Below are 115,343 nucleotides of genomic sequence, written 5' to 3'. Positions count from 1 at the left end.
GTTCCTGGATGAGCCGACCATCGGGCTTGATGTGATCGCCAAGGTCAAAATCCGCGAATTCATCCGCCAGATGAATAAAAAGCAGAATATGACGTGTATTCTGACCACCCATGATCTTGAGGACGTCGAGGAGCTTGCTCACCGGGTCATTGTCATTAACCATGGGGACAAGGTGTTTGATGATTCCCTTCAGCAGTTGAAGCTATTTCTGGGGAAAAGAAACGGGTTAGTTTTGCTTTTACGGAGTCCGTGCAGGGCACCGTCTTCGATAATGCCTATACCAAGGTAATCGATAGGCTATCCGATTTTCAGATTACGCTTGAAGTGGACACAGCTTACATTTCAATCAGCGATTTCATCGAAGATATCTCCAGGAAGCACCGCTTTTCCGACATTTCGGTCAAGGAACTGCCGATCCAGCAGGTGGTTATGAATATTTATGAAAATGCGGGTGGGGTATCCGGATAACGATATCAACAAGCAATAGACCGCGCTAGTCCACAGGTGCGGTCTTTTATTTTTGCCATTCACGTTCTTCGGAAAATCCTCTCTCCCAAGATTCCCCATATTCTGCTATGCTAATAGAATCACAAGAAGAAGCAGGAGGCGCAAATTTGAATGGATGCATTTCAATATGAGCTTACTTCAGAGACTACGATTAATCTGAAATATGAGTATGGAGGCGAGTACTTCACGTTCAGCCTGTACCGGGATGACAGTGGGTGGGTTCTTCATCCCTTTGATGGAATCCTGCTGAGGAATCAGGCGATGTGCGCTCTTGTCGCACAAGAGTTGTTCAAGCACAAGCCTTTTCAGGTCATGCTGGCGAAAGAGGGTATTCTCTTTTCCGATATACGTTCCACCGTCAACCTCGAAAATGTTAACACTCCGATTGCCGCACGCAATGAGCGGGAGTATCGCGATAACCCGGCTGATGACCTGATGGAATTTGTTCAGCAGCACTCGGTTGAAGAGGTCATTGATTACGAATGTAGTCTTGTCGGAAGCCGCATCTCCTTTTATAGGGAAATCCTCCAGCGTATGTTCATGGACAATCTGGGTCCCTCCGACCCGGAGTTCCAGAAGGTACAGGATATTGTCCGTATATACGAACATTCCTTGGATATGCTGTCCAGCCTGAACGGCCCGAATCTCGACGCCGGAAGACGCGGCAGATGATAACTTCTTCCAGGTATTAATCCAGGCTCTACTAATCTTTTGAAAGGCTGGTTCTGATGACATTGGATCTAATAAAGGGACAAAAATGCAACTTAACGAAAGACGATCCTCTCCTTACCCGTATTATAGTAGGAATGGGCTGGCACAATACGAGACCTGAGGTTGAGGTTGATTTTTCTGTGTTTTTGCTTACGCCGTCCCAGACGGTCTCTAAAGATGAGGACCTTATTTTTTATGGTAATCCTTCTACTCCGAACCAATCTGTAGCTATACTGCAGCCCGATAGAAGAGCCTACACAGAGTTAACCGACAACACTCAAATCGCTGTCGAGCTCAGTCAAATACCTGCAGACTACGAACGGATTGCATTTGCACTAACGATTTATGAAGGTGAGAAACGGCTGCAAAACTTCTCGCTATTGGATGATGTGTATTTAAGGATCGTCAACGCCGCTGATGGAAAGGAGCTTCTCCGTTACAGGCTGGGTAAAAATTTTTCAATAGAGACCGCCATTGTCGCCGGAGAAATCTATAGATACGATAATGAATGGAAATTCAGCGCTGTGGGTTCCGGGTATGCAGGAGGCTTAGCCGCCCTATGCGAAAGTTATGGGATACAGGTTAATAACATACTGCCGTCAATTCAACCCACCAGCCCAGTAATTCAACCGCAGCACTCCCCCTTTCTTCTCCCAGAGCTGCGGTCACGTCCTAAGGCAGACAATTCGCCCTCCTCTTCACCAGCATCAACTCCAGCCCCTCCTTTAAATCTCAATACCATCTTGCTTAAAAACCGCGGGGAGAGGATCAGTCTCCAGAAAGGGGCGGAATCCCTGGGCGAGATACTGATCAATCTCAACTGGTATCAGAAAAAATCATCGGGCTGGTTCGGAAGTAAAGGTGTCGATCTTGACCTTGGTTGTCTGTTTGAATTAAAAAATGGCATTAAGGGCTCTGTCCAGGCACTCGGTGAATCCTTCGGAAGCTTGAACAGGCCGCCTTACATCTCCCTAGATGGGGATGACCGCACCGGTTCCATAGCCACGGGCGAGAATTTGCGGATCAATGGCCATTATCTATCTGAAATCAGCAGAATTGTTATCTTTGCTTTCATTTATGAGGGAATCACGAACTGGTCGGAGGCTGACGCTCTTGTAACCATCAAGCAGCAGGGCGGACCGGAGATCGAGGTCAGGCTGGATGAGCATAACAATAATAAAGGGATGTGCGCCATCGCCATGATCCGTAATCAGAATGATGAGACCTTCAGCGTGGAGAGACTCGTAGAATATTTTGGCGGGCACCAGGAATTGGATCAGTATTATCACTGGAATCTGAGATGGGAAGCCGGCAGCAAATAGGGATCGCTCGTCTAGTTCTAGTGAATCCTTACAGACCGTGGAGCCTTTATTTCCTGCAAAAACGCTGTTTCGTCTATCTTACGGACTCAGATGCAGTTATTTGCTGATATTCGTGTGAAATATTGTCCGATGGAGAGGGATAAGCGCGGTACGGTCCGTTAGCTCTGCAAAAATGGGTTGATTATCGAAAATAAAGGCTGTGATGTCCGTAAGACAGGCTTAGAAATTCAGGGAAGTAACAGTTTGTTGCGGAAGCTAGGTCTGGCGGTGGCTTTAATGTACATCACAGAATTCTTTAGCTTCCGTTTGACTGAAAATTTGATGGCTGAAAAATACAAAAATTGTTTTCAATATATAATATTGCTTATTTTCAGTAAAATGTCATGATTCTCAAGCCGGAGTGCGGCTAGGGTTTCGGCATGGACAAGAGATATGGTATTGTTAGAGATATAATGAAAAATTAGGTTGTGAAGCACACGCCGCTATTAATGCACTATCCATCCGATTAGATTCCGGGGATATTGTGTTAAGGCGGCTTTTTTGCGGGAAAATCAACGCTCAGTTGAGTGTTCAAGGAGGAGCATGGGATGTCGAGATTTGAGCAGCAGTACAGTGAATGGTTAGCCAGCAATCTGGAAAATGAGGGCAACCACAGGCGAAAAGAGTTACTCGGTAAAGGATTAGGCCACGGAACGGTTGAATTTCTCCGCACGGTGTGGTTCCCGGTAATCGGTAATTTGGATCATCTGTTTCCGGAATGAGAAGTACGTGATTTCAATAATGGTTACCGCTATCTGGATTTGGCTTATATGCCTGGTGGAGTGAAAGGCGGGATTGAGATTCAAGGTTATGGACCACATGCCAGGGATCTGGACGTCAGGAGATTCAAGGATTTATGCCGCCGCCACTGCTTACTGGCTCTGGATGGTTGGACCTTTCTCCCCATCGCTTATCCTTCAATTGTGGAAGAGCCTAAGCAATGCCAGCAGATGGTACTGTCTTTTATAGGAAAATTTATAGCAACAGATGTTCCTTCCACATTAACTTGGCTCGAGGCTGAGTCACTGCGTTTCGCAAGACGTCTGCTCAGGGCGTTCACACCTTTGGAGCTCGCGTATCATCTCAAAATCACAGATAGACACGCCAGACGAATCCTACATGAATTGGTCCAACTGCAGTTATTGGATGTAGCAAGCGGTGGACAACAGCGCAATCGTACTTATCAGTTGAGAGTGTAACTAGGTAACGGCGGGTCGGTGGGTTCTTGGGTTATTGGGTCCGTGGGTTCGGGGGTTCGGGGGTTCGGGGGTTCGGGGGTTCGGGGGTTCGGGGGTTCGGGGTTCGGGGGTTCGGGGGTTCGGGGGTTTGTGGGTTCGCGATTCGTGGGTTCGCGATTCGTGGGTTCGCGATTCGTGGGTTCGTGGGCGGGTGGGTTCGGGGGTTCGCGGGTCGGTGGGTTCGCGGGTCCGTAGGTTCGCGGTTCGCCGGTTCATGGGTGGGTCGGCGGGTGACTGATCAGAAGTTGAGGTTGGGGTGGAGTTATTCTTGGAGCCATCATAAAGCTCATGGAGCCGAGTGAATCCTTACGGACCGAGGTGCCCTTATTCCCACCAAAAACGCTGTTCCGTCTATCTTACGGACTCAGATGCAGTTATTTGCTGATATCCGTGTGAAATATTGTTCGATGGAGAGGGATAAGCGCGGTACGGTCCGTTAGCCTCGCTAAATGTGATCATAAACGAAAATAAAGGCTATGGGGTCCGTAACAGTCGGGACTCTGGAAAATAGAAAGTTGGAATCGTCGGTTTGTCCAAAAGGTTGGGGTTGGGGTTGGGGTTGGGGTTGGGGTTGGGGTTGGGGTTGGGGTTGGGGTTGGGGTTGGGGTTGGGGTTGGGGTTGGGGTTGGGGTTGGGGTTGGGGTTGGGGTTGGGGTTGGGGTTGGGGTTGGGGTTGGGGTTGGGGTTGGGGTTACATTTGGCGGTTCAGTTGCCATTGACGAGCTTTTGTATTGTGCGATAGCAGTGCAGTCAACGATTGGAGTTGACGGTTGCAGAGCAGAAGTCTCCCGCTTCACCACTCCATTCTCTGCCTAAACCCCTCACTCTCACTAGAGTAAAGGGCTGGATTTAAACCAGCCCCTCCTCATCAAACCGTACGTGAGGTTTTCCCTCATACGGCTTTCCGATGTTTGTCATTCATGGGCATGCAGATCACAATAGCGTTTTCAGTCCATACATGTTGGCAATATACTTAACCTCAGATAATGAACTCATCCATCTTCTACGTTGTCTCTTCTTCGCATACCACCGGGTTAATCTCTGCAAAATATACCAATCCAGCTTAGTTAACCTCTTTTGGCTATAGTTCGTGTAGTAGTAATTTCTCCATCCTTGAATTTTTGGATTGAGCCATTCCACCTGTTCCGCGAACGATCTTGAGCGCATGCTCGGCGGTGCTAATCTGTTTTTGACCACGCCTCGGATCCGTTCCTCTGCCTTCTTCGTTAGCCACTGTTGCGTGGTATAATATACCTTCCCTTGAGAAGTTTCTGCTTTCGTTTTTCGGTGGTGCATTCCTAAAAAGTCGAACCCTTCGTCTCCTGTCCACAAGCCTACAATTCGGGTTTTCGTCGGGTGTAGGGTGAGTTCCAGACGTTCCATGATTCTGCGTATGAGTTCATACGCATGTTCGGCGTCCTTTTTGGTTTTGCAGACCACTACAAAGTCGTCTGCATACCTTGTCAGCTCTCCCAATCCACTTCCGTGTTTCTCCCACAATCGGTCAAAGTAGTGCAGGTAGATATTCGCCAGCAGCGGTGAAATGACGCCACCTTGCGGAGTGCCTAAATCAGATCGCTTTACGTTTCCTTCTTCCATGACTCCCGCCTGTAGCCACTTCCGTATTAATTTCAGGATCCGCCTGTCATTGATACGCATCTGTATCAATTTCATGAGCTTCTCTTGATTAATATTGTCGAAGTAACCTTGGATATCGACGTCGACTACCCAATTCCCTTTGCGGTTGCAGGCTTTCCGAATTCGTTCCAACGCTCCTTTCGCACTTCGTTTCGGACGAAATCCGTAAGAGACTTCTTCGAAGTCTGCTTCGAAGATGGGTTCAATTACCAGCTTAGTTGCCATCTGTATGACTCGGTCGCGAACAGTGGGTATGCCCAGCGGTCTTAGCTTCCCGTCTTTCTTTGGGATAAAGTGCCGCCGTACGGGCTGGGGATAGTAGTTGCCTTCTTTCAATTCTCTCTCGCAAGCCTTGAGGAAGCTTGTTTCTCCTTGTTCCTCAATATCTGCGAGCGTCACGGCATCTACTCCTGCAGCCCCCTTATTCGCCTTCACCCGTTTCCAGGCTTCGCACAGCACGTCCCAGCGGTGGATTTTGTCGTACAGGGCATGGAATTTACGCTTGCTGTTCTCCTTGGCCGCATGACCTAGCTTTTCTTGGAGTTCTTGAACTTTTTCCTTTGGTGTCGTTAGCCCTTTGGCATTCACTCACTCGTACCTCCTCCAAAAGCATAAACAAAGCAGGGCTCCTTCCCTCCCTAAGGTTATGTTGTCCTTAGGTTCTTCGGTACTATGAGCCCCTCGGACTCCCTTCCCACAGACGGTTCACTTCGTCTTCTGGACTTATAGAGCGTCTCTTTACGGGTTCCTACAAAAAAAAATTCTCCCGTGTGGGGGAGGGTCTCCCCAGTTCACTGCACTATCTTTCAATCCATGCCGTTCCCATTACGCCGGAGGGTTCTTCACTGCTGTTCCAAGTTCTGCACAGTTTCCTTGGCCTTCGTCCATAGTTGCGGGACTCGGCTCCCTCTGTTCCCCTTCGCAGGGCCTTTTTGACGACGCGGCAGGATTCACTTGATGTTGCGGCCTGGATTGTTGCTCGCCCAGTCTCTGACTGATACTTTTGTCGATGCGCTTTTACACACAGATTTCGCCATATGCAAGCATCCTAGCTACAAAGGTGGCTTGGTCCCTCCCTTGGTTGGACTTTCACCAACTAGATAATGCGTACTTCTGGGCACGCCAAATAGCAAAAAAACGGCATCTCTGCCGTTTCTTCTGTGATGGACTCTCAGGGACTCGAACCCTGGACCAATTGATTAAGAGTCAACTGCTCTACCAACTGAGCTAAGAGTCCATATGATGTTATTGGTGGAGCCAAGGGGGATCGAACCCCTGACCTCATCGCTGCCAGCGATGCGCTCTCCCAGCTGAGCTATGGCCCCATGACCCGTTTTAGAACTACAATATGTATTCTAAAAACTGACTTAAGGTGGAACATTCATACCGCTTAGTTGTTCATTTGTTTCGTAGGCGACTTCTATATAATATAAAATATCGGGAGCTGTGTCAACACTTTTTTAAAAAATGTTTTTGAGGTCCATGACTGAAGTGGAAAAAGTACAACTAATCGAGCTCATTTGCCTTATGGATTAGCCTATGTGGGAAAAAGTACCACTAATTAGGATAAAAGCGGCCGTTTCGGATGAATATGCATGAATTAAGTGTACAAAATCCAACTAAACTCCGCAAACGCAACAAATTGGACAAATTAGTTATACTATTTCCACCTAGCTTTGCACTACTCACCTCTTCTCACGACGCTTTGACACTGGGAATAAGCCGCACATTATAACGGCGGCTTATTCTTTTATAAGGAAGCATTAGCAGCCTGTTTTCCTCCGGAGAGGCATGTCCGCTGGATGATCCCCCATAGTAACCCGTAGACCGCTTGCAGGAATCCCCACTTGTAGTAGGTGTCACGCCCCTACTACAATCCCTCCAGCTCCCCTGTGCCTTTGGACAGCAGGCCCTTCAGTTCCTTCATGAACATGTTAATGTCCTTGAACTGGCGGTAGACGGAGGCGAAGCGGACGTAAGCGACCTCATCCACAGGGTACAGCTGTTCCATAACCAGCTCGCCGATCTGGCGGCTCTCCACTTCGGCTAAAGCGATGCCGCGCAAAGATTTCTCGACCTCGGAGACGATGACTTCCAGGCGTTCGACGGAGACGGGACGTTTCTCGCAGGCGCGGATGAGGCCGCGCAGAATTTTGTCGCGGCTGAATTCCTCGCGGCTGCCGCCTTTTTTGATCACGATCAGCGGCGTTTCTTCGATCATCTCAAAGGTTGTAAACCTCCGGCTGCAGGATTCGCATTCCCGCCTGCGGCGGATTGACTTATTCTCGTTGGCCGGACGCGAGTCAAGCACTTTGGTATTGGTGTGATCACAGTAAGGGCATTTCATAAGCTTAATCACTTCCTTTTGCAATATAGGTACCATCCCGGCCCGGCAGGTAACCGGCGCCTGAAGAGGTTCATTCTATTTTCCATAAATCACCGTTTTTTTGTTGTTATGAAGATGGCAAGTCCAGCACATAATACTGTTACCAACCGATAGGAGGTGAACAGCAATGAGCCAAAACAACAGCTCCAATAACCTTGTAGCTCCGAACGCACGCGGAGCCTTGGAACAACTGAAATTTGAAGTTGCCCAAGAACTCGGTATTACCCTCTCCCCAGACGGATACCAAGGCAATAAAACTTCTTACGAAAACGGTTCGATCGGTGGTTTCATCACCAAACGTCTTGTAACTCTGGCTGAACAATCACTGGCAGGTCAGTTCAGATAACCTGTCCCCATAAGCTTGCCTAGGAAGTATTGAACGGTCTTTTGGCCGTTTGATACTTCTTTTTACATTCAAGTTAAAACTCATTATAGATTTCCGTATACTGGTCGTAATAATAAATCACACGCTGCACATAGTGACGAGTCTCGCCAAACGGGATATTCTTCACCGCAGCCTCAGTGCCGTCCCAGTCACCTTCATCCAGCCAGTGCTGCACCTTGCCCGGGCCCGCGTTGTAAGCAGCTATAACTGCTATGCGGTTGCCCTCAAACTTCCGGGACAGGGAAGACAGATACCAGGTACCCAGCTCAATATTGGCCGAAGGCTCTTCTTTTAGCCGCTCCAGGGAGACATCCGGCAGCTTGGCCTTTTCAAGCGCCCATTTGGCTGTATCCGGCATCAGCTGCATCAGGCCGATTGCTCCCTTTTTGGACTCACGGCCGGTTTTGAAGTTCGTCTCTACCCGGATGATCGCCGCAACAAGGAACGGGTCAATCTCATAGGTGTTGCTGTGTGTGCGGATTTCATTTTTATAGTAAATGGGATAAAACCAGGACATCCAGTTCGTACTTAAAAATAAAATGGCTGTAAAGCCTATAAACAGCAGGAGCAGCACCCGTTTTTTACGCAGCCATTTCATAACAGACCCAGCCTGTCCCACAGCACATCAACCTGCTGCTTCGCATAAGCCAGATCACGGCTGTTGTCAATGACATAGTTGGCCCTGCTGCGCTTCAGTTCAATATCCATCTGGGCCTGCAGTCTGCCTTCAGCCTGCTGGAGCGTCAGGCCGCTACGTTCCATCAGGCGGGCCAGCTGCAGCTCACGGGGAACATAAACTACGGTGATCTCCTCAAACAGATTGTCCAGTTCGGACTCATACAGCAGTGGAATATCTACAAGGGTCAAACGCTGCGGGTCTTCCTGCTCCAAGGCATACATACGGTTCTTGATTTCCCGGCGAATCGCCGGATGCGTCAGATCATTCAGCTTCTGCCGGGCTTCAGAATTATTAAAAACGATCTCACCAAGCCTGGCCCGGTTCAGTGTGCCATCCGGCAGCAGGATGTCTTCCCCGAACTGCTGTACGGCAGCGGCCAGCACCGGGTGACCGGGGAGCATTACTTCTCTGGCAATGACATCCGCATCCACCAGCCGCGCTCCCTTATCCACAAACATTGCGGATACGGTGCTTTTTCCGGAGGCAATGCCTCCGGTTAAGCCCATAATCATGTACTCACCTCATAATAGCTTCATTATTCCCATTGCAATTAATAATAACGCAGGCAGTGCAGCGGCATGTTTCATCCAGTAGCTTCCTGACAGCTTCAATCCCGTCTTCATTCCCAGCAGCAAAAAGGTGCCGCTGAAAAGGGCAATCATCAGCGATGTAGACACCGGACCGAACCCGAGCAGGGCTGCTCCAAGTCCCGCCCCGAACGCATCCAGCGACAGTGCAATCCCAAGCACCATCGCCTCCGTCGGGGAGATGCTGCCGGAGGCGTCCATATCGGCGGAAGACGGGGTACGGAGAATCTGGATGACTACGCCCAGATGCCGCAGTTCCAGCGAGAATACCGCTGATTTTGGAGATTCCTCCTCTTCCGCCTGGGGAATTTCAGCCGCCGCAGCACTCCCTGCAAAAGCAGCAGCAGTCTCCAGCCGGGCATCGTGGTCAGCATGCCCGTGCTGATCTCCGGGGCTTTCACCGTCATGGTCTTTCTCCTTCTGCGTAAGCATCTGGAATAAGGACCAGCAGCCCATCAAGACGAGAATAACCGCTCCAATACTGGAAGCGGCATGCGGAGAAACCACCCTGGCCAGCAGCACACCGACCTGCATAGAGACATAAATAACGATCCCCGAGCACAGCGAGATAATCAGGATCGAGAGCAGCGGAATTTTCATTTTTCGCAGCCCATATGTAATACCAACACCAAAACCGTCCAAACTCAGGGCAAACGCCAGCAGCAGCAGTGAAAAAAATGGGCTGAGCACCCGCAATCCCTCCCGTGAAGAACCGGCAGCCCTCCTGGATGGCTCCAGGGCAGGGCTCCGTTCGCTCTAATCAGCATTCTTCACACAGTATATGGGCGGGACGGGCAGTGAGTGCCTGACTTTTATAGCTGCATGGACAACTTTAACGTAATTTCGACAGTCCGGCAGTGCCAAATCTTACGATGCAACGCTTACTTGCTGATCCCGGCTTGCGGCTGGCAGCTTGGACAATAATGCGTGCCTCTGCCTCCCACTACGGTCTTCTCGATCAGTGTTCCACAGCTCGCACAAGGCTGGTCCTTGCGTCCGTATATAAGCAGCTGATGCTGGTAGCTTCCGCTCTCTCCCTGACCGTTGACATACGATTTTACGGAGGAGCCTCCTGCATTTACAGCCTCTGTCAAGGTAGCGACAATTGCATGATGCAAGAGATCCAGCTGACTGCTTGTAAGCGCTTTGGCACCTGTCTCCGGATGAATGCGGGCGCGGTGCAGCGCTTCATCTACATAAATATTGCCGATGCCGACGACATATTCCTGATTGAGCAAAAGCGGTTTGATTTTGGTGCTTTTTCCCGAGACAATTTCCTTGAACCGTTCCGGTGTAAAAGAAGGTGCCAGCGGCTCCTCCCCAGCTTCTTCAGCGGCGGCAGCAGCAGGTCCTCCCCCGGCTGGAACAGATGCATGGTGCCGAACTGGCGCACATCCGTGTACCGCAGCTCCGTGCCGTCGGTAAAATGAAAGATGACATGGGTATGCTTGTCCAGGGGCTCCTCTCCCCGATAAAGTCCGTAACGGCCCTCCATCCGCAGATGGAACACCATCACCAGGCCATCCAGCACAAACCGTAAAAACTTTCCTCTTCGTTCCACTTGTACTACTGTATGGCCTGCCAGCATGCTGGCAAAAGCCTGAATATCATCCGGGCGCTGAATGATCCGCGGCAGCCGGACGGTGACGTTCTGTATCTGCTTGCCTGTAATTAAGGCATTAAGTGTTCTTTTGACAGTTTCTACTTCCGGTAATTCCGGCACTATGTCTCACCTCTTCTCCATTATACCGGATATCCTCCCCTTGCGGGGAGCCTATTTCGCTTCATACCAGTTACTGCCATAACTTACCTCCGCCTTAAGCGGCACAGAGAGCTTCAAAGCGCCTGCCATCACCTCAGGCAGCAGCGTTTTCATCAGCTCCAGCTCATCTTCCGGCACCTCAAATACCAGCTCATCGTGCACCTGCAGCAGCATCCGGCTTCTCAGTCCGCGTTCATGCAGCGCCTTGTCCATATGGACCATAGCCAGCTTAATAATATCCGCTGCCGTTCCCTGGATCGGGGTATTCATGGCTGTACGCTCGGCAAAAGAGCGCAAATTAAAGTTCTTCGCATTGATCTCCGGCAAATACCGGCGGCGTTCCAGCAGTGTAGTGACATAGCCCTGCTTGCGTGCCTCCACCACAATCTCATCCATGTAGCGGCGCACTCCCTTGAACACTTCGAAATACTGCTCAATGAACTGCGAAGCTTCCTTGCGCGAAATATTCAGATTCTGCGACAGCCCGTAATCACTGATGCCGTACACAATCCCGAAGTTGACCGCTTTGGCAGAACGGCGCATGTTGCTGTCCACCTGATCGGCGCTGACCCCGAATACATCCATCGCTGTCTTGGTGTGAATATCCATATCTTCCACAAAAGCTTCCTTCATCCGCTCGTCGCCGGAAATATGCGCAAGTACGCGCAGTTCGATCTGCGAATAATCCGCCGCCAGAATCGACCAGCCGGGCTCGGAGGGTACAAAAATTTTGCGGATTTTGCGGCCTTCCTCCAGCCGGATCGGAATATTCTGCAAATTCGGAAACTGGCTGCTGAGACGTCCGGTTGCCGCAATGGTCTGGCGGTAGAACGTATGCACCTTCCCGGTATCCGGGGAAATTTCTTTGAGCAGGCCTTCCACGTAGGTCGACTGAAGCTTGGCAATGGTACGGTATTGCAGAATCAATCTGACCGCATCATGGTAAGGAGCCAGCTTCTCCAGCACCTCGGCATCTGTGGAATAACCTGTTTTGGTCTTCTTGACCACTGGAAGGCCCAGCTTCACGAACAGGATTTCCCCCAGCTGCTTCGGAGAGTTCAGGTTGAACTCGGTGCCGCAAATCGTATAAATATCCGCTGCGAGCTTGGAAATCTGCGCTTCAAATTCTTTGCCGAGGTCGATCAAATCCTCTTTATTCACGGCAATTCCCTGCTTCTCCATATCGGCCAGTATGCGCGACAGCGGCATTTCCAGATCAACGAACAGGCCGGTCATATCCGTGTCTGTCAATTCCTGCTGCTGCTTCTGTACGATGCCAAGCACGGCGGCGCTTTTGCGGGCGATATGATTGCCCAGAATTTCAAGCTCAGGTATTTTATATTTGGCACCTTTGCCGAACACCTCTTCATCCGGAGACAAGCGGGGCAGGCCATATTTGGCTGTAAGGTCGTACAGATTCTGGTTGGCTTCCGTCGGGTCCAGCAGGTAAGCAGCCAACTGAACATCATTAGCCGCTCCGGCAAAAGCAATCCCCTGCCAGTGCAGCGCCAGATCTGCACGGTGCAGATCGTACCCGCTCTTCGGCGCCTTCTCATCTCCCAGCCAATCCCGCAGCTTCGCTGCTGCAGGACTCTTAAGCAGCTCAAACGGCACAAAGTAGTGCCGCTCCGGGGAGGACAGGCCTATGCCGATCACTTCGGCACGGTGCGGATTCTCGCCGTTAGACTCGACATGCAGCGCAGAAATGCCCGGCAAAGCGGCAATCAGGTCCGGCAGCTCTGCTTCGTGGACAATGGTGATGTCCAGCACAGCAGCCTCTACGGCTTCGGCGCCCTCTTCGCTGTTCCCGCCAGCAGGAGCATACGCGCTCAGCGACAGGCGTTCCAGCAGGGATTTGAATTCCAGCTTGGCCAGCGCCGGGCCGGCCGTATCGCTGCGGATTCCGGTGAAGACCATATCCTCCCAGGCGTGTTCCAGCGGGACCTCACGGTATATCGTTGCCAGCTTCTTGCTCATGATGGCACTGTCGGCATGCTCCTCCAGCTTCTCCTTCATCTTGCCCTTCAGTTCGTCCGTTCCGGCCAATACGCCCTCCACCGACCCGAACTGCTGCAGCAGCTTCAGCGCTGTTTTCTCACCAACGCCCGGCACTCCGGGGATATTGTCGCTGGCATCGCCCATCAGACCTTTCAGGTCAATGATCTGCTGCGGTGTCAGATCATACTTCTCGCGGATCTGCCGGGGCCCGTACATTTCGACTTCGGTAACCCCTTTGCGGACCAAAGCCACCGTTGTATGCTCTGAAGCCAGCTGCAGCATATCCTTGTCCCCGGACACGATCATGACCTGCCGTCCGGCTTCGTCCGCCTCGCGGGAGATGCTGCCGATGATATCGTCGGCTTCGTAGCCGTCAATCTCAAACTGCGGCACACCCAGATTCCGCAGCAGGTCCTTCAGCATCGGGAATTGCTCGGAGAGCTCAGGCGGTGTCTTTTGGCGGCCGCCTTTATAATCTTCATAACCTTCATGCCGGAACGTAATCTTCCCCGCATCAAACGCAACAATCATATGGGTCGGCTTATGCTCTTCAATTAAACGCAGCAGCATAGTCGTAAATCCATACACTGCGTTCGTCTGCTGCCCTGCGGTATTCGTCAGCGGCGGCATTGCAAAAAATGCGCGGTAAATAATGTTATTGCCATCTATAAGAATCAACTTGTCCACTTTAGCACCTCGCCTTTACATTGCATACTCCTTACATTTTAACATATGCCCCGCTCAAGCAAAAACGTCTAAGCCGTAATTGCCCGGCATTTTGTTTGATTGCAGGATATCCATCCGCTTCCCGCTTTAAAACCGGTAACAGTATTTTGCCACAAAAAAACAAGCTTCCATTAAAGAAAGCTTGCCTTCTGCATTGAACAAAGCAATATCCAACCCGTTCTGACTGCACAATTCCGAGGAAACCGGGCTAAAGCGCCTGCTATTGATTCAGATCAGGACGTTTGCCGGTTACCAGATAGACTACACTCTCACCAATGTTGGTGGCATGATCGGCTATCCGCTCGATATAACGGCCGACCAGCGTCAGCAGCATGGCCTGATTCAGGGACTCCGGTTTTTCAACCATAAACGCATACAGCTCATTGATCATGCCGCTATACAAATGATCGACCTGGTCGTCGTCCTGAGCCATTTTGTAGGCCAGATCGGTATTCTCGTCCAGATAGGACTGGATCGCTTCCGTTATCATTCCGGTTACCACTTCTGCCATCCGCGGAATATCCACAAGCGGTTTAATGAGCTGCTGACCCTGGACGCGCATAGTGACCTTCGCCACATCAAGCGCCAGATCACCCATACGCTCCAGATCGCTGGATATTTTGAAGGCAACAATGATGCGGCGCAGATCCTTCGCTACCGGCTGCTGGGTGATAATAAGCCGCGAGCCGATTTCCATGATTCTGTCTTCCATGGCATTCAGCCGCAAATCCGCTTTCACAATCTCCTGTGCACGGGCAGTATCCAGGGTCTGCAGAGCCAGTATTGCGCCTTCCAGCGCATCTGTAACATGCTCGCCCATCTGCTGCAGCAGGCTGCGCAGCTCTTCCAAATCTTTATCGAATTCTTTTCTGCGAATCATGATAAAAGCGTTCCTCCTCAAAAACATATGGTCAGCTTGTTATTCCCAGGAGCATACTGCTCCCCGATCAACCGAAGCGTCCTGATATATAGTCCTCGGTGCGGGAGTCCTTGGGATTCGAGAACAGCATCTCGGTATCCGCAGCCTCCACGATCACACCGTTCAGGAAAAATACTGTGCGGCCCGATACCCGTGCGGCCTGATGCATATTATGTGTGACCATAACAATCGTATACTTGTCCCGTAATTCCTGCACCAATTCCTCGATTTTGAGTGTGGAAACCGGGTCTAGCGCAGAAGTCGCTTCATCCATCAGCAGAATATCCGGCTGAACCGCAAGCGCACGGGCAATACAAAGTCGCTGCTGCTGGCCGCCTGACAGGCTGAGTGCGGATTTCTTCAGAAAATCCTTGACTTCCTCCCACAGGGCGGATTGGCGCAGGCTTTGTTCAACCAGCACATCCAGCTCAGCTTTGCCGCGGATTCCGTGCAGGCGGGGCCCGTAAGCCACATTGTCATAGATCGATTTGGGGAATGGATTCGGCTGCTGAAACACCATGCCCACTTGCTTGCGCAAGCTTTCCACTTCTACCTCATCGCTGTAAATATTTTTGCCGCCAATGTTGACCTTGCCTTCAATCCGTGTACCCGGGATCATGTCGTTCATCCGGTTAAGTGTGCGCAGCAAAGTGGACTTTCCGCAGCCGGAGGGCCCGATAAAAGCAGTCACCTGTTTCTCCGGCACTTGCAGGTCTACGCTTTTCAGCGCGTGAAATGATTCATAGTAGAGATCTAGCTTCTCTATGTCAATGATGGATTTCATTAGTTTTTGCGTCTCCTTCTCATCATCTTCGTACCCCATGATAAGCTTTCAGTGTAAATGCAGTTGAAGAGAATTGTTAACGCTGTGTAAAATCACATGTCAGGTTTACGAAAAAAACGCCGTCATCTTAAATGACTGGCGTTCTTTTTTGTTCACTACGAGTTTATAGCCTACGCCGCGAATGGAATCGATATGCACCGATTCCGGGTCGAGCTCCAGCTTTTTGCGCAGGGAGCTGACATGCACATCCACTGTACGCTGCCCGCCGATGTAGTCGAAGCCCCAGACTGCATTCATCAGGTCATCGCGCGTCAGCACCACCCCCGGCTTGCGGGCCAGATACAGCAGAACCTCAAATTCCTTGGGCCGCAGATTGATGCTCTGTCCGCCCAGCGAAACCTCATACCGCTCAGGATAGATCTCCAGCTGTCCCAGAATAATGGTTGAAGCGGATACTGCAGCTTCCGGCTGAACTTCTTCGGCGAGGCCGGAAATCCGCCGCAGCACCGCACTGACACGGGCAAGCAGCTCCGATACGCCAAAGGGCTTGGTTATGTAGTCATCGGCTCCTGATTTCAGCCCTCTGACCACATCCTCTTCGGCATTTTTGGCCGTCAGCACAATTACAGGTGTACGGATGCCCTGGCTGCGCAGCTTATCCAGAATATCAATCCCGTTCATCCCCGGCAGCATCAAATCCAGTACGATCAAGTCAAAAGGTTCTCTAGCCGCACGGTCATACCCTGCCGTTCCATGATCCTCCACTGTGACTTCATAGCCTTCCTGCGTCAAGTTATACGACAACAGCCGGGACAGTGTTGGTTCGTCTTCAATGACAAGCAATCGTTGTGCCATAGTTTCCCCCGTCTTCTATGTTTTCAATTTTACAAAACTGCAGGCAAGCCCATCATATCACCGGAATGTTAACCCGGTGTAAAATAACAAAGGTTTCATGATATTTCCGGTTTTCCACACTAATCCTGTAAAGATTGAGCATGAATCTAATAAAGATTGAACATGAAACTTATATAGATTGAACATGAAACTTATATAGATTGAACGTGCAATAGAATGCAGATTCCAGCCGATTTGAATGAGATTCACACCAGCTCCAGCATCGGGTTCAACATCTGTATTAAGCGTGCCTTGCCTACTATTTCTAATTTTCGTTCAAATTAATACTATCGCTTCAGGCCTTAGCCGGCAATCCGTCTAGAGGGAAATATTGCCCTGAACTATTCATATAAATCCTGTAACCTCAGTGTGATTCATCCTGCAGAAGAGGAAGCTCCAGAATAAAAGAACTGCCGATACCGAGGTCGCTTTCTACTGAAATCGAGCCATGATGCAGCTCCACCAAATGCTTGACGATCGACAATCCAAGCCCGGTTCCGCCGGAGCTTCTCGATCTGGCTTTGTCCACCCGGTAGAATCTCTCAAATATGCGCGGCAGGTCCTTGCGCGGAATCCCCATGCCGGTATCTCTGACGGTAAAAACGACTGTCTCCGTACCATCGGCCTTCTGGCCGTTCACCACAATGACATTTACACTTCCGCCATCCTGGGTGTAATTGATGGCATTGGAGATCAGATTGATGAAGATCTGGCGCAGCTTGTCCTCATCCCCCTCCATGAACAGTTCTTCGGGAACTGCTGCGTTCAGGCTGATATTTTTCTTCTCAGCCACCTTGCTGAGCGTTTCCAGCAGGGAATCGAAGAACTCTATCAGATGCACAGGTGAGCATTCAAGCTGCGCGCGTTTGGATTCTATTTTGGATAACTCCAGAATGTCACCAATCAGCCGGTTCAGCCGCTCATTCTCATCATAAATAATCTGCAGAAAAGAGCGCGCGGTCTTCTCATCCTTGACCCCGCCCCCAAGCAGCGTCTCCGCAAAGCCCTTGACGGCAGCGACCGGTGTCTTCAGCTCATGGGAGACGTTGGCTACAAACTCGCTGCGCATTTTTTCCAGACGGCGGATTTCCGTCACCTCCTGCAGCAGAAACAGCATGCCCCGGTTGGAGCCGTCCTGCATCATTGGTACACCGTCGAGCCGCACGATCCGTTCGGTAGGATTATAGATACTACGCTCTTCATGAACCGCCTCATTGCGGGAGACCCCTTCCTCAATCAAACGGCTCAGCTCATAGTGATGCTTCAGCTCCTTAAAGGAATGGCCGGCCATCTCGCTGTTCTTCACATCCAGCAGCTGCTCCGCCGCCCGGTTCAACAGCGCAATCTCACCTTCTGCATTAATCATCACAATGCCGCCTGTCATATTATCCAGCACGCTCTGCAGGAGGTCTTCGTTGTCACGTATCGTTTTGAGCTGGGCTTGCAGACTGTCGGCCATGGCATTAATCGCAGTTGCAAGCTGCCCGATTTCGTCCCTGCGGTTCATTGGAACTCTGGCATCATAATCCAGATCTGTAATCCTCCGGGCTACCCTTGTAATCTGTTCAAGCGGAGAGGTCATGCCGGAGGCAACCTTGTAGCTTACAAAGGTAGCTGCTATGAACAGCAGCACCAGTCCGCCCGCCATGATCATCCAGGCCCGGTTCAAGCCTTCGGTGATCGCATCGAGGGCCATGGAAAGACGGATATAACCATCAAAGCCCTGGTCGGAAACAACGGCACCGGCTACATACAGCATCTCGCGGTTAAGCGTGTCACTGTACCGGATCGCACGGCCGATCCCCTCTTTTGCCGCCAGCACTTCCTCCTCGCGTGTGGAATGGTTGTCCATCTCCAGCGGATTTTTCTCGGAGTCACCGATGACCTTGCCGTCCTTAGTAATAAAAGTAATCCGTGAACTGGTTAGCTTGGCAATGTGTTCTGCCTGCTCCGTATAGTAGCTGACAGCCCCCGGACTGTCCGTGTCTGTAAACTGAAAGGTACCGGAGAGCAGTTTTATTTCCCGGGACATGTTCTCTTCCAGCGCGGAAATATGCGAATCCTTAAACAGCTTGGCCATGGTGATCCCGGCGCCGATCATGGATATGCCGATCAGGGCCATTAGTATGAATGTAAGACGAATGCGAAACGGTCTCATGGGATGTATCCTCTTTCTCTGAATGTGTCCTTGAGAACATCCTACCTTCATTTCCGGCAAAATACCAGTTCCCGCAGCAATTATCAACGCAGTGTAAAATGAACCATGATGCTCTGGCGTCCAGCATATATCCGCTCAATCTGACGAGCCACAGCTTGACGTGCAACCCTTCAGTGACATGATACCCTTCAATGTGCAAAACAAAGAGCGGCTCGTTCAGAGCCGCTTCTTGTTTGATGTTTTATGCGATGACCGGCAGCATTTCTAATGCTGTTATTGATCCTTCCAGCGCTGTACGGTCAGGTTAACGGTTTGCGCTCCACCGGCTGGTGTCAGCGTCCGGTTCGCAATATCCGCACCGCTTGAACTGGTCTCCACGGTGTCCCAGCCTCCGCGTGTGATCTTGTATTGCACCGCCGTGCCTGCGGGCAGGCTCACTGTGACGGAATAGACTCCATCGCTGCCTTTGGTCAATTGGTACGCCGGGTCCGCTGCGTTCCAGCTGTTGAAGCTGCCGGTTAAGTACAGCGGTCCGTTTGCAGGAGTTGTACCCGGCACGCTCACCCGGAAAGTCACGCTGTCCGCCTGCGGTTCTCCTGCAGCAATGCTGCCGTTCACCAGGCTCCAGGTGCCTGCTCCAAAGTGGTAATTGCTGCTGCCATTGTTGTCCCAGACCCCGCTGCCATTGTTAAAGGCGGCGGTCAGCCCTGCGGCACTGCCCAATTGGATCGTAGCCGCCTTGTAGCCAGAGTAAGATGATGCCTGCATCTGCTCTCCCGGAGAAGTGGTCCACACTGTCGATCCGTCCAGCTTATAATGAATATAAGAGTTCGTAAATGCTGTGTTTTTGTAATAAATGGTCACTGAATTGCCAACTGGTGTCGCCGTAGGTGTAACAGTCGGTGTTACCGTTGGTGTTGCTGTTGGTGTTGCCGTTGGCGTGGCTGTTGGCGTTGGTGTTGCTGTTGGTGTGGCCGTTGGCGTCGGTGTTGGCGTGGCTGTCGGTGTCACCGGTCCCCCCGATTTGATGTTTCCTGTAGGCGTGTAGGTCCAGGTGCCGGTGCCGAACAGATAGTTGCTGCCGCCGTTGCTGTCCCAGGTGCCGCTGCCATTGTTAAAAGCGGCCTCCAACTGGGTGGCAGAGCCGATATTAATCGTGATCTTGTTATAGCCGGACACTTCGGCTGCCGGCATGGCTACTCCCGGTGCTGACGTCCAGGTGCCGCCAACAGGACGGTAGTGGATGTAAGGTGTAGTGTAGCCTTGCTTATAGTAGATCGTTACATTATTTCCGGCTGGAGTGGTCACAAGAGCCGCTGCGCTGAATGCCGACAGGTTCCCTGCGGCATCAAAAGCTTTTACCGTATAGCTGTAATTGGTCTGTGATGCTACAGTATTATCTGTATACGATGTGGTTGCTGATGTGCCGATTTTGACTCCGTTGCGGTAAATTTCATAACCGGTAACCCCGACATTATCCGTAGAAGCTGTCCAATTTACGAGCACACTGGATGCATTCTGCACGGTGGCTGTTACATTGCTTGGAACTGACGGAGCCTCGGTATCTACTACCGGTTGTGTTTTGGAATAGATTTTGGCCGAGTTCGCTCCCACTGTTACGGTAATTTGCTTGCCGGTTGTTCCACCTGCCTGCACGGTTACCTTGTCGGAAGTATTAAGTTGATTAATCAGAACTGTTCCTGCAGTCAGAGAGCTTTCTGCGCGCAGCGGAATTGTAACTGTCTGTGAGCCGCCGGATGCATTGCTGAAAACCGAAATGACTTCCTGTCCCACATTGGTTCCGCTGTCTATACGGCGCGAGAAGGCGTACAGATTCTGGGCTGACCACATTTCACGCTGGGTGCCTGTGCGCAGCGCCGGGTTATTTTTGCGGATTTCATTCAGTTTGGCAATATGCTTATAAGTGCTGGTATTCTCGTTAAAGTAATTCTCCAGAACATTGCCGCCCGCATCCCGCTTCACCATCGACCAGCGGTTCCAGGTATCGGCGATTCCGCCTGTCATAATCTGGCCGTTGCCGTTGCCTTTATTCTGTTCAGTCCCCTGAAAAACCACCGGTGTTCCGCGGACCGTAAAGATAAACGACAATGCATTCTGCATTTTGTCTACATTGCCTCCAGCTTCCGTCAAGAAACGGTTGCGGTCATGATTGTCGATAAAAGTAACCATATGGTTCGCATTCCCGTTGTAATAAGAATCCTGAGCAAGTGTGCTCTTAATGTTGGAATCAAAGGACTGTCCGTAAGCGAAACTGTTCAGCACCGAGAAGAACAGCGGGAAATCAAGCATGCCCCACTCCTTGTTGGGACCTACCCAGCGGGAGACAAATTCGGCATTGCCGTCAAAATTCTCACCAAAAGTATTAACTCCCAGAAGATTCTGCAGTTCACCGATATCCGTCGGCTTGATCAGCTTGGCGGCATCCACACGCGCACCGTCTGCTCCCGTGTAGTCAAACCACCCTTTAATGGAATTGAATATAGCCTGTTTGGCCGCAGGGACGTCAAGGTCGAGATCATCCAGTCCGCCAAGGTCGTGATTCTCCATATAATCCTGAGCCCACTGATCATATCTTCCGTCAGCCAGTGACCAGTTAATATCGCCATTATGGTGATACCATGCCGGATTATTGAACGGAGCTGCGGGCTGCAGTCCTGGAATATCATAATAAGCCTGACTGCCCAGCATATAGTCTCCGATGTGATTCGGCACAACGTCGATAATGACTTTTATGCCGAGCGCATGCGCGGAATCCACCAGTTCCTTAAGCTTTTCTTTGGTTCCAAAGTAAGGATTGGCAGCATTAGGGTTCTTAACATTGTAACCGTGGTACGCTGTGTTTTTTCCTGTACCGTTGTTGTCGCGGCTTGTCACCTGCGGTTCTGCCACCGGAGAGATCCAAATCGCGGTATACCCCATGTTATGAATATAGGGCAGCTTGTCGATAACCCCTTGCCAATCGCCGCCCTTCATATAGCGGAAATCCTCCTCCGAGTTTTCACCGTAGCGGATAGCCGCACCGGTAGCATTATTGGAGGTATCCCCGTCATTGAAGCGATCTACCATAATTTGATAAATCGTGTCATTTTCAGTAACAGTCCCAATGCTGGCTGCCTCAACCTGTGTAGGCGGAAGCACAAACAAGTTAGCTGTAATAGACAGAACAATGGACGTAATTAGAGCCGGAATAAGCCATAGTTTTCGTTTCATTCCTCATCTCCCTCTCATAAGAGCGCATGTCGAACTTTACTGCCTGTGAATACCCTTACATAACTTACAAAACTATGCCGCTGGATAAAGAAACCGGTTTCCCTCATAAAAATTACCATGTATATGTATGCGTTGTCAAGCATAATAAATATCCCTCACCGGAATGGAGAATTCCTATGGATTATTGGGTTCACGGTATTTACAACCACCAAACATAATATGAAATTTATGGTTTTTATGTATATTTATGCACAGCCACCTCTGATTTCTGTCTGGGGCCTGCCAGCTGCCTAATCAGAGGGCTGAAGCCTGTCCGTTTGCGTAGGTGCACAAGCTTCAGCTGCCAGCGCATTTTAGAATAATTGAAAAAAAAGCCCCCTCCATGAGAAATGGAAGAAGGCTTGAAAGTACTAATGGACAAGTTTTGGGCGCTTATTGGGATTGCTTACCGAGCACTCTAATTAGGCCGCTTATTCGGAGTGCTCATTTAAACACCGGTTCCCGGAACTGCGCCAGTTTGGCGGCAGAATCCTTTTCCACGTCAGCATGGAGGCTGTTGCCGTGCGCATCCATCGTTACAATGGCCGCAAAGCCGTCAACCTGCAAATGCCACATGGCCTCCGGGATTCCAAACTCCATGAAGTCGACGCTGTTCACCTTCTTGATGCACTCGGCATAATACTGCGCGGCACCGCCGATCGCGTTGAGATAGACACCGCCATGCTCCTGCAGCGCCTTAAGCGTCTTGGGGCCCATTCCCCCTTTGCCGATGACAGCGCGGATGCCGAGTTTCTTGATAATGTCGCCCTGATACGGCTCTTCACGGATGCTGGTAGTCGGGCCTGCCGCTTTTACATGCCAGCCTTCCTCGTCCTTCAGCATGACCGGGCCGCAATGATAGATTACCGCTCCGTTCAGATCCACCGGTGCTTCATGGTCCATCAGATACTTATGCAGCGCGTCGCGGCCGGTGTGCATTTCTCCAGACAGGATGACTACATCGCCCACCCGCAGGCTGCGGATGTCTTCCTCGCTGACCGGCGTGGTCAGCCGGACCTCCCGGGATTCCCCCGCCGCAGCTTCAGCAGCCGAGAGTACGGCAGGTGCAGCAGGGATCGCCGCATCCTCGGATACAACACCGCAGTCTGCTCCTTCGGCAGCGCCGCCCACGGCCTCAAGCACAGCAGCAGGTACAGCGCTGTCTTCAGCCCCCACGGAGATTCCCGTGCCGCTCTCATACAGCCATTCCTGAATATGGCCGGTGGACGGATCAACCAGGATGCCCTGGCGGCGGAATGCCCAGCAATTATAGGCCACAGAGACAAAAAAGCTGGCCGGAAGCCGGTTCATTACGCCGATTTTGCAGCCCAGGAGTGTCACTTCTCCGCCGAAGCCCATCGTGCCGATCCCCAGCTTGTTGGCATTCTCCATAATATACTCTTCCAGCTTGGCGAGATCGTCATTCGGATTGACATCCTCCACTTCACGAAACAGCTGTTTCTTAGCCAGCTCATACCCGGTCGTCCGGTCCCCGCCGATGCCCACACCGATGAAACCTGCGCTGCAGCCCTGTCCCTGAGCCTGATATACGGAGTGGAGGATGCATTTGCGGATACCGTCGAGATCGCGGCCCGCTTTGCCAAGGCCCTCCAGTTCCGCCGGGAGGCTGTACTGGATATTCTTGTTTTCACAGCCCCCGCCTTTCAAGATCAGACGGACATCAACCCCTGTTTCTTCCCACTGCTCAAAATGAATCACCGGTGTGCCGGCGCCCAGATTATTCCCGCTGTTCTCGCCGGTCAGGGAGTCGACGGAGTTAGGGCGCAGCTTGCCGTTTTTCGTTGCACGGATGATGGCGTTATGAATATCCTTTTTCATCTCAATCTGATTCACACCTACCGGCGTATGAATAATAAAAGTCGGCATCCCCGTATCCTGGCAGATTGGCGATACCTGAAGCTCAGCCATGCCGATATTCTGCGCAATGGTGGTGAGTGCGAGACCGGAGCGGGTGGCGTGGTCCTCCAGGGCGCGTCCTTTGGCTACTGCCCGGCGCACATCGCCCGGCAGATTGGTGGAGGTTTCAACAATCAGATCATAAACGCTGTCTTCAAAATGCTGCATCTTCAGTCCAGCTCCTCTCCATGCGTTTGTGGTTGTCCAAACTCTGTTACAATTAACTTTATCATAACATATTAAACCACGCATGAAAGGGGTTACTTTAAAATTGAATTACCATTTTTCAGCCTATTTGTACCGGCTTCAGTATATCCAGCGCTGGAGCCTGATGCGCAGCACCGCACCGGAGAACGTGGCGCAGCACTCGTTCCAGGTAGCCCTGCTGTCGCATATGCTCTGCTCCATCGGCAACGTCCATTTTGCCCGTTCGCTGAACGCCGACCGGGCGGCTGCAATGGCGCTGTTCCATGACGCCACCGAGGTTTTTACCGGCGATATCGCCACGCCGGTCAAGCACAACAACCCGCATCTCCTGTCCAGCTTCCGCGACATGGAACGGATCGCCGCCGAGCGGCTGAAAGGGATGATTCCGCCGGAGCTTACCTCCGTCTATGCGCCGCTCCTGCAGCCGCAGGACAGCCCTTACGGCTCCGAAGATGCCCGTTTGCTGCGTTATGTCAAAGCGGCTGACCATCTCGACGCTTATTTGAAATGCGTCTGGGAGGTCGCCGCAGGCAACCGCGAATTTGCCGCCGCCAAAGCGCAGACCGCCGCGAAGCTGCGCGGGCTTGAGATGCCGGAAATGGAATATTTTCTGGCCCATATGGCCCCCGGCTTCGAGCTGTCCCTGGACGAACTGTCAGCCGGAACAGACAGCGGACAGGCCCTGGAGGACGGGACACCGTGATGAGTAGTAGACAAGCTGCGCGCTAATGATCCTCTCTTTACGCTTGCAGCCTCAGCAGATCCCAATCCTTGAAGACCGGCTGCAGGCCGTTTGCCTTAAGCATGTCTGTAATTTCTTCTACACTCCGTTCATCCGAAATTTCGAACTGCGGAGTTCCGCCATCCTGGGAGTGTCCTCCCACTTCAGTGGAGACGCCTGCAGACATTTTGGTGATGCCCAGGTGGATCAGATGATTACGCAGCGGGGCTGGCTCCCGGGTAGACAAAGTAATGCCGGAACGGGGCAGAAACAGGCGGTACGCCAAAATAATCTGCACCAGCGCCCGGTCCGTAACATCGCTATTCGGATTGAACTCCCCCAAATACGGCCGGAAACGCGGGGCGGACAAGCCGATTTCGCATTCCGGATACTTGTCCTGCAGATACCTCGCATGCATCGCGGTCATGAACGCCTCCTGCCGCCAGTCATACATCCCAAGGAGTGCACCGATGTTAACAGAGCGGAAACCAGCCTGACAGCCCCGTTCGGGGGCATCCAGCCGGTTGCGGAAGACTCTTTTGGGACCTTTTACATGCAGCTTCCGGTACGTTTCCTGATGATAAACCTCCTGATACAGGGTCAAACCGTCCACTCCCGCTTCTCTAAGCTCCCGGTATTCCGCAGTGGACAGCGGATTCACCTCAATACTTACGGAAGGGAAGTACTCGTGCAGAATTTCTACGCATTCCTTCACATAAGAAGCCGGGCTCTCACTGCGCGATTCTCCGGTCAGCACCAGAAGATGGCGCAGGCCTGTGGAGGCGATCGCGACCGCCTCTTGTCTGACCTCCTCCGGCGTCAATCTTTTTCGCGGAAAATCATAAATGGAGCTGAAGCTGCAATAGGTGCAGTGATTCACACAAAAATCGGCCAGATACATCGGTGTGAACAGCTGCATCACATGCCCGAAATGCGTACGGGTCAGCCGCTGGGCACGCCGGGCTATCTCCTCCAGACATGGCTCCGCAGCCGGGGACAGCAGGGCCAGCAGGTCGCTTTCCTCCAGGCGGTCCTTGCATAGTGCCCGCTTCACATCCTCCACTTGGAACTGCTGCCACAGGCTCTCGTAAGGAAGCTGCTCCAGACGGGCCAATGATTCATAAAAACTCATGGTTCTCCCTCCTTTCGGTTAGGCTTAGAATCACTTCAGAAATCCGGTCAAAGGCGATGAGGCGACCGCCGTCTCTTCCACCGGACCAAGTCCGGCCAAATAGGCCTTGCGGCCTGAGGAAACTGCTTCGCGAAAGGCTTCGGCCATCAGCAGCGGATCACGGGCGGTGGCGATAGCCGTATTGAGCAGCACAGCGGAGGCCCCCAGCTCCATCGCTTCCGCCGCTTCGGACGGGCGGCCGATACCGGCGTCAACAATAACCGGAAGATCCACCTCCGAGATGAGGATGCGGAGCAGCTCTTTGGTCCGCAGGCCGCGGTTCGAGCCGATTGGCGAGCCGAGCGGCATAATTGCGGCTGCTCCAGCCTCTTTCATCCGAATTGCAGCGGAGAGGTCCGGGCTCATATACGGCAGCACTACAAAACCTTCGGCGGCCAGTATCTCCGTAGCCCGGATGGTCTCCAGATTATCCGGCAAAAGATATTTCTGATCGTTAATGACCTCAATCTTGACCCAGTTGCCAAGGCCTGCGGCTCTGGCCAGCCGGGCGATCCGCACCGCTTCCCCGGCGGTGCGTGCCCCTGACGTATTAGGCAGCAGGGTCATATGGGGAGGAATATGGCTGACAATATTGTCGCGGCTCTCGGGATCTACGCGGCGAAGGGCAACCGTGATCACCTGTGAGCCTGAAGACGCGACCACCTCGGGAATCAGCGTATTCCGGCTGTATTTGCCGGTGCCGATGAACAGCCGGCTTGATAATGTGATGCCGCCAATCACAAATGGATCTAACATAAACTCGCCTCCTGGTATAGAATAGGATAATAACTTCCGGGTTTGCTGAACGAGAGCTCCATGGGACTGAAACACCCGCATTGGCCCGCATCCGAAAACATCGTTTCAGCCCCCGCCTACAAAATGCACCAGCTCCAGCCGGTCTCCTTCGCTGAACGATGTCCCGGCGTAATGCTCCCTGTTCACAATTTCCCCATTGCGCTCCACGATCACAAGCCGTCCGCTCCATTCGGGCCGGCTGAGCAGATCTGCTACCGTCCGGCAGTCTTCCGCAATCTCCAGGGCTTTGCCATTGATGATCAGATTCATGCCTTCTCACCTCCTTTGCGTTATGACATCCAGAGCAGCACGAACCGGATGAGACTGACTCCCACTCAAGCCTCCCGGACCGCCAACCGGTAAGCACGCGCGGCGGCCACAGGGTCTTCCGCACCGCAAATGCCGGACATGACCGCAATCCCGGCTGCGCCCAACCGGATCACCTGAGCGGCATTGCCCGGCTCTATGCCGCCGATGGCAATCAGCGGAATACGGCTGCGGCGCACCGCTTCCGCCAGCAGCCCCAAACCGCGCTCCTGCTGACCGGGTTTGCAGGCGGTAGGAAAAACATGGCCGAACAGGCCATAGTCGGCCCCCTGCCGGCCCGCTTCCGCAGCTTCCGCCGCGGAATGCACCGACCTTCCCAGCCGCAGGCCGGGAGCGGCGGCACGGGCCGCGGCCGGCGGCAGGCTGTTCCAGGCCAGTTGAACAGCGCCTGCACCGGCGGCCAGCGCAACATCCAGCCGGTCATTGATGACCAGGCTGGAAGCGGGAACCCCCGCAAGCAGCAGCTGCTTCGCCATGCCCAGCAGTTCCAGGGCGGGCCGGTGCTTTTCCCGGAGGTGGATGTAGTCCACGAGCGGATATACAGCCGCTGCAAGATTAATGAACCTTCCCGGCTCCAGCTTCCCGTCCGAGATCATATGAATCTCCGCCACAGCTTCACCTTCTTTTCGCTATATTCTTGGAGCAGGCCGGACACACAAAAAAACCGCCCCCCGATAGGAGGCAGTCATAAATTTGTACAGGAATACGGGCGTATGGATACAACCCCGCTGCAGTTCATTCATTCTCCGCTTTCCTACGCTGGTTTTAACCAGATCAGGTTCAAAGGGTCCGAACGGAACGTTCGTCTCAGCCTTGCGGCACCCCTAGGGACAATTCCAATATTCAGTTGCTGACGTGGTTCATATTAACATATAATTCCTCGGAAAAGCTATCCCTTTTGCCGAAAAACTGCTTCCCTGGCACTTGGCATGTGCAGCAAAAAGAGCGGGCCGCGAGGGCACGCTCTTAAACTGCTGCTGTATTTTTAAGCAAGCCTGGTTTGCACACCAGCACTTAGCCGTTGACAATTTCTCCGCCATTGACATGCATGACCTGCCCGCTGACATAGGATGAATCCTCCGAGGCCAGGTAGACATAGGCCGGAGCCAGCTCTTCCGGCTGTCCCGGACGTTTCATCGGCTGTGTGCCGCCGAACTCGCTGACCTTTTTGGCATCAAACGTGGATGGAATCAGCGGTGTCCAGATCGGGCCCGGAGCTACGGCATTTACACGGATGCCTTTTTCCGCCAGATTCATCGACAGCGAGCGGGTGAAGCTGAGAATTGCACCTTTGGTCGACGAATAGTCCAGCAGCTGCGGGCTGCCCCGGTAGGCTGTGATCGATGTCGTATTGATGATTGTAGACCCTTTTTTCAGATGCGGCATGGCGGCCTTGGTCAAATAGAACATGGAGAAAATATTGGTGCGGAACGTCCGCTCCAGCTGCTCCGAGGTGATATCCTCAATCTTGTCCTGCGGATGCTGCTCGGCGGCGTTGTTGATCAGAATGTCGAGTTTGCCCAGGCCTTCCACCGTTTTGTTGATCAGATCCTGGCAGAACGCTTCTACCCCGATGTCACCGGCAACCAGAATACACTTCCGGCCCTCCTGCTCGACCTGGCGTTTCGTTTCCTCGGCATCGGCATGCTCATTCAGATAGGAAATGACCACATCCGCACCTTCTTTGGCAAAATGAACGGCAACCGCGCGCCCAATGCCGCTGTCGCCTCCCGTAATGAGCGCCGCCTTGCCCAGCAGCTTGCCTGCCGCTTTATAGCTTGAGGTTTCAAATTCCGGGCGCGGCTTCATCTCGCTCTCAATTCCGGGCTGCCGGTCCTGCACCTGAGGTGGCAAAGTTTTTGTGGATTGCTTGTTGTCTGGCATGATCCATTCTCCTTTCGCTGTGCAACTTTTTTGGGAAGTAACCACATCGTATTAGGATGGCTTATGCGTCATCAATTATACAATCGCTTTACGTTATGTTACTTACCACACTTCCAGGTGATCCAAACAAAAAATCCAACCGTTTTGGGTGGGGACGGCACCTCGTCATCATCACCTATCTCCGCATACCCGCAAAAAAAAGGCCCACGCAGCCGGAGCCGCCAGAGCCATTTTACAAGATTTCAACTTAGATGATATGTCTGTACACCATAAAAAACATCATTACGATCAGCACAACCATCAGCAGCAGGCTCAGGGTGCGCAGCTTCGCGGTATGGCCGGATACATCGCGGTTCTCACGCATTCCGGCAGCTGCCAGACGCAGCGGCTTGCCCATGATGCCGCCCAGGGCGAACATCGCCAGCAGGAGAACTACAACCACAACCATCCAGGCTACGGTATAATCCCCTTGTGAAATCATATAGCCCCCTGTCAGCAGTTGAATGACCAGACCATACTGGGCGAACCGGTTAAATCCGCCGATAGCGCTTAACGTTCCCTCTTTGGCTGAAGCAGAGAGCTTGGCCGTACCGCTCAGAATAAACGGCAGCACCAGATAGAAGCCGAGCGCCAAGGTCCCGATCATATGTAAGAAAAAGAAAATCCGATCCATAATTAGCCTCCTCATTTTTCGCTGTGATATAAGTTACATTCTTATTATACCCAACCACATAGCTTATGAAAAGAAAGCCCTCATTTCTAGTATGGAAATGAGGGCTTGCGTCCGTATGGACCTAGATAGTAACCACTGAAGTTACCGCACGTACTGAATCTGCAGACTTATCGAGAGCCGCCTTTTCTTCCGCTGTCAGCTCCAGTTCGAAGATCTTCTCAATCCCTTCAGCACCCAGCAGCGCCGGGATACCCATGAACAGACCATCGTACCCGTATTCTCCTTCGAGAAGGGCAATGACGGGAATGATCCGCTTCTTATCCTTCAGAACCGCTTCGGTCATCTGCACGAGAGATGCTGCAGGGGCATAGTAAGCACTGCCGTTGCCAAGCAGGCTGACAATCTCACCGCCGCCTACCCGCGTACGCTGCACAATCTCCGCAATCCGCTCTGCCGGAATCAGTGTTTCGATCGGAATGCCGCCGACACTGGAATACCGCACCAGCGGAACCATGTCGTCCCCGTGGCCGCCCAGAACAAAGCCGCGCACATCCTCTACCGAAACGTTAAGCTCCTCGGCGATAAAAGTACAGTAACGGGCGGTGTCCAGCACGCCGGATTGGCCGATGACCCGGTTTTTGGGAAAGCCCAGCGTTCTAAAGGCCACGTAAGTCATGGCATCTACCGGATTGCTCAGGATGATGACAATGGATTCAGGCGCCACACGCTTCACATTCTCGCACACCGATTTTACAATGCCCGCATTCGTGTTGACGAGATCATCGCGGCTCATTCCCGGCTTGCGCGCAATCCCCGCCGTGATGATGACAATATCCGAATCCGCCGCATCCCCGTAGCTGGAGGTACCCGTAATCCGGGCATCAAACTTCAGTACCGGACCGGCCTCCAGCATATCCAGCACCTTGCCTTTGGTCGGGTTCTCCAGCTGGGGAATATCCAGAAGCACCACATCGCCAAGCTCCTTTTGGGCAAGCATTAACGCCGTGGTGGAGCCGGTAAAACCGGCGCCTACGACTGTAATTTTATTACGTTTGATAGCCACGTTTATCCTCCTAAGAGTTTAGTGAGCATATCCAGCCTTGACACAGCTTCGGCAAACTGACTTCGCAGCATAAGCTGAGGATGGTTGGTCTTATAGATGATTGATGATTTCGTCAGCAAAGGCCGAGCATTTCAGCTCTGTTGCGCCTTCCATCTGGCGGGCGAAATCGTAGGTAACGGTCTTATTGTTGATGGCCGTGCTCATGCCTTTGTAGATCAGATCCGCCGCTTCCTGCCAGCCCAGATGCTCAAGCAGCATTACGCCGGACAGAATTACCGAACCCGGATTGACTACGTCTTTATCGGCATATTTCGGTGCAGTGCCGTGTGTAGCCTCAAAAATAGCGTGTCCTGTAACATAGTTAATATTCGCTCCAGGCGCAATGCCGATCCCGCCGATTTGCGCAGCAAGCGCGTCGGACAGATAGTCCCCGTTCAGATTGAGCGTGGCGATCACATCAAAATCGGTTGGGCGGGTCAACACCTGCTGGAGGGCGATATCCGCAATCGCATCCTTGATGATGATTTTGCCGGATGCTTCCGCTTCCTTCTGGGCAGCATTTGCAGCCGCCTCGCCGCTCTTCTCCTTGATGGCATCATATTGGTTCCAGGTGAAGACCTGGTCGCCGAATTCCTGCTCCGCCACTTCATAACCCCAGTTCTTAAATGCGCCTTCAGTGAACTTCATGATGTTGCCCTTGTGCACCAGCGTCACACTCTTGCGGCCATGCTTGATTGCATATTCCACCGCAGAGCGCACCAGGCGCTTCGAGCCTTCGGAGGATACCGGCTTGATGCCGATCCCGGAAGTTTCCGGGAAACGGATTTTGTTCACGCCCAGCTCGTTCTGCAGGAATTCGATAACCTTTTTCACTTCTGCGGAGCCTTCCTTGTACTCGATGCCGGCATAGATATCCTCTGTATTTTCACGGAAAATCACCATATCCACCAGCTCGGGATGCTTCACCGGAGAAGGCACACCATCGAAATAGCGTACCGGACGCAGGCAGACATAGAGATCCAGCTCCTGGCGCAGGGCCACGTTCAGGGAACGGATACCGCCACCGATTGGCGTAGTCAGCGGCCCCTTGATAGCTACAATATACTCGCGGATTGCTTCCAGCGTATCGTTCGGCAGCCATTCACCATATGTATTGAAGGCTTTCTCACCGGCAAATACTTCGTACCAGGCAATCTGCTTCTTGCCGCCGTAGGCTTTGGCTACTGCAGCATCCAGTACCCGTTTGGAGGCTTTCCAAATGTCGCGGCCTGTACCGTCACCCTCGATGAACGGGATGATCGGATGATCCGGAACGAGCAGCTTGCCGTCTTCGATTGTAATTTGTTCGCCTTCTGTCGGCAGATCGTATTTTTCCAGTTTCAACATTAGTGGGTAGTCCTCCTAAAAGTTTTGTGAGCCTATGCTCCCTTGTTTCGTCTTCGGACAACGCCCGCTTGGAAGCATAGACTTTAGTTTGGTTTATATTTCATTCTACTAAAGGGGTGCAGCGGCCCGCAAGGGGCCGCCTTATCTCTCGTCCACCGGAACGTACTTTTGTTCGGACATGCCTGTGTATTCCGCACGCGGGCGGATGATGCGGTTGTCCTCATACTGCTCCAGAATATGCGCAGTCCATCCGGAGGTACGGCTGATGGCAAAAATCGGCGTGAACAGCTCCCGCTCAATGCCAAGCTGCGTATAGACCGAGGCCGAATAAAAGTCCACGTTGGGCTTGAGGCCCTTCTTTGAAGTAATCAGCTCCTCGACTTTGACCGACATATCGTAGAGCGTAGTGTCATTCTTCATTAATCCCAGCTCGTGGGACATTTTCATCAGGTGCTTGGCGCGCGGATCGCCATTTTTGTAGACCCGGTGGCCAAAGCCCATAATCTTCTCACGGCGCTCCAGCTTGCCTTGGATATACGGCTCCACCGCATCCAGAGTGCCGATTTCCTCCAGCATCTTCATCACCGCCTCGTTCGCACCGCCGTGCAGCGGCCCCTTCAGGGCACCGATGGCCGAAGTGACACCCGAATAAATGTCCGACAGGGTCGCTACTGTTACCCGTCCGGCAAACGTAGAGGCGTTCAGCTCATGGTCGGCATGCAGCACCAGCGCAGCATCGAGTGCTTTCGACGGATACGATATCCGGCTGTTTGCCCCAGAGCATATAGAGAAAATTCTCGGCAAGCGACAAGCCTTCTTTGGGAGCCACAGGCTCCAGTCCCTTGCGGATGCGGGCCAGCGCAGCCACCACTGTCGGAATCTGCGCCTGCAGCTTCACGGCCTTGATCTCGTTGGCCTCACGGCTCATATCGTCCGCAGCTTCATCGTACAGGGCAAGGCTTGATACAGCCGAGCGCAGCGCAGCCATGGTGTTGGCCTCTTTGGGATACAGCTTCATTTGTGCAATCACCTGTTCAGGGATCGGAGCAAAAGCGCTGAGATCACGCTGCAGCGCCTGCAGCTCGGGAGTTGTCGGCAGATTGCCGAACCACAGCAAATAAGCGGTCTCTTCGAAGGTGGCGTTCTCCGCAAGGTCATCAATATCATAACCGCGGTAAGTGAGTACGCCGTCTACAATCGAACTGATCGAGGAGGTAGTGGCAACAATGCCTTCCAATCCTTTGGTAGCTGTCATAGTATCTCTCTCCTTTGCCAACAAGGGTATAAAAGCTGTTTTTACGTAATGAAAACATTTACATTTTGATATATCCCAATCTTTAATAACTAGGCGTTCTGGCCTCCTGCAGAGATTGCAACGAACTTTTCGCGTATAGCCTTTATTTATCATAACGGATTTTGACGGTTATGTGAACAACGTGGAAGCTTTGAAAAAGATCAAATGATTTTATCGGACAGATAGAAAAAAACTTCCGTTTTCCCTGTTTCATGTTTGCGCTTTCAGTTTAGTGCTTGACTCGTATGAGCGGGATAAATGTTTCCGGGTAGTCTCAAAAACCAATCTCTGAATATATATTAGACGAGCCGTTATTATGCCCGGAGAGCCGGATCAGGAGGAGGGATGAAGCATGGATTCGCTGGTATTAAAAAGAGTGCTGCGCGGCCTCTGGGTCGTACTGGCCGCCGCATTGCTGCTGCTGGGGGTCTATGTGCTGCTGCCGCTCGTGTATCCTCTGCTGCTTGCCTACCTGCTCGCCTATCTGATGCATCCGCTGGTGCTGATTCTGAGGGGCTTCAAGCTTCCGCGCTGGCTGGCCGTGTCGCTTTCACTGCTTTTTTATGTCGGGGGTACCGCACTGGTGCTGACTGCGCTGATCACCCGCCTTGTCAAAGAATTGATCGGGCTGCTTCAGACATTCGATCTGCACACCGACCAGTGGCGGGAGCTGCTGCTGTCCATCAGCCGGAATGCCAGCATTCAAAATATTATTAATCAAATCAACCAGTTTTATCACGATAACCCGGACTATCACGCCACAATCGACAGCAATATCAGCAGAACCACGGAGACGGTAGGCCAGGCTGTGACCGAGATCATCACCGGCTTCTTCAATATGGTCCTTAAGCTGATCTCCGCACTGCCCAGCATGGGCTCCATTCTGATCGTCATCATGTTATCCGCCTTCTTCCTCAGCACAGGCTGGGAGCGGCACAACGCCAAGCTGAGAGCACTGGTGCCTGTGCCGCTGCGCAGACCCGTGTCAGAGATTTGGCACGATTTGCGCAACGCGCTGTTTGGCTACCTGCGGGCGCAGCTGGTGCTGATTTCAATCACGGCCATTATTGTCATCGCCGGGCTGCTGCTGCTTGGCGTGAACTCCGCCTTTGCCATCGGACTGACGATCGGTCTGGTTGATCTGGTGCCCTATCTCGGCGTAGGAATTGTGCTGCTGCCTTGGGCAATCTACTCTTACATGACCGGCAATCTGGCGCTCGGCATCGGGCTGTCGGTGCTCTACGCCGTGATTCTCATCACGCGCCAGATCCTGGAGCCGAAAGTCCTTGCGAGCAGCATTGGCCTGGACCCGCTTGCCATGCTGATCGGCGTGTTCGCCGGCCTTCAGCTGTTCGGCATGCTCGGCCTGCTCCTCGGCCCCGTCCTACTGGTCGTGCTCGATGCCTTTCACCGGGCCGGTGTGTTCCGCGCCCTGCATAGTTATATTGTGAGCGGGAGGCTGCATTAGGCGCAGGGAACATTGCACACCGTTGTACGCCTTCACGATCTACCCGCAGCCCGTTGCGGACAGGAGAGCCGTTATTGATAGAAGATTCGTCTATTCCGCAGGACAACGGACCGAGATGCCTTTATTTCTCCCTTTCCCCTTTATTCCAGGCTCCATCGAACGTTATAACGGCTCCTGAGTCCGTAACTACTGAAAAAGTAAGATTTTTGGCAAAATAAGGGCTCCTCTGTCCGCATCAGTCCGCGGATGGAACCCAATCCTCCTGCATCGCTTATATCCTCTGCGGCTTCCAAGATATCCACATTTTATTGCATTGCATAATTTCCTAAACAAGAACAAAATCACCCTGGCGGGTGAAAAACAGCACGGAGCTTATGACTCCACCCATTTCCCCACCGTTCCCTAAAATCGACGGGGGCACGGATGGTTGTACCATAGGCAAAATTAGCGTCATTCGGCCTCTTCACGATCGATCCGCAGCTGTTGCGGACAGGAGAGCCTTTATTTTGCTGATTCAGGCGGTTCAGCAGGTTATGCGGACTGATTCCGCTATTCATCCGAAGCTTCATAGATACCCGCATTGTTTAACATTGTATAGTTCCTAAGCGATAAAAAAGCTTGCGGTTAAATACCGGTAACGGTATCTTCGCAAGCTTTGTATGCAGCTACCGGTGAAAGGGGCGGCTTTAATCAGGGGTAAGCTTCGCTTCCCCCAAAACATATAACTTATCTTTTAAAAAAAGCGTTTCTAGTGCAGATACAGAATCTGCAATAGAAATGCGCTCCGGCAAAACAAGAGAGACAAAATTACCCTGCGCACATCCGGCCAATTCAAACTCATTTCACCTTTTAGCACACACCCAGCCAAATCAAAGGTACTTTTACCTCTTATTTCACCTTTTAGCGCACGCAAGTCCGGCTGGCCCCGGCCTCTTACCAGCCTATCGGCGGTAAAAGGTGAAGGTGCCGTTTTTCATCTTTTTCTCAATCCATTTCAACAGAAAAACCCGGTACAGCGGCCGGGTCAGCGGAAATACCAGCGAAAAGCCGACGATATCCGTCACAAAACCTGGGAGAATCAGCAGCAGGCCGCCAAAAAAGATGCACAAGCCGTCCAGCATGGTCCTCCCCGGCACCCGGCCTTCCTGCATATGCGTTCTGCTGTCCAGCAGCACCTTCTTGCCCTCGAAGCGCATCATCAAAAAGCCGATCACGGAACTGGCCAGCATGAGCAGCAGCGTCTTGGGGGCTCCGAGAAAACCCGCCACGTAAATAAACCCGAATAATTCCACGGCCGGGATAACAAACAATGCAGCCCAAAGCCATTTGTTCCTGATCATACTGCTCCTCCTTCTTCCCTCAGCGCCATGGTTATGGCCAAAAACAACTCCGGCAGCACCCGGTCCAGCCTTACAGGCTTCCACTCCGTATTCAGCCACACATGGCTCGTTGAACCGGTAACCAGCAATTCTCCGGGCAATTGCTCAACATCAGCAGGTGCAGAAAACCCCGCAAGACCAAATGCCTCCGGATCACCCGTTACTTCCTCCATCCCGGCCAACCGGCGGATTTCATATTCGTATACAACCCGGAGTGCCGAGAAAGTGGTAAGCCGTGCATACACAGCGACAAGATCATCATATCGCGCCGGACTTTTAAATTGCAAATCTGCTGTGGTTACCGGGAGAAGCACCCCCATATTTTCCAGCGAACGGTAGGCAAAGCCAAGCTCCCGGAACATCTCCGTACGCCCGCTCTCGAACCAGCTCAAATAATTGGCGTGATAGACCACTCCCATCTGGTCTGTCTCCTGATAGCGTACGCGGAACGTTGTGCCATACCAGCGGCTGGTCAATCCCGGATTGCGTGATTTCATATGTACAATGCCCCTTTCCAGGCAGAAACTGTTCCGCCAATCTTAGATTTCCGCAGCTCCTAAAGGCTTGCTCTTTCGGATGCTACCGGTATTAGAATGCGCTTGCGTGTGCTCCGGGAGACGTAAAAGATCAGCAGCACTCCCACCGCAGAGCTGAGCATGCAGGATAAATTCATCAGCCACACTCCACCCTCCCTGAGCAAAATCCCGTTGAGCAGATTACCCAGAATCCCCGCAAAACCGGAGAATACGATGTTGAACACACTTTGGCCTGTAGCCTGCATTTCCGGCAGCGTAATATGCGATACATACTCCACGGCAGCGACATAAAAAAGCCCAAAAGACAGGCCATGCAGCACCTGGACGCCGATCATCACCTCTGGGGCCGGAAAAGCGAACTGAATTCCCCATCGCAGCACATAGATGAGGGCACCCAGCAGCAGCGTGCGCTCCCTGCCCAGCTTCTTAATGACCTTCGAGGCATACAGCATGGAGGGAAAGTTCGTAAACGAGGCGATGAACAGCGCAATCCCGGCATGGCTGGTCGAGCCCCCCACCGATTGAAAGGCCAGTACAAAATAAGTACCAAAGGCCGTCATCGTCTGGTTCACGAGAAAACTCCCGCCTAGAAAAGCCAAAAATATTTTGTTGCCCAGCAGCGTTTTGATGCCCTTGGAGAACGACTGGCTCATCATTCGGTTCTCTTCCGCCTGCTTGGGCAGGGTGAGCGCAAACACAACGGCCACACTGCTCAGCAGCAGAAACGGCACCCAGATCGTGGATACGGAAAAATGCGAGACATACTGCGACCCCGCATAGGCCCCTACGGCCGCTCCTATGCTAAGCATCATCCGGATGCTCCCATAAGTGGAGCCGGCCTTGTTCGCCGCTACAATGGCGTAGGAATCGGCTATAGGAGCCTGTGTAGAGGAAAAGATGGTCGAGAGAGTATAAACCACCAGCAAAACAATGAAATAATCCGACTGGTAAAAAACTGCCAATACCGCCGGAACCGCCACACTTAAAATCAGCACCAGCCGGGCTTGGTTGTAGCGGTCAGAAATTACACCCCATAAAGGTTGAATACAGATGGCAATCAGTGTGCCAGTCGCCATGAGCATTCCGATCCGGCCGCTGTCCAGTCCCCCCTGCTTCAGCAGCAGGGTAAGATAAGAGCCGAATGAACCGCCGGCAAGTCCCAAGAACAGATAAAATCCGCGCAGCTTGAGCAGTTTTTTCATTTGTGCAATAAGTCCTCTCTATTCCTTTTTAACGGAATACCCATACTTTATAACTTTGCGCCGCATTTAATAGAGCAGCAAGTCTTAACTTCTCATATTGATAAAAGGCGGTGGATATGTGAACAGAGCTGAGCTTTCAAAACGCACCCGGCCCTGCGTAACGGACAAAGTCCATTCGGGCAAAGCGCAAAGCACCGGCTTTGGCTGGACCTCCGGCAACTGGAGCGGGTACGCCATCTACGGAAAAAAAGGCGCGTTTCGGCGGATATCCGGCGAATGGATTGTCCCCTTGGTCAAACCCACTTCCAGCCCCACCTATTCTTCAGCCTGGATCGGGATCGACGGCTTCAAAAACAGCAGCCTGATTCAGACAGGCACCGGTCATGAATCTATGGGCGGGGTTGTCCACTATTATGCCTGGTGGGAGATTCTCCCTGCCGCTGAGACCGTTATTCCTTTGCCCGTATCACCGGGGGATCACATGCAGGCTTCTATCGTTAAGCTTGGCAGCGGCAAATGGAGCATCACGCTTTTCAATCTCAGCAAATCATGGACCTTTCGCACATTTCAGCGTTACACCGGGCCTCAAACCTCCGCCGAATGGATCATGGAAGCGCCCTTAGTGGGCGGTATCATCGGAAAGCTGGCTAAGGTATCAACCACCCGCTTCTTCAACTGCCGTGTCAACGGGAGAAGTCCAAGGCTGACACCTGCTGACAGCGGAATCATGGTACAGAAGAAAATTACAGTAAGTGTACCCGGGAGCCCCAATGCCAGCGGCGATGCTTTTATAGTCAAACGGGTCTATCGTAAAGGGAAACCTCTGATTCACTCCAGAAGCCCTATTATTGTCCGCTCTTAATGGTATTTTTGCCTCAAGCACTCGCTTCGGTATACAAGCATTCATTTTAGCAAAAAAAAGCAATGGCGTCCTGCACCATTGCTTTTTTGTCATTCAATCATCAAGGCAAAGAACAGATGTCCAGAAGACTAATCAGCTGGAATCGTGTCTACTTTAACCAGGTTCGTGGAACCGGAACGTCCCAGCGGAATACCGGCTGTAATTACAACCAGATCGCCGGCTTTAACCAGACCGGAAGCTTTGCCGCCTTTGAGGGCCGTTTCCAGCAATTCATCGGTTGAAGTAGCTTCAAGTCCGTGAACTGGAGTTACGCCCCAGACAAGAGCGAGTTGACGCATAGTTCTTTCTTGTGTGGTCACAGCGATAATCTGTGATTTAGGACGGTATTTGGAAACCACGCGTGCAGTGTGGCCTGTTACTGTCGAAGAAATAATAGCTTTGGCATTCAGGTCCAGAGCGGAGATCGCTACGGATTGGCTGATTGCTTCAGTTACAGTAGTTTCTTGAGCGATCTGCTGCTTCATGAAGATCTCACGGTGATTCAGTGCGGATTCAGCCTTCTCGGCAATGCGGGACATAGTCAGCACGGATTCTACCGGATATTTCCCGGCAGCTGTTTCACCGGACAGCATGATTGCATCGGTTCCATCAAAAATTGCGTTCGCTACGTCACTCGCTTCAGCACGGGTAGGACGCGGATTACGCTGCATGGAATCCAGCATTTGTGTTGCAGTAATTACCGGTTTGCCGGCAATGTTACATTTTTGAATCATCAATTTCTGAGCCAAAGGCACATCTTCAGCCGGAATTTCCACACCAAGGTCGCCGCGGGCAACCATCAGGCCGTCGGAAACTGCCAGAATTTCATCAAGGTTGTCAACACCTTGCTGGTTTTCGATTTTGGAAATGATTTGGATATGGGAAGCGTTGTGCTTCTCAAGCAATGCACGGATTTCCTGAACGTCGCTGGCTTTGCGGACGAAGGAAGCGGCGATAAAATCGATGTCCTGTTCGATCCCAAAAATGATATCATTGGTGTCTTTTTCCGTAATGCCCGGCAGGGAAATAGCAACTCCAGGTACGTTAACACCCTTCTTGCTCTTGATCGTACCGCCGTTAACAATGCGGGTCTTGATTTCGGTGCCTTGAATGTCAACAACGGTAAGTCCGATAAGGCCGTCGTCGATCAGGATGGTAGATCCTACTTGAACATCGCTAGGAAGGTCGGTGTAAGTGACAGAGATACGGTTTTGGTCACCAAGGATTTCTTCCGTAGTCAGTGTCAGATACTCGTCCTGTACCAGCTCAATCGGTTCTACTTCCAGTTTGCCTGTGCGAATCTCTGGTCCTTTGGTGTCGAGCAGGATAGCAACAGTCTTGCCAAGCTCCTGGGAAGCCTGACGGATCGTTTTGATCCGGTTGCCGTGCTCTTCAAAATCGCCGTGGGAGAAGTTCAGACGGGCTACATTCATACCGGCCAAAATCAATTTTTTGATATTCTCCAACGATTCACTAGCAGGACCAATCGTACATACAATTTTACTTTTCCGCATTAGGTTTTCCTCCGTTTTTTCGTTCTCTCTGTCTCACTTTTTCCAACTACAAAATCTACTATAAGGCATGCAATTTGCATAGGAACTTTGTCACATGTACCTTTTACTGCACCCTAATGAATATTACTGCAACTTGGACACAAAATCAATGTTGCTGCGACTTTTTACAGTAAATTTACTTTATATTTTCAAAAAAAGCCGGCAAAACAAAAACAGCCCTGCAGCTATCACAGGGTTGTTGGATTGGTAATAAAAGTATACTGAAGCCCGTCCGGATTGAGATCTGCCAAAAATATACTTATGTCTGAAAGTGCAAATGGAGGCCTGTCTTTAGTCGACGCTGTGCACTTCAGCCTCAGCGCTGACCAGTTCAGCCTCTGCTTCGGCAAATACGCCAATTTTGCGGAATTTACGGTAGCGGTCCTCTTTGAGCTCGGCAGAGTCCAGCCCCGACAACTCCTGCAAATGGCGCCACACGGCATCCTTAATCGCCGCTGCGGTCTCTTCGTAGTCACGGTGAGCGCCGCCCCGGGCTCCGGAACGATCTCTTCAATGACCTCCATCTCCAGCAGATCGGCGGCTGTAATCTTCATTGCTTCTGCTGCCTGCTCCGCCTTGGAGGCATCCTTCCATAAAATAGACGCCGCACCGTTCGGGGAGATGGCCGAATAAATGGCATGCTCCAGCATCAGGACGCGGTTGCCCACTGCCATAGCCAAAGCACCGCCGCTGCCGCCTTCGCCTATGATCACACACACCACAGGCACGGCCAGCTGCGACATTTCATACAAATTTCTGGCAATAGCTTCCGATTGGCCTCTTTCTTCTGCCGTATTGCCGGGGTAGGCTCCCTTGGTATCGACAAAAGTAACGATCGGACGGCCAAACTTCTCCGCCTGCTTCATCAGACGCAAAGCCTTCCGGAATCCTTCCGGATGGGCGCTGCCGAAGAAACGGAGGATGTTTTCCTTCGTATCCTTGCCCCGCTGCTGACCGATCACCGTGACGGGCGCCCCGTTCAGCTTGGCAATTCCGCCAACCACAGCCAGATCATCACCGAAATGGCGGTCGCCATGCAGCTCGATGAAGTCGGTAAACATCAGGCTTATCAGATCCATTGAGGTTGGACGGCTATGATGCCGGGCCAGATGCATCTTCTGGGACGGCGATATATTCGAGTATATTTCATCTTCCATCACACGGTACCGTTCTTCAAGCCGGGCGGTTTCATCGCTGAAATCAATCCCTTTTTCTTCACCGAACTGCTTCAGCTCGGCAATTTTCTTGCGCATCTCTAACAGAGGCATTTCAAAAGGCAACTCTCCCGCCAACCTAAAATCCCCCTTTCACATCATGCAGATCCAGCAGCTTGGCAAGAGTTGCCCGCATTTCCTTGCGGTGCACCACCAAATCCAGCTGTCCATGCTGAAGGTTGAATTCAGCGGTCTGGAAATCCTCCGGAAGCTTCTGGCGGATCGTCTGCTCAATCACAATCCGTCCGGCAAAGCCAAAGACTGCCCCCGGTTCGGCTATGATGATATCCCCGAGACTGGCAAAGCTCGCCGATACACCGCCCGTAGTCGGATCGGTAATGACGGAGATATACAGCCCGCCAACCTCGCCGAATCTGGCAAGTGCGGCGCTGGTCTTGGCCATCTGCATCAGACTGAGAATGCTCTCCTGCATCCGTGCCCCGCCCGAAGTCGAAAAGATCAGCAGCGGCAGTCTCTTCTCAGTGGCTTCTTCCACCGCACGCGTAATTTTCTCACCTACAACCGAGCCCATGCTGCCGGTAAAAAACTCAAAGTTCATTACCGCAACAATCACCGGATGGCCGCCAATGGTGCCCTGGCCTGTGACCACAGCTTCAACCTGTCCTGTTTTGGACTGCTGCTGTTCCAGCTTGGACGCATAGCCCGGAAACTGCAGCGGGTCCACAGAGGCCATTTCACTGTCAAATTCAATAAACCCTTCAGGGTCCAGCGTCATCGCGATCCGTTCAGAAGCGTTCAGGCGCATATGGTAGCCGCAGGAAGGGCATACCTTCAGGTTCTTCTCCAGCTCCTTGCTGTACTGGATCGTTCCGCATTTGGTGCACTTGCTCATAAGCCCTTCGGGAATCTCCCGTTTGGGCCGTTCGCCTTCAACCGGTCCGCCGGTCCGCTCCACACGTTCTGAAGGAATGGTCGCGTACTTCCGTTTTTTTTGAAATAAATCTTTGAACAAGGGTCGCACCTCTTCAGCCGTTTATTTGCGTATGCCATCTAATGTTTATCTAGGGATGCAGAATCAGATTAAGGGCTTCCTGCACTTCCTCCAGCTCACCCGAAGGAACCAGAATCTCAAACTGCTGCTTGGACATATTGACCGGACGGCATTTTATCAGAAATCCTTCTTCCGTAAGCTTGCTCTGAATCATATCCGCCACTCTGGCGGTCGGCGCTATATAGATTACCGTCCACATGCCCTGCAAAGCCTCCCTAATCTTAATTCCCAGCCGTATCCCGTATAATGGAATCATGATAACACAGTTTTCTTTTTCCCGCAACAGGATCAGGGTGAAGGAATTCAGACCAGGGGGCGTATCCTTATATTCCTGAGCAAACCATTATTCCGTTCCGGTCACATGGGGATACACCTTTGCCCCTTCATGCCGGTGGGCGATTCTGGCCGACGCCGCAGCCGCGATTCCGGCAACCAGATCGTCCAGAAACACATGAATTCTTCCTCTATCATCGTTCAATTTGCCGATAATTCCCAGCTTTATTTTATCGAGATAACCGAAGCCTGTAAGTCCGATCATCCCGTATACGCCTGTGATGCCGAGCGCCAGCGTCTCATCTGCGCCGTAGAGCGATTCGTCCGCTTCGAGAACCGCCTGCAGCGGCTGGGGAAGCAGCCGCTGCTCTGCCAGCTCATCCAGTGCGACGCCGGTCATCAGCGTGTACTGGACCTCTCTTTTGCCGAGTACCGCCTTCACACTGGAGAGGCACTCTTCTTCCGTTAAATCCGCATAATAAGCCGATTGCAAAATATATACGATCTCAGCAATGGACGCCAGCGATACTCCCCTGCGCTTCAGCAGCTCTTCTGCCATTTGATAGGACATCATGGAATTCCCCTTTCCGCACGGGCCTTGCCCTGTGGTTTCCTAATGTATGCGGAAAGAGGCGGAAATGTTCTTATTTAATTCTTACGGTTCCGCTGCCCATCATGGCCTCAATGGCTGCGGCCAGCTCCTCCGAGGGCTTGATCCGGTAGCCGTCGCTGAGCGCCAGCAGCTTCTGGTTCCGCTCATAGAACAGCAGCGTGGCGGCAGGCCCGGGATGGCGCTGCAGCAGCGCCTGGAGGCGCGACAGCAGCGCCGGATTCTCGGCGGACGGCGTGATCTTGATGAAGACACGCTGTCCGCTGTCCGCTGCCCCGGAGTCCCGGGCAGCGGCTTCTGCGGCGGCCGGCGCAGCAGCTCCGCCGGCCCGCGGGGCCGGAGCCCCGCCGGGCGCTCCGGCTGGGGCCGCCCGGCCCGGGCCACCGGCCCGGGCGGCGGCTGCGCTGCGGCGCTGCAGCAGGCCGCGGAGCGTGTCGGCGCCAAGCGGCGCGACCTCTTCGGCCAGCAGCTTGAAGCCCTCATCCTCCTGCTGCACCTTGGCGCGCAGGGCCAGCAGCGCACCCTTCACGATCAGGGTGCGGCTGCGTTTCCAGACCTCGGGGAAGAGTACGACCTCGCAGCGCTCAATCTGGTCTTCCCACTCCACGAAGGCCATCGCCTTGCCGGCCTTCGTCGTGATTTCCTTGACGGACACCACCATGCCCGCAGTCACGGCCTGGCTCTCATCCGCCGCTTCGCCCAGATCCATAAGCCGCTGCAGGCCCGGCTCCTCCAGCAGCGCGGCGGCATCGTCAAGCGGATGCCCGGACAGATAGAGCCCGAGCAGCTCGCGCTCCAGCTCCAGCTGCTGGGTAACTGTGAAACCCGGGATATCCGGGTAGCGGATTTCCCAGTTGGGCGTCTCAATCAGATCGTCGAAGAGCTGAATCTGCAGCTCATCGCGTTCCTTCCGCCACTTCAGCGCGGCATCCACCGTCTCGTCCAGCATGGCGAGCAGCTGCGCGCGGTGGCCCGGCAGCTGGTCGAAGGCGCCAGCCTGCAGCAGGGATTCCACCACCCGCTTGTTGCAGATACGGAGATCCACGCGGCGGCAGAAGTCGAGCAGGCTGTCGAACGGCCGTTCCTTGCGGACCTCTATTATGTTCTCTACTGCGAGAGTGCCGACATTCTTGACTGCCGCCAGCCCAAAACGGATGGCTCCCATGCCCTCCCCGGAACGGGAGTGAACAGCACGCCGCTCTCGTTGACATCCGGCGGCAGTACGCCGATGCCGCTGCGGCGGCATTCCAGCACATATTCCGCCACCTTGCGGTGGGTGCCCATCACAGCCGTCAGCATGGCTGCCATGAACTGGACGGGATAATGGGCCTTGAGGTAGGCCGTCTGGAAAGCCAGCACGCCATAAGCCGCCGCATGGGCGCGCGGGAAGCCATAGTTGGCAAACCGCACGATCATGTCATAGACAGCATTGGCATCCGTCTCGGTGTAGCCCTGCTGGAGGCTGCCCTGCACGAAATGGCCGCGTTCCTTGTCCAGCGTCTCCCGCTTCTTCTTCGAGACGGCCCGGCGCAGCAGATCCGCTTCCCCAAGTGAGAAACCGGCCATCAGCGAGGCGATCTGCATGATCTGCTCCTGATAGACGATAATGCCATAGGTATCGTCCAGAATCTGCTTCAGATCGGCATGGGGGTATTCCACTTCGATCTGGCCGTGTTTGCCTGCGATATATTTAGGAATAAACTCCATCGGACCGGGACGGTACAGCGCCACCACAGATATGATATCCTCGAAGCCGGAAGGCTTCATATCCTTAAGCACGCGGCGTATGCCTGCGGATTCCATCTGGAATACTCCGGTGGTTTCCCCGGCGCCCAGCATTTCATAGGTAAGCGGATCATCATCCGGAATCATGCGGAAATCAGGAGTGCTTCCGGTCATCTCCGTAATCCAGTTCATGCTGCGCTCAATAATGGAAAGCGTGCGCAGTCCGAGAAAATCCATCTTGAGCAGTCCGATGCTCTCCAGATGCTCCATCGAATACTGGGTCAGCGCCGTGCTTTCATTGCCCGCCTGCAGCGGCACAGCATCCGTCAGGGGCCCCTTGGAGATCACGACACCTGCCGCATGGGTGGAGGCGTGGCGGGGCATGCCCTCGACCTTCATCGCCATGTCAAGCAGTCCCTTGATTTTGGGATTGCCATCGTACAGCGCCTTCAGCTCAGGAGTGCCCTCCAGCGCCCGGGTAATGCTGATGCCGAGCTGGCCCGGAATGAGCTTTGCCGCCTTATCCACCTCGTTATAAGGCAGATTCAGCACACGTCCTACGTCCCGCACCGCCGCTCTCGCCGCCATAGTTCCGAAGGTAATGATCTGTGCCACATGCTGCTTGCCGTATTTATCCACCACATACGCTATGACTTCATCGCGCCGTTCATCGCTGAAGTCGATGTCGATATCCGGCATCGTGATGCGCTCAGGATTGAGGAACCGTTCAAAGAGCAGATTATACTTCAACGGATCTACATCGGTGATCTTCAGGCAATAAGCAGTCAAGCTGCCTGCGGAGGAGCCTCTTCCCGGACCGGTAACGATGCCCTGCCGGTGGCAGAAGGCAATGAAGTCCCAGACGATCAGAAAATAATCGCTGAACCCCATGCTCTCGATAACGCCAAGCTCATAGGCCAGCCGCTTCCCGGCGGCATCCTTCTCCTCAGGCGAAGACCAGCGGGGGGTGTCCGCATAGCGGGCTTCCAGCCCGCTCCAGCACAGCTCCCGGAGATAGGCGGCCGCATCCATCCCCTCAGGGAGCGGAGAATAGGCAGGCAGGATATGCTCGCCGAAGGTCAGCTCCAGATTGCATTTTTCTGCAATAATCAGCGTATTTGCGATAGCTTCGGGCACATGCGGGAACAATGCGGCCATTTGCTCCCCGCTTTTTAGGAACAGCTGGTCTGTGCCAATCTTCAGGCGTTCCTCGTCATCCACCGTTTTGCCGGTGCCGATGCAGATCAGCACATCCTGGACCTCGGCATCTTCCTTGGCCAGATAATGGACATCATTCGTGGCCACCAGCGGGATACCGCATTCGGCGGCCAGGGCGATGAGCTGCGGATTGACCCGCTTTTGCTCCGGCATGCCGTGATCCTGCAGCTCCAGATAGAAGTCCCCGCCAAAAATCTCCTTATACCGCAGCGCAGCCTTCCGCGCTTCTTCTTCCCGTCCATGCAGCAGATGCTGCGGCACCTCGCCGCCGAGACAGGCGCTGAGGCAGATGACACCCTCGGCATGTGCCGCCAGCGATTCCATATCGATCCGGGGTTTGTAATGCTGGCCTTCCAGATGGCCGATGGTCACCAGGCGCATCAGGTTTCTGTATCCGGTCTCATTCTTTGCGAGCAGGATCAGATGATAGATCGGCTGATCCTTGCGGCTGCCCCGCTCGCGGCGCGAGCCTGCGGTCAAATAGGCTTCACAGCCGATGATCGGCTTGATGCCGCTGGCTTTGCACGCTTTATAAAAGGGGATTGCCCCGTACATCACTCCATGATCCGTAAGCGCAAGCGTCGTCATGCCGTATTCGCCGGCCCGGCGCACAAGATCAGTAATGCGCGCCGCCCCGTCCAGTAAACTGTATTCGCTGTGCACATGCAAATGCACGAAAGGGCTCATATCCCCACTTCCCTTCTGGTTCCAAAATCAAAACATAAGATGAAACTATTTTATCATATTAGAGGGGGAGCCGCCCATAGAATGAAGAAAGAGCACAAGGACAGGCTGAGATGAAGAGCGGCCTGGTTCAGAAAGGGGCCTGGTTATGAACGTTTTTTTGAGCAAAGCCGTCCTCGATTTCTTTATCGCCTTCGGGATTGTGATGGGCGGGGCCATGCTGGGCGGCATAGGGGCCGTATTTTCGCTGCAGCCGCCTACACAGACCATGCTGGATGTGGCCGACCGGATCAAAATCTGGGCGCTTGCCGCCGCCGTCGGCGGAACCATCGACCCGATGCGGGTCATTGAGAGCAACATGCTGGGAGGTAATCTCTCCCCTGCCATCAAGCAAATCCTCTATTTAGTCTTTGCGTTTCTGGGCGCTCATATGGGCAGCGAGCTGGTCAAATGGGTGTGCGGCAAGGGGTGAGCCGGCCATGAGGGTTCCTCCATTTCGGCAATACCGCCGCTTTTCGCAGCTTTCCGCCATATTTGTCCTGGGAATGGTGGCCGGGAGCATCATGTACAATGCCATTTTTCATATGGGCTATAACGTGCTCTGGGTGAACAATCAAGATCTGCGGGTCCAGGTTGAGCAGTACCGCAAGGATATCCAGACACTTAAAAAATACAACAACACCTCTACCGTAATCCGGGAAATCAAGCTGCGCACAGAAGACAGCAAAGTTAAGGAAGGCGCTGCCGCGCTTGATCCCGTAACCGTGAAGGAAATCATCCGCAAAATGAGCACAGACCTGGAGCCGATGCGCGGGCGCAGCATGTTCGATATCGACACCGACGGCAAGCTGGCCCGGCTGCTGCTGGACGGCAAAATCTACATTGTGCGCGAGAAGGAATACGCTGTCCGGATCCGCACCATGCTTGTTATGGAGGGGGTGCTGCAGATTTGGGTTGAAATCAGCCCCTATAGACGCAGCTGAGGACAATCATGATACAATATGGGCAAAACGGCTTTTTATAACCTACATAAAGGAGCTGCCTGTCCATGATTTTGTTCATCAAGTATGTGCTGTTCATTCTGATGATCATCTGTTTGATTGGTGCCGCCGTCTACAGCTACACTTCCCGCAGAGCGCAGAACCCGCTCGACAAAGGAGCCAAACGCTCCATCATGAACATTCTGCTCGGCGCCATGCTCGTTTCGCTCTCCCTGATCTGCATGTTTGTGTTCCGCGGCTCCACGGTCAATGTGATAATCGAGGCGGTGTTTCTGCTGATCGGAGCGTTCAATATCTTTTCCGGGCTGCGCAGCTATGGATTTTACAGCCGGAACCGGAAAAACGGAACACCTCTTCATTGACGGCTCTACATCCCTGAAGAGGTGCTCCAGATGCCTAATCTGGAAATCCTGAATCTCTCGGTCAATAAGCTGCATACCCTTTCTCCCGGAAATCACAGCACTCCACAAACTCAAAATGATAGATTTCGGCCATAATCAAATCGAATCGGTGCCTGCAGAAATTGGAAAGCTGGCACAGGACAGCTATCGAAGCTGAAATATTTTTGACAAATTTATTGGAGCTGGATCTAAGGAGCAACCATCGGCTGGAAATCCCCGAATCCTTGCTGGAAATCAAGGGGCTGGAACGTTTGGATCTTCGCTGGAATCATGAGCTGAACCCTCCAGGGTGGCTGCACAAGCTGGAGGCCAACGGCTGTATTGTATATTTGTAACCGGACGTATCGCAAAAAGACTATCCAGGGCTTCGCGGGAGGCGTCCAGGATAGTCTTATTAGCATTTGACAGCAGCGGCGCCGTTAATTAAATATCCCCGTCCCAGAAGAAGCTGAACGGCACCGGCTATCTGCCGGTCTGCCGTACTGGTATGCCTGCCGGGCCGGCATCCCCCGTTCAGCCGTGGTCAATCGACTGCAGCATCAGCACCGCTTTGGCGACCAGGATGTCCATGTGGCTGATTTCGATTTCCAGCTTGCAGGTCCGGCGGCTGATTTCCAGCAGCTTCGGCATCACAATAATGGAATGCTCGATCTGTACCGGACGGATGAAATAGGTGGACATATTGTCCAGCACATAATCATTTCCCGTGATATCCTTGGCTGCCTTGAAGGCGGAAAGAGTCATCAGGGTAGACAAGACGCCTTCGGAAATGGTCCCCAGGTCCGTCGCCATCTGCGGGGTGATGAAGCCATGGAAAAACAATTTCCCCTCTTCGTCCCGCTCGTCGGCAAAGCCGTTCCAGATCAGGTGGTCGAAGGTTTCCCCGAGCTGCGGCTGGTTGCTGACATCCCGCAGGCTCTGCAGCACCTCTCTCCGGGTCAGCGAACCGACCAGCTTCCGGTTGCGGTCAACGATGGGCAGGAAGTCAATCCCTTCCCACATCATAATCTGCGCCGCCGAAGCCAGTGAGGTCTGAAGCGCAGCAGTGACCGGGCTGCGGACCATAACCTTCTCAATGCTCTGGCTCTCGGCCAGCTCCTCTGCATCCCTGCGGCCCACGATGCCGATGACCCGGTTCCATTCATCCGTCACCGGGAAACGCTGCTCCCCGCTGTCCAGGGACAGCTGCCGCAGCTCGGCAACCGTGCTCGAAATTTTGAGTGTGTTCAGGCGCGGCTTGCTGTCGACAATATCCTCAACCAGCATAATTTTCTTCTTGATCAGCCGGTCAAATATCGCCCGGTTGATCATCGAAGCCACGGTAAACGTATCATGCCTGGAGGAAATCACGGGCAGATCCAGTTCATCCGCCAGCATTTTGACTTCACGGCTTGTCCCAAAGCCCCCGGTCACCAGCACCCCTGCCCCTGCTCCAGCGCAAGCGAGTGCACATCCTCGCGGTTGCCCACGATCAGCAGGCTGTCCGCATCGATATACCGGATCATGGCGTCTACCTTCATGGCCCCGATGACATATTTATGCAGATGCTTGTTCAGTCCGTTCGCACCGCCCAGCACATGCCCCTCTACGATATCCACCACATCCCCAAAGGTCAGCTGGTCGGAGATGTTGCGTGGTTTCTTTTCCACCCGGACCGTGCCGATCCGCTCCTTCGTAATGACGATGCCAAGATTCTCGGCCTCCTTCACGGCACGGTAAGCCGTGCCCTCGCTGACCCCCATTTCCTTGGCCAGTTTGCGGACGGAAATTTTGGTCCCTACCTTCAGGCTCTCGATGTGCTGCAGCAGTTGTTCATGCTTGGTAATGTTATCGCCTTGACCTTCCAACTGTTACACCCCCATGCTCCGATCTGTACTACTCTGTACCCATTATACACGGTTCCAACGCAGGAGTACAACCGTTTTACGGGGCATTTTGATCAGGGTGGACAGGGCTGCGGGCAGCCTGTTTTTGTATAAATATGCCAAAATTTATATTCTTCGCACTATAAATGTTCTTTCTATTTCTCGCTGAAACGAGTACCTGAAAGCGATACTCTGTATCGCTGCTTCGGAAGCATAGGCTCCTTATAAGCACGGCGTAGCCGTTTCTACTTGCGTAGACTCTCAATTTTTAAGAGTGGAAACTTAAAAGAGAATTATAAAATATGAATCGGTAGTCTTCATTGTAGATCATAATAGCGGAATAATAGGTGACTGCACTTTGTGCAATAGACATTCATGCCGCCCATTGGCGGCACTTCAGACGATGAAATTTCGGAGAAGGCCCTCAATTCGGCTTCGCCAAATTCGAGGCTTCCATAACCATGTCGTATGAATCGGACATCGTTATTCCAGGATAGAATCCGGGTTCTGAGCTAACTTGGGTAGAGAGCCTCTCTACTCCCTCTTCAGGAATATGCTTCGCCAGCTTAAGTCTGCTAATTCCGCTTCACTTCTGCGGCTCCCCTGTGATTCCGCACTTCTGTTTCTGATTTCGCGGTCCCACCGGCTTAGAAAAATCAGCATCCGGCAGCTTACCGCCACGGCCCGGCTCCTGGCAGGTTCAGCAGGTTACATGAAAAAATCCCCCGTTCCCGCTGCTTTTAGCGGTCTCAGAGGATTAAATGATATAAGACACCGGTTTTAAGATCTCTGTGACGCTCTGGCTGTTTCTTTATTCCACTTGCCCTGCCATTGCTCCAGCTTGTGTCTGCGGACGGCTTCCAGCTGTTTGTGCTTCTCTTCATCCACGCCGATAATGAAATGCAGATGCGCAGCAATGACCAGAAAAGCAAAAATGCACCAGACCACTCCAAAGCCAAGCACCCAGCCGGGGCCGTTCTGAAAAGACAGGTGCGGCAGCGCGTAGAGCAGCATGGCCAGTGCCGCCAGCATGTAGATGACATGCTTGAATTTGTTTCTTTTTTTCATCGAAAACAGCTCCTTCTTCCACAAGGTTGTTCAATTGACTCTATATCTCTACTCTATGAACAGGCTGCCTGAAATATGAGACAAGTCAGAAAAAACATGCCGGGCTGAGCTTTTACTCATAGCAAAGGAGTGCGCTCATGTGAGATGATGGAACCATTTCAGGAGGGGGATTTTCATTGAACAACGCATTTAACTATTCCGAGTACATTATCCGCAAAAAAGTATTTTCCATCATGGGAGCCAAACTGCATATCTACAACAGCTCGGAGGAGCTGGTTATGTATTCCCAAATGAAAGCCTTCAAGCTGAAAGAAGACATTGCTTTGTTCACCGATGAGGGTATGGAAACAGAACTGCTGCGCATTAAGGCGCGCAATGTGATTGATTTCAGCGCCACGTATGATGTGCATGATTCACAAACCGGTGAGCATCTCGGCGCACTGCGACGCAAAGGGCTTAAATCCATTGTGAAGGATGAATGGATTCTGCTGGACAACCGGGATCAAGAAATCGGGCTGATCAAGGAAAACAGCACCTTTATGGCATTGCTGCGCAGGTTCATTACACTGATTCCGCAAAAGTATAATATTGAGCTCAGAGACATCACCATCCCAGCCTTCCGGCAGAACTTCAATCCCTTTGTCACGAAGATTATCGCTGACTTCTCCGAGGACCGCAAAGGTTTGCTTGACCGCCGCCTTGCACTGGCTGCCGGGATTCTGCTTTGCGCAGTGGAAGGTAAGCAGGACTAAAGCGCCTGCCTGCCGCGAGCTTGACCGGGTTGCCGGGCAACCCGGCCGATGGCGATCCAACAACGGTATTTCTGCCGTTGGCATATAAATGCTTATATTTTTACAAAAAAAGGGCCGTTCCTTCAGCCGTATGGCTGGTGGAGCGGCCCTTCGCTTTTTTCGGTATATCCATTGTATCCGTAAAGACTGTATAACTTATTGTACGCCGCCGTACATTTGCGACAGGCTGTCCGTAATAATTTTGTTCACATCCTCAATAACCACGCTCAGACGGCGTTCCGCATCGAATAAACGGCGGATACCCAGATTCAGGTTAAGCACCTCGAACAGCTTCTCCATCTTTTCCATTTCTTCCTGAGGAGGCATTTCCCCGTTCATCATCCGCTGCTGCAGCTCGATCTGGCTCTGCCGGAAGTTGTCCAGCATCCGTTTGCTCTCCTGATCCGCTTCAATCACCCTCATCGCGCTTGTGATATCGGCTACCTCACTGCTGTCCTTAATGGCCCGTGCCAATTCATGCGCCTTGTCGATTACGTTCATAATAGAGTTCCTCCTAAAAGTTTTGTGAGCATTTCTTCCTGAATGTACTTCGCACAAAACTCGCTCCGAAAGCATTCACTTAAGTTTTGTGAGTATTTCTTCCTGCATTGACTTCGTACAAAACTCGCTCCGGTAGCTTTTACCTGAGTTTGTTAGCCGCTCCCTGTCTAGTGTGCTGCTGGTTCTGTTCCCTCCGCCAGCGGAGAATTCCGCCCAGTACGGCTTTTTAGCAAATAGGTCAATCACCAAGGGTCAGATGTCTCCATATGATGAATGATATGTAACCCTTAAGATTCAAATAGCCGGCATCATGCTGCCTACCGGAAGGAGATCCACGATGTCTAAGTTCAAGATCCCGGTCCAAACGGTCCACTCGGGCATCCTGCAGGAAAACGCCGTAATGCTTGGCGACAAATCCATGAAGAAGCTCAAAATACCGGCGCATGGAACCATCCAGCTCACCTTCGGATCTTTCCGGCAGGAGGTTACGGTCATTCCGGTGCCCAAATCCGACATTCTCCGCGTCAGCGAAGGACTGGCGCGGCGGCTGGGGCTCCGGCAACGACTGGCGCTCAATGTTTCCTACAGCTCAGGGAGCCGCATCCTGCGCCTTGGGCCGATAATCGGAGTGCTGGTGAGCCGTGACCATCCGGATCAACCCGACAGGCTGTTCGGCCCGATCACCATGTTCTGCCGGGAGCTGACCAATGCCTGCCATGCACAAGGAGCCTATGTATATTTCTTTACCCCGGAAGCGCTCGAAAAGCACAGCACTTCCATTCAGGGCTGGGTATACGACGAAGGCTGGCGTAAGCTGAGTCTGCCTATTGCCGATGTGATCAACAATCGGCTTACCACGCGAAAGATGGAGAACAAACCTAGCGTACAGCATTTTCTGGCGGATGTAAAATCCCGCTATGGGACACATTTTTTCAATGAAAAATTTCTTGACAAGACTGAGGTGTTTGAAGCGCTGGCCCAAGACGCCACCCTGCAGCGGTATCTGCCGGAATCCCATGCCCTGAAGGGTTTCGCGATACTCAAAAAATGTGCGGAACCTATAACAGTGTGTTTCTTAAGCCGGTTCGCGGCAGTCTCGGCAAAGGCATTCTGCGCATTTCCAAGGATGAGAGCGGCGGCTACCGGCTGCTGTCCACCACGCCGATGGGCACGCGCAAACAAACTTATCCCAGTCTGGCAAAGCTGTTCCAATCCGTCGCTCCGAAAATGAAAACCACCCGCTACCAGATTCAGCAGGGCCTGCCCCTGCTGGAGCTGGGCCGGCGGCCAGTCGATTTCCGGGCCCTTGTGCAAAAGAACGGCACCGGAAAATGGGGCGTTACTTCAATTGTCGCCCGGACTGCAGGCAGCAACCATTTTGTCTCGAATCTGGCCCGCGGGGGGACGCTTAGCACAGCACGAGAGGCTATAGCGAAAAGCAGCTTGCCCTCTGGAGTGAAAGAGAACACACAGGTTCTGCTTCCGCGGGCTGCCCTGGCCATTGCCAGGGGTGTAGAAACGTATATCCCCGCACATTTCGGAGAGCTGGGAATCGATCTTGCTCTGGATCAATCGGGCAGAATCTGGCTGCTGGAGGTCAACTCCAAGCCATCCAAAAATGACAACACCCCGCTGAACGATCAAAAGATCCGGCCGTCCGTGAAACAAATGATTTTATACTGCCGTTATCTGGCCGGATTATAAGGAGGACATCATGACGGAGACAGCAATGGGGTTCCTGGGCATTATGACAAGCCGGGGCCATGGGAATCCCCCAATCGCAGAACGGGAGTTCTGCAGCCAACTATGCCGGGCTGCCCCGCTGTACAATCTCCAGGTCATCGTGTTTTGCCCGGATGGCGTGGCCGGCGACGGTCAAACCGTCAGCGGATATGCCTGGGAGAACGGGGAGTGGAAGCCCGCGCGGACCTCAGCCCCCGACGTCCTGTACAACCGCTGTCTAAACACCGGTCCTCAGGAAAAAAAGCAGCTTCCACCGCCTTGGCCGCTCTATCCCGCTCCCTTCCCTGGTCGCGCGGACTGCCCGATAAGTGGAGGGTCTATGAAATTCTCCGGCGGAGCCGCCGTGCTGCGGGGATTCTGCCCGAAACCCGGCTCTACAAGAACACCAGGGAGCTGGGAACCATGCTTGCGGAAAGAGAAGCCGGGGTGTTCCTGAAGCCCAGAGCCGGCTCGCACGGCAAACGCACCCTGCATGCTGTCAGACTGCCCCGGAGCCAAGGCGGAGGGATTAACCTGCGCGGGCGGGATGGGGCTAATCACTCTTTTCACCATGTATTCGGCACGGTGGATGAAGGGCTGGGCTGGATCCACGACTTCATCGGCTTGCGCCGCTATATTATACAGCCTTATTTACAGCTTACAGACAGCTGCGGCCAGCCGTTCGATGTGCGCGTGCTTATGCAGAAGAACGGCCGCGGTGTCTGGATGCTGACCGGCATGGCCGTACGGCTGGGCAGCCGCGGCTCCCTTACCTCCAATCTGCACGGTGGAGGAACTGCAGTCGCTCCCCTGCCATTCCTGCTTGCAGAATATGGGGAGTCTGGAAGGGAGCTGCTGCAGGAACTGTCCGGGGCAGCGGCTTATCTCCCTCCATTGCTGGAGGAAGCCTGCGGCAGACTCGGAGAGCTGGGTCTCGATTTCGGCCTTGATTCCGCCGGGAGAATCTTTCTGCTTGAAGCCAATTCCAAGCCAGGGCGCACCGTGTTCCGGCTGACGGGCGACCGCCGGGCTGCTAGACTCGCTGCCGAGAATCCGCTGCGCTATACCCGGCATCTGCTGCTCACATCTGCGGCGGGTGCGAGTGTTCGCCGCTGGACCGCTCCATTATATAGGGAAAATGATATATCAATGGTTCCTAAGGAGGATTCATAAATGGGTCTCACTTTTTGCAATGTGCATTTCACCAAGCAGCCCCAAAGAGTTGTATACGTTTCGGGCGAACTGATGAAAAGCCTCAAACTGTCCGGCAAGAAAAACATCCGCCTGCGGCTTGGCAAAGATGCGATTCCGGCAACGATCAAGCCGATCAAACGTGCCGGGAAACATCTGTTCCTCGCTTCGGGAGTGAAGAGCGCAATCAAAATTCCGAACTCTGGAGGCGTCTATCTCCGCAACCTCCAAAATGACGAAGTTCAGCTTGGTCCGCTTGTCGGCGTGTTATCCGACGGGCCGTCTTCCCCGGGGAACCCTTTTGGCTCCCGTACCGGCTTCATCAAGCAGCTGCTGCGCGAAGGCAGCAACAAATGCTATATCTTTGCGTTTATGCCGCGTGATATTGACTGGCAGCAGGAGCGGGTCAACGGCTATTTCCTGAACGCAAGCGGCAAATTCGAGCGCAAGCTGGTTCCGCTGCCGGATGTTGTCTACAACCGGCTCCCCAGCCGCAGAGCGGAGACTTCACCGTACATCAACCAGCTTCGCGAACGGTTCGGACGCAAGAAGATTCCTTATTTCAACTGGAGCTTTTTCAATAAATCAGATATTTACCGGATGCTGGAGAATGACGGCGTGGCTAATCGTTTTGTCCCCGAAACGCGCAGCAACCCGAGCCCGGAAGAGATGCGCGATATGCTCGACCGCCATCATTTCGTGTATTATAAGCCTTCCGCCGGCAGCCTGGGACACGGGATATACCGGCTGACCTATCTCCAGAAGAAGGGCTACTTCGCCCGTTACCGGAAGAACGGCAAAAACGTGCTGCTGCGCTTTGCCAGCTTCGACAGCCTGATGCGGATGCTGCGGAGCCGGCATGGCAATAGCCTGCAAAGCTACGTGGTCCAGCAGGGCATCCGGCTCATTGAAATCGACAGCTGCCCGATCGACTTCCGTTTTCACATGCATAAGAACGGCAGCAATCAATGGGTTGTCGTCGGTATCGGAGCCAAAAAAGCCGGCCGGGGCAGCGTCACCACCCATCTCAAGAACGGCGGTGCGCTGCTCACTCCGCAGCAGGCGCTCGGCCGCGTCTTCGGGGCCAGAGCCGACGAAGTGCTGCAGCGGGCCAAAACGACAGCTGTGAAACTGGCCGAATCCCTGGAGCTTCAGCACCGGCATCTGCTCGGCGAAATTGGCTTTGACCTTGGAATTGACCAGGATGAGGACATCTGGATGTTCGAGGCGAATGCCAAACCGGGACGCTCGATCTTCCGTCATCCATCTCTGCGCGCTGAGGGCAAAGCTTCCATCGAGCATATTCTGGAGCATTGTCTATACCTCAGCAAATTCCGCAGGAGGGATGAACTGTGAACAGCCGAATCCCTGACCTTGGCAAACCTGTGATTGCCATTCTGACAACAAGCGACAGGCTGCGGCAGTTCCGTGGAAACCGCGAAAACTTCCGTGATATTATCCGTACCGGCAAGGAAATGGGATATCTGGTGTATGTCGTCACCGTCCGCGATCTGAAGCTGGATGAACCGGTGGTAAACGGCTACGTCCCTTCCTCAAACGGCAGGATTTGGTACAGCACACCCATGCCGCTGCCTCAGGTCGTTTATAACCGGATTCCCAACCGGGAAGAGGAGGAACGGGCCTCGGTCGCCCGCAAAATAGCAGAATGCCTGGAGCATCCCGAAATCCATCTTTACAACCCTAACTTCTTTAACAAATGGAATCTCTTTGAATGGTTAAAGGAATCACGGGCCACTTCGAAGCATGTGCCCAAAACGAGACGTCTGCGCAGCGCCAGCACGCTGGTGGCGCTGCTGAAAAATCATGACAGCCTCTACCTCAAGCCGGAGAACGGCAAGGCGGGCAAAGGGATTATGCGGCTCAAATACCGCCTTGATGCCAGCCTCCCTTACCGGCTGCAAATTCAGAGCGGCAAAAAAAACGTGACGTATAAAGCGGCATCCCTGGACCGTGTATGGGCACGGATCGGCAAAGAAAGAGGAGCTTCACGTTATATTGTGCAGCAGGCGATTGAGCTTGCTGCACACCACGGCCGCCCCTTCGATCTGCGCGTGCTGCTGCAGAAGAACGGCAAGGGGGCCTGGGCGGTAACCGGCATCGGGGCGCGGCTGGCCGGAGCCCGGAGCATAACAACCCATGTGCCGCGCGGCGGCAGCATCGAAGAGCCGGCCAGCATGCTGGAAGGCACCTTCGGGGCAGAGCGGGCGGCGGCCATTCTGAAGAGTGTGCCCATGACCGCCCTGCTGATCGCCCGGCAGATCGAACGGGCATCCGGAACCATGCTTGGAGAAATGTCGATGGATCTGGGTGTTGATGAAGAAGGCGGACTATGGTTTTTTGAGGCCAACTCCCGTCCGATGAAATTCGATGAGCCGGCCATCCGCAAGCTGTCGCTGGAACGGATTTTCCAGTTTAGCCAGCATCTGTACCGTCACCGCAAATAGCCCATGAAACCCGATAAAGGATGTGACACCCATGCAGATATCATCCCTCTTTGACAGCAACCCGGAACGGTGGAAGATCAGGCGGGCTGGTCTGCTGGAGTTCTTGAGGGAATATGGAGAGAAGCGGCTTACACTTCGCGGATGCAGAGTGCTGGCCCGGCTGACGCCGGAGCAGCTGTCACAGCCCGGCGTGTCACTGCTGGTCGCCACCGTACGCGGCCAGAACGGGCGCCAGCTTGCAGGCGTCAGCTTCGTGTCCGGCTTCGGCAAGGAAGCCTGCCTTGTCGCCGTCCATCCCTTTTACCGGAACCGCCACACCGGGACAGCGCTGCTGGCCGCACAGCTGGAACGCCTCGGCACTCTCGAATGCACCGTAGCGAGCGACAATGCCGCCAGCCTGAAGATGTGCTTCAACGCAGGGCTTGTAGCGGTGGCGCTGAACCGGGGGCCTACCGGCAAGCCGACACTGCTGCTCCGTTCGCCGCTGCACCCAGCCAGCCTGCCCACAAATCTTCTACAAGAAGGTGAACTCCTGTGCCAGAACCCGTCTTAGGCATCCTTACGCTCTATATGAACGATGCGAAACAGCTCGAAGAGAAAAGCGTATACCGGAAAATGATTATTGAAGGCAGCCGAATGGACCTGGATGTCTTTGTGTTTACACGTTTTTTATAGACGTATTTGCAGATCTAGTGATTTCGGCACCTCTTAACTTTATTCCAGTGTTGCCAGTGAAACCATGACCCACGGAACAAATTTATTCGACAATTCACCCTTGGGATTGTGTATCCGGAAAAGAAAAGCTTCCCCCGCCTGATTCTTCCACACCATGTAATCCTCTATTCCCTTATCACCGGCAGCCTGCAGATATAAATCTGCAAAACCCAGAGGATGTTCAAACAGTTCCCCGCTGTGGTCACTTACCTTACCCATTGCAGAAAGTTCAGTTTGTCCCTGTTGCTTCAGAGCGGCGAGATCGTAACCGGCTGGCAGATGTTCGATATCAGCATAATAGGCGGGGTCCTCAGTGAGTGATAAACGGCCGGACTGTGCATCTAATGTGAAGTCCTCAAACACATACAGGGAATACCCGTCACCTTGCTCAAGTGTACCTGTCTGACCTGAAACCCCTCCCTCCTGTTCACCGAATGTCCGGGTTTTCGGACGTTCGGATGCCTGAGGACCCGTATCGTCCGGACTGGCGGACTCCTGCGCCTCCGTGGCTGCGGGAGCAGCAGAAGGCTCAGGAGCGGCTGTAGCTTCAACAACAGGCGTAGCCGCTGCACTTGACGCTGTAGGCTCCGCCTCATTCGCTGTTTCATTGTTACTGCATGCACCAAGGATTGAGGCGGACAGAAGAATGCTAGTCGCTGTTGTAAACCATATTTTTTTCATGATATACCTCCTCATCTGATTAATAGTTATTACCCAAATGTGGAACATTCTCACAGCACTAAGGTTGATGGATTAACCATCTGATTATTTGACGCGGAATGAATTCTGATTATGAATCAGCCTCTTGTTGAAGCTATGTGTAGAGGCATAATGATAATGCTTCTTCATTCCAGCACTGTTTTGTCCTGCAGGCATGCCCAGGCGGCATCAGCAACAGCAATCTCCACTCTCTCCCGTTCATCCGGGTCTGTAACAAGATGGTCATCGCAGATATAAACCTTTGTCTCGCCTAATGTGTAGGTTGCAACAATCATGCCGGCATCCCCCCTGGCATTATGTGTATGCCGGGAGGACCGGGGGACAACCACGGTAGTCAGCTCCTATTTTTAATCTTGCGAATGTGTTTTTTTCATGCTAGCCCCCATATAATACATCCATAAATATTTTCCTTTAACCTAAAGGGGATGTATATATTGGATGTAGCTCTTTACTTGCGAAAATCCAGAGCAGATGAAGATGCGGAACGCCGCGGTGAAGGTGAAACCCTGGCCAAGCACAAGGCCGCCCTGCTCAAACTTGCCAAGCAATTAAATTTAAATATCATTCGTATCCGCGAAGAGATCGTCAGCGGTGAAACCTTAGTCCACCGTCCGGAAATGCTGCAGCTATTACAAGAGGTCGGATCTGGTGAATACGATGCTGTCCTGGTAATGGATATTGACCGTTTTGGACGCGGCAATATGCAGGAGCAGGGATTGATCCTGGAGACGTTCCGCTCAGCCAAGACCAAGATTATAACCCCGCGGAAGACCTATGACCTGATGGATGAATTTGATGAGGAATACAGTGAATTTGAAGCTTTTATGGCCCGTAAAGAGCTCAAAATTATTACCCGCCGGATGCAGGGAGGCCGGAAGCGCGCTGCAGAAGAAGGTAACTTTATAGGTACCCGCCCGCCCTTCGGATACTTGATTGAGAAGCTCCCCGAGGGTCGCGGCCGCACTTTGAAGCCCCACCCGGAACAGGCGGAAATCGTAAAACAAATTTTCGCCTGGTACACCCATGAAGATCCCGGACAACAAAAAGGCGGAAATAAAATTGCGGCTGAATTGGAACGGCTTAAGGTCCCCTCTTATAAAGGCGGCAGCTGGTCAGCTTCTTCTGTCTTAACTATTTTAAAAAATGAAGTGTACATTGGAAGAATTCAATGGGGGAAGAAAGAGGTAAAGAAGAGCAAGGACGGAAGCAGACACCGCTCATCACGCCATAGAAGCCGCGCTGAGTGGATTGATGTACACGGAAAACATCAACCCATTATCGACAGCGAAACCTTCCTGAAGGCAAAGCGGAGGCTCTCAGAGCATCATCACTCCCCGCATCAATACAATATGGATGGCAAACCCAGAATGACATCAGCTCTGGCCGGACTTGTAAAGTGCTCCGAGTGCGGAAGGACCATGGTTTACCGGCCGTACACCAGACAACCGGCTCATTTTCGCTGCAGCACAGCCGGCTGTTCTACGCGCAGCAGCAGATATGATACCGTTGAAGCCCGGATTATCGAAGGACTTGAGCTTTGGTTAAGCGGCTATAAGATTAAATGGGGAAAGAGAAACCATCCGGCTCCACACAACGGAATCAGGTTAAAAGAACGGGCACTGGCCTCACTGCAAAATGAATTAAAGGAGCTGGAGAACCAGAGGGGAAAACTATTCGATTTCCTGGAAAGAGGGATTTATACGGAAGAGATGTTTATGGAGCGTTCACAGGATATCTCCGAGCGGATAACAGCAGCTACCGAGGGAATCAACAAAGTGCAGAAGGACCTGGATCTGGAATTGGCCCGGAAAGAAGCGGGAAGCAAGATCATCCCGCTTGCAGAATCTGTAGTTAAATCGTACTATCAGACAGACAATCCCATGAGCAGAAATGCGTTATTGAAATCCGTGCTGAACAAAGTCGTTTATAAAAAGGGACCTGGCCAGTATAAAGAGCAATTTGAGATATTCCTGTATCCGCGTCTATAAAGACAGACCGCTGGCTGAGAACCGGCGGTCTGTCTTCCGGGCAGAACTTCACTTGGCCTGGGATTATCGTTAACTGTCTGCTTGGTACCGTTCCACTTCAAGGGAAGCTAATAATAAGGGAGCTACCCCCATAGGCACATCCGACAGCACCTCCTCAGAGATATAGTAATCATATGAGCCATTGCGGTCCTTGCTCAAACCCGCCCCATGACAGATATGATGCAAGTGAACGCCGTGTTCGTCCTCTTCAGTCAAATGCTCCACAATGCCCCCATAACCTTTCAGCATCGCCTCTTTAAAAGACGGTTCCAGATAACCCAGTCTCAGCCCCTTGGCCAGCACATACACAAACATGCAGGAGCCGGAAGCTTCCAGATAATTGCCCTTTCGCCCCGCTTGATCGAGCACCTGGTACCAAAGGCCGGTCTCCTTATCTTGGACCTCCAGAAGCGCACCGCACATCCGCTGAAAAATACCGGTGACTGTCCCCCGCTTCGGATGAGCGAGCGGAAAATGCTCCAGGCAGTCAACCATAGCCATCGCATACCACCCCATCGCCCGGCTCCAGAAATGGGAGGACAATCCGGTAGACGAGTCAGCCCATTCCTGCTCTTTGGATTCATCCCAGCCATGGTAGAGCAGGCCAGTACGCGGATCGCGGGTCCGCCGCTCGACCAGCAGCAGCTGATGCGCTGCCTCGTCAATCAGTTCAGGACGTTGAAAGACCTTGCCGTATTCTGCCAGGAATGGAGATGCCATGTACAGCCCGTCCAGCCACATCTGGAAAGGGTATACCTTCTTATGCCAAAATCCTCCTTCGGAGGTGCGGGGATGTCCAATAAGCTGTGCGGCCAGCAGATCGGCTGCCTTGGCATACCGGTCTTCTCCTGTTTTCTGGTACAGCAAGAACAGATTTTTGCCCTCATTGATCTGGTCCAGGTTGTATTCCTCCAGCCTGTAGGTCCGAATGGAACCATCCTCTCCAATGAATGTGTCCATATGCCGCTCCATATAGGAGACATACTCCGGCCGGCCGAGCTGGACACCCGCCCGGGCCATTGCCATCAGCAGCATGCCCGGAACATAAGCCCACCGTTCCAGCACATATTCATCCTCTCCCTGCTCATTGCACCTTCCAAGAATCGTATCCGCGATTTTAGCGGACCAGCGAACGCTTGTTGCTTCAGTTATAGACACCATTATTCCTCCTTCGTTAATCATCCATATGAGTCTAACCTTATGCTCCGGCAAGCTGCTTCCGCAGCCAGGCAAAGGCCGGTCCGCCATGAATCTCATGACCTCCGGTGAAGAAGTCCGCCTCAACCTGCCCGGAATGATGTGCTGCCCCGTAAATACTCTCCAACCGGGCTAAAGCAATTCTTGCCCCCGGGGGCCAAACAGATGATCGGCATCGCCCGATTCGAGGAACAGGCCGCGCGGGGCAATGAGGCCCAGAAGATCAGGCATCTCCGCTTCCAGCAGTATCCCCGGTATATAATTGTCGAGGCAATGATTGCGCGTCAGAATACTGTCCGCGAAGGTATTGGCATACCCGCTTACGACCGCACAGGCGATCCGCTGGTCAAGCGCGGCTGTGAAGCCAGCCACCAGTCCGCCGCCGGAAATACCGATAATTCCAATGTGACTGCCCTTAACCTCGCGCCTTGTCTGCAAATAATCCAGTGCTCTCATGGTTTCGTAGATACGGTAACCGGCCATCGTCTTCCCGGCCATCAGCAGTGCCGAAGACAGGCGGAAGCAGGAATTACGTCCAGGCTCGCCGCTGGTCAGGTCTTCTTCCAGACGTCTGTCGCCAAAGCCGAGCAGTTCCGGGGCAGCCACTACAAAGCCCTGTCTTGCCAGTGAAACCGCGAAGTCCTTATGCAGCCCGGGATCTCCCGGCCGCTCCGCTCCGCCCGGGTCCAAGCCGACGATCTCCCGGCTTCCGTAGCCATGTCCATGAATGGCAAGAACGGCAGGGGCAGGGGTAGATAGCGGCTGATCCGGGAGCAGAAGATACAGCGGCATGCGAAGTCCTTCATAGGTAGTGATCTCTATACGTTCTCGGGTATACCCGGAGCAGACGGTACGTTCCAGAAAAACCGGCCGCAGCTCTTCAGCTATTTCCGGAAAGCCGCCCAGCCGCTCTGTAAAAGCTGCGGCAAGCCCGTCGCGCCACTGCTGAAAGGGGATATCCTTGCTGAATGCCGAATTGCGCTGTGTTGACCGAACCAGTTTTTCCATGTATTGTTCCAGAGGCTCCATCCGAAGTGCTCCTTCCCTTAATAGCCTTCGGGATGCCACCCGTCAAGCACGGACAGCACCCTATACTGCGCCGCTTCCTGTGGAATCAGCTGCCGCGACCAGGCAGCTCTGGCTTCAGGATTGGCCCCCGGGCCACTGCTGCCATATTCTTCATAGCGGCTGGTTTCCTCCCTGTCCGGCTGCCCCCAATTATGCCAGCCTTCCCCGATAATCGAACTGTCCATGACAGTGCGGATAAAGGCCACATGGGCATAAGGCCGCCATGGGCGTCCAAGATACACCTCGCTTACCCCTTCACCGCTGGTAATTTCACAATCGAGGAACACATAACCAAACGGTGTGCCTTCGGGCGTTGATGCGGCTGTAATATATCCCCTGGAACGCTTGTTATGCAGCCGGCAGCGTTCAAACAAAGCCGTAGCAGCGCCAAAAATATAATCCACATCGCCTTCAATGTAGCATTCGTTATAATATTGTTTCCCTTGCCCCGTGTACAAAGTATCCTGGTCACCCAGCAGGCGTACACGCCGGAATACGGCATGACCAGCATCTACAAAAGCAGCCACCGCCTGACCGGTGCCGGGACCGGAGGCATTCCGGATGGTCAGATTCTCAGCCGTGAAATGTTCGGCGAATACATTCAGGGTGCCGGATTTGAATGTGCCAAGCGGCTCTCCGTCCGGACCTAAAGTGTGGGCGTTGTCTGACCAGGTGATGATAGTGGAATTCGTGTCCTCCCCCAGCAGGAGAACCGGAGGTGTTCCCTGTTTTACTGTAACCTTTTCCTCGTAAATGCCGGGCTTGATGCGAATCGTTACTGCTTCCTTGTATTCCTGCGGAATGGAATCCAGCGCTGCCTGTAGACTGCTGAACCCTTCACCGACACTCTTCGAGACTGTAATTAACATCTGCGGCTCCTTTCCTGTCAACCTAAGTTTATTCTATAATAACCGTAACGCTCCGTAAGAGAAGGGGAGAATTATGACCAGCCTGACCAGTCCCAATCACAAATATCATATTGAAGAAGGCCGCTACAGCATCCAGCATATGAAACGTAAAGGCATTACCGCAATGCCGCGTCCCCACAGCCATGACTTAACCGAGCTGTACTATCTGATGCAGGGGGAGCGCGTATACTTTGTGGACGACCGGGTCATTACGGTTCATAAGGGGGAGCTTATTCTTATTTCCAGCCGGGAGCTTCATTCCACAGCAAGCTCTGAAGTCGCCGAATTTGAACGGATTCTGATCAATTATGACCCCGCTCTTCTGCCGCCTTCCCTGCAGAATGAAGCCATCTGGTTTCATGGCCGCGGGTACCGCCTGTTCAAGCTGAACCTGCGCGAGCAGGACGAAGCGGAAAGCCTGATGAACCGCATGCTGGAAGAATGCCGGCTGCAGCGGTCCTATTACGAAACCAGCATAATCACTTTATTCACCGAGCTGATGATTCTTCTCCAGCGTTCAGAGAACATCTCACAGGCCGGCGGGACCAAACATCCGCTTCATCATCTGGTAACCGATGTTGCCACCTATATCCGCGATCACTACCGTGAAGCCCTGACTCTGGAAGCGACAGCGAGTAATTTTTACATTAGTCCTTCATACCTGAGCCGGGTCTTTCACCGGCTGACGGGTTTTCACTTTCGGGAATACATCGTTCATGTCCGCGTAAGGGAAGCCGAACGCCTGCTTGCCGGGTCCACAGGCAAAATTCAGGAGATCGCCTCCGCTGTCGGATTTGAACATCTCTCCCATTTCAATAAAACCTTCAAAAAATCAACCGGTCTGACCCCGCTCCAATACCGGAAAGAAGCAAGGTCACACCCTTCGCGGAAGGTCAAGACGGATTTCCATCATCCGTAGAAATTGATTTATTTCTCAGTAATCGTCAAACCTTCGGACTGGGTGAGAACGACTTGGCTGCATCGGTGCGCCGTTATCTCCGGCGTTTCCGTGGTCTGTAACCAGATACGGTCCAGCGTAAGCCCCGTAGCATGCCGCAGCACAATTCCCCGTTCACTCACTGCGCGGAATTGTTCAATGGTCAGATCTGCAAGCGGCATCTCCGGCAGCCCGTTCACGAGCAGCGCGGTTGCCGCTCCACGGCACACAAGGTTCTTGAGCGTAATCTTCCGGAACTGCGGCGTTTCCTCTGTAACCGAAAAGTATTGCTCGTCATACCCTTCCGATCCTTCGACCCCTGCATAGAACATGTGAAAGGATACGGCCTCGTGGATGATTCCCGTCATGCTGATATTCTCCATTACAATATCCTCCACCATACCGCCTCTTCCCCGGGTGCTTTTGAACCGCAGGCCAATGTCCGTGCCGATGAACAGACAGTCACTAACTCGAACCGCATGCACACCTCCGGACATCTCGCTGCCGATCACCACTCCCCCATGCCCGTGATATACCGTGCAATTCCGGATGGTAATATACCGGCAGGGCATCCCCCGCTTACGGCCTTCCTCATCCTTGCCCGACTTGAGGCAGATGGCGTCATCCCCCACATCAAAGCTGCTGTGCTCAACCAGAGCATGAGTGCAGGATTCCAGATCGAGGCCATCCCCGTTCTGCGAATACCAGGGATTGCGGACCTGAACATTCCGTACGGTAATCTGCTCGCATCCAAAGGGATGAAGACACCAGGCAGGTGAGTTTTGGAAGGTCGGCCCGTCCAGCAGCACCCGCCGGCAGTTGCGGAGGCTAAGCAGCGTTGGACGGAGATACGGACGGGCAGGCAGAAACGCTTCCATGCGGGTGTCTCCCTTGTCCCGCAGCTTCCGGCAAAAGCCTTCTCCCTCCAAGGCTTCCCGGGAAGGCCACCACACTTCGCCCTGCGGATCAAGCACGCCTCCGGATTCAATCAGATGGTTCCACTGCTTCTCCGTCATCTTGAACCGCTTCACCGGACGCCAGCCTTCGCCGCTGCCGTCGAACACCCCCTCTCCGGTGATTGCCACATCGCTTAGGCCTTCACCATCGAGCGGAGCCTGACAGCGCCAGCCGGCATTCCCCTCGTATTGGGAAGAGAGCAGCGGATATAAGGCGGGGTCAGGGTCGAACTGCACCAATGCTCCCTTGTCTGCGCTCAGATTAATCCTGCTGTGCAAAGTAAGCGGTCCCGTGCGCCAGATGCCGGCCGGAATGACAACCTTTCCACCTCCCATGGCAGCGCAGGCATCCAGTGCAGCCTGAATAGCGGAGGTGCACAGGGTAAACCCTCCTTCTTCCGCCCCATAATCCGTGATCACAAAAGTCCGTTCGGGAATCCGGGGAAGCTCTGGAACCGGGTAAGCTATTGTTTCCGGATTGCTGCACATTGAACCTTACCTCCCCTATTATTCAAGTTCTTCATAGCTGAACCAGTCAAAATCGGCATAGCTTTCACTCTCCGCGCCTTGAGAGCTTGTGTACATTCCGATATAAGCTCCTGTAAAACCTCCGGCCAGGTCCGTGCTGAGCACTCTGCCGTCAGCCCGTTCGAAGAAGGCTGTCCACTTGGCGGCTTCAGAGGATCTGTAATAGAAGCTGTACTCCTGTCCTCTGGCTTCCACCTTAAGCTGCACCTGATCCTGCGGATATGGCATGGACGCCAGCAGCTGTTCGCTGCCGCCCTTTCGCTGAATCAACTGCAGCACACGTTCCCCTGCCTCCAGCCCCGATTCATACCGGAAGTGGTAATCCGCATTCTGGAGGAGGACCAGTCCGGCAACCTCCCCTTCGGCAGCGGGACGAAACGTCATGTCAGCCGCCGCCCGGAAGCTCAAATGCTGCTGGCGCCTGCCGATAAAGGATGGATTGGCAATCTCCGAGAGCCGCTCCGCCTTCAAATGAAGCCGCAGGAAGCCGGGCTTCTCGGTAAGACTCCAGAATTCCCCCGCGGTGTCCGCAGGAAATTCCAAATCAGTGCAAGCTCACTGCCCGTAAACTCATCGCGTGCAGGCAGCTCCGGCCACCTTGTCTCCGGCAAATCCGGAGCCGGCGACTCCAGTTCAAGCACGCCTTTGCCGGGGTTGACCACCGGCCACTCATTCTCCCATAGGACCGGTGTCAGGAAGGTTTCGCGTCCCAGATTGCGGTAATAGCCGCCGCAGGTCCGCGAAGCCAGGCAGAACATCCACCAGTCACCGTGCTGGGTCTCCACAAGCTCCCCGTGTCCGACGTTGACGATGGGATAAGCTCTGCCGAGATGGCGGTGCGTCAAAATCGGATTGGCTTTATGGCCCTCATACGGGCCTGTAATACTCTTGCTTCTGGCGATCGTAATCGCATGAGTATGCCCGGTGCCGCCTTCGGCAATCAGTACGTAATACCAGGCGCCGATTTTATAGATATGCGGTCCCTCCTGGGCGTGAGCCACCTTAAGGGCGCCCTGCCAAATGCTGTGCTTCGGGCCAATCAGCCTGCCTTGGCTAAGATCGATCTCCTGCAGCCAGATATCCATATGCTTCGGATAATCCTGCCCTTCCGGCGGAACCCGGTTGCCCGTATAATACACCTTACCGTCATCATCGAAGAACAAGGAGGAGTCAATGCCGGGTGCATCCTCCAGCCAGATGGGGTCAGACCAGTCTCCGGCCGGATCGGTTGCTGTAACATAGAAATTGTGCTGGTTTTTGTCATTATCAACATAAGTGGTAATCATATAAAAGACTCCTTCATGATAGCGGAGCGTCGGTGCCCAAATGCCCATGGAGGGAATCGTGTGATCCAGATTGAGCTGGGACGGACGGTCCAGTACATGGCCGAGCTGGCGCCAGTTGACCAGATCCTTGCTGTGGAAGATAGGAACGCCCGGAAAAAACTCAAAGCTTGAAGTCACAAGATAATAATCTTCACCGACGCGGATCGCGGAAGGATCAGGATAAAATCCCGGCAGCACCGGATTGCGGAATGTTCTCATTGCAGTAGTCCTCCTCAAAACAATTCAAATGTAAGCACCACCAATTATAGTTTGTATATGTTTAACTTTCTTGTATTTTCTATGTTCTATTTCTTCGTTTTTATACTTTCATGCTATATTTCCGATATTTCACTCCTTGTCAGCGAATGGCTTTTCCCTCTAGAATGGGGGTAACAGATTTACCTTAAGGGGTGAGCAGCTTGGGAAAAAGAAAGAAATTATACACCCGCTTTTTTATGAGCCTGACCGCAATTTCAGTCTGCTGCATTCTTGTGCTGGCCGTTGTGATCTTTTATTGGTACCGGAATATTACGATAGATAATGTCAACAAGGCGAATCAGAATGTGCTGGTGAATACTGAAACCGTTTTTATAAACTATAAAGAGATCGTCCAGAATTACGCTATGGACTTTTATAGGAATCCGAACATCAACGCGCTCATGATGAACGGAGATACGAGCTGGAGCGACCAGCTGTACAGTGCCTTAAGCCAAATCCGCGGGGCGCTGGTTGTTAACCAGTATATGGAGAACGCCTACATCATGGGGGTAGATGAACCTGTTGCGATGTTTGAGAACCTGCCGCTAAGCCCGGAATCCAAGCTGGAGCTGTTCTCGCGGATGCGGAAGAATGTGATTGTTGAGTCACCGTTTCTGTGGGAGGCAACCTTGAACAACGGTACCCCAATCACTCTGCTCACCGTGTTCTATAACGACCGGGCGTTTGCGGACAGCGAATATTACGGGGCGGTAGCACTGACCGTCAATCTGGGCAAGCTGCAGAACAATCTGTTCACTCAAAAAGAGGGAGAAATCACCCGTTACGCGGTGCTGGACGGAAATGCATCCGTGCTCATGCACAGTGCACTCGATACCCCGCTGGAGGAGGGCATGCTGAAGCAGGTAGTGGCTTCCTCCCCGGAAAGAGGCTCCTTTGTCTACAGGGGGAGCGGAGAGCCGCAGCTGATTACCTATGTATATTCTGCTGCGGACAAGCTATGGTTTGTGTCGGAGACTTCCTACAGGGACAGCATCCGCGATATCTCCAATGCCCGCACCTTGATGACCGGCCTGTGCTTAGCATTGATTATTGCCGCTGCCCTAACCGCCAACCTGATCTCACGGCGAATGTATAAGCCGATTGGCCGGCTGTTCGGCAATATCGTTCATCTGTCCGGCAATGAAGAAGCGCTGAAGACAGGCGGTGATTTCGATACCGTAAGCCAGGAACTGGAGCAGATTGGCGTAAAGCTGGAGCAGCTCAAGAAAGAAAGCGATGACAGCGCCTTGATGCGGTGGCTGCTGTCCCCCCGGGAACCCCGGAGAACAGCAGTACGCCGATGATGAGCATAGCCGCTTCCGGGGGAGCATATTGTGTATGCGTACTAACTTTGCTGGAGTCCGAACCATCTGAAGGCTCCGGGCAGACCTTCGGGGAGGGCATTGAGCAGATTGAACTGGCCTTCTCCGAACTTGCGGCCGTTCAATCCTTCCATCCGCATCAGGGAACTGCTGTGCTTATTCTAAGTGAGCTGAGAAGCGGCAGCTTTGACGATTACGCCTTGTTCCGCGGCAAATGGGAGGACATTGCAGCCCGGCTTCAGCATTCAGATGTCAGCTGCGCCTTAGGAATCAGCGGACTGACGGATGATTTACACCTGCTGAGGGCCAAATACAACGAGGCTGCGGACAGTCTGCAGTATATTAAATTTCATGTACACCAGAACATCATCTTTGCGGATGATACCATCCATCTCAACAGCAGCCCCATGCCTGACAGCGCCCTTGAACCGGTGCTGCAAGCCGTTAGGCAGACGGAGCTTTCGGGCCATATTCCGCAGGCGGTGGAACGATTGCTGGCCGTAGCCTGCAGTTACCGCGCCGAGTCAGCCACCATCGCTTTGGCGAGACTGGCCTTTGAGCTCAGCCGCACGGCTGAGCTTAATGCAGACGTTCAGCAATCCGGCTTTCTAGATAATTACCAGCGCATCTGGCAGATTCAAAGCTATGACAAGCTGCTGCATTGGATTGTAGACAGCTGTAATACCGCCCTTGAGCGGATTGCCAGCATGAGCGCTGTACAGACCAAGAGCATTGCTGTAGAAGCCATTTGTTACATCAGGGATCATTATGACGACTCCAGACTCTCCCTTAATGCGCTTGCCGACAAGCTGTCGCTAAGCCCCGCTTATCTCAGCAGGCTGATTGCCGACGAGGTCAACTGCAGCTTTCCCGATTTCGTTAACCTGCTGCGCCTGGAGCAGGCACAGATGTTATTAGTCACTGAGCTTAGCTTAGATATCCGGGAAATTGCAGAGAAGGTGGGCTACAATAGCAGCACTTATTTTACAACCCAGTTTAAAAAGCGTTTTGGGGTTACCCCCTCCAAATGGAGAATGAATCATATTCTGCAGAAACAGGAATCCTCCTGATTGCCGCGCAATAAGCAAGGAATAAAAACGGCTGTGCCATCCTCCACGGGATAGCGCAGCCGTCTTTGTTCTAACGTTACCTGGAGAACGATTCCCCATGAATCTTACGCCGGCTCCCCACCGCTCCAAAATCAACGGGGGCATGCTGAAGACGGATCGCCCTATTCCTTCACGAGCTATCCGCAGCCGTTACGGACAGGAAAGCCGTTATGGATAGAAGATTCGCCTATTCCGCAGGACTACGGACAGAGATGCCTTTATTTATCCCTTTCCCCTTTATTCCAGGCTCCATCGAACGATCTAACGGCTCCTGAGTCCGTAACTGCCGAAAAAGTAGGATTTTTGGAGAAATAAGGGCTCCTCTGTCCGCATCAGTCCGCGGATGGAGCCCAATCCTTCTGCATCGCTTATATCCTCTAAGGCTTCCAAGATATCCACATTTTTTTACACTGTATAATTTCCTATACAAGAACAAAGGTGATGCCCGGCAGCATTTTCACAGCCGGGGGCATCCCCCTTGTTTGTCTTTTAATGAAACCCCTTCACCCCGCATATTCTGTGCAATCCCCCCTTTAAATAAGGCTTTTTCACGCCTAAATAACAAAAAAGTGATATCTTTTCTGTTTTTTTAATCCGTCCTTTTCCGCTTTTTTAACTTTTTTTCGTTTATTATGATAGCGTTTACATTCCGGGCCGATTTATGATTTCCCTGTAAAGCGTTCTCCTGAAACAAGGGACAGAAATGATAACGCTATATAAAGGAGTGGACTGTTAATGATGCAAGAGGCTACACCGGAAACACAGGGACGGCTAAGTCCGGGAATCAGGGCGGCCAGAGCCAAAAGCTTCCGTAAATCCCTTAAGAAGGACAGCACACTATACCTGCTCGCTCTTCCGGGGATCGTCATTCTGATTCTTTTTGCTTATCTGCCGATGAGCGGTCTGATTCTGGTCTTTAAGAATTACAACTTCAACGACGGCATCTTCGGCAGCCCGTGGGCCGGCTTCTCCAACTTCGAGTTTTTCTTCTCCAGCATGGAAGACTCTCTCAGGGCTACACGCAACACGGTCATGCTAAATGCGCTATATATGCTGACCGGTACGTTTTTTTCAGTGGCCATCGCTATTATCCTGAACGAGCTGCGCAGCAAGTGGTTTATCAAAATCACGCAGAGCGTCATGTTTTTTCCGTACTTTATTTCTTGGATTATTATCGGGGCAATTCTGTTCTCCCTGCTGGATTATGACAAAGGCATTATGAACCAGCTGCTCCAAACGCTCGGCATCTCCCAGGTCGACTGGTATTCCAGCCCTTGGCTGTTCGTCATCATTCTAGTGCTGGCGAATATCTGGAAAAGCGCCGGCTACGGCGCCATCATCTATTATGCGGTCCTGCAAGGCATCGACACTTCCTATTATGAAGCCGCAAAAATCGACGGTGCCTCCAGATGGCAGATTATTACCAGGATTACGGTGCCAATGCTTATTCCGTCGATCATTCTAATGACGCTGCTGGGCATCGGGGGCATGCTGAAAGGCGATCTCAGCATGATTATGGGAGTAACCTTCCTGAATCCGCTGCTTCTGCCTACTACCGACATTATCGATGTGTATGTATACCGCACAGCCATCCGTTCCGGAGAATTCGGCTTTGCTTCAGCGATCACGCTCTATCAATCCGTCTTTGGCTTCATTCTGGTTCTGGTAGCCAACAAGCTGGCTGGCTGGTATGACAAGGACAGCAAACTATTCTAGGAGACTGATAAGATGCTAAATACCGAAAACAAAGGCCTGCTCATTTTCTTTTATTGCTGTATAGCTATATTTTCAGCCATCTGTCTGGTGCCGTTTATTCTGGCCGTATCCGGCTCATTATCCACCGAATCCCGAATCGCTGCGGAAGGATATTCGTTCTGGCCCAGAGGCTTCACCTTTGAAACATATGAATTCCTGTTTGGCTCCAAGGCGCAGCAGATTCTGCGGGCGTATTCCATGTCGGTGATCGTTACGGTGCTCGGCACCGTGTCGGCCGTACTGGTGACCACCGCTTACGCCTATGTCATATCTGTTAAAAGCTTCCGGCTCAAAAATTTCTTCGCCTTCTTCGCCTATTTCACGATGTTGTTCAGCGGAGGAACGCTGCCATGGTATCTGCTCAGCACCAAATATTATCATTTGGGCGATACTCTTATCGGCCTGTTCATCCCTTATGTGCTCAGTGTTTTTCTGATGTTTCTCATGGCAAACTATTTCCGCAGCATCCCGCATGAAATCGTGGAATCTGCGCAAATCGACGGTGCCGGACATCTGCGGATCTTCTTCAGCATTATGATTCCGCTGGGCCGGGTCGGGCTGGTCACAATCTCGCTTTTTTATGCGCTGCAGTTCTGGAATGATTTCTATCTGCCGCTAATGCTGGTAACGGATCAGAAGCTCTATACGATCCAATATTTAATGTACAACATGATGGCGAACATCCAGTTCCTGGCCTCCGGCAATGCGGCTCAGGTCGGTGGAGCTATCATCGCACCGCCGCTGGAGACAGCCAAAATGGCGATGACCTGCCTGACCGTTTTGCCAATCGCCATATTATATCCTTTTCTCCAGCGCTTTTTTGTCAAAGGCATTATTGTGGGTTCGGTCAAAGGTTAATTCCCAACAAAATGCCCTATGATATCCGGTTGCACCGGGTTTATGCTCCCCTGCACCTTGATGTACAATAAGACTTAAGGGAGCACGACCTTTGCAATAGATGCCTCAAACATTATGATTCTATTCAGGAGGGTTCATCATGAAAAAGAAAAAAGGTTGGTTAAGTTTGCTCCTGGCAGCGGTATTCCTGGTAAGCGGCTGTTCTCAGGGCAACAATGAAAGCGCTGCCCCTAGTACCGGAAGCGGAAATGAAGGTACTCCTTCCGTTACGGATAACGGCAGTAAAGACGGCAGCCCATTGGCTCCCGCCAAACTGAAAATTGTGCTGTACGGGGATGAATCGAACCGGATGAAGGAACTGGCGAAGACAGAGTTCTACGACGTAATCAAGAAAGAAATTAACGCTGAGGTTGAATTTCATTTTCTGCCTTGGACAGAATACGGCGGCGGCAAAACCGACCTGATGCTGTCTACGGGAGAGGACTTCGCCACCTACACGGATGCCAATTACATGGTGAAATCTGTGGCAAAAGGGCTTTATGCCGACCTTACCCCTATGTCAGTGCAGCAGCCGATTTGAGTAAAAATGTCGACGAGGCCTCCTTCAAGGCCTTTCAACTAGATGGGAAGCAGTATGCAATTCCAGTCGGCAATAAGCCGAATTCTGCGGAGTTCTACAGCGCGCTGGTCAGACAGGATCTGCTGGAGGAAGCCGGCATGACGCAGGTCACCTCGCTGAAGGAACTGGAGCAGTTCTATGATAAGGTGCATGCCATTCATCCCGAACTGATCGGGTACGCCAACACCGATGCCCGCCGGATTCTGCAATATGATTACACGGACAAAAACCTGTTTTGGCAAAATGATTTTATTGCCCTGGACGAGTCTGCGAAAGATGATAAAATCATCAGCTGGTTTGAAACCGAGGAGTTCAAGAAGTATGCGAACCTGATGCGCGGCTGGTATGAAAAAGGAATCATCCCGAAATATGCCGCCACCAATGTTCCGCAGCTGCAGTCTGACTGGAACTCCGGCAAAGCGATGTTCTGGGCCGGTACAGCGGCACGCCCTTTTGAAGGGGCGGCAACGATTTCACAAGCAGTGCCTGAGGCCAAGCTGGTCAATTATTTCCTTGGCAGCGGCCGGCCAAAAATCAGCCGCGGCACGTACAGCACCGCCTTCTTCGTCTCTACCGCAGCCAAAGACCCTGAGCGCTATGTGATGTTTTTCAATCTGCTGCAAAAAAACCAGGAGCTGTACGACTTGTTCGCCTACGGGATAAAGGGAACGGATTATACGGTGGACGAGAACGGGCGTCTGACCAAAATAAACACCGATTCGCTGATCCCCGACTGGCTGCTGATGAACAAAAACTTCATCCGTTTTGACAACACCGTTCCGGACGAATTCATCGCTGAATACAAGGCTTGGGACGATGGGGCAATCATTTCCAAGGGTGCCGGCTTCAACTTTGACAATACACCGGTCAAGAATGAAGAAACGAAGCTGAACGGCGTATTCACGGAATACCTCGCACCCATCGGCAGCGGCTTCAGCGATTATGACACCGCCTTCCCCAAAGCGCTGGACAGGCTTAAAGCAGCGGGGATTGATAAATACATCGCTGAATATCAGAAACAATTTTCCGAATGGTACGCCAAGCAGAAGTAAGCACTGTCACAGCAATCACCATACCGGCAATAAAGAAGCGTGGCTCCTCATGGGAGGCACGCTCCTTTGCGCAAAAGAAAATCAAAAACTCCTGTCCGTTCAGCTCAGCCTTTGGCAGCTTAGAATTTCTTCATACCGGATTCTCTTTGAATAACTTCATGGTATATTCTTAAATAACTGTCAGTCATCTGCTTATTGGTGAAGTGTTTCTGAACATACGCTCTCAATAAGTGCGGCGAAGGATATTTTTTCTGCCGGACCTTAACTGCCATCTCACTTATGTTATTACAAACCAGGTTAGGAAATCCGGATAATACTTCCGGTACCGCACCATTTCTGAGCGCCAGCACCGGAGTCCCGCAACCTAAACTTTCAACCAGGACCAGACCGAAGGGTTCTTCCCATAATGTGGGGAATAGCACACATTCCGCATGCTTGATTAGCTGCTGCTTCATTTTCCCGCCCACAGGTCCAACATAATGGATATTGGGATTGTTCCGGATGCGCGGCTTGACCTCTCTCTCAAAAAATCTGGAGGCTTTCACGGGACCCGCAATAATCAGCGTCTTACCAGTCCTTTCGGCAACTTGTATAGCTTGCAAAACACCCTTATTCCGGATAATCCTGCCTATATACAACAGATATAAATGTTTCTCTGTGCTAAATTCATATTCACGCGTATTAATTCCATTGTATACACAGAAGCCTTTGTTGTTCCCCATCAGCCGGCGGGCGCGTTTACTTACGTATACAGGGTATTTAATCCGCCGTTTGACCGGGATATGCACAGTGCATACCGTTGGAACCTTAGGATTAGTTACGCCAAGCGCGGAACGGAAAGTATGGTCATGGATAATATCAACCCGCTCAGGTAATTTTTTCAGCACAAATCTTGCTATGCTTTCATGGCGGAGCCCCTTAGGATAGGTAATAAGCTTTGCCCTGCTCCTGCTCCCTAGAGCTGCAAATAAATAGACCTTATGCCCTCGTCTAACCAGCTCTTCCGTCAGCTCATAAACAATTTTTTCAGTCCCCCCTTTGATGGAAGGGACCGGCTGTGCGTTTGGATAGTTCGAAATCACTTGTGCGATGGTTAATTTTCTGCTTTCCGGAAGCTTAATCAGCTTTTTCATACCAAAGAGATCCCCTCCAGTTTCCCCAAGAAATTTAGATAAACTAGCCTTAATTTCTGCGATACTCCTGCTTATAGCTGCCGTAATCGGCCTATATACCGCTTGGGTAAAAGGCCAGGGATACAATAAACTATGCAATAAAATAAATCTTGCGTGGGCAGCAATTCACATTCAAGAATGCCCCGCTGAAACACTAACTTTGGAGCTCGCATTTTCATGTGAATAAAATAAAGAGCCGTTTAAGCTGTTCCTACATACATGTCTATAATGAACGTGTTATTGTGTTTACACCCGGTGATGTGCACGTCAGCAAGGATCAGATTCATGCACTTGTGTATGACGTTAAAAGCGGAACATGGTCGCGCAAATGGCGCTCTTTTCCGAATATGATCTATGACCGCTGCCGGATTCAGCGCAGCAAGCGGTTCGAGCAGCTGCTGCGCTTCCGCGCGCGCTACGGCCATCTGACCTTTCTGAACCGGCCGCTGCGCAATAAATGGACCGTGTACCAGACCTTCTCGCAAAAAAGCCGGTTCCGGCAGCATATGCCGGAAACCTTGTTATACCAGTCTTCCGCCGATCTGCACCGGATACTGAAATCCAGCCCGGTCGTCTATGTCAAGCCGGCCAGCGGAACAGGCGGGCGCGGCATCCTGCGGATTGAGCGGCTGAAGGAAGGCAAGTCCCTATACGATATCCAGGGACGCCGCCTGAGCCGGCAGATCATCGCCCCCCGCAAGGTCACGCTCACCCGCCTGGAGTCCATTGTGCACCAGTGGTGCCTCGGCGGGCGGTTCCTCGTGCAGCAGGGCATCCCGCTGCGCCTGCCCAGCGGACGCTACCACGACTACCGCATGCTGGTGCAAAAGAACGGCCAGGGCGTGTGGGAGCTGACCGGCATGGCCGGCCGCGTAGGCGCCGCCCGCAGCGTCACCTCCAATCTCCACGGCGGCGGCCACGCCATCCGCGCAGAGATTCTGCTGAAGCAATGGCTCGGCAGCCAGGAAAAGGCCGAGAAAACGATGAAGACCGCCGAGAAGCTGGGCCTCGACGCCGCAGCCTATCTGGAGGACAGCTTCGGTACCCTCTGCGAGCTGGCCCTGGACCTCGCCATTAACCGCGAGGGCCAGATCTACGTGCTGGAGGTCAACCCCAAGCCCGCCCGCGAGGTCTTCTCCCGCTCCGGCGACAGCAGCACTTACCGCAAAGCGTTAACGCGCCCGCTGGAGTATGCGATGTGGGTGTATAAGAACAAAAATGCGCCGAGTCCGGCGAAGGTGGTTGGGGACTGATAGCAGGATAACTTATTGCGTGAAGCATATAAATTATACGATAAGCAGAAACGGGTACCGTCCTATAAGGACGGTACCCGTTTCAGTGAGAGACAGAAGGAACATCTCTTTCTAATCAGATCAGAATTCACATTCTATTGCATTCTATACAGCAGAAGGCGGTTCGACGCAAAACCAGAAGTATTTTATTGCACGAAGTGCAGTCATGCAAAAAAATCTACTATGGTTATTCCACAAGAAGATTACGGACTTCTAGTTCAATCTATATAGCACTACTCACCTGATAACTCCGCTCATCTGATAGCACCGCTCACCCGCTACTTCGCCAGCGCCAGCTGGAAAAAGGCGGTCAAATCCGACTGATCTCCACACATATCTTAAGCACAAGAATGGGACACATTGCTTTCCTATACAAATAAAATAAGGACCTTTAACGCCAGCAAGGGTGCCCTTACGCCGGATTATGCGGCGGCAGTGACACCCGTGTGGACTTACTTGTTATAATATGGACAATTCAGCCCTGGACTATAACCCGGCAGTAATTACGGAGAACCTTTCGATTGTTGTACGCTCGTACACCTTTGCAGTACGCTCTTACACCGTGCTGTTGTCGTAGAGGCCAATCAGCTCATCAAATGAGGAAATGATAACATCCGACCCTTTCAGCTCATCCTGGCGTCCGAAGCCTGCATAGGCGCAGCCAATTACCGTCTGCCCGTTGCCTTTGCCTGCCTCGACATCGGATGAACGGTCACCGACCATCCAAGCCTCCTTGATGCCGTGCTCATCCAGCAGGATGCGCAGCAGCTCGGTTTTGGTAGCAGTGCCCTGTCCGCCGGCGCTATACAGGCCGTCAAACAGCTCTTTCAGCTCGTGCACCACTACAATACTGTGAATGTAGTCTTCCAGTCCGTTGCTCGCTACGAACAGCTTGACTCCGCGCTCATGAAGCGCCGCAAGTGTCTCGGTAACCTTAGGGTACAGCAGTGTGCCGCCTGCCTCCAGCCCCTCGACTTCCAGCTGCAGCAGCAGCTCATCCGCGCGGCGGTGCACAGCCTCACCGGCATCCGGCATGACATTCTTCCAGATTTGGGACAGCAGCATGCCCAGACTGCTGAGAATCCGTTCCTCCGGTGGAGTGGGTCCTGCGTACAGACCCTCCGCCCGCAAAATGTCAAACATTTTATGATAAGCGGGCAACAGCAGACTTTCTGTCTGGAACAACGTTCCGTCCATATCAAAAATAATCGCTTCCGGCTTCTTCAATTTCGTACTCATGTGATGACCCAGCCCTTCTGTAGTGTTCTGCATATGCCGCCTTCTGCGGGCAGATGCTTTTGTCTCACGCCCTATAATATAGGATTTCAGCAGGTATTGTCCATGTTCACAAGCTTCAAGTGCAATGCAAAAGGGACCGGAGGGCAGCACCGTTAAGGTGCCCGTCCTCCGGTCCCCGCTGTTATAAAGCGCTGGATGCCGGTTGCTGATTATACGCGGTCGAAGCTGGCAATCAATTCGTCCAGTACATCTTTGCTGACCATTTTGCCTTTGAAGTTAATGAGGTTTTCTGCACTGCCGGAGAAGATGCAGGTAGGCTCATATTTTCTGAGAATGATCTTTTCACCGTCGACAAAAATTTCGAGAGGGTCTTTTATGTCAATTCCCATCGTTCTGCGCAGTTCAATCGGAATCACGATACGTCCCAGTTCATCCACTTTTCTTACTATTCCTGTTGCCTTCATCACTATGCATCCTCCCTTGAAATAACCCTTAAATAATCTTGTGGTGTTAAAAGCTATCAATGCTTCAATATAGTAGAAATGATTAACCTCTATCTGCATTGTAAAGTGCTAGTTCTTTCCTGTCAATTTTATTTCTACATCTTTTGATATTTATCGACAAATAATTCGACAAAATTCAGAGTAAATTCGACAAAATATTAGTCTAGGGATTATTTTATCCAAAATCCGCCCCAATTAACAGTTTTTTATTTTAAAAAATTAATACAGGTATTACAAAACTAATTAGACCTATTTACAGAACAAGAAACCCCGCCGTTCACCTGAATATTCCCGCAGCAAAAACACCCTCTCTCAGCAGATGAATTTATCTCCGCTTCAGAAAGGGTGATCAATTGTGCCGTGCGTCAAGCGTGAATCTCAAAAAGCCGGGCCGTCTTGCCTTGGGGGATTGAGACGGTCAGCACACCCCCGGACGGGTTCCAGCTCCAATCCGAATGATGCTGCTGAGGATATGCGCAGCTTACTTCTGCTGCCTGGCCCTGCAGCTCAGGAATCGGCAGCTTGACTGCTGCTGCTTCTCCGGCAATCCGCCAGACCGCCAGATAGCGGGTATCGCCATGGCGCAGGCCAAAGCTCACCCACTCGCCTTCGCTGTCCGGCAGACCCAAGGGCCAGAAGGCGGTCGCCTGCGGGATATGCGCACGGATCGATTTGTAATAATCCAGCGCTTCCTTCACCAGTTCCCTGCGCCGGGGCTCAAGCTCGGCCAGATGGCCGCTCTGGTGCACACGGAGCAGCAGCGCATTGACCATGTTGAAGATAACCTCTTCATCATCGCCCTCGCGCAGCGGATAGGACCACACTGCAGATTGCTCGGGGGTCAGGGCCGCCGGAGAACCTGCGGCAATCGCCGCATACTGCACGTAATCCTCCTGGTCGCTGGTGGACTGGATGCTGTGCCGGCTGAGCATGGCATAGTCCATGCGCATGCCGCCGCTGGAGCAGTTCTCGATTACAAGATTCGGGTAACGGGCAAAGATGCTGTCCAGCCAGGCCAGATATGCCCGGTTATGCTGCAGCAGACCGTCGCCGAAGCTGTCGGCATCCGTTTCCGTCCCGATGCCGGCGTTGATGTTGTAGTCCATTTTAATATAGCCCACTCCATACTGCTCCACCAATCTTGAAATCACTCCGTCCGCGTGGGCAATGACCTTGGGATTCCGGTAATCCAGCTGATAGCGGCTGCGGTCCTTGACCCGCTTGCCGTGGCGCATAAAGAACCAGCTGTCGTCGGTTTCTGTGAGCTTCGGACTGTTGATCCCCATGACCTCCAGCTCCAGCCAGAGCCCGGGAATCATGCCTTTGCTGCGGATATAATCCAGCACATATTTAATCCCCTCGGGAAACCGCTCGGCGGAAGGCTCCCATTGTCCTACGCCGTCCCACCACTCTCCAGGCGCATACCAGCCTGCATCGATGCAGAAATATTCGCAGCCGACATCGGCGGCGGCATCGATCAGGGGCAGCAGCTTCCCGGTGGTGGGGCTTCCCCACAGACAGTTCATATAGTCGTTGAAAATAATCCGCAGCAGCTCATTGTCTTCATTCGGCCGGCGGATCATCCGCCGGTAGGCCGTAAGCTGCTCTGCCGCGCCCTGGAAGCCCCCTTGCACAGCGCCAACGGCTACCGGCACCGAGGTAAATTCCTCTCCCGGCGCCAGCTTCAGCCACCAGTGGTTGTCGTGCTCTGTCGGCCCGCTGACCAGCAGGGTGAGCTGGTCATACTGATCGGTCAGCTCCCAGTGCCAGGAGCCATTGTGCTCGATCTGCCAGAATAAGCTTGTCCCGCTCTCCTTGTTGTGCAGCACTGCCATCGGCAGCAGCTCCGCCGCCGACCAGGAGCCGGTGTTGCTGGCGGCGATCCGCTTGGAGCCGCGGTCGGCCAGATGGGACATGCCCAGCTCCGGCAGCCGGTAGGTCCGCCATTGCAGCTCGCTCTGCCAGCCGCTGTGGGCGATGGTGACCTCGATTTTGTCGTTGCGGTCGCCGCTGCCTTCTTTGTCCACTCCGGTAAGCGCAAAGGTCGAGACATATTCCACAGCGGCTTCGCCAGTGCCTGTATTCTTCAGCACCGTCCAGCAGCGGACCGTCTGCACACCTGTATAGAACTGTAAATGCTGCTCTGCTGTTATGCCGGTTACCGGGTCAGTAAGGGTGATTTCCAGCTTGCGGCCAAGTGCATTTACGCTGTCGCTGTGTCCGCCATACACCATCCGCAGCCCCGGATAAGAGGCGCGGTGCGTGCGCCCGTGATATTCATCCCGGTCCTCTCCCGAGAGCTGCAGCTCCAGCAGCCGGAACCCCGGCTTGTTCTTCTCCGCAATGATTCCGTCCTGCAAAGGCGCTGCGCCAAAATGCAGCAGCCGGACATCCTGCTCCCCTGTAATTTCAATCGTAAGATAAAGTCCGTTTTCGGCAATCTCGATGCGCTTGCTGTCCATTATTTATTTGGCCTCCTGACAAGTGTGGTGTCTGCCCTGATTATAATTTGTTTTCCTTGCTGCTTAAAGGGCTTTATCTTTAATCTGCTACCCACTCCGAAGAAAAGCGGTGAAGAAGTAACGGAGGGGAAGTTTGGAATTGGAGGAGCGATAGCGTCCGCCTTTATGTTTGGATTTCTACTGTGGCCAGCAGTTTAAATCAGGAAATCCAAACATAACAGCGGCCGGAAATCCAAACATTCCACGCAGTTACGCCCATTCGCCGCGCCTCCCCCACATACCAAAGACGGCCCCTCCGGTAAAAGAATCTTACCCTCAAGACCGTCCCGGAATGGAAGCTATTCAGGTTTATTGTTCAGCGGAACCGAATTGAATCCAGGCTTTTTGGATTTCGTCGATGGCCTGATCCTTGGTTTTGCTGCCGCCGATATAGGCCTGCATCAGCTCGCCGAATTTCTGGTGGAAGGTATCCAGAGAATAGTTGACCGACAGGTCGCCGGATTTCTCGGTTTTGAGGATTTCTTCCATTTCCTTAGGCATTTGCAGGTCAGGCATTGGAGCATCCTTGATTGGCGGAATGACTTTGGCCACCGTGGAGAACCAGTTCTTGCCGTATTCGGACGTATACAGCCAGTTGAAGAATTCAATGGTCTGTGCGGCTACAGCGGAATCCTTGTTAATGCGCAGCGCCTGATCGGCGCCGGTGATAATCTGCGATTGCTCCGGCTTGTCACTGACCGGATATCCGGCGATGCCGAGATCAAAGTCAGGGGTGATTTTTTTGATGGCTTCTTCATCCCATGCGCCTTTACCGGTCATAAATGCCGCTTTGCCAAGAGCAAAGTCGCTGACTTCAGCATTGCTGTCGCGTTCCAGCGGCTTGTCTGTTCCGTGTTTTATCGTAGTGTCAATGAAGTTGAAGAAGTTGTTGTACAGCATCGGATGATCCTTGAAGGTGGTGTCTCCGGCGATAAAGTTGCCTACAAGTGTCTTGGCGTCAATTCCGGCGTCTGTAGCAGCCGCATCCACGAAGTGCTGGAAGATGTGCTTCCAGACCCACCACTCTTTATAGGCATTGGCGAACGGTGTAATTCCCTTGGCTTCCAGCTTAGTGATGGCATCGTCCAGCTCGGCTGTGGTTTTTGGAACGTCAGTTATGCCTGCATCGGCAAGCAGCTTTTTGTTATACATCAGTACAAACAGATTGCCTTTGACCGGAAGTCCAAGCACTTTGCCGTCGGAGGAGGTCATATTGGAGCGGACCGCATCGGTCATGGCGGCTGCCAGCGGCTCATTGGTCAGGTCGGCACTGTATTCAGCAAAGGTATCAATGTCTCCGCCGGCGGTAGTCTGGAAAACATCCGGTGTGCTGCCTGCGGCAATTTTTGATTTGAGCACTGTATTGTAGTCGGCCTGCATAATTTCCAGGTTGATGGTCACATTAGGCTTAACTTTTTTGTATTCGGCGATATATGCATTGAAAGCATCGGTGTACTCGGGAGACGCAGTGAACATATTAATCGTGACAGGTTTGGTTGAGTCGGTAGCCGTATTGCCTGCGTTCGCCCCCTTATTTGTTCCACCTGCGTTGTTAACGGCATTATTGGTGTTATTCCCGCCACAGCCGGCCAGCAGCCCTCCTGCGAGCAGCAGGCTCGCCGATAGAGCCATAATTCTTTTTCCCTTCATGATGTTGCCCCCTTTTCCTTATGTTTCTTGTGGTCTTGGTGTTATTTTAAATAAAAAGAAAAAGGATAAGAATGTACATAAGTGATCTTCTGAGGGTAAAAAAGTGGGCTGATGTAACCGTTTCACTTTTCTCCCCTGTAAGCAGCAGCCGGAACTCAGAAGGCGAACAGTCATAATAGTTGCGGAACGCCTTGCTGAAATAGTTCTTGTCCTTATATCCCAGCCTCTCGGAAATATCCTGGATTTTGAGGGCGGGGTCCGACAGCAGCTCCTTGGCCTTGTCCATTCTAACCTTTTGCACATACTCATGAATGCCGTACCCGTACTGGCCCTTGAACAGCTTCATTAAGTATTCTCTGCTCAGGAAATATTTATCCGTGAACATCGATATTTTAATATTCTCGAAATAATGGTTATCAATGTATGCTTTAATATTTTCCAGCACACTGCTCCGGTCTCCGGCAAGCGATCTGCTGATTTCTCCCGCATAGACATCCAGAACGCTGCCCAGCACCGCCTCAAACTCTCCAAAGGAGGCGAAATCACTGCTGATGCCCAGCCCCCGCAGCCCTTTGCTTTTTCCGCTCCGCAGCCGTTCGGGGACCGCATCCAGCTCTACAGCGATGTCTCCCAGCAAAATAATAAACTCCTGAATGATCCGGTCTGCTTCACCCAGACTGAAATGCTCCGAGGATTTCCATTTGCGGGTAAAATCACTGAGAATACTTTTGGCATGGCCCGCGTTTCCGCTCTCCAGGCTGCTGCGGATCAGCGGCATCCGCCCTGTCAGGGAAGGGCTGTCCTTGGCTGCGGATTTCGTATATCCGCTGTTCGAAACCGTGCTGCCCTTCAGGGTCAGCAAATCGGTCCCGTCCAGCGCGGCCTTGGCCAGCTCGTAGGACTGCGCAATCTCCATAACCTCGCTGTACGGCTGTCCAAGACCGCCCGCGCAAAGAATGCCGAACAGTTCCTTCAGGGTTGAAACCGTCTTCTTCATATGATGAAGCGAGAGAAAAGCCGCATCCTCCCCATAGCTGCCCTTCAAGGTAAAAATCGCGATAAATTCCCGCTCGCTTCTCGGGCTGGCAAAGCTGAACGCTTCGAAATGGCCGCCGCTGTTCTCGTTGATTACATTTGTGACCGCAAAATGCAGCAAATCCCTGTCCTCATGGAACCTGGCATGGCGCACCTGCTCCAAATTAAGCATCCGCAGAACGCCTACCGCAAAATGGTTCCCCGGCTTGTCCGCACCAATCAGCGGCAGGAACGCTTCATTGGACTGGTTTTTGAAGCTGCGTTCAATGATCGACAGGTACATCTTCTCCTTGAGCTTGGGAAGGGACATGTTCAGGGTGATGTTCCGGTTGATGAACTCGCTTTCCCGCTTGCGTTTTGCCTCCAGCACATCCATGGCCTTGCGCAGCGCACTGTTGAGATCACTCCGGTTCACCGGCTTCAGCAAATAATCCACCACCTTGGAGCGGATGGCCTGCCGGGTATATTCAAAATCATTGTAGCCGCTGATCACAATCAGCAGCAGATCGGGAAATTCACGTTCCGCAATCTGCAGCAGCTGGCTTCCGTTCAGCTCGGGCATCTTCATATCCACGAGCGCCAGATCAATCTTGTGCTTCCGGAGCATCTCAAGCCCCATCCTGCCGTCTGTCGCCTCCAGCACCTGATCCACTCCCAGGCCCTTCCAGTCCCCGAGGATATGAATGGCCTCGCGCAGCGGCTCTTCATCATCAATAATCAGTACTTTATACATGTTGTCCCAGCCCTCCCCGCGGTAACCGCATATCTATCCGTGTGCCATGCTCATCGCCGGCAATAACAAGCCCTGCCTCTTCACCGTATAAGAGCTTCAGGCGTGTATTCAGATTCTTCAAGCCAATACTCTCGTTGTCCCCTTCTTCAGCTTCTTCGCCCCCGCGGTCCTCCCACTGGATCTGCAGCGAGCTGAGCACCTGCCGGAGCCGCTGCTCCGTGATCCCCGGCCCGTCATCCAGCACAGAGATCACACTGTGGGCAGGGGTAATATGGGCTTCAATCCGGATCGTAACTGTGCTGGACACCTTCTCCAGCGCGTGCTTAATGCAGTTTTCCACCAGCGTCTGAATCGACAGCTTGGGAATCCTCAGCTCCAGCAGACTCTCATTCCAGTCGTATTCGACCTGCATGCGGCTGCCGAAGCGGGCTTTTTGCAGCGCCAGATAACGTTCGATATGCTTCAGCTCCTCCCGGGCCTGCACCACATCCCTGCCGCTGATGCAGTATCTCAGGGTGAGTGCCAGGTTGTCCACCATCTCGACAATATCATCATTGTTGTTTTTGAGTGCCTTAGTGGAGATGGCCTGCAGCGCATTATAGAGGAAATGCGGATTGATCTCCGCCTCCAGCGCTTTTAGCACAGCGTTTTTCTCGACAATCTTCATCTTGTACCGTTCATTAATCAGTTCGTTCGTCTTCTCTACCATCTTGTTGAAGTGCCTGGATAGGTAGGCGATCTCATCGTTTCCCTCTACAGCGGCTTCGGCATCGAAGCTGCCGGTGCTGAAGCGCTTCATCTGCAGCGACAGATTCTTCAGCGGATTCGTGATTCTGTTGGAGGTGAAGCTGACGAGAACAACGGACACAATCAGGAACAGCAGCCCGATCGAATAGCTCAATTTGCGCGTCGTCGTCGCCGCTTCATAAATCTGCTTGTAGGGAATCGGCTTGACGAGCTTCCAGCCCTCTTTTTGGCTGATGTCATACATCACCAGATACTTCTGTTCCGCGTCGGACCAGGTCAGGCGGCCGCCTTGGGCCGGGGTCAGCTGCTCCAGCAGCCCCGCTTGTTCACTCTGCAGATAAAATTCACGGTCATCGACCACAAACGGCTCATTGTCCGGACTGATATACATCAGATGCTCCCCGTCACTAAAGGGAATATCCTTCATAATCTCATCCGTCACACTGGAATTGAAGTACAGGGACAGAACCGCCTGCGGCTCCCGGGTCACAATCGAACGCAGCAGACGGTGATAGCCCATGAAGCTTTTCTCAGAATTGATAGGGTAATCGCCTTGGCTCTCCTCCGGGGTCCGCTCCTTCACGAAGGACTGATACGAGCGGTTGAAGGGACTGGCCAGCGCCCGCTTGTACCACGGAAGATTCTCAATCGGCGGATGCTCTACCACCCGGACAGTAATATTATAGTTCTCCTTGGTGACATAATAATATTTGTGCTCCTTGATGACATACAGATAAATCGCTTCCAGATCGCTGCGGGAAAAATAAAGATTCTTCAAATAATCCTCCACATACATCTTCGATGCATAGTCCTCCGATTCATGCAGAATCGCATAATTGAACTCATCATAAGAGATCTGCGGCAGCGACAGCTGGCCGATCCCGTCCAGATAACTCTCCAGATTGCGCCCGACCAGAAGCAGGTTGCTGCGGGTGCTGGAGATGCTGTTGTTCACTGATTCCCTGCGCAGCATCCCGTAAGAAATGAACGTCAGTGAGGCAACGACCAGAATAATAATGATCGTGAACAGCAGAATCAGCTTGTTCGCCAGGCGGCGTGAAATCCGCTCCAGGACAGGCTCAAACAGCTTGTAAAGGGTTCTTTTGATGATGCCGGCCTCCTTCTAGCACAAGATTACACGGAAATGTTCAGTTCACCTTTTTACCCCTAACTGTACTCTTAAATCCATTTTTGAGTATAGGGGTCTGCTCTATAATACACAATATAGACTAACCGGAATGGTTATGTGTGGCAAGCCAGTACCAGACTCCACCCTATAAATCCAAAAGAGGTGCATCCATGTTAAAAACACTCGGCAGAAGATGGCGCGAGAAATTAGATTTCGGGCTGTTCACCCTCCCCGTTCTAATCTGTATCGCTGTTGCGTTCTACATTCCTTTTGTCATGACCATCCGGTATTCCATGACCAAGTGGAACGGAATCTCCAAACATCCCAAATTCGTCGGCCTGGATAATTTCCAGCAGATCTTTACCGGAGACAGCAACTTTGCCAATTCGGCATGGTTCACGATCAAATATGCGATACTCTACATTGTTATTGTTAACGTGCTGGCCATTCTGCTGGCTGTCCTGCTCGATATGAAGCTGAAGTCCACCTCCTGGCTGAGAGCGGCCTTTTTCATCCCTTACATTCTCAGCCTTGTGATTGTCGGCTTCATCTGGAAATTTATTTTCATGCAGGGCTTCAACTCTCTGGGGGAAAGCACAGGCTGGTCGTTCTTCGGGCTCAGCTGGCTGGGAACGCCGGGGCTGGCATTCATCTCGATTCTAGGGGTTTCCATCTGGCAGTCGATCGGATTCTACCTGGTGATTTATATCGCGGGCCTGCAGTCTGTACCTGACGACCTTAAGGAAGCCGCAACGGTGGACGGTGCCGGAGCGATGAGAAGATTCTTCAGCATTACGCTGCCGCTGCTTGCACCCTCCATTACAATCTCGGTCTTTATGGCACTGACCAACTCGATCAAAGTATTCGACGTAATTCTGTCGCTGACCGGCGGCGGTCCCGGAGGAACTACCTACAGTATCGCTTACGATATCTACCGGGATACCTTCCAGAATAATCTATACGGATACGGAACCGCGAAAGCGCTTATCCTGTTCCTGGCTGTACTGGTCGTAACGATCATCCAGCTGACAGTCTTCAAACGAAGAGAGGTAGAGGCATAATGAAAACAAACAACACCAAAGCAGGCCGGATCATTCTCGAAGTGATTCTGGTCATCCTCTCTCTTCTGTTCCTGTATCCGCTGTTCCTGACGATCATCAACTCGTTAAAAAGCTTCAGCGAGGTCATGACGGATGTTATCGCTCTGCCACAGCATCTGGCGCTCAGCAACTACTCGTATGTCTGGAAATTCATCAACTATCCGAGATTGTTCCTGAACAACTTCATCATTACCGGCCTTGGCCTGCTGGGCATCGTGTTCATCTCTTCCATTGCCGCCTATAAACTGGCACGGACCAAATCCAGACTCAGCGGAATCATCTACTTCCTGTGCATTATGCCGATGCTGATTCCGTTCCAATCCATCATGCTGACCGTGCTGCAAACAGCCAAGAACCTGAACCTCTCCGAGAGCACCTGGGGACTGGGGCTGCTGTATTGGGGCTTCGGCGCACCGCTGGCTGTGTTCATCTATCACGGATTTGTAAAAGGCATCCCGACAGAGATCGACGAGAGCGCCACAATCGACGGGGCTTCGAGCTTCCGGCTGTTCTTCAGTGTCATCTTCCCGCTGTTGAAATCGGTAACGACTACCATTGTCATCATCGACGTCATGTGGATCTGGAACGACTTCCTGCTCCCGCTCTTAATGGTCAACGGTTCACCGGATACGAAAACGCTGACGCTGGCAGCCTACACTTTCGTCGGACAGTACACCTCCGACTGGCAGTATGCGATGACAGCAATGGTGATGGCCGTATTGCCTTCCATCATCGTGTTCATCTTCCTGCAGAAGTACATCGTCAAAGGCGTAGTGGCCGGAGCAGTGAAGGGCTGATCTAGCTCCTCACACACGGACGGTTAAACGAAAGCTGCATTTGAAAAAAAGCACCGCCTAAGCAGATCTCACTGCCTGGGCGGTGCTTTTTGAGGTTTGAGTTTTAGTTCATACAGCCCAGGTACCTGGCGATGAACATAAGTACACCTGAATACAAGCTTACAAGCCGCCAAGGGATCGTATGCATCCCCGGCCATCTGCAAGTCCGTTTTACTTGGCCCACAGTCCGCCGCTTCATCCACGTACGGGTTCGATTGCATTGTTCTCCAGCTAATCCGCTGCTATATCCACTTATTGAACAGATTTCATGATTCACCAGCCGGTCTGTTGCTATATCCACCTATTAGCCCACCCGCTTGCCGGTGATCCGGACACAGATGACCTTATTTTGTGAAAAGAACCCTTGTCTCCATGAATGCGGACTCAGAATCCCTTATTTCATCCGTTTGCGCTCAAAACGGGGGTAAATCGATCATATAAAGGCTCCTGGGTCCGTTTGGCCGGATAACACTGCCATTTTCGCCAAATAACGCTTCTCCAGTCCGTTTGCATTCTATCATGACCTGTTAGGTACTCCCTACAACTCTCTACAGCTCCCTGCAATTCCCTACCTCATTACCTTATGTTTAGCTTCCACTCTCAGTCCGCCTGTCGGTCAACGCCACCCGGTACACCGGAACCGCTGTAACGCTGTGGAACACTGCCGTCGCTTCCCCGGTAAACTGCTTCTGGGCCGCCATGGCGGCATCTGCAGCCACAGTCGTTACACCCTGGCGCAGCGGTGTGGTTTCGAGGATGATCTCCCCGCCCTTCAGAACATCCTTGAAGCGGGACAAGCCGATCTCCCATGGCGCGCCGTTATAGAAATGATCATGGAAAAGCCGGCCAGCGGCAAAAGCATAACCTACATTTCCTGTGTAATCGATGCTCAGCAGCACCTCTTCCACCCCCTCCAGCATCCTTGGAGCAAACTCAAGCGCTATTTTATGGTCATGGAGCTTCCGTGTCTTCAGCCCGGCCTCCTTGGCCGGAAGCTCCAGGTCATAGCTGTGAAACCACCCGCCGCTGTGCTGAGCGATAGAGCAGGCCTCATACGCTGTTGTCCACTTGGCCGCAGCCGCCGGACCTCCGGTATATTCCCGGAAAGAGAAGCTATTGTTGCCGCAGCTGAAAAATTCGAGGCCATCCCCGGTCTGTACAGGCGGAATCTCCGAGAATATGATCCGCTGCAGCCCCTCTTCCTCCATCTCCCACAGCATGGCGGCTTCTTGGGCATTCATAGCATAAATGCGGATTTCCCGCGCTCCCTCCTGTGTAATCCGGATCATTCCTGAGCGGTCATACGGGATAAGGACCGTGTAATGGTTCCCGGCATCCATCTCCACGGTTCCGGCATCTACGGAAACGCTGGTGATGCCCTCATGGGCATCAATCCGAAACTCCCCGTCCACCCCCTCCGGCATGGAGAAGAAGTAGGTGGCCGCCTCCGCAGACTCCACCAAGGTTACCGGCTGGGCCGTAGCATAGCGCAGGTTCAGCCCGTCCAGCGCAAAATTGAATGGCAGAAGGAACGAGGCATTTCTGTGGACGGTCAGTGCGCTTTTTCTTGGGAATTCAATCGTTTCCTCAGCCAGCCGGACGGCAAACCGGACATTCTCATGCACATCCATCTCCACGTGGTCCTGGTAGTTGTTGACGAACAGGAACCCCGCGCTGCCGTCCGTGCGGACCGCGTAGCGCAGCGTATGGGCATCTTCGGGAGTGATAGCCTCCGCGCCTTGAGGCAGGACGGTTGCCATCGGCGCCAGCCGCGCCCCGAACCGGTGGAGAAAATAATGCAGCGGCCGCAGCAGATGGGCCGAATCACGGATCTGGCCGAATTCACCAAGAGGAGCCTGAAAGTCGTAGGTGATTCTGGGCGTGGTGCTCTCATTCAGGTAGCCTGTTTTTCCCACCAGATTCGTACCGCCATGGAACATATAATAACCGACAAAATTGCACCCGCCTGCAATCTTCATCAGGCCCATCGCCAGCACGCTCTCCGGTTCCACCTGGAACCGCGACAAATACCAGGTCTGCATGCCTCCGCCCATCTCACAGCAGGCAAACGGATATTTGGTTTTGGCATATGGAGGATTGAACTCGCCGGTTCCGGCCGTTTCATCGTGATAATTCACGAATACATACTCCGGGGTCGGCTTCTGGTCAGGATTCTGCGCGCTGATACTCCAAGGCGTATAGGCATAGCCGCCGTACAGCGGAAGCACCTCATCCTCCAGCAATGGCGCAGCGCCCCAGCCCGTACTGGTGTAAACCGGCGCAATCATTCCCGCTTCTACAGCATACTGCTTAAGCAGGCGCATATGCTCAGCCCCAGCTTCGCCTCCAATTCCGCCGCTCAGGTATTCATCACCTTGCTTGGCAGTCAGTTCCCACAGGGCCGCAGCGGCATTGAATTCGTTCTCCAGCTGAATGCCAACCACAGGCCCTCCGTCCTTGAACATCTGTCCCGCTGCCTGCGCTCCAATCTCCTGGAACAGCCGGCGGACATAATGCAGGTAGCCTTCGTCATTGGAACGCACATCAAAGTAACGCCCGAACAGCCAGTCCGGCAGTCCGCCGTTGCGGACCTCGCCATGGCAGAACGGACCCACACGCAGGATGACATACATTCCATTCTGTGCACACAGCTCTACGAACCTCCGCAGATCGCGGTTGCCCTGCCATTCGAATTCCCCTTCGATTTCCTCATGGTGATTCCAGAAGATGTAGGTGGCCACAATATTAATCCCGGATATCTTCATCTTGCGGATTTCGGTTTCCCAGCTGTCTTCCGGGTAACGGGAATAATGGAATTCCCCGCAGACGGCAAAATACGGCTTGCCGTTCAGCTCCATATAGTAATTGGTGAAGCTGATCCGGTCTCCCTGCGGATTGGTTCCGCTCAGCTTCAGGGACGCCGGATAAATCTCCTTCGGGGCAATGCCCGCATGAATTGTGTAGGCCATATTCTTGCGCTCCTTTTTATGAAACATATCAACCCTTATATTCTTAAAAAGGGCTGCCCCAAAGCTATGCTTTGGAGCAGCCCGGAAGCCGTTACATAAGCTTCACTCTTATCCGGCTATTGTTTTTGCGCTGCCAGGAAGGCATCGATTTGCGTTTGCATTTCAGTCTGGACCTTATCAATGCCAGCGGATTTCAGCTGTTTGATCAGGTCAGCCTGGCCTTTTTCGATATCGTCGATCAATCCGTATTCCAGCGGGATCGCGTAACGCAGCATGACGTTCCCGATATTCGCCACTTCGTTCTTCACTTTAGCTGAGTCGAAGACAAAGGTTTCCAGCGGGAAGTGGTAAACACTCGACTGCCAGCTGTTGAACATATCATCGGCTTCCTTCGGATAAGCCGCATCTTGACGGTTCAGCGGGGAATTCCAGCCCCAGTTCGAGAAGCCGGTGTAATTCGCAGCCGCAGGACCAGCCTTGTACTTGTCATCCCCTTCAGGGATGTAGTTGGTTCCGGCAATGCCGTACATCGTCAAGTCGTGAATTTCCTTGTCATTTTGCAGCAGATCGATCAGCATCAGAGAACGTTCTGCATTCTTAGAAGTAGCATGAATGGACATCCCGTTTTGGGTCGCAATTGCGGCGATTTTTTTCTTATCCGGTGTAAGGTCGGCAATCGCCAGCTCTACATCCGGTTTGTCGCGGCGCATTTCGGCAAGGTTAGCAGCCACAGTACCCAGGTTATGGGCATAGGAGGACACCTTCCCGGCCTTGATATCCTGCCATACATCGTTTTTGTTGCTGACTACGTTTTTGGACCAGGCGCCATTGTCGGCCAGATCTTTATAATATTTCAGCAGCGATGTGAACTCAGGAGTGTCGTAGATGTTGAATATTTTGCCGGAAGCATCATCCAGCTTGTAAGCCAGCGGCAGCAGGTTGGCATCCACCAGGTTGAAGTTGTTGTTCTGCTCCAGCAATGTCTGGTCAAGCTCATGCCATTTCCAGCCGTCAGCGGGTTTGGCACCGTAAGCGGTAATGCCTTTTTCTTCTTTAGCAACCGTTTTCAAGTAATTGGCGTAGGTGTCGGGACTGTTGATTTCCGGAAGATTGTACTTTTTGCGCAGATCCTCACGATACAGCACTACCTTGTCGGTAACCTCAACGTTGTTGTTTGGAACCATGTAGAGCTTGCCGTCCACTTTCGCTTGCTCCCAGTTTACCTTAGGCATTGCTTCCCAGGTTTTTGGCATGTACTTTTGCAGCATATCATCGGTCAGCTCCAAAAATCCGCCTTTCAGTGCCTGATCGTTATAAAAAGCCCAGTTAGCTGTGTACACGAGGTCAAAATCCTCATTGGCGGCAAATTTCAGCGGATACTTCTGGGTCCAGTCGGACCAGTCAAGGAACTCTGTTTCCACGGTGGCATTGATTTTTTCTTTCAATTTGGTATTGAGCTCTCCGAATACCTTGTCGTAATCGCCGGGCTGGCCGCCGACCAGGATCATTTTGAGCTTGACCTCTTTGGAGGTGTCAGGAGCGCCGGAATCCGCGGCTGCGCCTTCTGTTGTTGCAGCGGTTGCCCCGGCGTTTGTTGCTTCCGCAGCTGTATTGTTGTTGTTGCCGCCACCGCATGCGCTGAGGATTGTCCCCAGTGCCATCATCGTTGCCAGCGTAACTGTGAGTTTCTTTTTCTTGTTTGCCATGACCTTGTTTCCCCCTAATCGAATAGTTGGTTGGGTTATATATTGATAACCGGGTTCCCCCGGATTTATCCTTTGACAGCGCCAATCGTGAGACCTTGCACAAAATACTTTTGAATGAACGGATAAGCCAGCAGAATCGGTCCTGTAGCCACGATGGTCATGGCCATCTTCAAGCTTTCGGTAGGCAGATCGGTATTCACCACTGCACCCGAGGCCATCATCGCCTTGCGCATACCATCCATATTACCAAGCATTTTATATAAATAGTATTGAAGCGGCATCAATTCGGACTTGGAAATATAGAGCAGCGCGTTATACCAGTCGTTCCAGTAAGCCAAGGCTATGAACAGACCGATCGTCGCCAGTGCGGGCTTGGACAAAGGCACAATCAGCTGTAAAAAGATCCGGAAATCGCCTGCGCCGTCAATCTTGGCGGATTCTGTGATCGCATCCGGGATGCTGCTCATGAACGACTTCATGACGATAATGTAAAATACGTTCATCAGCATGGGCAGAATCAGCACCAGCAGTGTATCTTTGAGATGCAGGAAGTTGATAATCAACAGGTAAGAAGGCACCAGTCCGCCGCTGAACAGCGTAGTGAAGAAGAAGAAAAACGAGAAGCGTCCGCGCCATTTAAAATCTCTCCGGGACAGCACGTAAGCCGTCATGGAGGTCAGGAACAATCCAAGCACGGTGCCGATTAGGGTAACGGTGATCGTTACACCGTAAGCTCTGAGCATTTCAGCCGGATACTTGAACAGCAAGCCGTAGGCCTCTGTGGAAAAGGTAGACGGGATCAGCTGGAAGCCTTTCTCGATGATGGAGCTCTCTTCGCTTAGTGAGGCGGACACCACCAGCAGGAAGGGAACGATGCAGAATACAGCGAGCACTATGAGGGTCGCGTATCCGATGATTGACAGGGTGAGCCGGTCCGTGTTGACCCGCTTGCGCACCTTTGCAGTTTGGATTTTTGCAGTAGTTGTACTCATGGCATTACCTCCTTTTCCTAGAACAGCGCACGGTCTTTATCGTATTTGCGTACCGCGTAGTTGGCCAGCATGATCGTTGCAAAGCCCAGCAGTGATTGATAGAAGCCTGCCGCAGCGGACATCCCAATCTCATTTGAGGTTGTGAGCGAACGGAATACGAAGGTATCAATAACGTCAGTGGACGAGAACAGCAGGCCGTTGTTGCCGACCATATTGTAGAACATCCCGAAATCGCCGCGGAAGATGTTGCCGATGGCCAGCAGAACCAGAATGATCACCGTTGGGATCAGGTTCGGAACTGTAATCTTCATAATGCGCTGGAAAATATTCGCGCCGTCAATCTCAGCAGCTTCATACATTTCGGTATCAATGCTGGTGATTGCCGCGAGATACATGATCGTTCCGTAGCCCAGCGCCTTCCAGGCGGACACCACCACAAGAATAACCGGCCAGTAGGCTGCCGTATTGTAAATGTCGACCGGCTGCATGCCCAGCCCCTTCAGCAATACATTAACGGTACCCACATCGAAGTTGAACAGGTTATAGGCAATGGCCCCGACCACTACCCAGGAAATAAAGTAAGGCAGGAACAATATCGTTTGCGTAATCTTCCGGAACCATTTGCCGGCAACCTCGAACAATAAAATCCCCGCAAAGATCTGAAGGACGTTGTTAACAACAATAAAAGCAATATTGTACAGCGCCGTGTTTCGGGTTACACGCCAGGCGTCACCGGAACCGAAAAAAAATCTGAAGTTGTCCAGTCCGTTCCATGGGCTGTGAATGATACCGTCGGTGTAGTTGTATTGCTTAAAGGCCAGCACAATTCCCGCCATAGGCACGTAAGCAAACACCAGGAAAAACAATACCGCCGGAGTCAGCATAAGAAGCAGGGTTCTATACTTCTTGACATCATCCCAGAAGCCGTGTTGTTTCTGTTTCATCTCGAATCCCCTTTCCATCTCACTATTTCTCTATGTCTTTATTATAGAGAAGCGCTTACTTCGTGAGGATTCAGCCCATCAACTAAAACTAATACTTTTTCAACGATCGGTTAAACCATACGCTTTCCCGGAATGCAAAAAACGCTGCCTGCGGCCTGGAAAACCGGCCGGACAACGTTTGGATCGGCTATATTTTATGTTTTTTGCGGTATTCTCCCGGGGTCATGCCTGTAATCTGCTTGAACTGCCGGTTGAAATAGATAATGTTCTTGTAGCCCATGCGCTCGGCAATCTCATAGATTTTGAGGGTCGGGTCCCTCAGCAGCTCGGATACCCGGCTGGTCTTGCGCTCATTCACGTATTCACTGAAAGGCAGCCCGTATTCCTCCTTGAACAGATAGCCCAGATAATTCGGTGTGAAGTCGAAGTGGGCGGCCACCTCTTTTAACGTAATTTTCTGCTCCAGATGCTCCTCCACATAACGCATGATCTCATCGATCAGCTTGCGCTTCTGCCGCTGCCGCTTCACATACAGCAATTCTGAAAGCTCAAAGAATCTGCGCCGCAACCAGGAGAGAATGTCATGGATTGTCTCGAACTGGAACAGGATATCCGGCTGATGGGATTCCCATTGAAGCAGCTCATACAGATTTTCGTTCTGCTGTTGAAGGTCTGCATGAAGCTTTGAGGTAATGCGGATGATCAGCTCATAGACCTCTTTTCTTCCGGCAGACGGGAGATCCTTCGTGAACAGCTCCAGCAGATGGTCGTCGATCGATACAAGATCATACTGGATGATGGCCTCAAGCAGCCGCTCCACCGTAAGTTCAATCTGTGCCCCGGGCGTTCCCCGCGGTGATGACTGTGTCGTGTCCCGGATCAGGCGGTTCTTGCCTAGCAGCCATTTGGCACTGAGCGCAGCCTGTGCTTGCCGGTAGGACTCATGCAGTCCGGCCTCGTCCGCTGCATACCGTCCGACGCCTACAGTTACGGTACAGGGTGAAGTTTCAGCTACCTTGCGGATCAGCTCTTCCAGCAGATTCAGAAAGCGGTCCTGCGGGAAGGAAGACAGGATGACAAACCGGGTATGGTGGACAGCAATCCAGGTGCCCAGCTTCCCCTCTTCAACGAAGGCTTTAATTACACCGGCAATCCGCCGCGTGATATTGCGGGCGTCCTCCTCAGAGAAATCGCGCATTTTCCACTCCAGATCATCGATCTCCACGATTGCCGCCGCTGCGCCTTTCTGCAGCAAGGGAGTCAGAATGCTCTTCAGATGCGGCTCCGCTGAATCCGGTGATGCCTCATCGAACCAGCGCAGCAGCAGCTCTTTATTCACCAGGGACAGGGCTTCGCTGAAGGAACGGTCCTGTTCTTTTTCCTGTTCCATTTTGGCGCAAAGTGTGCCCAGCATTTCGTATAAATCCTTATCCTGAACAGGCTTCAGCAGATAGCCGGAGGCGTTGATCTCGATTGCTTCCTTGGCGTAACTGAAGTCCTCATGGCCGCTGATGAACACAATTTTGGTCTTCGGGCTCACCGCCTTCGCTCTGCGGGCAAATTCGGTCCCGGTCATGATCGGCATCCGGATGTCGGACAATATGATATCAACCTGTGCTTCCTCCATAATCTTTAGTGCACCAAAGCCGCTGCTCGCCGTGCCTACTACTGTAATATTAAGTCCGCTGGACAGCACTCTCCGGCGCAGCCACTCCAGATCCACTGCTTCATCGTCTACCAGCAATACATTGATGCTCATAATCGTAATGTTCCTCCTGTGTCCGTGCGGGTTGCGGATTACGGGGCAAGCCCTTCATCCATTTCTTCGTTGTCTTTCATCCCGGCGGGGAGCAGGAGCCGAACGGTTGTGCCTGCCCCGAAAAAGCTGGCAATGGTCACCCCGTAGTCGTCCCCGTATCTGAGCTTGATCCGCTCGTTCACGTTCTTCACTCCATAGCCGCCGGCCTGGCTCGGGCCTTGCATCATTCGCTTAATGTCCTCAGGCCGCATGCCGATTCCGTTGTCGATGACCTTCAGCTCAATATTGCCGCCAACCTGCCTGCCGGTCAGACGGATGGCAATCGTCTCGCCAAACCAGGCATGCTTGAACACATTTTCCACAAAAGGCTGAAGCACCAGCTTGATGACCTGCATGTGGAGAATTTCCTCTTCCACATCCACATATACCGTGAACGCATCGGCATATTTCACCCGCTGGATGTCAAGATACGTGGCGACCTGCTCCAGCTCCTTCTCTAATTCAATGTAGACATTGCCCTGATTTAAGGTCAACCGGTAGAAACGCGACAGCCCCTGCACCATGCCGGTGACCTTCTCGATCTCCCCTAGATTGGCCAGGCTGCTTATCGTTGAAAGTGTATTATAGAGGAAATGCGGATTAATCTGCGCCTGCAGCGCCTCCAGCTCCGCCTGTTTTTTCTGGATGCCCTGCACATACACGCTGTTGATCAGCTCCTGGATATTGGTTGCCATCACATTGAAGGAATCCGCTATCTGTACGAATTCATCATTGCCGGAGAACCGGATGCGCTTCTGGAAGTTCCCTTCCTGGAAGGAACGCACCAGCCCCACGATCCGGCTCATCTTGCGCCCGGACAACCGCGCCACCACATATCCGATCACAGTCATCACCAGAAAGCTCAGTGCGCATAACGCAAAAATCACACGGCCCAGCCTGCCGGCATCCTTGGTCAGATAGCTGTCGGGTACCAGTGATTCAATGACAAAGCTGCTGCCGGGAATCTTTTCATGCAGACTGAGATAATCCCCGCCTGCAGCGTCATAGTTCGCCGGCCCGCGCTGGAACAGAATATCGCCGGTAGTCTCTTCGACAAGCCGGAGCGTAATTCCCTCTTCGACAGGGAAGGTGTCAAAGCCCCCGAACAGGTCTTCCAAGGATACGGTAATACGCACGTAGCCGATCACGGTTTTGTAATCGCTGAAGTTGACCAGCCTGCGGACATGCGAAAGGTTATCCAGCTTCTGGTCTGTATCAATCTGCAGCCAGAGGTTGTCCCGTTTCGAATCCTTAAGGGACTGATACCACCCGCTATCAGCAATATCCTTAAGCGGCAGAATGTAATAGTCGCTGTCATAGATCGGTTCATTCAGATTGTCGCCGGATACAATGTTAAGGTCACTGTTAGGCGTATACAGCATGAACCGGATCTTGTTCCCGAACAATTGAAGCGGCGCGGTAATCTGGGGAACAATCTCGTCAAGCATCGCCAGATAAATTTCGAACGGCGTCCCCCTCAGCTCAAGGGCGCGCTGAAAGGGCTGGCTCCCGAACAGATTGTCCGACATCCGCTGGATCTCGTCCATCTGATAGCGTATATTATTCCTGGCCTGCTCCATGCCTGTCCGGATGTTCGACTCAGCCATCTCCGTCCGGGAATCGGTCAGCATGGAATAAGAGATATAACCGATGGTCACATCCGTCAGGAGCACGAGCAGCAGATAGGGAATCATCATTTTGTAGGTGAATGGCATATACTTCTTCAGCTTGGGCATCACTTGCAGAACATCCTCCGGTATGAATTTCGGTATGTCTATATTAACGTTCCCCTGTCAAGAAATAAACAGGCAGCGGCAAAAAGCGCCGGGATGCCATCTTGCGCCGGCTGCCGTACTCACCCTGTAACCGCCTCCTTACTAGACTATATTCACATTGTAGATGAGATTATTAGAATATAGTTAGCACAATGCTAATATGGAATAGCACAATCTGAATGTGAGAGATTCACTACAGCAAAAAAAGCCCAAGCGATTGTCAGCTAACCGCTCAGGCTTGGACTTGGACGTTCTATGCGGTTCAGTGGTGTTCCGCTCAGGGCTTCTGTCCGAAAGGACAGTTCACAGCTTCTCGCTAACGGCTCCGTCCGCTGCGATCACGGCATTGAACGAGAGCTGGTTCATCCGCTTAATGGTATCTTTATTGTAGGCCTCACCCATAAAATTCGGCTGACCGCCGGTAATTTTGACCGGTGTAATCCGGCTCTTCACCCTATTATTGCTGATCTCAAAGTTCACCAGCATAGAATGAATGGTCTTGTCGCCGCCGCGTGTGGACCGGTTGAACACAAAATTGCCCAGTGAATAATAGATCGGCTTATGCTTGTAATATTCGATCCCCATCAGGCAGTGGCTGTGCGCGCCGATAATGATATCCGCACCGCTGTCGATCATCTGCTTCGCCAGATTGCGGGCGTATGGCTCAGGGTAATCCTTAAACTCATTGTTCCAGTGGATGTACACGATGGTATAATCGTTTTCTTTGGCCGATTTCTTGATGGCCCCCAGCATGGGCTCAGGCGTATAGGCCGAAGCTGCACCCGGATTGTTTTTTCCTGCATACCAGGACGGGCTGGAGAGCACGCGGCTTACCCCAAGTATGGCGATTTTTTGGTTTTTTACCGTTTGGACATAGGGCCGGAAAGCTTCATTGCTGTTTTTCCCCGCTCCGGTATGGCCGATCTTGTATTTATCCAGATGAACCAGCGTATCCAGCATGGCATCCTGTCCAAAATCAAGAATATGATTATTGGCCAAGGTCACGCCATCGATCCCGGCAGCATTCAGCCCCGCCAGTGCCGCCGGTTTGGAGCGGAAAGCAAAGGTTTTCTCTGCCGCCTTACCTCTAACCGATACGGGTGTCTCCAAGTTGGCAAAAGCTATATCTGCTTTTTTCAGGGCAGGTGCTACCTTCGCAAAAGGAAAGTTGACTCCATACTTGGCGATCTGATCGCCGACAAATCCATCCAGCAAAATATCTCCGGCAAAAGCAAGGTTAATCTTCTCCTGCGGGGAAGCCTCTTGACTGAAAGCTGCCTGCCCGGGAATCAGCAAAAACAATACTAAAGTGATGACTGCAAATCTGCGCAAAATCTTAGACCCCTCTCTCTTAATCTGCCAATTATTCTACTATAATAGAGGGAAAAATCCAAATTAAGGGTTGGTATGCTGCTGGGGTTCTGATTTCTGCTAGATTCGCGCCTTTTTAAGCACGGCCCGGAAACAGTTAAGTCCGCCCCACTGCTCTGTCCGTACAGCATCTGCAGGAAGCTTGAAATCCGTCTCGCCCCAGTACTCAAATCCGGCCTGCAGCAGCACTTCATTCATGCGCAGCAGATTAACCGTGGGGTAATCAAAAGTCAGTACAAGCAGCCCCTCCCCATTCAGTGTGCGGTGAAATTCCCTTACGGCCCGCACGGAATCCTCCAGGGACAAATGCTCCAGGACCGAGATACAGAATATAGTATCAAAGCTTTCATTCTCATAAGGCAACGCGGTCAGATTAGCCTGGGCCAGATTCAGGCGGGTGGTCCGCCTGGCTTCTACCAGCCGTGCCGCTTCCTCGCCGATGTCGCTGGCAATCTCCTGAATAATCGCATCCCGGGAGAGAATCCGCGCATCGATATCGCAGGCATGAACCTCCGCGCTGTAACCGGCAAGGTAGAACTTGAGCGGATGGGAGATTCCGCAGGCAGCATCCAGCACCACATCATGGGAGGAAACAAAATTCGTGCACCATTCGTATTCATAAGGCCGGCTCCACCAGGATTCCGGCAAATCATAAATCAGCTTCTCGCGGCGGGCATCGGCATTCACAAAAAAACGGGAAACATACGGATGTGTTGGCATGGCCAGGACTCCTTTTAAAGGAAATTCGGTAGTGAGAGTATATTCAAAAATCGCTGTTTCATGCCAAACCTTACACTGTGATCATCTACAGTTGCTTGACCATAAGCACATGCGGAATGCCATCCTCCATGAAAACCGGCGAACTCGTTACATACCCCAGCCGCTGATAAAAGCCCTCGGCCTGCTTCTGGCCATGCAGCTTGGCTTGCCGGTGCCCCCGTTCAACCGCCATTTTTTCCAGCGTATCGATTATAACGGACCCCAGTCCGCTTTTGCGGTAAGGAGCGCTCAGGCAAATCCGTTCAAGCTTAGCCCACCCTTCCACACTCCTTAGTCTGGCCGTTCCCACAGGAAGCTCTCCCTGATAGAGCAATATATGCTCCGCGTGTTTTTCATGATCATCAAATTCATCTGCCAGCGCCACGCCCTGCTCCTCCACAAACACTTCCTGCCTGATTCTGAAAGCCTCCTGCAATTGTTCTTCGGTGGTCACCCGCTCTACCCGCATGTTCGATCCCGCTCCTTCATTATATCTGCTTAATGCCTGCCCAGAAGATCTCCCAGATATCCTTCAGGCGCCGCCCGAATTCCTCCTGATTATAAAAAAACATCTGCATGGCAATGCCAAATCCAACCTTACAGGCTGAATGCATTCCGCCGACCGGTAGCCATTTAATCTATATAAATATATAATTAAATATTGTAAATTAGTGACTTTAGTACTAAAATAAAGGTTGCAAAAGTTTATATATTTGAATTTTTAACTATGATTCCTTTGTCGATTTCTGTCGGGTTAAACCCCTGATTTCGGCTAATCATTGATCCATTTCATAACGGCAAACTATCTGAAAGGATAGGACGCAAAGCAATGGGCCTAAAGATGTGAACCTCACCATCCATGGCTGCCAGGCTGCCAAGAAGACGCTGAACTGTGCGGGTATCCGTTCAGGGTACCGTATCTGCCTGCCCGGGATACTCTTATGTCCAAATGCCCATTGATTATATAAAAAGGAGCCAAACGCAATGCCACAGCGCATCACCGAGAAAAACGGCATTATTATTGTCCAGAACAACCAGTTCTACATTACCTCCCCGCTGCCCGGCGGCAAGCCGGCAACCCTCTCCGCTATCCCGCCTGTTGTGCTGGAGCTTAATCATCAGCCGGTAGCTGGTCCCGTACCCGTTGTATCCTCCGACCGGGTTACCTGGTCCATACAAGAACCGCCTCCCTATGAGATCACCGTCTCCGACGATAAACTCCAAGCCTTCCTTATCCTAAACCGTGTGGAACAGTATAAATGGAATCTGGTGAACAGCCCGGCGTCGAGCCATCTCGCGGTAAGGGCTGAAATGGACTCTTCCGCTCTGCTGTCCACCCTCGGGATTGAACAGATTATTGCCGATTTGGAGAAAAAATCGATTTCGCAAAACCTGAATATCCCCGCAATCTATGCGGAATTGAATCATCCGACCCATCTGCCGGTTTGTGTGGCGGAAGGCAGGCCGCCTGCTCCAGGCGAAGATGCCAAGCTTGTTTTGTTTTTTCCCGGGCTTGCCGGAAACCCTTTCAATCCCTTAGATGAGGCTGCGGATTCCCCCGATCAACTCCGGATTCCCTGTGCCCGGAAAGGCGATGTCATTGCCCGCAAGCACCTCCCCCGCGACGGTGTACCCGGGTACGATGTATACGGCAGTATTCTGCCCGCCGCACCTCCCCGGGATATCATAGTTGTCGCCAAAGAGGGCACTCTGCTGCTGCCAAGCCATGAAATTACAGCCCTTACAGAAGGCCGGCCCCGTGTGACCGGCACAAATGTCAAAACTTTCGATATCACAACCGCATATACCGTTCCAGGCTGTGTGAACCGCCATACAGGCAATATCGTCTTCTCCGGCGATGTAATTGTACACCAGGACGTGGAAGACAACTCGATCATCGAGTCTTTAGGGAATGTGTATGTAAGCGGCAATGTCCATAATTCTACCATTACGGCAACAGGCAGTATTTATATACTGGGCAAAGTAGGCAACAGCCAGTTGTATTCAGGCTCCTTCGGCGTAACCTACAACCGTCTCTATCACCTCTCCGAGAAGCTGATCGAAGAAGTCAACCTCTTGCGGGAAGCCTCCAGACTGCTGACCTACGAATTACAGTCCCGACAGCAGACGGTAAAGTTCGGGCAAGTCATTCTGCTGCTCATGGAGACTAAATATAAGAAGATTCCCGTCCTGACCCGTGATCTGGAGTCCATAGTTGCCGGCATTAAATATACCTCTCATCCGGACAACAGCCAGCTGCAGCGGATTCTGGACATTTTCTTACGGCCAGCCCAGTTCATCGATGCCTTTAATGATGCCTTGCTGGTGTCGTTATTGAAATTGCTGAAGGATCTCTATACCGGGGTAGCCCGCATGGAGGAATCCAATGTCTGCGTTGACATCCCCGAATGCCATAACACCATCATCAAATCAAGCGGCGATATTTGCATTCGCAAGGACGGGACCCTGCAAAGCGATCTGCTCTCCCTGGCAGACATCACTTTCTTGCTGCCGGAGGCAGTCTGCCGGGAATCACAGCTGGAGGCCGGCGGAACCCTCACTGCACCAATAGTAAGCGGCGAATCAGGCGCCCATTCATTGCTAAAAGCCGGCCGCAAAATCAGTGTCCGCAAAATGGACGCAGGCAGAGTAACCGTCGGCAGCCATTCCCAAGAGATTACCGGGCCCGCCGAGGACATGATCTTCACCCCGCAGAATCTCAGCGGAGGGGCGGAGTGAGCGGAGGGAGAACGGGTACGAGGAAGTCTCTGCAGCCTAATAAAACCAAGACTCAAACAGACGGTTCACCGGCTGATAAATGATCATTACCAGATACAGCGGGCTGGGGACTTTGATCTTGTTGAGCGAACAGTAGACCGCGGCAATGCCCAGGACCCAGAACAGGAGCCAGACCAGGCGGTCGCGGCGTCTGCTTTTTTGCTTCAGCAAAGGCAAATCGATGGCTGTGCAGACTGCCGCAAGCGCCAGAAAAAATAGTAACATCATTATCTCACTCCTTGATATCGCCAATAAAAGATTTGTCCGTAACGCCGATCCGGGTAATCGACACGCTGGCACTGTAATGAACGGGCAGCGACTTCAGGTAATCTTCTCCCTTCCGCTGCTGCAGTCTGGCCCAGGCCTGCGGTTTGGCACGGTAGATCATCTGTCCAAAGCCCATGATATCCTCATTGTAATTCTCATTAATCTGCTCAACAGCAGATTTCATCAGATAGATAATCCGCTCTTCCGTTTTCTTCTCCAGCTCTGTGATGACCTTCTCCGATTCCATATTATCCTTGCTCTCCACCTCTTCCACATTGCACTCCGCCCGTACATGTATATAAATATGCGGCTCTCCGTCAATTACCTTCACTTTACGTTTAGTGGATGTATGGAGCGCTTCAATAACGATGGGCATGCCATCGTCTCCTGGTACAGGGCCAGAACTATGAACGATTCTATTGGAGATATAATTGTAGCCGACCACCTGATGATTGCTTAACCACCCGACCATCTTGTCCCTCTTAAATACAGCTACACTGCGGTAACGCAATGTGGCTTTTGGGGTACTCTCATCGAGATTGCTCTTCTTGTCACCCTCTTTGGCATTGCCGGTTATCTCAACTCCAGTCAATACCGGATTTATCCCCTCATAGATCAGATTTTCAATAAATTCGTTCAGAGGGACAGCAACTGTCCTGGCGGATGACTTATAGGATTTGTCCATGGCATAAAACAATTTATTCGCCGGCAATTTGTCCATCGGAGTAAGGATCTTTAGGACCTCTTCAGCGGTGGTATCTCTCGCGACCATGACATAGAAATCATTTCGCGGCTCCCGGCTACGCTTGAACACATCAAGAGCTTCGGCGATTCCGGCACGGGCGAGCTCCTCTCCGATTACCAGTACGCGGATATGCCCTTTGTAGAGACTTCTCGAACTGAGAAGACTGTACTGGCGGTCAGCATCATAAATTGTCGGCACTGTGAAGCTGGATACAACCACTGGCACTCCGCCCCCTCCCGTTCCTCCAACCGTCTGCGAGGAAATCGCGGAAGGGATAACCACCTGCATGGTGACCCTGTAGCCGGATTCCGCCTTATCCAGCCCCATTCCCAGCACAAAGCCCATTTCATTTAACTCCCTTCTTTCCCAGCAGCCGCTGAGCAGTAAAGGTGCGAGAAGGGCAAGCAGCAGCACGCAAAGAGTTCTACTTTTTTTAGCCTCATAAATTATCCTCACTTGGTTGTGTCTTGACGGTTAGCGTTTTGAATTTTACTGTTTGCCGGCCTGGACTTTAAGTGCGGCCAGCGGAAGCGGAAGATGGAATCCTTCAGATCCTTGGATTCGTATGGGCCGATTGGACTCATATACGGCATCCCGAAAGAACGCAGGCTTGCCAGATGCATCACGATAATAAAGACACCGAACAAAATGCCATACAACCCGATAAAGCCGGCCAGGAGGATTAATGCAAAACGAAGGATTCTTGCGGCAATGGCCATTCCCGTTTCAGGAATGACAAAGCTTGAAATGGCCGTAATGGAGACGATGATAACCATCGCCGATGAAATAAATCCCGCTGAAACCGCCGCCTGCCCAATCACCAGAGTACCGACGATGGAGATGGCCTGCCCTATATTCTTCGGTATTCTCACGCCCGCTTCCCGCAAAATCTCATACGTCAATTCAATCAGTATTACTTCCACGAACGCCGGAAAGGGGACGCTCTCCCTCTGTGCGGCAAGGCTAATGACGAGCGTAGTAGGGATCATCTCCTGATGATAAGTAGTGACCGCTACATAAAAAGAGGGGGCAAGCAAGGTAATGAAAAAGGATAAAAAACGGATGAAACGCAGAAAGGTAGCAATATCCGCCCGCTGATAGTAATCTTCTGCAGATTGAAAAAAGGAAACAAAAAAGTGGGCACCAGCAGGACAAACGGTGTACCATCGACAATTATCGCCACTTTGCCCTCAAGGATTCCTGCTGCGATAGTGTCCGGCCGGTCGCTGTTATACACAGTTGGAAAAGGCGTGGCCGACGTATCCTGAATAAACTCCTCGATATATCCGCTCTCCAGAATGCTGTCTGTATCAATTTTGTCCAGCCGGCGTTTGACCTCCTGCACAAGATCAGGGTTGGCAATGTGGGTGAGATACATAATAGATACACTGGTCTGTGTCACTCTGCCGATCTGCAAAGTCTCCAGCCATAGCTGGGGGTCTTTGATTTTTCTCCGGATCAGCGCCGTGTTCGTCCGTAAATTCTCTGTGAATCCCTCCATCGGGCCCCGTACAACCGTCTGTGAGATGGGTTCACTGACATTGCGGTCCTCCCACCCGGGCAGCCCGATCCGCAGAGCACTTGGGGTTCCATCCACCAGCACCATCACATTGCCGGACAACAGCTGGTGGACAAATGGCTCCAGGTCATGGGTGACGGATATATCTCCTGCCATCAGGATGCGTTTGTGCAGAAGCTCAAGCTTCTGCCCGGCATCCAGATCTTTCAGCCGGTCCGGAGGACAGCCTTCCTGAAGCGAAAATAGTATGGAATTATGCAGCACTTGCGTATCCACAAGGCCGTCTATATAAATCACGGCGATTTGCGTACAAGGATCCGGCTGCAGCTCTTTGATCACCAGATCGGTGCTTTTCCCGAAAAGCTGAACCAGCTGCTGCTGATTATCCTTAAGACAGGATGACAATGTGCCAAAGTTCATATCCTTCAAGTCGCCTCCTTCACTTTCCATAGACATGGTGTAAATAGTATGATGCAGAATTTGATAATTATCCCTGCCGCCCCCTATTTGGAGCTATGGTGCATAATTGTGGAAGAAATTTGCATGCTAAGGAAAGGATAAAAAGTGGCTGAAGGACAGCTTGCAGCCGATACGGAGGAAACTCATGAGTCTTGAAAAGGACCGGATCAGTTCGGCTCAAATGATCATACTAGGACTTTTGACGCTTATTGGGGATATGGCGCTTGTATATCCTTCAGTAATGGCAGCCGGCGCCCACCAGGATGCGTGGATTGCCGGGCTCATTTGTATTCCGCTGGGGCTGGCAACCGTTAAATTAATGCTGTCGGCCGCAAATATCAATCCAAATCAGACAATTATCGAGCTTTCAACCCAAATTTTGGGAAAATGGGTAGGTGGAGCTGTATCGGTGAGTTATTTATTTTTTTTCCTGATGGCTGCCTCCACTTATGTCAGGGAAATTGAAGACTTCATGTGCACACAAATTTACGAGGCGACACCCGGCGGGGTGATCCGCTTCATGGCCATTGTTCTGCTGGTGTACGGCTTGCGGCTGGGTTTGGAGAATCTGGGCCGGTCGGCACAGATTTTCTTTCCTTTTTTTGCCCTGTTTCTGCTCTGCCTGATCCTGCTGTTTCCCAATATCAAAATGGACCGGATCTATCCTATTCTGAATACTCCTTTTCCTGATATGCTGCATACCATTATGTACGGTGTATATTATCCGTACGGGGAAATGTGCGTGCTCTTCATGGTTTATCCCTTTGCCCAAAAACACAGCAAAACTAGCCGCGATATATTCATCTCCCTTTTCATCGGAGCTATCGGCCTTAACCTGATTGTGTTTCTTTCTCTGACGATACTCGGGCCCTATTTTTCCGAGCATGAATTCTATCCGGCCTATATTCTTGCCCAACGAATCAACATCGGCAATTTTCTGCAGCGGATTGAAGCACTGTTGGCCACCACCTGGATTATCAGCACTTACTTCAAAACAGCGCTTTACATCTACGCCTTTGTCTTAGGAACAGCCCAGTTGCTGAAACTGAAAACCTACAAGCACCTGATCTTTCCGGTGGGATTTTTGATTTACGGCATGACGAATCTGCTGGCCAAAGATATTATTTTCTACGTTAAGGAAATCCCCGTTTATTGGGTGGATTGGGACTTCACCTATGCATTTGTCTTCCCGTTGCTCCTGCTCATTGTTAATTATTTCAGGAAACGCTCCGCCCAAGCCAGGGAACAGAGGTAAACTAGAGAATTTTTGTAATAATTAGAGATAGATTTGCTGTGCCCGTTGAGCTGTCTGTGCATCCGCATCTATAATAGTTTTTGATAGCGTATTCACAACACTCAGAAAGCGGGGATGAGCGAATTGGAAGATCATAAGCGGACCCTTGCCGCCCGCAGGACGGAAGGTCCAAAAGCACCCAGGGACCCGGTGGAGAAAAGAAGCGGTTTTTTTGTGCTGTCCGAAACAGCTATTGAAGCGACCGCCCGGCCTGAAGGCAGACCTTCACAGGAAATTTATCTCGAAGGCAGCCGTCTGACCGATAAGGCCAGATTTACAGGCGGGGTTACGGACGAGCAGATGCTGGCTCTTCTCTCAAGCTGGACTGGATTCCGCCAATTGGTCCACAGTATCGGAATCTCCGTGAAGACGGACAGAGATCAGGCGGAGGTCTATTTTCTGCTGCAGAACTGGGGCAAAACCAGCAAGTATGAATCGGGCACCCGGCTGCTTATTCCATGCCCCGGCGACGGAACGGAACTTCTGCTTAGGCTGGAGGATATCGCATGGACCGGGGATGATGCTGCTCCAGGTAAATTTGCCTTTGAATTCAATCACGCAGGTGAGCTGGCAACGGCAAGCATTATCTTCTATCTTCATGACGGCTACACGGTACCTGAGCTTAAGGCTGAGCCTCCGGTTGCATTTGGTTCGAAGGAATACCGGGACATGATCGGAAAGTCCTTGGTCCATTCAGGGAATAATAGAAGATTGAAAGCCGCTATGGAAAAAGCAGAAAAAGGCGAGGATGTGACAATCGCTTACATTGGCGGCTCCATTACTCAGGGTGCGGGAGCGAAGCCGATACATACCGGATGTTATGCCTATCAATCGTATGTAAGATTCAAGGAAATGTTCGGCCCGGACGGCGGAGAGAACATTCACTATGTAAAAGCCGGTGTAGGGGGCACACCCTCGGAACTTGGAGTAATCCGTTATGACAGGGACATTCTTAGGGACGGCGCCGCAACACCGGACATCGTGGTGGTGGAATTTGCAGTAAATGACGCGGGCGATGAAACAAAAGGCAACTGCTATGAAAGCCTGATCCTGAAGATTCTTGCTGCCGAGAACCGGCCTGCTGTTATTCTGCTGTTCAGCGTGTTTGTGAATGACTGGAACCTGCAGGAACGGCTCTCCCCTGTGGGCCTGCACTATAATCTTCCCATGGTGAGCGTAAAAGACGCGGTGACCGGACAGTTCCGCCTGAGCAAGGCAGAGGGGAACGTTATCTCAAAACGGCAATTTTTCTACGATATCTATCATCCTACTAATGAGGGCCACCGGGTAATGGCGGACTGCCTTGCCTTCCTGTTTTCCGAAACCTATAAATCGCTTGCCGACAGAGAGGATATCACACTGGATAAGCCCCCGGTTCTGGGAAAAGATTTTGCCGGCACCCGTTTGCTGGACCGCAAAAATCACACCGGCGCCGTTATTGAAGCAGGGGGTTTTACGGACACGGATACAGATTTGCAGATGGTAGAAATGGACCTCAACCCCTTCGGGACTCCGGAATTTCCATATAACTGGATGCATACGGCAGCAGCCGGGCAGGACAGCTTCAAGCTGACGGTAACCAGCAAAAACCTTATCCTCGTGTACAAGGATTCGGGCAGCTCCGTGTTCGGACAAGCGGATATCTATGTGGACGGCCAGCTGAAGCTCACCGCCAATCCGCATGACAACGACTGGACACACTGCAATCCGGTAATTCTCTACCAGAATGAGCATAGCCAGGAGCATGTGATCGAAATCAGAATGGCGCCGGAAGATCAGGACAAATGCTTCACGATTCTCGGCTTCGGCTATAATGATTGAGAGTATAATGATATATCTAAGAATGGGCTGTCCTGCAGATATAATCACGAAACCTGCAGGTATGAATACCGTAATATAGGGTAATTAAAGAATAAGACCGCACTAAGTGCGGCTTATACAACCCTAGAGGAGGAAACATGATGCTTAAAAAACTTCTTGGCAAAGTGATGCACTCCATGGAGCACTCCCAACATGGAGGGCGGCACAGATCATCAAGCAGTCATAAAGGGAGGCCTGTATACGGCAGGCATTCAAGCAGCAGCCGCGGATACAAGAGCTACTCGTCTTCGGACTCACACCGCAGAGGAAACGGACATAAATATTATAAGAATCGCTATGGCAGCTCAAGCTGATCCTTGCTTGACCATCCCTGCACGAATCACAAGGCGCCTTTCAGCTTTTGGCTGAAGGCGCCTTTGTGTTAGGATCTCAACGCAGGCTCTCATGCAAAACCTCCGCCTCGCGGACAAACGAAGCTGTATCAGAATAGGATTCCCCGTCTCCAAGTAGCCGGGAAAGAAGATGCAGCATCCCGGGCGACAAATCCAGTTCCTCGCGCCAGTTCCGTTCCGCTTCTCCCGGTTCAGGCTGGTAACCGGAATACAGCATGAACAGCATGAATTGTCCGATGTCATACAAGTCCGAGGCGATAACCGGCGGCATCTGTTTCGGGAGCTCCCCGTCGCCGGCTTCCGTTCATCAAACACGGTTTCGTTCTCGCCGATCCGCCTTGCCAGCCCAAAATCAATTAAGTACATTTCTTCCCCTTTAAGAATCACATTAGGGATGCGCAGATCCAGGTGAACATATCCACGGGCATGGACATGGGCTACCAGCTCCATCAGTTTCAGTGTCGTGGCCAGACACTTCCGCTCCCCGTAGACGATGTGCTCATCAAAGATCAAATCTTCCAGCGTTTTTCCCTCGATATAATCGGTTACCAGCCAGTTGGAGCCTTTGTACTCAAAATAATCACGGCACTTGGGAATGTTGGGATGATCCATGGACCTCAAGACATCACCTTCCTTGATTAGCAAAACCCGGCCTACCGCTTTCTTGCTCGGCCTGGACTGTTTGACGGCCACAAAAGCCCCATCCTTAGTGTCCCAGCACCGGTAGGTCAACCCGTAGCTCCCTTGCCCCAACAATGCTTCTATCTTATATCGTTCGCCGATCCCCGTCCCCTCCGGGAGCGGATAATCCCGCCAGGCCCGGACAAAGCCCCGCCACCACTCAAATGCCATTACTCTCCCCCTTTCAGCAGCCCGTTCTTCAACCCTCCGCAGCCTCATATACCACGGAATGCGGCGTAAGGTTAGCTTCACGGAATCATCAATATCGCGCAAAATATTATGAGCAACACGCATCAAAGATGTAAGTGTAGGCTATCACAACAATAGCTCCATGGCTGCGCGTTCTTTATCCGCAATCTCGAGCAACAGCTTGGACGCATGCACGAGCTCTTGGTGCTCACCTGTTCTTCCTGCACGGTCGATTGAAGCAGAGACGCTAACCCACATTGGAGCGATCTCTGTAAACATACAGTGGGCTTGTTCGATCCTCGGGTCCTCCAGCCGATCAGCACACTCTCTCAAATAATCCCTATACAGATTCCGGAATAAAGCGCCGCCGGTTCCCGCCCGCTCCATTAGCGTCGCGGTAAGACATAAATCATGTTCGAAATTGTTGCTGCGGGAAGGCCACTTCAGGATTTCATTGCTCATTTTAACAATGCCTTTATTGCCAATATTCCCAATGGGCGGGTTCAGATAGTCATGCGCATTCATGGTCAAGGATTCGCGTATAGCAGGAACAAGCGGAAGCAATGCGTCGTTTGGCTCGATCGTAAAGGAACGATTCCGGGAGCTCATGGGTCCCTTTGCATTTCTGGCAGCGGCCAAGCTTGTCAAACGCGTCTTCACAAGTCCACCCTGTTGTCTGGTGTCCGCCATGTAGGCGTATTCGTCATCTATACCGTAAAGTACCGCATAGTGACCGGCGAAGTGCACTTTGTTCTTAAAATAATCCAAGTAATAGGCATCTAATTTAAGCCCAACCGGAATGCCGTGTTCGATGCTGCTTCGGACGTTCTGCCACGCCTTATTGACGGACGCGGTTTCTTGATAACTGACGTTCAAGCCGAGCCGTTCGGCGAGATAAGCGGTCAGTTTATCCGGTTTTACCCTTCCTCCGATAAAGGGGAAGTCCATTCCCTTTGAATCCCAGTATATGAATCCAAGCCCTTGCCCGAGTCCGAACAACATCGGCTCAGACAAGCGGACTCCCGCATATTGCATTAAATTGCCCACGGCGGTTGTTTCGCAATGTTCGCCTTGATAAGGGATGAAACCTTCAATAAATTTGACCATGTCTACGCCTCCTCCAATAATTCATGTATTAAACGGCTAACGAACGCTTGCTCGCTCTCGATTAAGCCTAATGGATGCAAGAACAACGCCCTTACATTCAGAGGCAAGCTAACTCCGCCTTGTGATTCGTACTTCTGTCTTATGTTTATCGAGGCTTGTCCAAGAAAATCCAGCCGTTTCCGTAAAGCAATGACGGCCTCTTCCTTCCCGATATGGGGCAAAGCGGCCAAACCGAGATCGAAGCGGTTGTCACGTTCCCGTGTAGACGACAGACTATCAAGAATTTCATTTCTCAGCTTACGTATACCCGCTTCGGTGAGGGCAAACCGGGTCGGCGTTGGCCCCTTGCCGGATTTCTCGTCGGATGTCTCAGGTGAGATCCAACCTTTATCGCTAAGTTTCTTCAATCCCACATATATCGAAGTTGTACCGATATTTGCCCATTCTTTATAACCCCGCTGCTCGACTAACTTCATAATATCGTATCCTGAGGCTTGACGATGTTCCGCGATCATTTGCAGGAGCATGAATTCGACATTCGACAATGTATGCATAGAGAGACTCCTTATCTTAAGTATTTCACATATGGAATATAACATAGGTGTAATAAAAGCTCAATAACGTAGCCCTGGCCTTTTCTTCGGCAGCGATGTCCTCGTAGAGGTCTGCCAGCGGATCACCCTTGGCCTGGATATACATTGCAGTCCATGGCACACCAGCCGAATTCTGATAGAATAGCTCACTTGTAACATTGGCACCGATCGCAGGGCGCATGGGGAGATGGCTGCGTGTCGTCACGTGACCAAGCGGCTAAATTCATTGCGCTGCCTCGTCAGAATGGCATGTCATAGGTGCACCCTCCTGGAAGGATTCAACTTGCAGGGGGGATCTGGGTGTGTTATTATCAATGACATATCATCAATGACATGTCATTGAATTATTGTTAGGAGGTCTTACTCTGAATCCTATTGAAGAATTACGTTATTTGATACTAGCCGCCCAACGGGAAGGGAGCCGTACTTTTACGGAGCTTCTAAAGCCGTTGGGGCTGACGACCTCACAGAGTGAGGTGCTGCGGGTTCTCTACGACCATGAACCTTTATCACTTATTGAGGTGGGGCAGCTGTTGGTCTGTGAAACCGGAAGCCCCAGCCGGTTGGTGAGCCGAATGGTGGAAGCGGGACTTATAGAACAGAAGCAGTCTCCCGTGGATTCCAGAAAAGTCCAGCTTTCCTTAACGGAAAAGGGAAGAGACAGCGCAATAAAAATAAGGGACATCGAAAACCGCTTCTATGGCACTCTGACGCCTATACTTGAGGGCCAGCCTGTTAAGGAGCTGATGGAACTTCTGTGGATTCAGGTAAAAGGGAAACCCACAGGCAATGCATTGGCACTTCGGAAAGCTAAACAGGGGGCGAAGCAGCAATGCATGAGACCATAACCCGCATGCTTAACAAATGGGGAACCTTAAAGACGGTATTGCCATTGCTGGTCCTGACCATAACCTTGATGGTCGTGATCAATACCGCTCATTTGCCGATTACGGTACCCCGAATCCAAGAGGTATCCCAAGGTGCAGATATACTCGACATGCATATTTTCTATTCCAAGACGGAAGTGTACTCGCTGCTTGAACAGCTGCAGCCTGAGGGACGCCGCATTTACATCAAGCTGTTAATGGGATTCGATTTTGCCTTTCCCGCCTTGTATGCCGTTACCTTCTCTCTTATAGTTAGCACGCTATATCGAAGCTCTAGGCGGTGGATAATCCGGACACTGGTTTGGCTGCCTCTTATGGCTGGTGTCTTCGATTGGTCTGAAAATGTGAGCATCATTATGATCCTTCTAAAGTATCCTGTCACTAGCGTCGCTGCTTATGCGGCGGGATTTTTAACTTTGGGGAAATGGATCTCAATATGGCTTAGCTTGGGTGTCGTATTTGCGGGATTATGCTTTAAGCTAACAAAGGTCGGAATTCTCAAAAACGATATTAGGAATAACACTACAGCTAAAAAGTAGTTTCCAGGCTATGAACTGTTAAAGGCTTACTGTTCAGTGGATAATTGTTATAAGATAAACTTGCTGTTACAGACAGCGCGCAGAACCATATCACAATTAAGAGCATGTTTTTGCTTTTTGAAGCCGACAGAGGCAGAAACTGGCCCTGAAGCGCGGGGAACTGTATGAATCATAAGATGTGACTGGAGTTCGTTGTTGATTTATGAGGCGGGCCTTCTCGCATAGTTCTCTATGATAAAACGCATAC

Annotated in this window: 91 protein-coding genes, 2 tRNA genes, 11 pseudogenes and 2 riboswitches (1 of these 106 running past the window's edge); of the genes and pseudogenes, 37 read left to right on the top strand and 67 right to left on the bottom strand. The window is 52.2% G+C overall.

The features are described 5' to 3' along the window. From JI735_RS20635 to JI735_RS20620, 5 genes and pseudogenes are all read left to right on the top strand, one after another. Window positions 1-289, top strand: the end of a protein-coding gene (locus JI735_RS20635) for an ABC transporter ATP-binding protein (protein ID WP_233475985.1). 536 nt of this gene lie to the left of the window's left edge; only the last 289 of its 825 coding nucleotides appear in the window; its start codon lies off the left edge, out of view; it ends in the stop codon at window positions 287-289. Continuing rightward, window positions 250-468 (top strand): hypothetical protein, encoded by a 219-nt coding sequence (locus tag JI735_RS36105; protein ID WP_233475984.1) that lies wholly within the window; start codon window positions 250-252, stop codon window positions 466-468. The genes JI735_RS20635 and JI735_RS36105 overlap by 40 nt, the downstream gene beginning before the upstream one ends. Window positions 469-618: 150 nt before the next feature. Further along, window positions 619-1,179 (top strand): hypothetical protein, encoded by a 561-nt coding sequence (locus JI735_RS20630; RefSeq protein WP_039834236.1) that lies wholly within the window; start codon window positions 619-621, stop codon window positions 1,177-1,179. Window positions 1,180-1,235: 56 nt separating this feature from the next. Next, on the top strand, window positions 1,236-2,540 hold the full coding sequence (locus tag JI735_RS20625) for a TerD family protein (protein ID WP_039834235.1): 1,305 nt from the start codon (window positions 1,236-1,238) through the stop codon (window positions 2,538-2,540). Between the two features lie 587 nt (window positions 2,541-3,127). After that, window positions 3,128-3,778 (top strand): annotated as a pseudogene (locus tag JI735_RS20620) (transcriptional regulator). 972 nt (window positions 3,779-4,750) lie between these two features. On the opposite strand, the gene ltrA reads toward JI735_RS20620, so the two are convergent. The 4 genes from ltrA to nrdR form a co-directional block, all read right to left on the bottom strand. Then, on the bottom strand, window positions 4,751-6,043 hold the full coding sequence (ltrA, locus tag JI735_RS20615) for a group II intron reverse transcriptase/maturase (RefSeq protein WP_202676244.1): 1,293 nt from the start codon (window positions 6,041-6,043) through the stop codon (window positions 4,751-4,753). Between the two features lie 576 nt (window positions 6,044-6,619). Beyond that, window positions 6,620-6,692, bottom strand: a tRNA-Lys gene (locus JI735_RS20610). 12 nt (window positions 6,693-6,704) lie between these two features. After that, window positions 6,705-6,780 (bottom strand) — tRNA-Ala (locus tag JI735_RS20605). A 545-nt stretch (window positions 6,781-7,325) separates the two neighbouring features. Further along, entirely contained in the window at window positions 7,326-7,802 is a 477-nt protein-coding gene (gene nrdR / locus JI735_RS20600; RefSeq protein WP_025703498.1) for a transcriptional regulator NrdR, read from the bottom strand. 166 nt (window positions 7,803-7,968) lie between these two features. Between nrdR and JI735_RS20595 the strand changes: the two genes are divergently transcribed. Beyond that, complete coding sequence (locus JI735_RS20595; protein ID WP_039839840.1) at window positions 7,969-8,187, top strand: alpha/beta-type small acid-soluble spore protein; 219 nt, start codon at window positions 7,969-7,971, stop codon at window positions 8,185-8,187. Window positions 8,188-8,260: 73 nt separating this feature from the next. Here the strand turns inward: JI735_RS20595 and JI735_RS20590 are convergent, their stop codons facing one another. The 11 genes and pseudogenes from JI735_RS20590 to JI735_RS20540 all read right to left on the bottom strand — a co-directional run bounded on the left by JI735_RS20590 (window position 8,261) and on the right by JI735_RS20540 (window position 24,088). Next, on the bottom strand, window positions 8,261-8,824 hold the full coding sequence (locus JI735_RS20590) for a lytic transglycosylase domain-containing protein (protein WP_039839842.1): 564 nt from the start codon (window positions 8,822-8,824) through the stop codon (window positions 8,261-8,263). Continuing rightward, complete coding sequence (gene coaE / locus JI735_RS20585; RefSeq protein ID WP_039839845.1) at window positions 8,821-9,417, bottom strand: dephospho-CoA kinase; 597 nt, start codon at window positions 9,415-9,417, stop codon at window positions 8,821-8,823. The genes JI735_RS20590 and coaE overlap by 4 nt, the downstream gene beginning before the upstream one ends. Before the next feature lie 9 nt (window positions 9,418-9,426). Beyond that, window positions 9,427-10,182: a manganese efflux pump gene (locus tag JI735_RS20580; RefSeq protein ID WP_039839846.1), complete on the bottom strand. Its 756-nt coding sequence runs from the start codon at window positions 10,180-10,182 to the stop codon at window positions 9,427-9,429. 191 nt (window positions 10,183-10,373) lie between these two features. Further along, window positions 10,374-11,215, bottom strand: a pseudogene (gene mutM, locus JI735_RS20575) (DNA-formamidopyrimidine glycosylase). Window positions 11,216-11,266: 51 nt separating this feature from the next. Next, a complete protein-coding gene (polA, locus tag JI735_RS20570) occupies window positions 11,267-13,939 on the bottom strand; it encodes a DNA polymerase I (RefSeq protein WP_202676376.1) in 2,673 nt (890 codons plus the stop codon). A 259-nt stretch (window positions 13,940-14,198) separates the two neighbouring features. Further along, on the bottom strand, window positions 14,199-14,858 hold the full coding sequence (gene phoU, locus JI735_RS20565) for a phosphate signaling complex protein PhoU (RefSeq protein WP_060860332.1): 660 nt from the start codon (window positions 14,856-14,858) through the stop codon (window positions 14,199-14,201). A gap of 67 nt (window positions 14,859-14,925) precedes the next feature. Further along, window positions 14,926-15,681 (bottom strand): phosphate ABC transporter ATP-binding protein PstB, encoded by a 756-nt coding sequence (gene pstB / locus JI735_RS20560; protein ID WP_020427951.1) that lies wholly within the window; start codon window positions 15,679-15,681, stop codon window positions 14,926-14,928. A 105-nt stretch (window positions 15,682-15,786) separates the two neighbouring features. Then, window positions 15,787-16,536, bottom strand: a complete 750-nt coding sequence (locus JI735_RS20555) for a response regulator transcription factor (protein WP_202676375.1) — start codon at window positions 16,534-16,536, stop codon at window positions 15,787-15,789. Between the two features lie 403 nt (window positions 16,537-16,939). Next, a complete protein-coding gene (pnpS, locus tag JI735_RS20550) occupies window positions 16,940-18,733 on the bottom strand; it encodes a two-component system histidine kinase PnpS (protein ID WP_039839857.1) in 1,794 nt (597 codons plus the stop codon). Between the two features lie 273 nt (window positions 18,734-19,006). Next, window positions 19,007-21,964, bottom strand: a complete 2,958-nt coding sequence (locus JI735_RS20545) for an alpha-amylase family glycosyl hydrolase (protein ID WP_202676374.1) — start codon at window positions 21,962-21,964, stop codon at window positions 19,007-19,009. A 483-nt stretch (window positions 21,965-22,447) separates the two neighbouring features. After that, window positions 22,448-24,088, bottom strand: a complete 1,641-nt coding sequence (locus JI735_RS20540; protein WP_202676373.1) for a fumarate hydratase — start codon at window positions 24,086-24,088, stop codon at window positions 22,448-22,450. 103 nt (window positions 24,089-24,191) lie between these two features. On the opposite strand from JI735_RS20540, the gene yfbR reads away from it, so the two are divergent. Then, entirely contained in the window at window positions 24,192-24,830 is a 639-nt protein-coding gene (gene yfbR / locus JI735_RS20535) for a 5'-deoxynucleotidase (protein ID WP_083886964.1), read from the top strand. Between the two features lie 37 nt (window positions 24,831-24,867). Here yfbR and thiH read toward each other — a convergent pair whose 3' ends face one another. The 9 genes and pseudogenes from thiH to citZ form a co-directional block, all read right to left on the bottom strand. Continuing rightward, window positions 24,868-25,980 carry a 2-iminoacetate synthase ThiH gene (gene thiH / locus JI735_RS20530; RefSeq protein WP_039839871.1) on the bottom strand — a complete coding sequence of 371 codons (1,113 nt, stop codon included), beginning with the start codon at window positions 25,978-25,980 and terminating at the stop codon, window positions 24,868-24,870. A 30-nt stretch (window positions 25,981-26,010) separates the two neighbouring features. Continuing rightward, window positions 26,011-26,775 (bottom strand): thiazole synthase, encoded by a 765-nt coding sequence (locus JI735_RS20525; RefSeq protein ID WP_060860326.1) that lies wholly within the window; start codon window positions 26,773-26,775, stop codon window positions 26,011-26,013. A gap of 105 nt (window positions 26,776-26,880) precedes the next feature. Next, window positions 26,881-27,084 (bottom strand): sulfur carrier protein ThiS, encoded by a 204-nt coding sequence (gene thiS, locus JI735_RS20520; protein WP_020427958.1) that lies wholly within the window; start codon window positions 27,082-27,084, stop codon window positions 26,881-26,883. Between the two features lie 65 nt (window positions 27,085-27,149). Next, entirely contained in the window at window positions 27,150-27,752 is a 603-nt protein-coding gene (locus JI735_RS20515; RefSeq protein WP_202676372.1) for a thiamine phosphate synthase, read from the bottom strand. A gap of 123 nt (window positions 27,753-27,875) precedes the next feature. Further along, window positions 27,876-27,977, bottom strand: a riboswitch (TPP riboswitch). A 178-nt stretch (window positions 27,978-28,155) separates the two neighbouring features. After that, entirely contained in the window at window positions 28,156-29,025 is an 870-nt protein-coding gene (locus JI735_RS20510) for an SDR family oxidoreductase (RefSeq protein ID WP_020427960.1), read from the bottom strand. 247 nt (window positions 29,026-29,272) lie between these two features. Further along, entirely contained in the window at window positions 29,273-29,698 is a 426-nt protein-coding gene (locus JI735_RS20505) for a hypothetical protein (protein WP_039839884.1), read from the bottom strand. A 121-nt stretch (window positions 29,699-29,819) separates the two neighbouring features. Then, entirely contained in the window at window positions 29,820-30,761 is a 942-nt protein-coding gene (mdh, locus tag JI735_RS20500) for a malate dehydrogenase (RefSeq protein WP_039839885.1), read from the bottom strand. Between the two features lie 90 nt (window positions 30,762-30,851). Then, on the bottom strand, window positions 30,852-32,147 hold the full coding sequence (icd, locus tag JI735_RS20495; RefSeq protein ID WP_039839886.1) for an NADP-dependent isocitrate dehydrogenase: 1,296 nt from the start codon (window positions 32,145-32,147) through the stop codon (window positions 30,852-30,854). A 141-nt stretch (window positions 32,148-32,288) separates the two neighbouring features. Continuing rightward, window positions 32,289-33,402 (bottom strand): annotated as a pseudogene (citZ, locus tag JI735_RS20490) (citrate synthase). A 391-nt stretch (window positions 33,403-33,793) separates the two neighbouring features. Here citZ and ytvI point away from each other — a divergent pair. Continuing rightward, on the top strand, window positions 33,794-34,909 hold the full coding sequence (ytvI, locus tag JI735_RS20485; protein WP_039839890.1) for a sporulation integral membrane protein YtvI: 1,116 nt from the start codon (window positions 33,794-33,796) through the stop codon (window positions 34,907-34,909). Between the two features lie 941 nt (window positions 34,910-35,850). Here ytvI and JI735_RS20475 read toward each other — a convergent pair. From JI735_RS20475 to JI735_RS20465, 3 genes are read right to left on the bottom strand one after another with little or no spacing between them, the layout of a single operon-like run. Continuing rightward, window positions 35,851-36,249 carry an FxsA family protein gene (locus JI735_RS20475; RefSeq protein ID WP_039839891.1) on the bottom strand — a complete coding sequence of 133 codons (399 nt, stop codon included), beginning with the start codon at window positions 36,247-36,249 and terminating at the stop codon, window positions 35,851-35,853. Next, window positions 36,246-36,785 (bottom strand): acyl-CoA thioesterase, encoded by a 540-nt coding sequence (locus JI735_RS20470; RefSeq protein ID WP_039839893.1) that lies wholly within the window; start codon window positions 36,783-36,785, stop codon window positions 36,246-36,248. Before JI735_RS20470 ends, JI735_RS20475 begins: the two co-directional genes overlap by 4 nt. Before the next feature lie 59 nt (window positions 36,786-36,844). Then, window positions 36,845-38,026 carry an MFS transporter gene (locus JI735_RS20465; RefSeq protein ID WP_039839894.1) on the bottom strand — a complete coding sequence of 394 codons (1,182 nt, stop codon included), beginning with the start codon at window positions 38,024-38,026 and terminating at the stop codon, window positions 36,845-36,847. 118 nt (window positions 38,027-38,144) lie between these two features. Between JI735_RS20465 and JI735_RS20460 the strand changes: the two genes are divergently transcribed. Next, on the top strand, window positions 38,145-38,888 hold the full coding sequence (locus tag JI735_RS20460) for a G1 family glutamic endopeptidase (RefSeq protein ID WP_039839896.1): 744 nt from the start codon (window positions 38,145-38,147) through the stop codon (window positions 38,886-38,888). 128 nt (window positions 38,889-39,016) lie between these two features. Here the strand turns inward: JI735_RS20460 and pyk are convergent, their stop codons facing one another. The 6 genes and pseudogenes from pyk to JI735_RS20430 form a co-directional block, all read right to left on the bottom strand. Continuing rightward, window positions 39,017-40,441 (bottom strand): pyruvate kinase, encoded by a 1,425-nt coding sequence (gene pyk / locus JI735_RS20455; protein ID WP_039839897.1) that lies wholly within the window; start codon window positions 40,439-40,441, stop codon window positions 39,017-39,019. Between the two features lie 330 nt (window positions 40,442-40,771). Continuing rightward, window positions 40,772-41,772 (bottom strand): annotated as a pseudogene (locus JI735_RS20450) (acetyl-CoA carboxylase carboxyltransferase subunit alpha). Window position 41,773: 1 nt separating this feature from the next. Continuing rightward, the gene (gene accD, locus JI735_RS20445) at window positions 41,774-42,667 is read right to left on the bottom strand and encodes an acetyl-CoA carboxylase, carboxyltransferase subunit beta (RefSeq protein WP_202676370.1); all 894 of its coding nucleotides are present in this window, start codon (window positions 42,665-42,667) and stop codon (window positions 41,774-41,776) included. A 49-nt stretch (window positions 42,668-42,716) separates the two neighbouring features. Continuing rightward, complete coding sequence (locus tag JI735_RS20440) at window positions 42,717-42,905, bottom strand: hypothetical protein (RefSeq protein ID WP_020428527.1); 189 nt, start codon at window positions 42,903-42,905, stop codon at window positions 42,717-42,719. 144 nt (window positions 42,906-43,049) lie between these two features. After that, window positions 43,050-43,550 carry a phosphatidylglycerophosphatase A family protein gene (locus JI735_RS20435; protein ID WP_202676369.1) on the bottom strand — a complete coding sequence of 167 codons (501 nt, stop codon included), beginning with the start codon at window positions 43,548-43,550 and terminating at the stop codon, window positions 43,050-43,052. Window positions 43,551-43,623: 73 nt separating this feature from the next. Next, window positions 43,624-47,219 (bottom strand): annotated as a pseudogene (locus tag JI735_RS20430) (DNA polymerase III subunit alpha). A gap of 145 nt (window positions 47,220-47,364) precedes the next feature. Between JI735_RS20430 and JI735_RS20425 the strand changes: the two are divergent. From JI735_RS20425 to JI735_RS20410, 4 genes are all read left to right on the top strand, one after another. After that, window positions 47,365-47,688 (top strand): YtrH family sporulation protein, encoded by a 324-nt coding sequence (locus tag JI735_RS20425; RefSeq protein WP_039836029.1) that lies wholly within the window; start codon window positions 47,365-47,367, stop codon window positions 47,686-47,688. Window positions 47,689-47,695: 7 nt separating this feature from the next. After that, window positions 47,696-48,199 carry a sporulation membrane protein YtrI gene (locus JI735_RS20420; RefSeq protein WP_039836028.1) on the top strand — a complete coding sequence of 168 codons (504 nt, stop codon included), beginning with the start codon at window positions 47,696-47,698 and terminating at the stop codon, window positions 48,197-48,199. A 65-nt stretch (window positions 48,200-48,264) separates the two neighbouring features. Further along, window positions 48,265-48,579 carry a YtpI family protein gene (locus JI735_RS20415; RefSeq protein ID WP_039836027.1) on the top strand — a complete coding sequence of 105 codons (315 nt, stop codon included), beginning with the start codon at window positions 48,265-48,267 and terminating at the stop codon, window positions 48,577-48,579. A 203-nt stretch (window positions 48,580-48,782) separates the two neighbouring features. Beyond that, window positions 48,783-48,953, top strand: coding sequence for a hypothetical protein (locus JI735_RS20410; protein WP_157771405.1), 171 nt, complete (start codon window positions 48,783-48,785; stop codon window positions 48,951-48,953). A gap of 178 nt (window positions 48,954-49,131) precedes the next feature. On the opposite strand, the pseudogene JI735_RS37945 reads toward JI735_RS20410, so the two are convergent. Next, a pseudogene (locus tag JI735_RS37945) lies at window positions 49,132-50,372 on the bottom strand (DRTGG domain-containing protein). Window positions 50,373-51,263: 891 nt separating this feature from the next. Continuing rightward, window positions 51,264-51,551, bottom strand: coding sequence for a hypothetical protein (locus JI735_RS20400; protein WP_039836025.1), 288 nt, complete (start codon window positions 51,549-51,551; stop codon window positions 51,264-51,266). A 176-nt stretch (window positions 51,552-51,727) separates the two neighbouring features. Between JI735_RS20400 and JI735_RS20395 the strand changes: the two genes are divergently transcribed. Beyond that, a complete protein-coding gene (locus JI735_RS20395) occupies window positions 51,728-52,303 on the top strand; it encodes an LURP-one-related family protein (protein WP_039836024.1) in 576 nt (191 codons plus the stop codon). Window positions 52,304-52,498: 195 nt separating this feature from the next. On the opposite strand, the gene JI735_RS20390 is transcribed toward JI735_RS20395, so the two are convergent. Then, a complete protein-coding gene (locus tag JI735_RS20390) occupies window positions 52,499-52,843 on the bottom strand; it encodes a YlbF/YmcA family competence regulator (protein WP_039836023.1) in 345 nt (114 codons plus the stop codon). 310 nt (window positions 52,844-53,153) lie between these two features. Here JI735_RS20390 and JI735_RS20385 point away from each other — a divergent pair. The 7 genes and pseudogenes from JI735_RS20385 to JI735_RS20360 form a co-directional block, all read left to right on the top strand. After that, window positions 53,154-54,547 (top strand): annotated as a pseudogene (locus JI735_RS20385) (YheC/YheD family endospore coat-associated protein). 10 nt (window positions 54,548-54,557) lie between these two features. Further along, window positions 54,558-55,022: a hypothetical protein gene (locus JI735_RS36090; protein ID WP_233476549.1), complete on the top strand. Its 465-nt coding sequence runs from the start codon at window positions 54,558-54,560 to the stop codon at window positions 55,020-55,022. Continuing rightward, the gene (locus JI735_RS20380) at window positions 54,911-55,738 is read left to right on the top strand and encodes a YheC/YheD family protein (protein ID WP_233476503.1); all 828 of its coding nucleotides are present in this window, start codon (window positions 54,911-54,913) and stop codon (window positions 55,736-55,738) included. Before JI735_RS36090 ends, JI735_RS20380 begins: the two co-directional genes overlap by 112 nt. After that, window positions 55,739-57,112 (top strand): YheC/YheD family endospore coat-associated protein, encoded by a 1,374-nt coding sequence (locus tag JI735_RS20375; RefSeq protein WP_202676367.1) that lies wholly within the window; start codon window positions 55,739-55,741, stop codon window positions 57,110-57,112. It begins immediately after the preceding gene. Continuing rightward, on the top strand, window positions 57,109-58,221 hold the full coding sequence (locus tag JI735_RS20370; protein ID WP_039836017.1) for a YheC/YheD family endospore coat-associated protein: 1,113 nt from the start codon (window positions 57,109-57,111) through the stop codon (window positions 58,219-58,221). Before JI735_RS20375 ends, JI735_RS20370 begins: the two co-directional genes overlap by 4 nt. A gap of 31 nt (window positions 58,222-58,252) precedes the next feature. Then, complete coding sequence (locus tag JI735_RS20365; protein ID WP_039836016.1) at window positions 58,253-58,774, top strand: GNAT family N-acetyltransferase; 522 nt, start codon at window positions 58,253-58,255, stop codon at window positions 58,772-58,774. Further along, window positions 58,756-58,884, top strand: a pseudogene (locus JI735_RS20360) (YheC/YheD family protein); the annotation flags it as partial. The gene JI735_RS20365 and the pseudogene JI735_RS20360, both read left to right, overlap by 19 nt. A gap of 51 nt (window positions 58,885-58,935) precedes the next feature. On the opposite strand, the gene JI735_RS20355 reads toward JI735_RS20360, so the two are convergent. Continuing rightward, window positions 58,936-59,616 (bottom strand): DUF8580 domain-containing lipoprotein, encoded by a 681-nt coding sequence (locus JI735_RS20355; RefSeq protein ID WP_039836015.1) that lies wholly within the window; start codon window positions 59,614-59,616, stop codon window positions 58,936-58,938. A 164-nt stretch (window positions 59,617-59,780) separates the two neighbouring features. After that, window positions 59,781-59,930 carry a hypothetical protein gene (locus tag JI735_RS20350; RefSeq protein WP_157771404.1) on the bottom strand — a complete coding sequence of 50 codons (150 nt, stop codon included), beginning with the start codon at window positions 59,928-59,930 and terminating at the stop codon, window positions 59,781-59,783. Window positions 59,931-60,080: 150 nt separating this feature from the next. Here JI735_RS20350 and JI735_RS20345 point away from each other — a divergent pair, with 150 nt between their 5' ends. Then, the gene (locus tag JI735_RS20345) at window positions 60,081-61,643 is read left to right on the top strand and encodes a recombinase family protein (RefSeq protein WP_039836013.1); all 1,563 of its coding nucleotides are present in this window, start codon (window positions 60,081-60,083) and stop codon (window positions 61,641-61,643) included. 69 nt (window positions 61,644-61,712) lie between these two features. On the opposite strand, the gene JI735_RS20340 is transcribed toward JI735_RS20345, so the two are convergent. From JI735_RS20340 to JI735_RS20330, 4 genes are read right to left on the bottom strand one after another with little or no spacing between them, the layout of a single operon-like run. After that, window positions 61,713-62,834 carry a glycoside hydrolase family 88/105 protein gene (locus JI735_RS20340; RefSeq protein ID WP_411830133.1) on the bottom strand — a complete coding sequence of 374 codons (1,122 nt, stop codon included), beginning with the start codon at window positions 62,832-62,834 and terminating at the stop codon, window positions 61,713-61,715. A gap of 46 nt (window positions 62,835-62,880) precedes the next feature. Then, entirely contained in the window at window positions 62,881-63,006 is a 126-nt protein-coding gene (locus JI735_RS36985; protein WP_267918927.1) for a hypothetical protein, read from the bottom strand. Between the two features lie 5 nt (window positions 63,007-63,011). Continuing rightward, window positions 63,012-63,908 carry an alpha/beta hydrolase family protein gene (locus JI735_RS20335; protein WP_233475983.1) on the bottom strand — a complete coding sequence of 299 codons (897 nt, stop codon included), beginning with the start codon at window positions 63,906-63,908 and terminating at the stop codon, window positions 63,012-63,014. A gap of 17 nt (window positions 63,909-63,925) precedes the next feature. Further along, a complete protein-coding gene (locus JI735_RS20330) occupies window positions 63,926-64,816 on the bottom strand; it encodes a pectinesterase family protein (RefSeq protein ID WP_202676366.1) in 891 nt (296 codons plus the stop codon). Between the two features lie 73 nt (window positions 64,817-64,889). On the opposite strand from JI735_RS20330, the gene JI735_RS20325 reads away from it, so the two are divergent. Then, window positions 64,890-65,774 carry a helix-turn-helix transcriptional regulator gene (locus JI735_RS20325; protein WP_051051881.1) on the top strand — a complete coding sequence of 295 codons (885 nt, stop codon included), beginning with the start codon at window positions 64,890-64,892 and terminating at the stop codon, window positions 65,772-65,774. Between the two features lie 8 nt (window positions 65,775-65,782). On the opposite strand, the gene JI735_RS20320 is transcribed toward JI735_RS20325, so the two are convergent. After that, window positions 65,783-67,237 (bottom strand): glycoside hydrolase family 28 protein, encoded by a 1,455-nt coding sequence (locus JI735_RS20320; protein ID WP_051051879.1) that lies wholly within the window; start codon window positions 67,235-67,237, stop codon window positions 65,783-65,785. A gap of 18 nt (window positions 67,238-67,255) precedes the next feature. Then, a pseudogene (locus JI735_RS20315) lies at window positions 67,256-68,820 on the bottom strand (glycoside hydrolase family 43 protein). 200 nt (window positions 68,821-69,020) lie between these two features. Here JI735_RS20315 and JI735_RS20310 point away from each other — a divergent pair. From JI735_RS20310 to JI735_RS20285, 6 genes are all read left to right on the top strand, one after another. Next, window positions 69,021-70,163: a hypothetical protein gene (locus tag JI735_RS20310; protein ID WP_233475982.1), complete on the top strand. Its 1,143-nt coding sequence runs from the start codon at window positions 69,021-69,023 to the stop codon at window positions 70,161-70,163. After that, the gene (locus JI735_RS20305; protein WP_202676364.1) at window positions 70,160-71,251 is read left to right on the top strand and encodes a helix-turn-helix transcriptional regulator; all 1,092 of its coding nucleotides are present in this window, start codon (window positions 70,160-70,162) and stop codon (window positions 71,249-71,251) included. Before JI735_RS20310 ends, JI735_RS20305 begins: the two co-directional genes overlap by 4 nt. Window positions 71,252-72,025: 774 nt before the next feature. Beyond that, window positions 72,026-73,006 (top strand): ABC transporter permease, encoded by a 981-nt coding sequence (locus JI735_RS20300; RefSeq protein WP_051051877.1) that lies wholly within the window; start codon window positions 72,026-72,028, stop codon window positions 73,004-73,006. 12 nt (window positions 73,007-73,018) lie between these two features. Then, on the top strand, window positions 73,019-73,903 hold the full coding sequence (locus tag JI735_RS20295) for a carbohydrate ABC transporter permease (RefSeq protein WP_039836003.1): 885 nt from the start codon (window positions 73,019-73,021) through the stop codon (window positions 73,901-73,903). Between the two features lie 139 nt (window positions 73,904-74,042). Next, window positions 74,043-74,483: a type 2 periplasmic-binding domain-containing protein gene (locus tag JI735_RS20290; protein ID WP_202676363.1), complete on the top strand. Its 441-nt coding sequence runs from the start codon at window positions 74,043-74,045 to the stop codon at window positions 74,481-74,483. Beyond that, on the top strand, window positions 74,480-75,574 hold the full coding sequence (locus tag JI735_RS20285; protein WP_202676362.1) for an ABC transporter substrate-binding protein: 1,095 nt from the start codon (window positions 74,480-74,482) through the stop codon (window positions 75,572-75,574). Before JI735_RS20290 ends, JI735_RS20285 begins: the two co-directional genes overlap by 4 nt. A 119-nt stretch (window positions 75,575-75,693) precedes the next feature. On the opposite strand, the gene JI735_RS20280 is transcribed toward JI735_RS20285, so the two are convergent. Beyond that, on the bottom strand, window positions 75,694-76,707 hold the full coding sequence (locus JI735_RS20280) for a glycosyltransferase (protein WP_039836001.1): 1,014 nt from the start codon (window positions 76,705-76,707) through the stop codon (window positions 75,694-75,696). A gap of 218 nt (window positions 76,708-76,925) precedes the next feature. Between JI735_RS20280 and JI735_RS20275 the strand changes: the two genes are divergently transcribed. Further along, entirely contained in the window at window positions 76,926-77,999 is a 1,074-nt protein-coding gene (locus tag JI735_RS20275; protein ID WP_051051875.1) for a YheC/YheD family endospore coat-associated protein, read from the top strand. 594 nt (window positions 78,000-78,593) lie between these two features. Here the strand turns inward: JI735_RS20275 and JI735_RS20270 are convergent. The 6 genes from JI735_RS20270 to JI735_RS20245 form a co-directional block, all read right to left on the bottom strand. After that, window positions 78,594-79,310, bottom strand: a complete 717-nt coding sequence (locus JI735_RS20270; protein ID WP_039836000.1) for an HAD family hydrolase — start codon at window positions 79,308-79,310, stop codon at window positions 78,594-78,596. A gap of 176 nt (window positions 79,311-79,486) precedes the next feature. Further along, entirely contained in the window at window positions 79,487-79,744 is a 258-nt protein-coding gene (locus JI735_RS20265; protein WP_039788503.1) for an AbrB/MazE/SpoVT family DNA-binding domain-containing protein, read from the bottom strand. Between the two features lie 401 nt (window positions 79,745-80,145). After that, on the bottom strand, window positions 80,146-82,242 hold the full coding sequence (locus tag JI735_RS20260) for a glycoside hydrolase family 36 protein (protein ID WP_202676361.1): 2,097 nt from the start codon (window positions 82,240-82,242) through the stop codon (window positions 80,146-80,148). A gap of 348 nt (window positions 82,243-82,590) precedes the next feature. Further along, the gene (locus tag JI735_RS20255) at window positions 82,591-83,931 is read right to left on the bottom strand and encodes an ABC transporter substrate-binding protein (RefSeq protein ID WP_039835992.1); all 1,341 of its coding nucleotides are present in this window, start codon (window positions 83,929-83,931) and stop codon (window positions 82,591-82,593) included. Window positions 83,932-83,977: 46 nt separating this feature from the next. Continuing rightward, window positions 83,978-85,699 carry a response regulator gene (locus tag JI735_RS20250; RefSeq protein ID WP_202676360.1) on the bottom strand — a complete coding sequence of 574 codons (1,722 nt, stop codon included), beginning with the start codon at window positions 85,697-85,699 and terminating at the stop codon, window positions 83,978-83,980. Further along, window positions 85,692-87,401 (bottom strand): sensor histidine kinase, encoded by a 1,710-nt coding sequence (locus JI735_RS20245; protein ID WP_233475981.1) that lies wholly within the window; start codon window positions 87,399-87,401, stop codon window positions 85,692-85,694. Before JI735_RS20245 ends, JI735_RS20250 begins: the two co-directional genes overlap by 8 nt. A gap of 344 nt (window positions 87,402-87,745) precedes the next feature. Between JI735_RS20245 and JI735_RS20240 the strand changes: the two genes are divergently transcribed. Then, entirely contained in the window at window positions 87,746-88,636 is an 891-nt protein-coding gene (locus tag JI735_RS20240) for a carbohydrate ABC transporter permease (RefSeq protein ID WP_039835989.1), read from the top strand. After that, window positions 88,636-89,472 carry a carbohydrate ABC transporter permease gene (locus JI735_RS20235; protein WP_039835988.1) on the top strand — a complete coding sequence of 279 codons (837 nt, stop codon included), beginning with the start codon at window positions 88,636-88,638 and terminating at the stop codon, window positions 89,470-89,472. The genes JI735_RS20240 and JI735_RS20235 overlap by 1 nt, the downstream gene beginning before the upstream one ends. Before the next feature lie 626 nt (window positions 89,473-90,098). Here the strand turns inward: JI735_RS20235 and JI735_RS20230 are convergent. The 9 genes from JI735_RS20230 to JI735_RS20190 all read right to left on the bottom strand — a co-directional run bounded on the left by JI735_RS20230 (window position 90,099) and on the right by JI735_RS20190 (window position 102,294). Continuing rightward, complete coding sequence (locus JI735_RS20230) at window positions 90,099-92,480, bottom strand: beta-galactosidase (RefSeq protein ID WP_039835986.1); 2,382 nt, start codon at window positions 92,478-92,480, stop codon at window positions 90,099-90,101. 116 nt (window positions 92,481-92,596) lie between these two features. After that, window positions 92,597-94,186, bottom strand: coding sequence for a DUF3502 domain-containing protein (locus tag JI735_RS20225; protein WP_039835985.1), 1,590 nt, complete (start codon window positions 94,184-94,186; stop codon window positions 92,597-92,599). Window positions 94,187-94,251: 65 nt separating this feature from the next. Further along, the gene (locus JI735_RS20220) at window positions 94,252-95,178 is read right to left on the bottom strand and encodes a carbohydrate ABC transporter permease (RefSeq protein WP_039835984.1); all 927 of its coding nucleotides are present in this window, start codon (window positions 95,176-95,178) and stop codon (window positions 94,252-94,254) included. A gap of 17 nt (window positions 95,179-95,195) precedes the next feature. Continuing rightward, window positions 95,196-96,122 carry an ABC transporter permease gene (locus JI735_RS20215; protein WP_039835983.1) on the bottom strand — a complete coding sequence of 309 codons (927 nt, stop codon included), beginning with the start codon at window positions 96,120-96,122 and terminating at the stop codon, window positions 95,196-95,198. Window positions 96,123-96,309: 187 nt separating this feature from the next. Then, window positions 96,310-97,881, bottom strand: coding sequence for a response regulator (locus JI735_RS20210; protein ID WP_039835982.1), 1,572 nt, complete (start codon window positions 97,879-97,881; stop codon window positions 96,310-96,312). A gap of 38 nt (window positions 97,882-97,919) precedes the next feature. Further along, on the bottom strand, window positions 97,920-99,656 hold the full coding sequence (locus JI735_RS20205) for a sensor histidine kinase (protein WP_039835981.1): 1,737 nt from the start codon (window positions 99,654-99,656) through the stop codon (window positions 97,920-97,922). Window positions 99,657-99,998: 342 nt separating this feature from the next. After that, window positions 99,999-101,027, bottom strand: coding sequence for a CapA family protein (locus JI735_RS20200; protein WP_039835980.1), 1,029 nt, complete (start codon window positions 101,025-101,027; stop codon window positions 99,999-100,001). Window positions 101,028-101,126: 99 nt separating this feature from the next. Then, a complete protein-coding gene (locus JI735_RS20195) occupies window positions 101,127-101,786 on the bottom strand; it encodes a class I SAM-dependent methyltransferase (protein WP_039835979.1) in 660 nt (219 codons plus the stop codon). 85 nt (window positions 101,787-101,871) lie between these two features. Next, window positions 101,872-102,294, bottom strand: a complete 423-nt coding sequence (locus JI735_RS20190; RefSeq protein ID WP_039835978.1) for a GNAT family N-acetyltransferase — start codon at window positions 102,292-102,294, stop codon at window positions 101,872-101,874. Window positions 102,295-102,611: 317 nt separating this feature from the next. Continuing rightward, a riboswitch (cyclic di-GMP riboswitch) is annotated at window positions 102,612-102,704 on the top strand. 105 nt (window positions 102,705-102,809) lie between these two features. Between JI735_RS20190 and JI735_RS20185 the strand changes: the two genes are divergently transcribed. Then, window positions 102,810-104,564 carry a FapA family protein gene (locus JI735_RS20185; RefSeq protein ID WP_039835977.1) on the top strand — a complete coding sequence of 585 codons (1,755 nt, stop codon included), beginning with the start codon at window positions 102,810-102,812 and terminating at the stop codon, window positions 104,562-104,564. Window positions 104,565-104,600: 36 nt separating this feature from the next. Here JI735_RS20185 and JI735_RS20180 read toward each other — a convergent pair whose 3' ends face one another. The 3 genes and pseudogenes from JI735_RS20180 to JI735_RS20170 form a co-directional block, all read right to left on the bottom strand. After that, window positions 104,601-104,831, bottom strand: coding sequence for a hypothetical protein (locus JI735_RS20180; RefSeq protein ID WP_039835976.1), 231 nt, complete (start codon window positions 104,829-104,831; stop codon window positions 104,601-104,603). A 4-nt stretch (window positions 104,832-104,835) separates the two neighbouring features. Beyond that, a complete protein-coding gene (locus JI735_RS20175; RefSeq protein ID WP_233475980.1) occupies window positions 104,836-106,029 on the bottom strand; it encodes a Ger(x)C family spore germination protein in 1,194 nt (397 codons plus the stop codon). A gap of 38 nt (window positions 106,030-106,067) precedes the next feature. Beyond that, a pseudogene (locus tag JI735_RS20170) lies at window positions 106,068-107,584 on the bottom strand (spore germination protein). Between the two features lie 154 nt (window positions 107,585-107,738). Between JI735_RS20170 and JI735_RS20165 the strand changes: the two are divergent. Together JI735_RS20165 and JI735_RS20160 are read left to right on the top strand one after the other, a co-directional pair. Further along, the gene (locus tag JI735_RS20165; RefSeq protein WP_039835973.1) at window positions 107,739-108,848 is read left to right on the top strand and encodes a GerAB/ArcD/ProY family transporter; all 1,110 of its coding nucleotides are present in this window, start codon (window positions 107,739-107,741) and stop codon (window positions 108,846-108,848) included. 114 nt (window positions 108,849-108,962) lie between these two features. Then, entirely contained in the window at window positions 108,963-110,708 is a 1,746-nt protein-coding gene (locus JI735_RS20160; RefSeq protein WP_051051869.1) for an SGNH/GDSL hydrolase family protein, read from the top strand. A 344-nt stretch (window positions 110,709-111,052) separates the two neighbouring features. Here the strand turns inward: JI735_RS20160 and JI735_RS20155 are convergent, their stop codons facing one another. From JI735_RS20155 to JI735_RS20140, 4 genes and pseudogenes are all read right to left on the bottom strand, one after another. Further along, window positions 111,053-111,952: a serine/threonine protein kinase gene (locus JI735_RS20155; protein WP_202676359.1), complete on the bottom strand. Its 900-nt coding sequence runs from the start codon at window positions 111,950-111,952 to the stop codon at window positions 111,053-111,055. A gap of 144 nt (window positions 111,953-112,096) precedes the next feature. Beyond that, the gene (locus tag JI735_RS20150) at window positions 112,097-113,077 is read right to left on the bottom strand and encodes a BtrH N-terminal domain-containing protein (protein ID WP_039835970.1); all 981 of its coding nucleotides are present in this window, start codon (window positions 113,075-113,077) and stop codon (window positions 112,097-112,099) included. Window positions 113,078-113,079: 2 nt separating this feature from the next. After that, window positions 113,080-113,631 carry a PadR family transcriptional regulator gene (locus JI735_RS20145; RefSeq protein WP_039835969.1) on the bottom strand — a complete coding sequence of 184 codons (552 nt, stop codon included), beginning with the start codon at window positions 113,629-113,631 and terminating at the stop codon, window positions 113,080-113,082. A gap of 67 nt (window positions 113,632-113,698) precedes the next feature. Beyond that, window positions 113,699-113,821 (bottom strand): annotated as a pseudogene (locus JI735_RS20140) (manganese catalase family protein); the annotation flags it as partial. A 241-nt stretch (window positions 113,822-114,062) separates the two neighbouring features. Between JI735_RS20140 and JI735_RS20135 the strand changes: the two are divergent. Next, window positions 114,063-114,518, top strand: a complete 456-nt coding sequence (locus tag JI735_RS20135; protein ID WP_202676358.1) for a MarR family winged helix-turn-helix transcriptional regulator — start codon at window positions 114,063-114,065, stop codon at window positions 114,516-114,518. Continuing rightward, a complete protein-coding gene (locus JI735_RS20130) occupies window positions 114,503-115,096 on the top strand; it encodes a hypothetical protein (RefSeq protein ID WP_039835967.1) in 594 nt (197 codons plus the stop codon). Before JI735_RS20135 ends, JI735_RS20130 begins: the two co-directional genes overlap by 16 nt. Window positions 115,097-115,343 lie beyond the last annotated feature (247 nt).

Source organism: Paenibacillus sonchi (assembly GCF_016772475.1).
Lineage (GTDB): Bacteria > Bacillota > Bacilli > Paenibacillales > Paenibacillaceae > Paenibacillus_AQ > Paenibacillus_AQ sonchi.
Note: the sequence above shows the minus strand (reverse complement) of the source record. Positions and strands in the feature narration are given on the sequence as shown.

Coding starts and splice junctions, on each gene's coding strand:
- JI735_RS20630 (WP_039834236.1), top strand. CDS start 619: ATGGATGCATTTCAATATGAGCTTACTTCAGAGACTACGATTAATCTG.
- JI735_RS20625 (WP_039834235.1), top strand. CDS start 1,236: ATGACATTGGATCTAATAAAGGGACAAAAATGCAACTTAACGAAAGAC.
- nrdR (WP_025703498.1), bottom strand. CDS start 7,802: ATGAAATGCCCTTACTGTGATCACACCAATACCAAAGTGCTTGACTCG.
- JI735_RS20595 (WP_039839840.1), top strand. CDS start 7,969: ATGAGCCAAAACAACAGCTCCAATAACCTTGTAGCTCCGAACGCACGC.
- JI735_RS20590 (WP_039839842.1), bottom strand. CDS start 8,824: ATGAAATGGCTGCGTAAAAAACGGGTGCTGCTCCTGCTGTTTATAGGC.
- coaE (WP_039839845.1), bottom strand. CDS start 9,417: ATGATTATGGGCTTAACCGGAGGCATTGCCTCCGGAAAAAGCACCGTA.
- phoU (WP_060860332.1), bottom strand. CDS start 14,858: ATGATTCGCAGAAAAGAATTCGATAAAGATTTGGAAGAGCTGCGCAGC.
- pstB (WP_020427951.1), bottom strand. CDS start 15,681: ATGAAATCCATCATTGACATAGAGAAGCTAGATCTCTACTATGAATCA.
- JI735_RS20555 (WP_202676375.1), bottom strand. CDS start 16,536: ATGGCACAACGATTGCTTGTCATTGAAGACGAACCAACACTGTCCCGG.
- pnpS (WP_039839857.1), bottom strand. CDS start 18,733: ATGAGACCGTTTCGCATTCGTCTTACATTCATACTAATGGCCCTGATC.
- JI735_RS20545 (WP_202676374.1), bottom strand. CDS start 21,964: ATGAAACGAAAACTATGGCTTATTCCGGCTCTAATTACGTCCATTGTT.
- JI735_RS20540 (WP_202676373.1), bottom strand. CDS start 24,088: ATGCAGCATTTTGAAGACAGCGTTTATGATCTGATTGTTGAAACCTCC.
- thiH (WP_039839871.1), bottom strand. CDS start 25,980: ATGAGTTTTTATGAATCATTGGCCCGTCTGGAGCAGCTTCCTTACGAG.
- JI735_RS20525 (WP_060860326.1), bottom strand. CDS start 26,775: ATGTTAGATCCATTTGTGATTGGCGGCATCACATTATCAAGCCGGCTG.
- thiS (WP_020427958.1), bottom strand. CDS start 27,084: ATGAATCTGATCATCAATGGCAAAGCCCTGGAGATTGCGGAAGACTGC.
- JI735_RS20510 (WP_020427960.1), bottom strand. CDS start 29,025: ATGCCAGACAACAAGCAATCCACAAAAACTTTGCCACCTCAGGTGCAG.
- JI735_RS20505 (WP_039839884.1), bottom strand. CDS start 29,698: ATGGATCGGATTTTCTTTTTCTTACATATGATCGGGACCTTGGCGCTC.
- icd (WP_039839886.1), bottom strand. CDS start 32,147: ATGTTGAAACTGGAAAAATACGATCTGCCGACAGAAGGCGAACAAATT.
- ytvI (WP_039839890.1), top strand. CDS start 33,794: ATGGATTCGCTGGTATTAAAAAGAGTGCTGCGCGGCCTCTGGGTCGTA.
- JI735_RS20475 (WP_039839891.1), bottom strand. CDS start 36,249: ATGATCAGGAACAAATGGCTTTGGGCTGCATTGTTTGTTATCCCGGCC.
- JI735_RS20470 (WP_039839893.1), bottom strand. CDS start 36,785: ATGAAATCACGCAATCCGGGATTGACCAGCCGCTGGTATGGCACAACG.
- JI735_RS20465 (WP_039839894.1), bottom strand. CDS start 38,026: ATGAAAAAACTGCTCAAGCTGCGCGGATTTTATCTGTTCTTGGGACTT.
- pyk (WP_039839897.1), bottom strand. CDS start 40,441: ATGCGGAAAAGTAAAATTGTATGTACGATTGGTCCTGCTAGTGAATCG.
- JI735_RS20440 (WP_020428527.1), bottom strand. CDS start 42,905: ATGTGGACGGTAATCTATATAGCGCCGACCGCCAGAGTGGCGGATATG.
- JI735_RS20435 (WP_202676369.1), bottom strand. CDS start 43,550: ATGTCCTATCAAATGGCAGAAGAGCTGCTGAAGCGCAGGGGAGTATCG.
- JI735_RS20425 (WP_039836029.1), top strand. CDS start 47,365: ATGAACGTTTTTTTGAGCAAAGCCGTCCTCGATTTCTTTATCGCCTTC.
- JI735_RS20420 (WP_039836028.1), top strand. CDS start 47,696: ATGAGGGTTCCTCCATTTCGGCAATACCGCCGCTTTTCGCAGCTTTCC.
- JI735_RS20415 (WP_039836027.1), top strand. CDS start 48,265: ATGATTTTGTTCATCAAGTATGTGCTGTTCATTCTGATGATCATCTGT.
- JI735_RS20400 (WP_039836025.1), bottom strand. CDS start 51,551: ATGAAAAAAAGAAACAAATTCAAGCATGTCATCTACATGCTGGCGGCA.
- JI735_RS20390 (WP_039836023.1), bottom strand. CDS start 52,843: ATGAACGTAATCGACAAGGCGCATGAATTGGCACGGGCCATTAAGGAC.
- JI735_RS36090 (WP_233476549.1), top strand. CDS start 54,558: ATGACGGAGACAGCAATGGGGTTCCTGGGCATTATGACAAGCCGGGGC.
- JI735_RS20375 (WP_202676367.1), top strand. CDS start 55,739: ATGGGTCTCACTTTTTGCAATGTGCATTTCACCAAGCAGCCCCAAAGA.
- JI735_RS20365 (WP_039836016.1), top strand. CDS start 58,253: ATGCAGATATCATCCCTCTTTGACAGCAACCCGGAACGGTGGAAGATC.
- JI735_RS20355 (WP_039836015.1), bottom strand. CDS start 59,616: ATGAAAAAAATATGGTTTACAACAGCGACTAGCATTCTTCTGTCCGCC.
- JI735_RS20350 (WP_157771404.1), bottom strand. CDS start 59,930: ATGATTGTTGCAACCTACACATTAGGCGAGACAAAGGTTTATATCTGC.
- JI735_RS20345 (WP_039836013.1), top strand. CDS start 60,081: ATGTATATATTGGATGTAGCTCTTTACTTGCGAAAATCCAGAGCAGAT.
- JI735_RS20335 (WP_233475983.1), bottom strand. CDS start 63,908: ATGGAGCCTCTGGAACAATACATGGAAAAACTGGTTCGGTCAACACAG.
- JI735_RS20330 (WP_202676366.1), bottom strand. CDS start 64,816: ATGTTAATTACAGTCTCGAAGAGTGTCGGTGAAGGGTTCAGCAGTCTA.
- JI735_RS20325 (WP_051051881.1), top strand. CDS start 64,890: ATGACCAGCCTGACCAGTCCCAATCACAAATATCATATTGAAGAAGGC.
- JI735_RS20320 (WP_051051879.1), bottom strand. CDS start 67,237: ATGTGCAGCAATCCGGAAACAATAGCTTACCCGGTTCCAGAGCTTCCC.
- JI735_RS20305 (WP_202676364.1), top strand. CDS start 70,160: ATGATGAGCATAGCCGCTTCCGGGGGAGCATATTGTGTATGCGTACTA.
- JI735_RS20300 (WP_051051877.1), top strand. CDS start 72,026: ATGATGCAAGAGGCTACACCGGAAACACAGGGACGGCTAAGTCCGGGA.
- JI735_RS20295 (WP_039836003.1), top strand. CDS start 73,019: ATGCTAAATACCGAAAACAAAGGCCTGCTCATTTTCTTTTATTGCTGT.
- JI735_RS20290 (WP_202676363.1), top strand. CDS start 74,043: ATGAAAAAGAAAAAAGGTTGGTTAAGTTTGCTCCTGGCAGCGGTATTC.
- JI735_RS20280 (WP_039836001.1), bottom strand. CDS start 76,707: ATGAAAAAGCTGATTAAGCTTCCGGAAAGCAGAAAATTAACCATCGCA.
- JI735_RS20270 (WP_039836000.1), bottom strand. CDS start 79,310: ATGCAGAACACTACAGAAGGGCTGGGTCATCACATGAGTACGAAATTG.
- JI735_RS20260 (WP_202676361.1), bottom strand. CDS start 82,242: ATGGACAGCAAGCGCATCGAGATTGCCGAAAACGGACTTTATCTTACG.
- JI735_RS20255 (WP_039835992.1), bottom strand. CDS start 83,931: ATGAAGGGAAAAAGAATTATGGCTCTATCGGCGAGCCTGCTGCTCGCA.
- JI735_RS20250 (WP_202676360.1), bottom strand. CDS start 85,699: ATGTATAAAGTACTGATTATTGATGATGAAGAGCCGCTGCGCGAGGCC.
- JI735_RS20240 (WP_039835989.1), top strand. CDS start 87,746: ATGTTAAAAACACTCGGCAGAAGATGGCGCGAGAAATTAGATTTCGGG.
- JI735_RS20235 (WP_039835988.1), top strand. CDS start 88,636: ATGAAAACAAACAACACCAAAGCAGGCCGGATCATTCTCGAAGTGATT.
- JI735_RS20230 (WP_039835986.1), bottom strand. CDS start 92,480: ATGGCCTACACAATTCATGCGGGCATTGCCCCGAAGGAGATTTATCCG.
- JI735_RS20225 (WP_039835985.1), bottom strand. CDS start 94,186: ATGGCAAACAAGAAAAAGAAACTCACAGTTACGCTGGCAACGATGATG.
- JI735_RS20220 (WP_039835984.1), bottom strand. CDS start 95,178: ATGAGTACAACTACTGCAAAAATCCAAACTGCAAAGGTGCGCAAGCGG.
- JI735_RS20215 (WP_039835983.1), bottom strand. CDS start 96,122: ATGAAACAGAAACAACACGGCTTCTGGGATGATGTCAAGAAGTATAGA.
- JI735_RS20210 (WP_039835982.1), bottom strand. CDS start 97,881: ATGAGCATCAATGTATTGCTGGTAGACGATGAAGCAGTGGATCTGGAG.
- JI735_RS20205 (WP_039835981.1), bottom strand. CDS start 99,656: ATGCCCAAGCTGAAGAAGTATATGCCATTCACCTACAAAATGATGATT.
- JI735_RS20195 (WP_039835979.1), bottom strand. CDS start 101,786: ATGCCAACACATCCGTATGTTTCCCGTTTTTTTGTGAATGCCGATGCC.
- JI735_RS20190 (WP_039835978.1), bottom strand. CDS start 102,294: ATGCGGGTAGAGCGGGTGACCACCGAAGAACAATTGCAGGAGGCTTTC.
- JI735_RS20185 (WP_039835977.1), top strand. CDS start 102,810: ATGCCACAGCGCATCACCGAGAAAAACGGCATTATTATTGTCCAGAAC.
- JI735_RS20180 (WP_039835976.1), bottom strand. CDS start 104,831: ATGATGTTACTATTTTTTCTGGCGCTTGCGGCAGTCTGCACAGCCATC.
- JI735_RS20165 (WP_039835973.1), top strand. CDS start 107,739: ATGAGTCTTGAAAAGGACCGGATCAGTTCGGCTCAAATGATCATACTA.
- JI735_RS20160 (WP_051051869.1), top strand. CDS start 108,963: ATGAGCGAATTGGAAGATCATAAGCGGACCCTTGCCGCCCGCAGGACG.
- JI735_RS20155 (WP_202676359.1), bottom strand. CDS start 111,952: ATGGCATTTGAGTGGTGGCGGGGCTTTGTCCGGGCCTGGCGGGATTAT.
- JI735_RS20150 (WP_039835970.1), bottom strand. CDS start 113,077: ATGGTCAAATTTATTGAAGGTTTCATCCCTTATCAAGGCGAACATTGC.
- JI735_RS20145 (WP_039835969.1), bottom strand. CDS start 113,631: ATGCATACATTGTCGAATGTCGAATTCATGCTCCTGCAAATGATCGCG.
- JI735_RS20130 (WP_039835967.1), top strand. CDS start 114,503: ATGCATGAGACCATAACCCGCATGCTTAACAAATGGGGAACCTTAAAG.